Annotated in this window: 94 protein-coding genes, 1 tRNA gene, 1 pseudogene and 1 riboswitch (2 of these 97 only partly in view); of the genes and pseudogenes, 47 read left to right on the top strand and 49 right to left on the bottom strand. The window is 70.9% G+C overall.

The genetic code is table 11. From position 1 onward, the window contains the following. The 3 genes from IU476_RS30710 to IU476_RS30700 form a co-directional block, all read left to right on the top strand. Nucleotides 1-35, top strand: the 3' end of a protein-coding gene (locus IU476_RS30710) for a cytochrome P450 family protein (RefSeq protein WP_324194451.1). Its footprint begins 1,180 nt before the window's first position; only the last 35 of its 1,215 coding nucleotides appear in the window; its start codon lies off the left edge, out of view; its stop codon occupies nucleotides 33-35. A 50-nt stretch (nucleotides 36-85) separates the two neighbouring features. After that, nucleotides 86-1,243: an AI-2E family transporter gene (locus IU476_RS30705; RefSeq protein WP_195105789.1), complete on the top strand. Its 1,158-nt coding sequence runs from the start codon at nucleotides 86-88 to the stop codon at nucleotides 1,241-1,243. Between the two features lie 110 nt (nucleotides 1,244-1,353). Further along, complete coding sequence (locus IU476_RS30700; RefSeq protein ID WP_195105788.1) at nucleotides 1,354-2,418, top strand: cobalamin-independent methionine synthase II family protein; 1,065 nt, start codon at nucleotides 1,354-1,356, stop codon at nucleotides 2,416-2,418. Nucleotides 2,419-2,478: 60 nt separating this feature from the next. Here IU476_RS30700 and IU476_RS30695 read toward each other — a convergent pair whose 3' ends face one another. Both IU476_RS30695 and IU476_RS30690 read right to left on the bottom strand, forming a co-directional pair. Beyond that, complete coding sequence (locus tag IU476_RS30695) at nucleotides 2,479-3,312, bottom strand: hypothetical protein (RefSeq protein WP_195105787.1); 834 nt, start codon at nucleotides 3,310-3,312, stop codon at nucleotides 2,479-2,481. Nucleotides 3,313-3,350: 38 nt separating this feature from the next. Continuing rightward, entirely contained in the window at nucleotides 3,351-5,615 is a 2,265-nt protein-coding gene (locus IU476_RS30690) for an MMPL family transporter (protein ID WP_195105786.1), read from the bottom strand. A 266-nt stretch (nucleotides 5,616-5,881) separates the two neighbouring features. On the opposite strand from IU476_RS30690, the gene IU476_RS30685 reads away from it, so the two are divergent. Together IU476_RS30685 and IU476_RS30680 are read left to right on the top strand one after the other, a co-directional pair. Further along, a complete protein-coding gene (locus IU476_RS30685; RefSeq protein WP_195105785.1) occupies nucleotides 5,882-12,349 on the top strand; it encodes a type I polyketide synthase in 6,468 nt (2,155 codons plus the stop codon). A gap of 131 nt (nucleotides 12,350-12,480) precedes the next feature. Further along, on the top strand, nucleotides 12,481-13,890 hold the full coding sequence (locus IU476_RS30680) for a condensation domain-containing protein (protein ID WP_195105784.1): 1,410 nt from the start codon (nucleotides 12,481-12,483) through the stop codon (nucleotides 13,888-13,890). Here IU476_RS30680 and IU476_RS30675 read toward each other — a convergent pair. After that, a complete protein-coding gene (locus tag IU476_RS30675) occupies nucleotides 13,861-14,538 on the bottom strand; it encodes a hypothetical protein (RefSeq protein ID WP_195105783.1) in 678 nt (225 codons plus the stop codon). The genes IU476_RS30680 and IU476_RS30675 overlap by 30 nt on opposite strands. Nucleotides 14,539-14,832: 294 nt before the next feature. Between IU476_RS30675 and IU476_RS30670 the strand changes: the two genes are divergently transcribed. Beyond that, nucleotides 14,833-15,276: an NUDIX hydrolase gene (locus IU476_RS30670; RefSeq protein ID WP_195105782.1), complete on the top strand. Its 444-nt coding sequence runs from the start codon at nucleotides 14,833-14,835 to the stop codon at nucleotides 15,274-15,276. 82 nt (nucleotides 15,277-15,358) lie between these two features. On the opposite strand, the gene IU476_RS30665 is transcribed toward IU476_RS30670, so the two are convergent. Beyond that, nucleotides 15,359-16,231, bottom strand: a complete 873-nt coding sequence (locus IU476_RS30665) for an LLM class F420-dependent oxidoreductase (RefSeq protein ID WP_195105781.1) — start codon at nucleotides 16,229-16,231, stop codon at nucleotides 15,359-15,361. A 293-nt stretch (nucleotides 16,232-16,524) separates the two neighbouring features. Here IU476_RS30665 and IU476_RS30660 point away from each other — a divergent pair, with 293 nt between their 5' ends. The 3 genes from IU476_RS30660 (at nucleotide 16,525) to IU476_RS30650 (ending at nucleotide 18,901) form a co-directional block, all read left to right on the top strand. Further along, entirely contained in the window at nucleotides 16,525-17,928 is a 1,404-nt protein-coding gene (locus IU476_RS30660) for a lipase family protein (protein ID WP_195105780.1), read from the top strand. 99 nt (nucleotides 17,929-18,027) lie between these two features. Further along, the gene (locus tag IU476_RS30655; protein WP_195105779.1) at nucleotides 18,028-18,477 is read left to right on the top strand and encodes a MarR family winged helix-turn-helix transcriptional regulator; all 450 of its coding nucleotides are present in this window, start codon (nucleotides 18,028-18,030) and stop codon (nucleotides 18,475-18,477) included. Nucleotide 18,478: 1 nt separating this feature from the next. After that, nucleotides 18,479-18,901: an organic hydroperoxide resistance protein gene (locus IU476_RS30650; RefSeq protein ID WP_195105778.1), complete on the top strand. Its 423-nt coding sequence runs from the start codon at nucleotides 18,479-18,481 to the stop codon at nucleotides 18,899-18,901. Nucleotides 18,902-18,910: 9 nt separating this feature from the next. On the opposite strand, the gene IU476_RS30645 is transcribed toward IU476_RS30650, so the two are convergent. Further along, nucleotides 18,911-19,885: a phosphatase PAP2 family protein gene (locus IU476_RS30645; protein ID WP_195105777.1), complete on the bottom strand. Its 975-nt coding sequence runs from the start codon at nucleotides 19,883-19,885 to the stop codon at nucleotides 18,911-18,913. 165 nt (nucleotides 19,886-20,050) lie between these two features. Here IU476_RS30645 and IU476_RS30640 point away from each other — a divergent pair, with 165 nt between their 5' ends. The 4 genes from IU476_RS30640 (at nucleotide 20,051) to IU476_RS37155 (ending at nucleotide 23,487) form a co-directional block, all read left to right on the top strand. Next, nucleotides 20,051-20,782 carry a PP2C family protein-serine/threonine phosphatase gene (locus tag IU476_RS30640; protein WP_324194450.1) on the top strand — a complete coding sequence of 244 codons (732 nt, stop codon included), beginning with the start codon at nucleotides 20,051-20,053 and terminating at the stop codon, nucleotides 20,780-20,782. 79 nt (nucleotides 20,783-20,861) lie between these two features. Beyond that, nucleotides 20,862-21,377 (top strand): OsmC family protein, encoded by a 516-nt coding sequence (locus tag IU476_RS30635; RefSeq protein WP_195105776.1) that lies wholly within the window; start codon nucleotides 20,862-20,864, stop codon nucleotides 21,375-21,377. 55 nt (nucleotides 21,378-21,432) lie between these two features. Beyond that, nucleotides 21,433-21,594, top strand: a riboswitch (FMN riboswitch). A gap of 70 nt (nucleotides 21,595-21,664) precedes the next feature. Beyond that, a complete protein-coding gene (locus IU476_RS30630; protein ID WP_195105775.1) occupies nucleotides 21,665-22,111 on the top strand; it encodes a 6,7-dimethyl-8-ribityllumazine synthase in 447 nt (148 codons plus the stop codon). 155 nt (nucleotides 22,112-22,266) lie between these two features. Further along, nucleotides 22,267-23,487, top strand: a complete 1,221-nt coding sequence (locus IU476_RS37155; RefSeq protein WP_195105774.1) for a PucR family transcriptional regulator — start codon at nucleotides 22,267-22,269, stop codon at nucleotides 23,485-23,487. A 152-nt stretch (nucleotides 23,488-23,639) separates the two neighbouring features. On the opposite strand, the gene IU476_RS30620 is transcribed toward IU476_RS37155, so the two are convergent. Next, complete coding sequence (locus IU476_RS30620; RefSeq protein WP_195105773.1) at nucleotides 23,640-23,975, bottom strand: histone-like nucleoid-structuring protein Lsr2; 336 nt, start codon at nucleotides 23,973-23,975, stop codon at nucleotides 23,640-23,642. Nucleotides 23,976-24,420: 445 nt separating this feature from the next. On the opposite strand from IU476_RS30620, the gene IU476_RS30615 reads away from it, so the two are divergent. Further along, nucleotides 24,421-24,831, top strand: a complete 411-nt coding sequence (locus IU476_RS30615) for a helix-turn-helix domain-containing protein (protein WP_195105772.1) — start codon at nucleotides 24,421-24,423, stop codon at nucleotides 24,829-24,831. A 7-nt stretch (nucleotides 24,832-24,838) separates the two neighbouring features. On the opposite strand, the gene IU476_RS30610 is transcribed toward IU476_RS30615, so the two are convergent. The 7 genes from IU476_RS30610 to IU476_RS30580 all read right to left on the bottom strand — a co-directional run bounded on the left by IU476_RS30610 (nucleotide 24,839) and on the right by IU476_RS30580 (nucleotide 30,901). After that, the gene (locus IU476_RS30610) at nucleotides 24,839-25,438 is read right to left on the bottom strand and encodes a hypothetical protein (protein ID WP_195105771.1); all 600 of its coding nucleotides are present in this window, start codon (nucleotides 25,436-25,438) and stop codon (nucleotides 24,839-24,841) included. 125 nt (nucleotides 25,439-25,563) lie between these two features. Next, the gene (locus IU476_RS30605; RefSeq protein WP_195105813.1) at nucleotides 25,564-26,274 is read right to left on the bottom strand and encodes an ABC transporter permease; all 711 of its coding nucleotides are present in this window, start codon (nucleotides 26,272-26,274) and stop codon (nucleotides 25,564-25,566) included. An 89-nt stretch (nucleotides 26,275-26,363) separates the two neighbouring features. Further along, nucleotides 26,364-27,341 carry an aliphatic sulfonate ABC transporter substrate-binding protein gene (locus IU476_RS30600; RefSeq protein WP_195105770.1) on the bottom strand — a complete coding sequence of 326 codons (978 nt, stop codon included), beginning with the start codon at nucleotides 27,339-27,341 and terminating at the stop codon, nucleotides 26,364-26,366. Next, nucleotides 27,338-28,105: an ABC transporter ATP-binding protein gene (locus tag IU476_RS30595; RefSeq protein WP_195105812.1), complete on the bottom strand. Its 768-nt coding sequence runs from the start codon at nucleotides 28,103-28,105 to the stop codon at nucleotides 27,338-27,340. Before IU476_RS30595 ends, IU476_RS30600 begins: the two co-directional genes overlap by 4 nt. Nucleotides 28,106-28,211: 106 nt before the next feature. Continuing rightward, entirely contained in the window at nucleotides 28,212-29,336 is a 1,125-nt protein-coding gene (locus tag IU476_RS30590) for an epoxide hydrolase family protein (RefSeq protein ID WP_195105811.1), read from the bottom strand. A gap of 138 nt (nucleotides 29,337-29,474) precedes the next feature. Further along, nucleotides 29,475-30,074, bottom strand: coding sequence for a dihydrofolate reductase family protein (locus IU476_RS30585; protein ID WP_195105769.1), 600 nt, complete (start codon nucleotides 30,072-30,074; stop codon nucleotides 29,475-29,477). A gap of 2 nt (nucleotides 30,075-30,076) precedes the next feature. Continuing rightward, nucleotides 30,077-30,901, bottom strand: a complete 825-nt coding sequence (locus IU476_RS30580) for a metalloregulator ArsR/SmtB family transcription factor (RefSeq protein WP_195105768.1) — start codon at nucleotides 30,899-30,901, stop codon at nucleotides 30,077-30,079. 353 nt (nucleotides 30,902-31,254) lie between these two features. Between IU476_RS30580 and IU476_RS30575 the strand changes: the two genes are divergently transcribed. Beyond that, on the top strand, nucleotides 31,255-31,683 hold the full coding sequence (locus IU476_RS30575; protein WP_195105767.1) for a response regulator: 429 nt from the start codon (nucleotides 31,255-31,257) through the stop codon (nucleotides 31,681-31,683). Between the two features lie 105 nt (nucleotides 31,684-31,788). Here the strand turns inward: IU476_RS30575 and IU476_RS30570 are convergent, their stop codons facing one another. Then, nucleotides 31,789-32,658: an SDR family NAD(P)-dependent oxidoreductase gene (locus IU476_RS30570; protein WP_195105766.1), complete on the bottom strand. Its 870-nt coding sequence runs from the start codon at nucleotides 32,656-32,658 to the stop codon at nucleotides 31,789-31,791. A 348-nt stretch (nucleotides 32,659-33,006) separates the two neighbouring features. Here IU476_RS30570 and IU476_RS30565 point away from each other — a divergent pair, with 348 nt between their 5' ends. After that, nucleotides 33,007-33,753 (top strand): YoaK family protein, encoded by a 747-nt coding sequence (locus IU476_RS30565; protein ID WP_195105765.1) that lies wholly within the window; start codon nucleotides 33,007-33,009, stop codon nucleotides 33,751-33,753. A 104-nt stretch (nucleotides 33,754-33,857) separates the two neighbouring features. Here IU476_RS30565 and IU476_RS30560 read toward each other — a convergent pair whose 3' ends face one another. From IU476_RS30560 to IU476_RS30540, 5 genes and pseudogenes are all read right to left on the bottom strand, one after another. Further along, nucleotides 33,858-34,040, bottom strand: a complete 183-nt coding sequence (locus tag IU476_RS30560) for a hypothetical protein (RefSeq protein WP_195105764.1) — start codon at nucleotides 34,038-34,040, stop codon at nucleotides 33,858-33,860. A 47-nt stretch (nucleotides 34,041-34,087) separates the two neighbouring features. Then, nucleotides 34,088-34,261, bottom strand: a complete 174-nt coding sequence (locus tag IU476_RS30555) for a hypothetical protein (protein ID WP_195105763.1) — start codon at nucleotides 34,259-34,261, stop codon at nucleotides 34,088-34,090. A gap of 172 nt (nucleotides 34,262-34,433) precedes the next feature. Further along, nucleotides 34,434-34,631, bottom strand: a pseudogene (locus tag IU476_RS36445) (cold-shock protein); the annotation flags it as partial. Nucleotides 34,632-34,662: 31 nt separating this feature from the next. Beyond that, a complete protein-coding gene (locus IU476_RS30545; RefSeq protein ID WP_195105761.1) occupies nucleotides 34,663-34,875 on the bottom strand; it encodes an Rv3202a family protein in 213 nt (70 codons plus the stop codon). A 304-nt stretch (nucleotides 34,876-35,179) separates the two neighbouring features. Continuing rightward, complete coding sequence (locus IU476_RS30540; RefSeq protein WP_195105760.1) at nucleotides 35,180-35,605, bottom strand: Hsp20/alpha crystallin family protein; 426 nt, start codon at nucleotides 35,603-35,605, stop codon at nucleotides 35,180-35,182. A 367-nt stretch (nucleotides 35,606-35,972) separates the two neighbouring features. Here IU476_RS30540 and IU476_RS30535 point away from each other — a divergent pair, with 367 nt between their 5' ends. Together IU476_RS30535 and IU476_RS30530 are read left to right on the top strand one after the other, a co-directional pair. Then, nucleotides 35,973-36,335 (top strand): MerR family transcriptional regulator, encoded by a 363-nt coding sequence (locus IU476_RS30535; protein WP_195105759.1) that lies wholly within the window; start codon nucleotides 35,973-35,975, stop codon nucleotides 36,333-36,335. 126 nt (nucleotides 36,336-36,461) lie between these two features. Continuing rightward, nucleotides 36,462-36,986 carry a histidine phosphatase family protein gene (locus tag IU476_RS30530; protein ID WP_228824564.1) on the top strand — a complete coding sequence of 175 codons (525 nt, stop codon included), beginning with the start codon at nucleotides 36,462-36,464 and terminating at the stop codon, nucleotides 36,984-36,986. 25 nt (nucleotides 36,987-37,011) lie between these two features. On the opposite strand, the gene IU476_RS30525 is transcribed toward IU476_RS30530, so the two are convergent. Further along, nucleotides 37,012-37,767: an ATP-binding protein gene (locus IU476_RS30525; protein WP_195105758.1), complete on the bottom strand. Its 756-nt coding sequence runs from the start codon at nucleotides 37,765-37,767 to the stop codon at nucleotides 37,012-37,014. A gap of 70 nt (nucleotides 37,768-37,837) precedes the next feature. Further along, entirely contained in the window at nucleotides 37,838-38,308 is a 471-nt protein-coding gene (locus IU476_RS30520) for a GNAT family N-acetyltransferase (RefSeq protein ID WP_324194448.1), read from the bottom strand. A 136-nt stretch (nucleotides 38,309-38,444) separates the two neighbouring features. Between IU476_RS30520 and IU476_RS30515 the strand changes: the two genes are divergently transcribed. After that, nucleotides 38,445-38,882, top strand: a complete 438-nt coding sequence (locus tag IU476_RS30515; protein WP_195105756.1) for a VOC family protein — start codon at nucleotides 38,445-38,447, stop codon at nucleotides 38,880-38,882. 84 nt (nucleotides 38,883-38,966) lie between these two features. Here IU476_RS30515 and IU476_RS30510 read toward each other — a convergent pair whose 3' ends face one another. The 11 genes from IU476_RS30510 to IU476_RS30460 all read right to left on the bottom strand — a co-directional run bounded on the left by IU476_RS30510 (nucleotide 38,967) and on the right by IU476_RS30460 (nucleotide 49,278). Further along, nucleotides 38,967-39,761, bottom strand: a complete 795-nt coding sequence (locus IU476_RS30510; protein ID WP_324194454.1) for an alpha/beta fold hydrolase — start codon at nucleotides 39,759-39,761, stop codon at nucleotides 38,967-38,969. 157 nt (nucleotides 39,762-39,918) lie between these two features. Then, a complete protein-coding gene (locus IU476_RS30505; protein WP_195105754.1) occupies nucleotides 39,919-40,875 on the bottom strand; it encodes a LysR family transcriptional regulator in 957 nt (318 codons plus the stop codon). 37 nt (nucleotides 40,876-40,912) lie between these two features. Further along, nucleotides 40,913-42,319, bottom strand: a complete 1,407-nt coding sequence (locus IU476_RS30500; RefSeq protein ID WP_195105753.1) for an MFS transporter — start codon at nucleotides 42,317-42,319, stop codon at nucleotides 40,913-40,915. Nucleotides 42,320-42,508: 189 nt separating this feature from the next. Beyond that, nucleotides 42,509-43,327, bottom strand: a complete 819-nt coding sequence (locus tag IU476_RS30495; protein WP_195105752.1) for an alpha/beta fold hydrolase — start codon at nucleotides 43,325-43,327, stop codon at nucleotides 42,509-42,511. An 8-nt stretch (nucleotides 43,328-43,335) separates the two neighbouring features. After that, nucleotides 43,336-44,184, bottom strand: coding sequence for a sugar phosphate isomerase/epimerase family protein (locus IU476_RS30490; RefSeq protein WP_195105751.1), 849 nt, complete (start codon nucleotides 44,182-44,184; stop codon nucleotides 43,336-43,338). A gap of 11 nt (nucleotides 44,185-44,195) precedes the next feature. Continuing rightward, nucleotides 44,196-45,284 carry a type I phosphomannose isomerase catalytic subunit gene (locus IU476_RS30485; RefSeq protein WP_195105750.1) on the bottom strand — a complete coding sequence of 363 codons (1,089 nt, stop codon included), beginning with the start codon at nucleotides 45,282-45,284 and terminating at the stop codon, nucleotides 44,196-44,198. Then, nucleotides 45,281-46,120: an SDR family oxidoreductase gene (locus tag IU476_RS30480; RefSeq protein WP_195105810.1), complete on the bottom strand. Its 840-nt coding sequence runs from the start codon at nucleotides 46,118-46,120 to the stop codon at nucleotides 45,281-45,283. Before IU476_RS30480 ends, IU476_RS30485 begins: the two co-directional genes overlap by 4 nt. 390 nt (nucleotides 46,121-46,510) lie before the next feature. Continuing rightward, nucleotides 46,511-47,257 (bottom strand): alpha/beta fold hydrolase, encoded by a 747-nt coding sequence (locus IU476_RS30475; RefSeq protein WP_195105749.1) that lies wholly within the window; start codon nucleotides 47,255-47,257, stop codon nucleotides 46,511-46,513. Nucleotides 47,258-47,758: 501 nt separating this feature from the next. Further along, nucleotides 47,759-48,001 (bottom strand): early set domain-containing protein, encoded by a 243-nt coding sequence (locus IU476_RS30470; RefSeq protein WP_195105748.1) that lies wholly within the window; start codon nucleotides 47,999-48,001, stop codon nucleotides 47,759-47,761. Between the two features lie 142 nt (nucleotides 48,002-48,143). Continuing rightward, nucleotides 48,144-48,605: a hypothetical protein gene (locus IU476_RS30465; RefSeq protein ID WP_195105747.1), complete on the bottom strand. Its 462-nt coding sequence runs from the start codon at nucleotides 48,603-48,605 to the stop codon at nucleotides 48,144-48,146. Between the two features lie 109 nt (nucleotides 48,606-48,714). Then, the gene (locus IU476_RS30460; RefSeq protein WP_195105746.1) at nucleotides 48,715-49,278 is read right to left on the bottom strand and encodes a TetR/AcrR family transcriptional regulator; all 564 of its coding nucleotides are present in this window, start codon (nucleotides 49,276-49,278) and stop codon (nucleotides 48,715-48,717) included. Between the two features lie 88 nt (nucleotides 49,279-49,366). Between IU476_RS30460 and IU476_RS30455 the strand changes: the two genes are divergently transcribed. Beyond that, nucleotides 49,367-50,449 carry a saccharopine dehydrogenase NADP-binding domain-containing protein gene (locus IU476_RS30455; RefSeq protein ID WP_195105745.1) on the top strand — a complete coding sequence of 361 codons (1,083 nt, stop codon included), beginning with the start codon at nucleotides 49,367-49,369 and terminating at the stop codon, nucleotides 50,447-50,449. 274 nt (nucleotides 50,450-50,723) lie between these two features. Here IU476_RS30455 and IU476_RS30450 read toward each other — a convergent pair whose 3' ends face one another. From IU476_RS30450 to IU476_RS30430, 5 genes are all read right to left on the bottom strand, one after another. Further along, on the bottom strand, nucleotides 50,724-50,984 hold the full coding sequence (locus IU476_RS30450; RefSeq protein ID WP_195105744.1) for a WGxxGxxG family protein: 261 nt from the start codon (nucleotides 50,982-50,984) through the stop codon (nucleotides 50,724-50,726). Nucleotides 50,985-51,146: 162 nt separating this feature from the next. After that, nucleotides 51,147-51,602: a hypothetical protein gene (locus tag IU476_RS30445; protein ID WP_195105743.1), complete on the bottom strand. Its 456-nt coding sequence runs from the start codon at nucleotides 51,600-51,602 to the stop codon at nucleotides 51,147-51,149. Next, nucleotides 51,599-52,516: an alpha/beta hydrolase fold domain-containing protein gene (locus IU476_RS30440; RefSeq protein ID WP_324194447.1), complete on the bottom strand. Its 918-nt coding sequence runs from the start codon at nucleotides 52,514-52,516 to the stop codon at nucleotides 51,599-51,601. The genes IU476_RS30445 and IU476_RS30440 overlap by 4 nt, the downstream gene beginning before the upstream one ends. Nucleotides 52,517-53,039: 523 nt before the next feature. Further along, nucleotides 53,040-53,113, bottom strand: a tRNA-Pro gene (locus IU476_RS30435). Between the two features lie 213 nt (nucleotides 53,114-53,326). Continuing rightward, nucleotides 53,327-54,850 carry a hypothetical protein gene (locus tag IU476_RS30430; protein WP_195105741.1) on the bottom strand — a complete coding sequence of 508 codons (1,524 nt, stop codon included), beginning with the start codon at nucleotides 54,848-54,850 and terminating at the stop codon, nucleotides 53,327-53,329. 113 nt (nucleotides 54,851-54,963) lie between these two features. Between IU476_RS30430 and IU476_RS30425 the strand changes: the two genes are divergently transcribed. Further along, the gene (locus tag IU476_RS30425; protein ID WP_195105740.1) at nucleotides 54,964-55,572 is read left to right on the top strand and encodes a TetR/AcrR family transcriptional regulator; all 609 of its coding nucleotides are present in this window, start codon (nucleotides 54,964-54,966) and stop codon (nucleotides 55,570-55,572) included. A gap of 43 nt (nucleotides 55,573-55,615) precedes the next feature. Here the strand turns inward: IU476_RS30425 and IU476_RS30420 are convergent, their stop codons facing one another. Next, nucleotides 55,616-56,479 (bottom strand): hypothetical protein, encoded by an 864-nt coding sequence (locus IU476_RS30420; RefSeq protein WP_195105739.1) that lies wholly within the window; start codon nucleotides 56,477-56,479, stop codon nucleotides 55,616-55,618. 244 nt (nucleotides 56,480-56,723) lie between these two features. Between IU476_RS30420 and IU476_RS30415 the strand changes: the two genes are divergently transcribed. Continuing rightward, nucleotides 56,724-57,329 (top strand): hypothetical protein, encoded by a 606-nt coding sequence (locus IU476_RS30415; RefSeq protein WP_195105738.1) that lies wholly within the window; start codon nucleotides 56,724-56,726, stop codon nucleotides 57,327-57,329. A gap of 10 nt (nucleotides 57,330-57,339) precedes the next feature. On the opposite strand, the gene IU476_RS30410 is transcribed toward IU476_RS30415, so the two are convergent. Continuing rightward, nucleotides 57,340-58,179, bottom strand: a complete 840-nt coding sequence (locus IU476_RS30410) for an alpha/beta fold hydrolase (RefSeq protein WP_195105737.1) — start codon at nucleotides 58,177-58,179, stop codon at nucleotides 57,340-57,342. Between the two features lie 63 nt (nucleotides 58,180-58,242). Here IU476_RS30410 and IU476_RS30405 point away from each other — a divergent pair, with 63 nt between their 5' ends. The 3 genes from IU476_RS30405 to IU476_RS30395 all read left to right on the top strand — a co-directional run bounded on the left by IU476_RS30405 (nucleotide 58,243) and on the right by IU476_RS30395 (nucleotide 60,399). Continuing rightward, nucleotides 58,243-58,791, top strand: a complete 549-nt coding sequence (locus tag IU476_RS30405) for a CGNR zinc finger domain-containing protein (RefSeq protein WP_324194445.1) — start codon at nucleotides 58,243-58,245, stop codon at nucleotides 58,789-58,791. Nucleotides 58,792-58,889: 98 nt separating this feature from the next. Further along, nucleotides 58,890-59,780: a manganese catalase family protein gene (locus IU476_RS30400; RefSeq protein ID WP_195105736.1), complete on the top strand. Its 891-nt coding sequence runs from the start codon at nucleotides 58,890-58,892 to the stop codon at nucleotides 59,778-59,780. A gap of 34 nt (nucleotides 59,781-59,814) precedes the next feature. Next, nucleotides 59,815-60,399, top strand: a complete 585-nt coding sequence (locus tag IU476_RS30395) for a hemerythrin domain-containing protein (protein WP_195105735.1) — start codon at nucleotides 59,815-59,817, stop codon at nucleotides 60,397-60,399. Between the two features lie 63 nt (nucleotides 60,400-60,462). On the opposite strand, the gene IU476_RS30390 is transcribed toward IU476_RS30395, so the two are convergent. Then, the gene (locus IU476_RS30390; RefSeq protein ID WP_195105734.1) at nucleotides 60,463-60,642 is read right to left on the bottom strand and encodes a hypothetical protein; all 180 of its coding nucleotides are present in this window, start codon (nucleotides 60,640-60,642) and stop codon (nucleotides 60,463-60,465) included. A gap of 161 nt (nucleotides 60,643-60,803) precedes the next feature. On the opposite strand from IU476_RS30390, the gene IU476_RS30385 reads away from it, so the two are divergent. Further along, nucleotides 60,804-61,310, top strand: a complete 507-nt coding sequence (locus tag IU476_RS30385; RefSeq protein WP_324194443.1) for a Dps family protein — start codon at nucleotides 60,804-60,806, stop codon at nucleotides 61,308-61,310. A 3-nt stretch (nucleotides 61,311-61,313) separates the two neighbouring features. On the opposite strand, the gene IU476_RS30380 is transcribed toward IU476_RS30385, so the two are convergent. After that, entirely contained in the window at nucleotides 61,314-63,368 is a 2,055-nt protein-coding gene (locus IU476_RS30380; RefSeq protein WP_195105733.1) for a M3 family metallopeptidase, read from the bottom strand. A 222-nt stretch (nucleotides 63,369-63,590) separates the two neighbouring features. Between IU476_RS30380 and IU476_RS30375 the strand changes: the two genes are divergently transcribed. Then, nucleotides 63,591-64,238 (top strand): LysM peptidoglycan-binding domain-containing protein, encoded by a 648-nt coding sequence (locus tag IU476_RS30375; RefSeq protein WP_195105732.1) that lies wholly within the window; start codon nucleotides 63,591-63,593, stop codon nucleotides 64,236-64,238. Here IU476_RS30375 and IU476_RS30370 read toward each other — a convergent pair. Next, the gene (locus IU476_RS30370; protein ID WP_195105731.1) at nucleotides 64,223-65,137 is read right to left on the bottom strand and encodes a LysR family transcriptional regulator; all 915 of its coding nucleotides are present in this window, start codon (nucleotides 65,135-65,137) and stop codon (nucleotides 64,223-64,225) included. The genes IU476_RS30375 and IU476_RS30370 overlap by 16 nt on opposite strands. Before the next feature lie 127 nt (nucleotides 65,138-65,264). Between IU476_RS30370 and IU476_RS30365 the strand changes: the two genes are divergently transcribed. The 3 genes from IU476_RS30365 to IU476_RS30355 all read left to right on the top strand — a co-directional run bounded on the left by IU476_RS30365 (nucleotide 65,265) and on the right by IU476_RS30355 (nucleotide 69,976). Further along, complete coding sequence (locus tag IU476_RS30365; protein ID WP_195105730.1) at nucleotides 65,265-65,810, top strand: dihydrofolate reductase family protein; 546 nt, start codon at nucleotides 65,265-65,267, stop codon at nucleotides 65,808-65,810. A 106-nt stretch (nucleotides 65,811-65,916) separates the two neighbouring features. Then, nucleotides 65,917-67,095, top strand: a complete 1,179-nt coding sequence (locus IU476_RS30360; RefSeq protein WP_324194441.1) for a serine hydrolase domain-containing protein — start codon at nucleotides 65,917-65,919, stop codon at nucleotides 67,093-67,095. 331 nt (nucleotides 67,096-67,426) lie between these two features. Beyond that, complete coding sequence (locus tag IU476_RS30355) at nucleotides 67,427-69,976, top strand: ATP-binding protein (RefSeq protein ID WP_195105728.1); 2,550 nt, start codon at nucleotides 67,427-67,429, stop codon at nucleotides 69,974-69,976. 15 nt (nucleotides 69,977-69,991) lie between these two features. Here IU476_RS30355 and IU476_RS30350 read toward each other — a convergent pair whose 3' ends face one another. Beyond that, a complete protein-coding gene (locus IU476_RS30350; RefSeq protein ID WP_195105727.1) occupies nucleotides 69,992-71,242 on the bottom strand; it encodes a cytochrome P450 in 1,251 nt (416 codons plus the stop codon). Next, nucleotides 71,239-73,434, bottom strand: a complete 2,196-nt coding sequence (locus IU476_RS30345) for a linalool dehydratase/isomerase domain-containing protein (RefSeq protein WP_195105726.1) — start codon at nucleotides 73,432-73,434, stop codon at nucleotides 71,239-71,241. Before IU476_RS30345 ends, IU476_RS30350 begins: the two co-directional genes overlap by 4 nt. A 390-nt stretch (nucleotides 73,435-73,824) precedes the next feature. Between IU476_RS30345 and IU476_RS30340 the strand changes: the two genes are divergently transcribed. The 8 genes from IU476_RS30340 to IU476_RS30305 all read left to right on the top strand — a co-directional run bounded on the left by IU476_RS30340 (nucleotide 73,825) and on the right by IU476_RS30305 (nucleotide 101,974). After that, on the top strand, nucleotides 73,825-74,118 hold the full coding sequence (locus tag IU476_RS30340) for a phosphopantetheine-binding protein (RefSeq protein WP_195105725.1): 294 nt from the start codon (nucleotides 73,825-73,827) through the stop codon (nucleotides 74,116-74,118). 97 nt (nucleotides 74,119-74,215) lie between these two features. Next, nucleotides 74,216-75,328: an acyl-CoA dehydrogenase family protein gene (locus IU476_RS30335; protein WP_324194440.1), complete on the top strand. Its 1,113-nt coding sequence runs from the start codon at nucleotides 74,216-74,218 to the stop codon at nucleotides 75,326-75,328. Beyond that, nucleotides 75,325-76,332, top strand: a complete 1,008-nt coding sequence (locus IU476_RS30330; RefSeq protein ID WP_195105724.1) for a beta-ketoacyl-[acyl-carrier-protein] synthase family protein — start codon at nucleotides 75,325-75,327, stop codon at nucleotides 76,330-76,332. The genes IU476_RS30335 and IU476_RS30330 overlap by 4 nt, the downstream gene beginning before the upstream one ends. After that, complete coding sequence (locus IU476_RS30325) at nucleotides 76,320-77,354, top strand: HAD-IIIC family phosphatase (protein WP_195105723.1); 1,035 nt, start codon at nucleotides 76,320-76,322, stop codon at nucleotides 77,352-77,354. The genes IU476_RS30330 and IU476_RS30325 overlap by 13 nt, the downstream gene beginning before the upstream one ends. Then, nucleotides 77,354-79,180, top strand: a complete 1,827-nt coding sequence (locus IU476_RS30320) for an amino acid adenylation domain-containing protein (protein WP_195105722.1) — start codon at nucleotides 77,354-77,356, stop codon at nucleotides 79,178-79,180. Before IU476_RS30325 ends, IU476_RS30320 begins: the two co-directional genes overlap by 1 nt. A 15-nt stretch (nucleotides 79,181-79,195) precedes the next feature. Continuing rightward, nucleotides 79,196-83,569 (top strand): condensation domain-containing protein, encoded by a 4,374-nt coding sequence (locus IU476_RS30315; protein ID WP_195105721.1) that lies wholly within the window; start codon nucleotides 79,196-79,198, stop codon nucleotides 83,567-83,569. Continuing rightward, nucleotides 83,566-84,438, top strand: coding sequence for a 3-hydroxyacyl-CoA dehydrogenase family protein (locus IU476_RS30310; protein WP_195105720.1), 873 nt, complete (start codon nucleotides 83,566-83,568; stop codon nucleotides 84,436-84,438). The genes IU476_RS30315 and IU476_RS30310 overlap by 4 nt, the downstream gene beginning before the upstream one ends. Further along, complete coding sequence (locus IU476_RS30305; protein WP_195105719.1) at nucleotides 84,425-101,974, top strand: non-ribosomal peptide synthetase; 17,550 nt, start codon at nucleotides 84,425-84,427, stop codon at nucleotides 101,972-101,974. The genes IU476_RS30310 and IU476_RS30305 overlap by 14 nt, the downstream gene beginning before the upstream one ends. Nucleotides 101,975-102,052: 78 nt before the next feature. On the opposite strand, the gene IU476_RS30300 is transcribed toward IU476_RS30305, so the two are convergent. Continuing rightward, nucleotides 102,053-102,694, bottom strand: a complete 642-nt coding sequence (locus tag IU476_RS30300) for a TetR/AcrR family transcriptional regulator (protein ID WP_195105718.1) — start codon at nucleotides 102,692-102,694, stop codon at nucleotides 102,053-102,055. Between the two features lie 154 nt (nucleotides 102,695-102,848). Between IU476_RS30300 and abc-f the strand changes: the two genes are divergently transcribed. Next, the gene (abc-f, locus tag IU476_RS30295) at nucleotides 102,849-104,456 is read left to right on the top strand and encodes a ribosomal protection-like ABC-F family protein (RefSeq protein WP_195105717.1); all 1,608 of its coding nucleotides are present in this window, start codon (nucleotides 102,849-102,851) and stop codon (nucleotides 104,454-104,456) included. 80 nt (nucleotides 104,457-104,536) lie between these two features. Further along, a complete protein-coding gene (locus IU476_RS30290; RefSeq protein ID WP_195105806.1) occupies nucleotides 104,537-105,154 on the top strand; it encodes a CatB-related O-acetyltransferase in 618 nt (205 codons plus the stop codon). On the opposite strand, the gene IU476_RS30285 is transcribed toward IU476_RS30290, so the two are convergent. Beyond that, nucleotides 105,147-106,601, bottom strand: coding sequence for a glycosyltransferase family 39 protein (locus tag IU476_RS30285; protein ID WP_195105716.1), 1,455 nt, complete (start codon nucleotides 106,599-106,601; stop codon nucleotides 105,147-105,149). The genes IU476_RS30290 and IU476_RS30285 overlap by 8 nt on opposite strands. Before the next feature lie 181 nt (nucleotides 106,602-106,782). Here IU476_RS30285 and IU476_RS30280 point away from each other — a divergent pair, with 181 nt between their 5' ends. From IU476_RS30280 to IU476_RS30260, 5 genes are all read left to right on the top strand, one after another. Continuing rightward, a complete protein-coding gene (locus IU476_RS30280) occupies nucleotides 106,783-107,802 on the top strand; it encodes a DNA topoisomerase IB (protein WP_195105715.1) in 1,020 nt (339 codons plus the stop codon). Nucleotides 107,803-107,919: 117 nt separating this feature from the next. After that, nucleotides 107,920-108,834: an alpha/beta hydrolase fold domain-containing protein gene (locus IU476_RS30275; protein WP_324194438.1), complete on the top strand. Its 915-nt coding sequence runs from the start codon at nucleotides 107,920-107,922 to the stop codon at nucleotides 108,832-108,834. Between the two features lie 144 nt (nucleotides 108,835-108,978). After that, nucleotides 108,979-110,202 (top strand): cytochrome P450 family protein, encoded by a 1,224-nt coding sequence (locus IU476_RS37150; protein WP_195105714.1) that lies wholly within the window; start codon nucleotides 108,979-108,981, stop codon nucleotides 110,200-110,202. Between the two features lie 42 nt (nucleotides 110,203-110,244). Beyond that, the gene (locus tag IU476_RS30265) at nucleotides 110,245-111,198 is read left to right on the top strand and encodes an AraC family transcriptional regulator (protein ID WP_195105713.1); all 954 of its coding nucleotides are present in this window, start codon (nucleotides 110,245-110,247) and stop codon (nucleotides 111,196-111,198) included. A 105-nt stretch (nucleotides 111,199-111,303) separates the two neighbouring features. Further along, nucleotides 111,304-111,573, top strand: coding sequence for a hypothetical protein (locus tag IU476_RS30260; protein WP_195105712.1), 270 nt, complete (start codon nucleotides 111,304-111,306; stop codon nucleotides 111,571-111,573). Between the two features lie 12 nt (nucleotides 111,574-111,585). Here the strand turns inward: IU476_RS30260 and IU476_RS30255 are convergent, their stop codons facing one another. Continuing rightward, a complete protein-coding gene (locus tag IU476_RS30255; protein ID WP_195105711.1) occupies nucleotides 111,586-111,873 on the bottom strand; it encodes a putative quinol monooxygenase in 288 nt (95 codons plus the stop codon). 175 nt (nucleotides 111,874-112,048) lie between these two features. Here IU476_RS30255 and IU476_RS30250 point away from each other — a divergent pair, with 175 nt between their 5' ends. Then, nucleotides 112,049-113,395, top strand: coding sequence for a family 1 glycosylhydrolase (locus IU476_RS30250; protein WP_195105710.1), 1,347 nt, complete (start codon nucleotides 112,049-112,051; stop codon nucleotides 113,393-113,395). Between the two features lie 105 nt (nucleotides 113,396-113,500). Then, nucleotides 113,501-113,983 (top strand): hypothetical protein, encoded by a 483-nt coding sequence (locus tag IU476_RS30245; protein WP_195105709.1) that lies wholly within the window; start codon nucleotides 113,501-113,503, stop codon nucleotides 113,981-113,983. Nucleotides 113,984-113,989: 6 nt separating this feature from the next. Here IU476_RS30245 and IU476_RS30240 read toward each other — a convergent pair whose 3' ends face one another. Together IU476_RS30240 and IU476_RS30235 are read right to left on the bottom strand one after the other, a co-directional pair. Next, on the bottom strand, nucleotides 113,990-114,760 hold the full coding sequence (locus IU476_RS30240) for a MerR family transcriptional regulator (RefSeq protein WP_195105708.1): 771 nt from the start codon (nucleotides 114,758-114,760) through the stop codon (nucleotides 113,990-113,992). Nucleotides 114,761-114,773: 13 nt separating this feature from the next. Continuing rightward, nucleotides 114,774-115,343, bottom strand: partial view of an alpha/beta fold hydrolase gene (locus IU476_RS30235; RefSeq protein ID WP_228824562.1) — the 3' portion only. It continues 255 nt past the right edge of the window; the window shows 570 of its 825 coding nt (coding positions 256-825); its start codon lies beyond the right edge, outside the window; its stop codon occupies nucleotides 114,774-114,776.

Genomic DNA, 115,343 nt, shown 5'->3' with positions numbered 1-115,343 from the left:
ACGATCTCGCGGCATTTCCGGTGCGGTTGCGCTGACCGGAGATTCGCGACCCGGTCCCGACCGGACGCCGTGACAGACTGGTCGGGTGAGCGACACGACGAATCTCCCCGCGGACGACGCCGTTCCGAGCGTGCCGCCGCCGGACCGCGGGACGGTGATCGGCACCGGGCTGCTGTGGCTGGCGAAGTGGTCGGTGTGCATCGTGGCGGTGGCGGCGGGCGCCTGGGTGCTGGCGTATCTGATCGCCAAGCTGTGGGTGGTGGTGCTGCCGGTGCTGCTGGCGCTCGTCGTCGCGACCGTGCTGTGGCCGCCCACCCGCTGGCTCACCAACCACCGCTTCCCGCCGGCCGCGGCGGCCGCGACCTCGGTGATCGGCTTCCTCGCCTTGTTCTCCGGCATCATCGCGCTGATCGTGCCGTCGGTGGTGGACCAGGCCCCCGAACTGGCCGACCGCTCCACCGCCGGTGTCCACCAGGTGCAGGACTGGTTGCAGGGCCCGCCGCTGAATATTCGGCAGGAGCAACTGGACTCGGCGGTGGACGCGATCGTGAGCCGGTTGCAGTCCAGCTCCGAGCGGATCGCGTCCGGTGTCTTCAGCGGCGTCACCACCGCGACCTCGACGGTCGTCACCCTGTTCCTGGTGCTGATCCTGACGTTCTTCTTCATCAAGGACGGGCCGCGGTTCCTGCCGTGGCTGCACGCGCTGCTGGGCAGCCGGGGCGGACGGCACTTCGAGGCGGTGCTGAACCGGGTCTGGTCGACGCTCGGCGGGTTCATCCGGACCCAGGCGCTGGTCAGCCTCATCGACGCCGTGTTCATCGGGGCCGGCCTGGTGATCCTGCACGTGCCGCTGGCGCTGGTGCTGGCGGTGATCACGTTCATCGGCGGGTTCGTCCCGATGGTCGGCGCGTTCGTCGCCGGTGCGCTCGCGGTGCTGGTCGCGTTGGTGGCCAACGGTTTCACCACGGCGCTGATCGTGCTGGGCATCATCATCGCGGTCCAGCAGATCGAGGGCAACGTGCTGCAACCGGTGTTGCAGAGCCGCAGCATGAAGCTGCACGCCGTGATCGTGCTGCTCGCCGTCACCGCGGGCGGCTCGCTGTTCGGGATCGTCGGCGCGTTCCTCGCGGTGCCCGTCGCGGCGGTGGTGGCGGTGGTGATCCGCTACATCGGCGAGCAGATCGACGTGGTCACCACGCCGCCGGGCGCGGAAACCGACGACACTGTGGCGCAGCCGGACTGACTCGGCGGCGCGGCGGAAAAGTTCGCCGAGGCAACGATCTTGCTGTGAATGTGCCACCGGGGCAATCGATTCCGGTCCGGTGCGGCGGTCGCGGACCCTACACTCGCGGAGTGAGTATTCCGACCGAACCCATCGGCAGCATTCCCCGTCCCGCCGATCTGCTCGAGGCATTGGCGGCATACGAATCCGGCGCGCTCGACGCGGCGGCCCTGGCCGCCCGGCAGGAGCGGGCGGTGGCCGACACCCTCGCCGCCCTGTCCGCCCTCGGTTCGCCCGTGGTGACCGACGGCGAGCAGGCCAAGCCGAGCTTCGCCACCTATCCGATCACCGGGCTGCCCGGGCTGGCGCCCGACGGCGCGGTCATCCCGTTCGCCGACGGCCACCAGCGGCAGCTGCCCCGCCTCACCGCGGGGCCGTTTCGTTATCAGGCCTTCGCGGTGAGTTATCTGCTTGCCGCGCAGAAACATTCGAAGGTGCCGGTGAAGCAGGCGGTGATCGCGCCGTCGGCGCTGAGCCTGCTGTATCCGGCCGAGGGGATCGAGGGCTACCCGCGCGAGCGGTTCCTGGCGGATCTGGCCGACGAGGCCGAGCGGGACATCCGCGGCTGCCTCGACGCGGGCGCGCACACGGTCCAGCTGGACTTCACCGAGGGTCGGCTGTCGCTGAAACTGGATCCCAGCGGCGGCGTGCTGGACAGCTTCATCGAGTTGAACAACCTTGTGCTGCAACGCTTCTCCGAGGAGGAGCGCGCGCGGATCGGGGTGCACACCTGCCCGGGCGGCGACCAGGACTCCACCCACAGCCTCGACGTGGACTACGCGGCGCTGCTGCCGAAACTGTTGCAGCTGAAGGCCGGCGCCTTCTATGTGCAACTGGCCAGCGAGCCCGATCCGGACAAGGTGCTGAGCGTCATCGCCGAGCACCTGCCCGCCGGCGCTCGAATCTTCGTGGGCGTCACCGACCCCATCGACCCGCGGGTGGAAACCGCGGAGGAGGTTCGCGACCGAGTCCTCACCGCCGCCCGTTACCTGCCGGTGGACCGCCTGGGCACCTGCGACGACTGTGGTTTCGCCCCCTTCGCCGACGACACCTCCACCTCCCGCGAGATCGCCTTCGCGAAGATTCGGGCGAGGTTGGAGGGGACCGCGCTGGCGGCGGCCGAATTGGGGGTGTGAGTGCGCGGGCGCGTAGAAAGCGGGCGGGAGTAGCCGAGTTGCCCGGATCCGGCGTGCGCGTCAGCGGGTGCGCGCACCGGTGAGGGCGGCGGCCCAGCGGCTGAGAGGGTCGGGGCGGAGCATGTCGCGGCCGACATCGGTTCGGGCGTAACGTAATACGTCGTTCGCGGCCAAGGCGGGAAGACGTGGTTCGTCGAGCCGGTCGGCGGCGAAGCGGTACAGGTCGGACAGTTTCGGTAGGACGAGGCCGTAGTCGATGGTGCGGGCGACCCGGCCTTCGCGTGCGAGTACTTCGTCGATCGTCATGCCGTGCAAGGGATATCGCTCGGGGAACACGTTGCGCAGGTCCAGGAACATGCGGACCGATCCGCCGCGCGGGTCGGCCAGGTACCGCGCGGCGCGGCCCAGCCGGCCGAGCGCCAGGTCCGGCCGTTCGGCGAGGGCGTGGGCGAACAGGACCCGCACGAGGGTCACGTTCATCATGAACCGCTCGGGCGGCAGTTCCGCCTCGGCCAGCCGGGCGTTGTCGAGGTATCCGGTCACGATGCTGCGATTGTGCGCGCGGTACCAGGTGGCGGGGGAGGGCGCGGCCAGGAACTCCAGCCAGCGCCGCACGCCCGGCACCGCCGTGTCCGCGCCCGCGTCCCACAGTGCGCGGGCGGCGAGCTTGTCGCGCAACAGCCGATCGTTGACCGCCCGCCACCACGGGCTGCCGGACACCGGATCCAAGACGCCGCGTTCCAGCTCCCAGCGGAGGAAGGTCAGCTCGGCCCGCTGATACCCCGGCACGTGGGCCGGATAGAACGCCGCGGCCAGCCGCAGCCGTTCGCGCGGCCGCAGGCGGGCGTCCGCCACCCGCGCGGCCGCGTGACCACCGGCCTGGTCCAGATCCATTGCGGCTCACTGTACCGCCGTGCACCCGCGCGAGCGGATCAAGTCGAGGGCGCGTGGTCTTTCGCCCGGAGCGTGACCTCGGGGACGGGAGGGGCGGGTGCTGCCGGGTGGATGCGGCGGTGGGCTCGGCGCATCCAGGCGGGCGCCCACCACGAGAGCTCGCCGAGGAGTTTCATGGTCGCGGGAACCAGGAGCAGGCGCAGCACCGTGGCGTCGATGAACAGCGCCGCCACCATGCCGACGGCGATGTACTGCATCATCACCAGGTCGGACAGGGCGAACGCGCCGGTGACGACGAGCAGGATCAGGGCGGCCGCGGTGATGATCCGGCCGGTGCCCGCGATGCCCGTGCGGATCGCCTCGGTGGTCGACGCGCCCGCCGCGCGCGCCTCGACGATGCGGGCGAGCAGGAACACCTCGTAGTCGGTGGAGAGCCCGTAGATCACCGAGATGATCAGCACCAGCACCAGCGACATGATCGGCTGCGGCGTGAAACCCAGCACCCCGGAGCCGTGGCCCTCGACGAAGATCCAGGTCAGAATGCCGAGCGTGGAACCGAGGCCGAGCAGGTTGAGCACCGCCGCCTTGAGCGGCAGCACCAGCGAGCCGAAGGTGAGGAACAGCAGCACCGTGGTGGCGAGGAACACCAGCGCGATCATCAGCGGCATCCGCTTCAGCAAGGCGTCGACGCTGTCCTTCTCCACCGCCGGCTGACCGCCGACCAGCAGCATGGTGCCGTTCGGCAGCGGCATCGAGCGCAGGTAGTCGATGGTGGCGTCGGCGTCGGCGGAACGCGCGAGCACGGTGTTGGTGGTGAAGACGTTGGACTGCGCGGGCCGCTGCAGCAGCGCGGGGAACGGCGCCTCCAGGCCCGGCGCGCGGTTCGCCTGTGCCAGTACGGTATCGATGTCGCGCACGTCGTAGGTGATGAGCACCAGGTCGACCGGGTCGATGCGGCGCAGCGGGAAGATCTCGTCGAAGTGCTGCTGCGCCAACCGGGCCGGATGGTCCGGCGGCAGGAACCGCTCGCTGATGGTGCCGAAGGAGACGTGCACCACCGGCGCGATGAGCAGAAGCAGCACGGCGCACACCGGAACGCCCACCGCCAGCGGCCTTTTCATCACCCACCCGGCGAACCGGCCCCAGGCGTTGTCGGATCCGGCGGGGTCGGGCAGCGCTCGGGCGTCGGCCGGGCCGGTGGGGTCCGCCCCCGCACGAGCCGAACGCAGCGTGCGCCGAAACCTGTTCCAGCTCAACCAATCCACGCGCCGCCCGAGAATGGCGAGCATGGCCGGGAGGACGGTGACGGCCGTGAGCGCGGCGAGCGCCACGGTGACCATCGAGCCGTAGGCGAACGAACGCAGAAAACCCTGCGGGAACAACAGGATTCCGGCCGCGGCGGTGATCACGATGGTGGCCGAGAAGATCACGGTGCGGCCGGCGGTGGACACGCTGCGCCGCACGGCCTCCGGGACGTCGCGCCCGTCGGCGAGTTCCTCGCGGAACCGGCTGACGATGAACAGCCCGTAGTCGATCGCCAGCCCCAGCCCGATCATCGAAACCACCGGGGAGACGAAGGAATTCACCTCGGTCACCGTGGTGAACAGCCGGATGATGCCCCACGCGCCGAGCACCGTGAGACCACCGATGAGCAACGGCAGCGCGGCGGCGACCACCCCGCCGAACACGAAGAACAGCAGCACCGCGACCGCCGGGATCGCGAACAGCTCCATCCGCCGCTGGTCGTGGGCCATGGTGTCGTTGAGCGCGCCCGCGACCGCCTGCCCGCCCGCGACCTCCATGCGAATGCCCGGAATGTCGAAGGCGGACTGCACCTTTCGATAGTTTCGCATCATCTCGGTGTCGCTGCTCCCGGCGATGGCGACCGAGGCGAAGGCGTGCCGGTGATCGGGCGAGCCGAACAGTTCGGGCAGCGTCATCCCGGTCTCGGTCGGCCAGTACGCGCCGTTGATCTTGCTGATCTCGCCCGGATACCGCTGTGGCAGGCTGTCGAGGCTGTCCACGACGGTCTTCGCGAACTCCGGATCGTCGATGGTGCCGCCCTCGGGCGCGTGGTACAGCAGGATCACGTCCGCGCTGTGGTCGTGGCCGAAGACCTGGTCCTTCAGCCGCGCGGCCTGCGCCGATTCCGAGGTCGGGTCGTCCCAGCCGCTGGAACTCAGGTGCTCGCCCAGCCCGAGGCCGTAGGCGCCCAGCGCGAGCAGCGCGAGCACCGTCACGCCCAGCACCGTGAACCGCCGCCGCACCACCGTTTCTGCCCAGCGCGTGAACTCGGCGAACAAACCCGCTCCCTCTCTGTGCTCGTGCGACCCCGAGCAAACCATAGGACCGGGCGCGCGCCGCGTGGGCGATCGCGAAATTCCGTTAGGGGACATCACAGTCCGGGACAACCGGATTCAGCGATGTTTACAAAGATCTCGAAGGAGTCACGCCGACTGCCTGGTTTCTCGGCCATGCTGACCCCGATCAGGGTCAACGGCGTGACCTCCATCCAACGAATCGCCGCACCGAACGGCGATCACAAACACCCGAGTCCGGGAGGATGTGCGTGTCGGATATTGCAATCGTGGGTATCGGTTGTCGGTTTGCGGGGGGAATCGACTCTCCCGATACCTTCTGGGATTTCGTTGTCGACAAGCGCGACGGTGTCGTCGACATTCCCGCGGACCGGTGGGACTACCGTCGCTACTACGACCCGGAGCCGCGGACTCCGGGCCGCGCCTACACCAAGCGCGGCGCGTTCATGACGATCGACCCGTGGGAATTCGATCCCGACTTCTTCGGCATCTCCCCGCGCGAGGCGACCGTACTGGACCCGCAGCAGCGCCTGATGCTCGAGGTGACCTGGGAGGCCCTCGACGACGCCGGGATGGCGGGGCGCGCGGCCGGCGGCTCGGTCGGCGTCTACGTCGGCGGGTTCGTGGTGGACCAGTCGGTCATCGGCGTGGTCGGCCCGGCACTGTTCCACACCGACATGCACACCCCGGCCAGCGCGTCCTACACGATGCTGTCGAACCGAATCGCCTACGCGCTCAACCTCGTCGGGCCCGCGATTACCGTCGACACGGCGTGCTCGTCGTCGCTGGTGTCGTTCCACCTGGCGTGCCAGGGCCTCGAGAACGGCGACTGCGACGTGGCGCTGGCGGGCGGCGTGAACGTGATGCTGCAGCCGGAGACGTTCGTGCTCATGTGCAAGGGCAGCTTCCTGGCCGCCGACGGCCGCTGCAAGTCCTTCGACGCCGCCGCCGACGGCTACGGGCGCGGCGAGGGCGCGGGCATGGTGGTGCTGAAGAAGCTCGACGACGCGGTGCGCGACGGCGACCGCATCTACGCGGTGGTCAAGGGCACCGGCTCCAACCAGGACGGCCGCACCACCGCGATCACCGTCCCGAACGTCGACTCGCAGGCCGCGCTGGCCCAATCGGTCTGTGCCCGTGCGGGTCTGGCGCCCGATTCGATCACCTACCTGGAGGCGCACGGCACCGGCACCCTGGTCGGCGACCCGGTCGAACTGCGCGCGCTGGGCCGCGTGTTCGGCGCGCCGTCGGGGCGCAGCGGCACCATCGGCGTCGGCTCGGTGAAGGCGACGATCGGCCACACCGAGGCCGCCGCGGGTGTCGCCAGCGTGATCAAGGCCGCGCTGGCCGTGCACCACCGGACGCTGCCTCCGCAGGGCTGGCTGGACAAGCCGAACCCGGACATCCCGTTCGACGAACTGGGTCTGCACATCCAGACCGAGGCTGAGCCGCTGGCGCCCGGCGCGCCCGAAATGACCATCGCCGTCAACGGTTTCGGCTACGGCGGCACCAACGCGCACGCGATCCTGCAGGAGTACCGCGCCGAACCGGCGCCCGCGCCCGAGTCGCGGCGGCACTTCGGCATCCTGCCGATCTCGGGCCGCAGCACCGGCGCCGCGCGCGCGTTGGCCGGCCGCTTCGCCGACCTGATCAGCGCGGGCGCCGACCCCGACCATCTCGCCGAGGCGGCGTGGACCCGGATGGCGCACCACAACTTCCGCACCGGCGTGCTCGTCGACGACACCGAGGACCTGGTTCGGGAGCTGCGGCAGTACGCGAGCGGCGAGGGCCGCGACGCGGCGCGCACCATCGTCTCGCGCGCCGCCGAGCCGGTGTTCGTCTTCTCCGGCATGGGTCCGCAGCGCTGGAACATGGGCCGCGAACTGCTCACCGCCGGAGGCGTTTTCGCCGAGACGGCGAAGGAGATCGATCGGGAGTTCCAGGCGCTGGCGGGCTGGTCGATCATCGAGGAACTACTGCGGCCGGAGGAGGAGTCGCGGGTGACCACCACCGCGGTCGCCCAGCCGGCCAACTTCCTGGTGCAGGTCGGCCTGGTTCGCGAGTTCGAGCAGTACGGGATCAGGCCCGCGGCGATCGTCGGGCACAGCGTCGGCGAGGTGTCGGCGGCGTATGTGAGCGGGATGCTGTCGCTGTCGGACGCGGTGCTGGTGGCGTATCACCGGGCCCGGTTGCAGGCGACCACGGCCGGAACGGGCGGCATGCTCGCGGTCGGCCTGACCCCCGACCAGGCGCAGGATCTGGTCGCCGGTGATCCGAGCGTGGACGTCGCGGCGATCAACAGCGCGAGCGGCGTCACGCTCTCCGGCGACGAGGGCCGCCTCGACGAGATCGCCGAAAAGCTCACTCAGGACGGTGTTTTCGCGCGCCGCCTGAAGGTGGAGGTGCCCTACCACAGCCGTTTGATGGACCCGATCCTCGACGAGCTGCGCACCGCGCTGGCGGGGCTCACGCCGCGGATGCCGACCGTGCCGCTGTACTCCACGGTGACCGGCGGCCGGGTCAGCGAGGGCGACTGGGACGGCGACTACTGGTGCGCCAATGTCCGGCAGCCGGTGCGGTTCGCCTCCGCGATCACCGAATTGATCGGCGCGGGCAGCCGGGTGTTCCTGGAGGTAGGCCCGCATCCGGTGCTGTCGGGCAACGTGCGCGAGGCGCTGCTGGGCGCGGACGTCACCGGCACCACGGTGCCCACGCTGGACCGCGACCAGACCGATCCGGAGAGCATCCGCCGCACCCTGATCGGCCTGCACGCCGCCGGCGTGCTCGACCGCGACTTCCTGTTCCCGGCCGAGCGCGCGGCCACCCCGCACGTGCCGGTCCCGCGCTACCCCTGGCAGCGCACCCGGCTGCACGCGCCGCTGCCGCTGTTCGAGCAGGCCCGGCTCGGTTCGCCCGGCACCTACGCCATGCTCGGCGACCCGGACGTGGAGGGACGGCCGAACTGGCTGCTCCAGGTCGGCAGCGAGGTGCTGCCGTGGCTGGCCGACCACGTGGTCAACGGGATCCGCATCATGCCGGGCGCCGGGTACCTCGATGCCGCGCTCAGCGCCGCCGCCACCCAGCTCGGCGTCAAACGCGTTGCGGTGGAACAGGTCCGGTTCGTGGCGCCGCTCATCATGGGCGCGCCCGACGTGCCGCTGATGGCGATCACGATCGAGGAGACCAGCAACCGGTTCAGCATCCGCTCGCGCAGCGCCACCGGCACGGCCTGGACCCTGCACGCCTCCGGGCGGGCGCTGACCGGAAGCCACGAGCAGACCAAGGCCACCGTGCCCACCATCGACGTCGGCCTCGACGTCGATCCCGAGATGTTCTACTCCGGCCTGGCCGCCGCGGGCCTGCAGTACGGGCCGTCGTTCCGGCGCGTCACGTCGGTGCGGGTCGGCAAGGACACCGTGGTCGCGACGGTCGACGGCTCGATCGCCGCGGACTCCGGCCACCTGGCGCACCCGGCGGTGGTCGACGCCGCCATGCAGAGCGCCGCGCTGCTGTTCGCCGACGAGCGCATCGACGAGGGCGTGATGGTGCCGGTCGGGGTGGCCGCGGTGCGGCTGCTCGCCGAATTGCCCGAGCGGATCACCGTGGTCGCGCGGCGCAGCGCGCACGCCCGGCTGCGCGCGGACGTCGACCTGCTCGACGACGACCACAACCTGGTGATGCGCCTGACCGGGCTGCAGATCGGCGCGCTCAAGCCCGGCGACGACCCGCTGCACCGGATGGCCGACTTCTACTACGGCGACACCATGGAACAGCGCGACCCCGTCGACCCGGCTGCGCTGCGCGACGCGGGCACGGCCAGCATCGTGGTCGTCGCGCTCGGAAACAGCGGCCGCGCAGGCGAACTCGCCGCCGCGCTGCCGGGCTCGCGGCTCTACCTCGCCGACCCGAGTGACCCGGAATTGGAGGCCGGCCTGGTGGCGAACCTGGCCGCCGCCAAGGCCGACGACACCCAGCGCGTGCACGTGTGCCTGGTGGCCGGCGACACCGCCGACGACCTCGGCGCGCTGTGGACCCTCAAGCGCCTCGCCGTCGCCGTGGACGAATTCGCCAACCCACCCGTGGAGGGGGAGTCGCCGCAGAGCGTGTTCGGCGACGGGTCGGTGCACGCCACCCTGGTCACCGAGCGGGCGTTCAGCCTGCCGGAGAGCCCGATCCCGCCCGACACCGGGCAGGCCGCGCTGGCGGGCGCGCGCCGGGTGCTGCTCAACGAGCAGACGCCGCTGCGGTGGCGGCTGATCGACGTGGAGCCCGAGACCCCGATCGCCGATCTGGTGGCGGAACTGGCTGTGCCGGGCGCGTTCTCGCTCGACAACTCCGACGAGGTGCTGCTGCGCGACGGCGTCCGCTGGGTCCCGGTGGTGACCAAGCCGCTGCCGGACCGGCTCGAGGCGCTGGACACCGCCGCCCCGCTGACCGATCCCGAGGCCAACTTCACGCTGGAGCTGCCGCGCACCCGGCTGCTGTCGGCACTGGCGTGGCGCGAATGTCCGCGCCGCGCACCGGAACCCGGCGAGATCGAGGTCCGGATGCAGGTGATCGGGTTGAACTACAAGGACCCGCTCAAGGTCATCGGCCTGCTCGGCGAGCGCGAGCTGGCGCCGACGTACTTCGGCACCGTGCCCGGCATGGAGGGCGTCGGCACCGTGGTGCGGGTCGGGGCGGACGTCACCGACGTCGCGGTGGGCGACCTGGTCGCGGTCGCGGCCAAGGGCATGATGCGCCGCTACGCCATCGTGGACCGTCAGCTGGCGGTCGTCCTGCCCCCCGACGCCGACCCCGGCTACTGCACCAGCACCATCGCCTTCGGCACCGCCGAGTACGGCTTGCTCGACCTGGCCCGGCTCGAACCCGGCGAGACGGTGCTCATCCACGGCGCCGCGGGCGGCGTCGGTACGGCCGCCATCCAGGTCGCCAAGGCGCACGGCGCGCGCATCATCGGCACCGCGAGCACCGAGGAGCGGCGCGCGCACGTGCTGTCGCTGGGCGCGGACCACGCGCTGAACTCGCGCTCGCTGAACTTCGTCGACGACGTGCTCGAGCTGACCGGCGGGCAGGGCGTCGAGGTGGTGCTCAGCAGCGCGCCCGGGGAGATCCTGCGGCAGAACTTCAACGCGGTCGCGGAATTCGGGCGGATCGTGGAGGTCGGCAAGGCCGACATCTACACCGGCGGCGTGCTGGAGCTGGCGAACTTCGACAAGAACGTCGCCTACTACTCGATGGACCTGGACCGCCTGGTGGCGGTGCGCCCGCAGCGGCTGGCGAACCTGCTGCAGCGGGTGTACGAGAAGGTGTCCGACGGCACCTATCAGCCGCTGCCGTACCGGATGTTCGAGACCCACGAGGTCGGCAAGGCCTTCGAGGAGACCATCCGCTCGACCGGGCTGACCCGGATCGCGCTGCGCATCGACTCGCCGGAGCCGCCGGTGCGGCCCTACCTGCCCGACGTCGAGATCCGCGGCGACGCAACCTATCTCGTCACCGGCGGGTTCGGCGGGTTCGGCCTGGCCACCGGCCGCTGGCTGACGCTGCGCGGCGCCCGCCGGCTGGTGCTGCTGGGCCGCGGCGGCGCGACCACCGAGGAGGCGCGCCGGCAGCTCGAGGCCTGGCGCACGGTCGGCGTCGAGGTGATCGAGGAGCGCGTCGACGTGACCGACCGCGAGGCCGTCGCGGCGATGGTGGCCCGGGTGCACAGCCCGGAGCATCCGCTGCGCGGGGTGTTCCACGCGGCCGGCGCGGTGGCCGACAACCGCATCAGCAAGCTGGAGCACGAACAGCTGGCCAAGGTGTACCTGCCGAAGGTGCACGGCGCCCGCGCGGTGCACGACGCCGTCGAGGCCGCGGGCATCGAACTGGACATGTTCGTGCTGTACTCCTCCGGCGGTTCCATGTACGGCATCTACGGCCAATTCAGTTACTGCGCGGCCAATGTCGCGGTCGAGCAGCTGGCCGAGCAGTGGGCGCGCGCCGGCGAGCGGGCGCTGACCATCGGGTGGGGCCACCTGTCCGGCGCGACGGGCGGCATGGCGGCCGACGAGACCGCGGTCAAGTACCTCGACCTGGTCGGCTTCGGGCCCATCGACATGTCCGACGCCACCGCCTACATGGAGCAGACGCTGCGGCTCGGGGCGACCCGGGCGGCGATCATCCCGACCGACTGGGCCAAGCTCACCGGCACCTTCCCGCAGCTGACGCGCACCGGGCGCACCGTCGCGCTGGCGCAGGCCTCGGCCAAGGACACCTCCGAACTGGCCCAGCTGCACGCCGAGCTGGCGGCGATGGAGGAGCACAAGCGCGGCCCGTTCGTCGCGCGCAAGATGGCCGAGGAACTGGCGGTCGTGATGGGTGTGCCGGTGGAGTCCATCGACATGACCGTCCCCGTGCCCGAACTGGGCCTGGACTCGCTGATGGCCGTGGAGCTGGGCGCCCGCGTCACCAAGACCCTCGGCATCGACCTGATGTCGTTGCAGATGGGCCGGTCGTTCAGCCTGGAACAGGCCGGACCGAAGGTGGCCGAGCTGATCCTCGCGCACGAGCCGGGACAGGCGCAGGCCGTGCCTGCGGTGACGGGCCTCGCCGAGCCCGCGGCCGAGGGGGCGGCGAGCAACGGCTCGGGCGGCAACGGGTCCGCGACGAACGGTGGCGGGAGCAACGGTGCTCAGGGCGCGGTGGCAGGTGCCGTCGCCACGACGGTCGGATAGCGACCGGCCAACGCACACACGCCCGTCCCGGATCACGGTGTCGCTCGGCAGGTTTCGAGCCGACACTGCGGTCCGGGGCGGGACGCCGAACGACAACACCGTCCGCTTCTCGACGAATAGAGGTTTTCGCCGTGGTCAATTTCGGGCTGATCGACGAATGGGAGCCCGCCCCCGGTCGGCTGGTCACCTGGGTGGCCGCGCCGGAATCGGTGGAGCGGGCGGCGCGGGCGCCGGTGCACCCGTCTCCGCCGTCGCACCAGCAGGAACAGTACCTACTCCTGGCCGACCGGCACGCTGCGGCGGACTTCCGCTTCTCCGGCCTGTGCCTGGTGACCGCCGAGATACCCACGGCCGACCTGGATCCGGCCGCGATGACCCGGGTGATCAACGCGTTCCTGTTGCGCCACGACACCTTTCGCACCTGGTTCGACATCGACGCGCGGGGAACGGTGCGGCGGCACCTGGTTCCGGCGGACGCGGTGAATTTCGTACCGGTCGACTACGGCCACATCGACGACCCGGGCGCGATCCGCGAGCACGTGCAGAAGACGACACCCGGACCGTTCCAATGGGACTGCTTCACCTTCGGCGCCATCGCGCACGGCGAGTCGACCACCGTCTATCTGGCCGCCGACCATCTGCACACCGACGGGCTGGGCCAATACATCTCGTGCTTCGACCTGGCCCAGCTGTACGCGGCCGAGGTGTGGGAAGGCTCCGACGAGATGGCCCCGGCGGCAAGCTATCTCGACTACTGCACGGCCGAGCGCGCGTACACCGGGCAGATGACGCTGTCCTCGCCCGGCGTCCGCAAATGGCTGGAACTGTTGCGCGGCAACGACGGCAAGCTGCCGTCGTTCCCGTTGGATCTCGGCAAGCGCACCGACATCTACAACCGCAGCGCGCACCGCAGCGTGCGACTGCTGGACAAGGTCGAGGCCGACCGTTTCGAGGAGCTCTGCCGCGCCCACGACGCGGACTTCGTCGGCGGCGCCTTCGCCGCCGCGGCGCTGGCCGAGCGCGACCTCGTCGGCAGTGACTACTACTTCGGCATGACGCCGGTCAGCACCCGCACCTCCGCCGCGGAACGGGCGTCGGTGGGCTGGTACGTGACCCTGGTGCCGGTCGCGTTCCCGATGAGCCCGACCATGCCGGCCACCCGCGCCCTGACCGTCGCGCAGCGCGCCTACGAGAACGGTATCCGGCTGGCTCCCACGTCCTTTCATCGCGTCGTGGAGCTGTTGCCGCCCGATTCGGAGATCAAGGCCGGGCCGGGCTGGGCGACGCCGATGATCTCGTTCGTGGACGCGCGCGAATTCGTCGGGCACGAATTCTTCGGGGAGGTGACCGGCGGCATCTACGCCAACCGGGCGGCCTCGGAGGAGGTGCTCATCTGGATCAATCGCTTCCCCGAGGAGACCACGCTGAGCGTCATCTACCCCGACACCCCGGTGGCGCACGAATCGGTGGAAAGGTATGTGGCCGCGATGAAGTCGGTGTTCGTCGCGATGCTACGCGACGAGCTCCACCAGCCCGCGTAACGAAGACGGCAGCGGTTCGGTCGGAAAGCTCAACTGCACCAGCCGGTGCGGCGGCGCGACGTCGAAATAGGCCACCGACGGCGGCACCAGACCGCCGATCACCTTGTCCAGCAACGTGTTCACGTGCGCGAAACCCGGGCGCAACCGCACCGGCCGGCACGTGGTGCGGCCCGCGGGCACCTCCAGCGTGGTCTGCTTGCCGACCCGCGTGGTCAGCGGCCAGTGCATGGAGAACGCCAGCCACAGGTCCAGGGATTCGGCGGCGCCCTCGGTGAAGTCCAGGCCGCGCAGTAGCGTCAGGCCGCCGAGCAGCGGCATCACGTTCGCCGGGAACGGGACGACGCCGTCGAACTGCAGGTGGGCGGTGTCGACGAACCGCGCCTCCTCGCGGGACACCACCGTGTCGCCGGAGCGGGTCTCGGCGCGGTAGCTCTCCGCGCGCAGCCAGCCGCCGTGGCTGCCGAACCGCTGCTCGACGGTCATCGTGAGATCGGCGCCGACCCGGGCCTCGGCGGTCGAACGGTAGCCGTCGGGCTCCCGCGTCACCACGCTCGCCAGTTCGAAACGCTCCGGCCGATCCGTGAAACCCACGCGGTAGACCGATTTCTCGCCGTCGGGGATCCCCGGGTCACGGAATGCGGTGCGCACGAGCCCTCCTGTCGCGCCTGGGCGGGATGCCGTGGATTCAAGCGGCCGCCCGCGGTGCGGCGGGCGCGAATCGGAGATCGCTGCGACTGTTCACAAAATCCGGTGGCCGGGAGATTGCCGGGTGCACAACGGGAAGACCGGGCGAAGTGTGATCCGCGACACCGTTTTCGCGGTCGGCGATCAGGTTCGTCGTGGCACTGCGCGTCATGCGGCGGTCACCTCACGGTAATATCTAAGGGTCGCCGCGGACTGTCCCGCGGCGTTCGGCCTGATCGAAGGTTGGTGAATTCGCCGATGTCGGTTTCGATGTTCGACGAGGTGCTTCCGCGCGGCGAACGGGACGGTGTGGGTCTGCGGGTCGGCGCGATCATCGCGCGCGGGGGTGAGGTACTGCTACTGGAACCGCACAGCACCGGGCCCATCGTGCCCACCCGCAAGTTGCCCGGCGCCACCGTGGAACCGGGGGAGTCGGTGGCCGGGGCGCTGATCCGGGGTGTGCGCGAGGAGACGGGGCTGACGGTCACGAACATCGGCGCGCACGTCGGCGACTTCGACTATCTGTCCCCGGCGGGCAAGCCGGTGCGGCGGCTGCATTTCGTGGTGGACGTGGCGGCCACCGGGCCGATCGTGCTGAGCGCGCACGCCGGGTACGTGTGGGCCCCGCTGACCGACGAGCTGCACGTCACCTCGTCCATCCGCAAGATCCTCGACACCTACGGAGACCTGGTCGGCCGCTGATCCGCCTGCGCCGCAAGGTTTCACGGCCGTCGGCCCGTGCAGGCCGACGGCCGCGACCGGGTGCCGGATCGTCGCGGACCGGTCAGAGGTCGGCGAGCTGCGGCACGGCCGGCGCCATGCCCTCGATCCACGCCGCGGGCGACCCGGTGGTCGGGGTGACGATCACGGCGTCGATGCCGAGCTTCGCGTAATCGGCCATGGCACGGACGAATTCGTCGCGCGTCTCGGGGGTCGGGCGCGGGTTGTTGGCGAGCACGGTCTTGCGGATCTCGCCGTAGTCGCGCTGCACGTCGTCGCAGTGACGGCGCAGCACGTCGAGCTTGTGCCGCACGTCCTCCGGCGCGGAGGCGAACAGGTTGCAGGCGTCGCCGTACTGCGCGACCAGCCGCAGCGTCTTGCGTTCGCCGGCCCCGCCGATCAGCACCTTCGGCCGGTTGATCGGCTGTGGCGAGCACAGGGTCTCGGCCAGCCGGTAGTGCTTGCCGTCGAACGGCCCGTTGTCGGCCGGGTCCCACATCTGCGCGCAGATGCGCAGCGTCTCCTCGAGCCGCTCGAACCGCTCCGCGATCGGCGGGAACGGCACGCCCAGCCCGTGGTGCTCGCGGTCGAACCAGGCCGCGCCGATGCCCAGCGTGGCGCGGCCGCCGGACAGCACGTCGAGGGTGGTGACGATCTTGGCCAGCAGGCCCGGGTGCCGGTAGGTCACGCCGGTGACCAGCAGCCCGAGGTCGATGGTCGAGGTGTGCGCGGCCAGGAAGCCGAGCGTGGTGTACCCCTCCAGCATGTTCGCCTCCGGTGGCAGGCCGGTCGGCGCGATCTGGAAGTAGTGGTCCATGAACGACAGCCAGGTCGCGCCGGAGGCTTCCGCCGCCGCGCCGACCCGGGCCAGTTCTCCGGCGATGGCCGGGGTGCCGCCGTCGATGTCGAAAATCGGTACGTGGAATCCGAGCTCCATCGGGTTCTCCCGCTGTTCGTTCCGAAACTGTCGACGAGCACGCTACGACCTGGAGAGAACTCCAGGTCAAGCGCGCACCGTGCCGTTGTGTGCGCGAAACAATTGTGGCCGCACCCCAAGCCGATCGGGACGGGCGGTGAGATCTCCGGGATTCGTCGGTGAACGCGCTGTTCACGCGGTGTTTGCCTACGGTGGGCGCGAGGGGGCCAGCGAAATTCCATCGGCTCGGCGAGCCGGTCCGTCCCCTGCGCGACCACAGGTGAGGATGGCGCAATGTGCGAGGACAACGGTCGATGAGAATCGCGACGAGGACACGAACCGTGCTGGCGGGCGTGCTGGCCGCCGCGCTGCTGACCGGGTACCCGGCCGCCGCCGACGAGGGGCCCGCCGCGGGCCCGAACCCGTTGCAGGACTGGATCGATCACACCATCCCGCCGCCCGCGCTCCCGGCCGCGCCGTCCCCGCCCTCGGCGTCGCTGTCGCCGGAGCTGTCGGCGCTGTGGCGGGCCGTGCTCTCGCCGCCCGCCGGGGACCCGATCTTCGATTCCTGGCCCGCGAACCTGGCCGACCTGCTCCCCAGCGAACTGGTCGAGCAGCGCGACGTGACGGCCACGGCCGCGCTGCTGGCGGCGGTGCCGATCCGGCGCGCGGTGCTGCTGAAGTTCCGGACGACCGCCGCGTCGGGTGTGCCGTCGTTCGGTACCGCGACGCTGCTGATCCCGGCCGCGCCCTGGACGGCCCCGGGCGACCGGCCGGTGCTGGTGAACGCGATCCCGATCAACTCGCTGGGCCTGCGCTGCACGCCGGGCTACGCGCTGGCGCACGGCCCGCACAGCAAGTTCTCCGCCGGGGATCTGTTCCCGCCCACCACGTGGTGGGGACTGAGCCGCGGGTACGCGGTGCTGATCCCCGACCACGAGGGCCCGTGGATGTCGTATGCCGAGCCGACCGTCGCGGGCCACGTCGTGCTCGACGCGATGCGGGCCGTGCGCAACGGCGCGCCCGCCGAATTCGGTGCGAGCCGTTTCGCGGTCGGCGGCTACTCGGGCGGCGCGATCGCCTCCTACGCGGCCACCATGCTGCTCGACGAGTACGCGCCGGACCTCGCGGGCGTGCTGGTCGGCGCGTCGATGGGCGGGCTGGTCACCGACTACCGGGCCGTGGCAAGGCATTTCAACGGCAATATCGCCTCCGGGATCCTGCTGGTCGTCGCCGTGGCGATGGCCCGTGAGCATCCCGAGGCGCTGGGCTTGCTGAACAACCTGGCGCGATGGGTCGCGACCTCCCCGGTCAAGGACACCTGCGGCGACAGCAACGGCCCGCTCGGTGTCACCGGCATCCCGATCGAGGTGGGCGCCAACGTCGCCGATCCCCTCGGCAGCGACATCGCGGGCGATATCTTCCGGCAGTCCGACCTGACCGGCCGCACAGCCGCCGCACCCCTGTTCATCTACCACGGGGCACACGACTTCTGGATCCCCGCCGAGGGCCCGAGCGAGGTCTACCGCCAACAGTGCGCGCGGGGCGTCCCCGCGGTCTGGCGCAATGTGCCCGGCGAACACGTCATCGGCCTCCTCTCCGGCTTCCCGGGGGCGATCGACTGGCTCGACGCCCGCCTGCGAGGACTCCCGGCCCCCAACGAATGCCCGACCCCCGCGTCCCCCTCTACAGAACCGGAGACCCGAGCACCGCGCTGACACGCAGGCCCTGCTCGCGTAACACGCGGGATCGAAGCGTGTGGCAGGCCGCAGACATATTGGTTGTGCACAACTTAGTTGTGGGCTAGATTCTTGGGCATGACCGATCCGTTGGCGCTCGACCGGCAGCTGTGTTTCTCGCTCTATGCCGCCTCGCGGGCGATGACGGCGGCGTACCGGCCGAAGCTGGAGGCGCTGGGGCTGACCTATCCGCAGTACCTGGTGTTGCTGGCGCTGTGGGAGCGCGACGAGCGCGGCGTCGGCGAACTGGGCGAGGAACTCGCGCTCGATTCCGGCACCCTCTCGCCGCTGCTGAAGCGGTTGCAGGCGGCCGGTCTCGTGGAGCGCACCCGCTCGGCGGCCGACGAGCGGCGGGTGGAGATCCGGCTCACCGCCCGCGGCCGCGCCCTGCGCGACGAGGTCTGCGGCTTCCCCGCCGACATGGCGGCCGCCGCCGGCATGCCCGTCGCCGAGCTGGAGGAGCTGCGAGACACGTTGCACCGCTTGACCCGCGCACTGACCACGCACAACCGATCGAAGGAGAACTGAGATGAAGACGCTCTACACCGCCGAGGCCCTGGCCACCGGCGACGGCCGCGACGGCCACGCCCGCACCACCGACGGCAAGGTCGACGTCGACCTGTCGATCCCGAAGGAGATGGGCGGCGACGGCGCGGGCACCAATCCGGAGCAGCTGTTCGCCGCGGGCTACGCCGCGTGTTTCCACTCGGCCCTGCGCCTGGTCGCCAAGCAGGCCGGCGCGAATGTCGCCGACTCGGCCGTCGGCGCGCGGGTCGGCATCGGCCCGAACGACAGCGGCGGCTTCCAGCTCGAGGTCACCCTCGAGGTGACGCTCCCGCACCTGGACCGCGCGCAGGCGCAGGAACTCGCCGACAAGGCCCACCAGGTGTGCCCGTATTCGAACGCCACCCGCGGCAACATCGACGTCACCGTCCAGGTCGCCGAGGACTGACGCCGCCCGTCAGCTCCGCGAGACGAGACCGACCGCCGCCGGCTCCTCCTCCGCCGCCGTGGCGGGGGCGGACCGGCGGCGTTCCCACAGCCGCGCCAGGACCACGGTGACCGCGACATAGGCGAACCCGAGCAGGATGTCGAACACGTAGTGCTCGCCGCCGTACACCAGGGTGAAGGCCATCGCCGCCGGGAACGCCACCAGCGGAACGCGCAGCCACCACCGGCGCGCCAGCGGCCACAGCGTCACCGACACCAGCAGGGCGAAACCGGCGTGCAGCGACGGCAGCGCCGCGACGTAATTGCCGTGCGACTCCAGCCATTCCGCGCTCGTGTCGGGTGACACCACGCCGAGCCCGAACCCGGAGACGCGCCGCACCTCCGCGTCGATCGCTCCCTCGCGCGAGGCGTACCAGGGCGGCGCTGCGGGCACGAGGATGTAGGTGACCAGCGCGAGGTAGGACAGCAGCAGCACGCGCCGCATGTACCGCGTCCACAGCGGGCGCGAATACACGTAGAAGATTGCCGCCACCAGCCACGGCACGATGAAGTGCGTGGTGTAGACGAGTCCGACGAGCGGCGTCCACCACGGCTGCCCGTCGGCGGCCAGGTGCTCCTGCAACCACACGGTCGGGACGGTGCCGTGGAACATCCAGCGGTCGGCGGCCACGAGTTCGTCCATGCGCAGCGGCATGCCGAGTTTGTCGGCGAAGTCGCGGGTGTAGTCGTACACCAGCAGCGCGCCGATCAGCGGCAACCAGTCGGCGAGCATCCGCAGATGGTCGCGCCACGGCCGGTCGATGGTGAACGCCGCGATGCCCGCCAGAATCCAGGCCGCCTCGTAGAGCCGGCTCGCCGGCAACCCGCCCGCGGCGATGGTCGCGACCAGGGCGACCAGGTATCCGTACCGAACCACGTTGCGCAGCACCGGATGGGCCCGATGACTCGCGATCTCGGCGGGAGAGTGCGTCGACGACTCGGCCATTCAGCCAGTGTTCCACTTTCGTTCATCTCATCCGGAAGCATCCCCCGCAAAGATGGGATGTCTCGACCGCCGGAAGACGTCCGTTCCGGACGACCGGACGGAATCGGACAGGGAAACGGTGGCGTCGCTGCGGCACACCGGCGATTGTTCTGACATTGTGGTCGGGTGGTGAGTTTCGTGGTGCGGGCTGCGGCGCGCAGCGACCGTGGTCTGGTCCGGTCCGGTAACGAGGACGCGGTGTACGCCGGTACCCGGCTGCTGGCGCTGGCCGACGGCATGGGTGGGCATGCGGGTGGGGAGGTGGCGTCGGCGTTGATGATCGCGGCCCTGACGCCGTTGGACGCGCAGGCGCACGCAGATCCGGTGGCGTCGCTGAACGCGGCGGTGCACGCCGGCAACGCCGCCATCGGCGAGCGCGCCGCCGCGACCGCGGACCTGGAGGGCATGGGCACGACGGTGACGGCCATCCTGTTCGGCGACAACGGATTCGGGCTGGCGCACCTGGGCGATTCGCGCGGCTACCGACTACGCGGCGGGGAACTGTCCCGGCTGACCCGCGACGACACCTTCGTGCAGTCGCTGGTCGACGCCGGACATCTGACCAGCGCCGAGGCGGCGTCGCATCCCCGGCGCTCGGTGATCCTGCAGGCCGCGACCGGCGCGGAGATCGAGCCCACCCTCACCTTCCACGAGGCGCTCGTGGGGGACCGGTACCTGCTGTGCTCCGACGGGCTGACCGACCTCGTCGACGACGCCACCCTGGCCGAGACCCTGCGCGAGTACGAGCAGGTCGCCGACTGCGCCGACCGGCTGGTCGCCCTGGCGCTGGCCGCGGGCGGCTCGGACAACGTCACCGTCGTCGTCGCCGACGTCGAGAACGCGCCCGCGGCACCGTGATTCGCGGCACCCGCCATCGTTGAGTTCAGGGCGAGTACAACCGTCGTGCGGCCGCGCGAACGCTCCTAGCATCGCCGACATGACAGCCGAAACGGGCACGCCGCTCAACGACATCGTCGACGCGACCGCCGCCGCGGTGGCCGACGACCCGGCGACCGCGCTGGTCGTCTTCCGCGCCGCCGGAGTTCCCGAGGGCACGGTCGGCAGCGCGATCACGCTCGGCAGGCACACCGTGCGCGTCGACGAGCCCCCGGCGCTGGGCGGCGGCGACACCGCGCCCAATCCGGTCGAGGTGTACCTGTCGGCGCTGATCGCCTGCCAGGTGGTGACGTATCGGTTCTGGGCGCAGCGACTCGGGATCGCCGTCGACGATCTGGCCGTCGACGCCGAGGGCGATCTCGACGTGCGCGGCTTCTTCGGCCTGGACGACGATGTGCGCCCGGGTTTCCAGGCGATCCGGGTGACGGTACGGGTGAGCGGTCCCGAGCCCGCCGAGCGCTACGCCGAGTTGCAGCGCGCCGTCGACGCGCACTGCCCCGTCCTCGATCTCACCGCCGCGAAGACCGCGGTCGAGACCACGCTGATCACCGCCTAGGCGGTGGCATCGCGTGTTGCGCGGCCGGCAACGGCCTTGTTACTGTCCGCTTCGTACACGTTCTCAGGGCGGGGTGGAATTCCCCACCGGCGGTGATGCCATCCGGATGGTCCGGGTGGACGAGCCCGCGAGCGCCACGGCCGCAATGCCGTGGGTCGAGCAGATTCCGGTGCGATCCCGGAGCCGACGGTCACAGTCCGGATGAAAGAGAACGCGGCACCGGAACGCCTGCGGGCGTGTCCTGTTCGCGTTGCCATGCCCTGGGTGACATCCGAACAGGAGGAATCATGTCACCCACTTCCCACCGCATCGCCTTGGTCGCCGCGCGCTGGCACGCCGACATCGTCGACCGGGCCGTCGCGGCCTGCCGCACGGGTCTGGCCGAGCGCGGTTTCCCCGAGGTCGACGTGATCGAGGTGCCCGGCGCCTTCGAAATCCCGTTGCGCGTCAAGCGTTTGGCCACCGGCGGCCGTTACGCCGCGATCGCCGGCTGCGCGCTGGTGGTCGACGGCGGCATCTACCGGCACGACTTCGTGGCGGCGACCGTGGTGGACGCGCTCATGCGGGTCCAGATCGACACCGACGTCCCGGTGTTCTCGGCCGTGCTCACTCCGCACCACTTCCACGAGCACGCGGAGCACCTGGACTACTTCGCTCGGCATTTCGAGGTCAAGGGCGCCGAACTGGCCGCCGCCATCGCGGCCACGCTGAGCCTGGACGCGGTCCCCGCCTGAGCCCGCCGCTCCGCGAGGGCGCCCCCACCGTGGCTGTGGTGTTTACCGAGGTGCTCCTTGATCATTTCCACTGATTCAGTGCACACTTGTACACCAACATCGGTAAGATACTGCTACCGATAGTCACAGGCAATGGGAAGTGTGGAGGCGGCTCGGTGACAGTGATCGACTCGGTTCAGCAACCGTCGGCGGCCACCCGAACCCCGCGCGCCGCGGCGACTCCGGCGCAACGGCACCTCGCGGACCGCCCGGCCGCGGCGGGCGAGTTCGACGGACTGAGCGCGGGCGCGCACCCGGCCGAGGTGGTGCGCGTGAGCCGGGAACTGGCGATCGACGCCTTCCGCGGCGCGGACGTGGCGACCGCGACCGCGCGGCTGGAGGAGATCGCCGGCCGCTGGGCGAACCACGGCATCCCGCTGGATCGGTTGCAGCAGGCCGTGCACGAGGGCTTCCGGGTCGGCACGGACCGGGCGGCCGGGCCGGCCGCCCCCGCCGATGTCGCGGCGGCGATGACGATCCTGCGGCGGCAGCTCGACGTCCTGCAGTCGTTGCATGTCGCGCTGACCCGCGCCTACACCCGGCAGCTGCCGATGCCGGCCGACCCGCGGCACGCGGCGGGCCGCCGGCTCGCGGTCGCGCTGCTGCGCGGCGAACCGACCGGGCCGCTGTCCCGGCACACCGGCCTCGAGGTCGCCGAGGGCTACCACGTCGTCGCGGTAGGTCTGCCCGCCCGCGCGGACGGCGGCCCCGGAAGCGTTGCGCCACTGGCAGTTCAGTGTGTCGACAGCGAACTCGACCGCCGGTTCGGGTCGGCCGCGGTGTCGTTCCTCGGCGTCGACGGCGGCACGCTGCTGCTGCCCGAAGACCTGGTCGAAGACGGCGCGCTCGACGAGTTGGTCGCCGTCCTGTCGCGCTGTACGGGAGCTCGGCTGCTCGCGGTGGTGCTGCGCGCGGACGCCGCGGACATCCCCGTCGTCGCCCGGCAGGCGCACGAACTGCTGGAGACGGCCGTGTCGCTGCGCGCCACGCCCCGGCTCTACCGCATCGACGACCTGGGCCTGCCCTTCCAGCTCACCCGACCCGGGCCGGGCCGCGACGCGCTGGACGCGCTGCTGGCGCCGCTGGACGACAAGCCCGAACTGCTGCGCACGCTGACCTGCCACCTCGCCAACGACCTGAACCGTCGGCTCACCGCCCGCCAGCTGCGCGTGCACGCGAACACCATCGACTATCGGCTCAAGCGCATCGGCCTGCTCACCGGATGCGATCCGACCGAACCCACCGGGCTGTGGCAATTGCGCTCGGCCCTGATCGTCCGCCGCTTCACCGACGGGAGCACCAAGCGCGCCGCGGCGACGCAGGCGTCCGGGTCCTGATCTCGGCGTTCCGAAGACCGCGTACTGCGCTGCGGCTGTCGCTCCACCTGCGAGGCGCTTTCGGTGTACGTCCGTGCACTGTCTGGTACAGGCCGCGCCCGGCGGGCCTCCCGCGATATTAGCGAGCAGAGTGCCCGCCGGGCGCGCGGCTGTCAGCTGGCCTTGTTGTAGGCCTCGATGATGTCGGCCTGGACACGGCCGCGGCTGGAAACGGTGTAGCCGTTCTTGCGGGCCCAGTCCCGGATCGCGGCGGTGCGGCCGCTGTCGGTGCGCGGGCGGGTGGCGGATTTGTTCCGCCCCTTGGGAATTCGGCCGACCTTGCGCGCCGTTCCGGTCCATTGTTCGAACACCTTGCGGAGCTTGTCCGCATTGCGGCTGGACAGATCGATTTCGTACTCGACGCCGTCGATGCCGAACCGCACCGTCTCCTCGGCCTTGGATTTGCCGTCGTAGTCGTCCACGAGCTCGACGATGACCTTCTTCGCCATGCGGTAACCCCTCCAATGCTCGCAAGAATGTATGTGCGGTAACGCTAGTACGGTGCGGGGACAAATACGAATCCGCTCCGAATCGCGCGACGCCAGTGGTTTTCGATACCGCGCCGCTCGATTCCCTTGGCGCGCCGCCGAGTCGCGGACCTGGGAGAAGGGGGCGAACGGCAGTCGAGTGCGCGCTGGCGTCGGCGGTCTTCCCGGTCTCCGGATTCGGCTGTGGCGCCCATGCTTCGCGGGTACCCTGCGAGCGAACGGTACGTATCGGTCACGGTAGCGGGGACCGAAATTCTTGTGTGCTACCACAGTTCGGTAGCGGGATCTTCGCCGACGGCGTAGTTTCCTCTGCTACAGACTGGAGTGCCGAGGGCCGCGGAACACGTCAGCGTGCGCGGGCGGCCCGCCGTTTCGAAGAAATAGAACTCAGGAGTTTGCGGGGATCATGGCGAGTTTCGCGGACCGGCTGAACAAGTTGTTCGCCACGGTTCACCCTCCCGGCCGCCCGCCGCTGACCAACGCCGAGGTCGCGGCCGGCCTCGCCGCGGCGGGCCAGCCGGTGTCCAAGCCCTACCTGTCGCAACTGCGGTCCGGGCAGCGCACCAATCCGTCGCCCGAGACGGCCGCGGCGCTGGCCAAGTTCTTCAAAGTGGAACCGCAGTATTTCACCGACGACCTCTACGCCGCCCGGGTCGACCACGACCTGGAACTGCTCTCGCAGCTACGTGGCTACACCCTGCGCCGGCTGTCCAGCCGCGCCTTCGACCTCTCCGAGGAGTCGCAGAACCTGCTGGCCGCCATGGCCGACAAACTCCGTGTCAGCGAAGGCCTTTCGGAGTACCACACCGACCGCTGACGAGCGATCAGACGATGAACGAAGCCGTGCCGCCGCCGTAGCCCTCCGGCTCGAGCAGCTGGCGCAGGCGCGGCCGGTTCGACTGGTCCAGCGCCAGCGCGGCCATCCACAGCCACGCGGTGATGTTCTCGGGGATGCGCCAGTCCTCGCGCGGCGCGGCCGGCACGTGGATGCGGACCGGCTCCAGGTCGGGCAGGTGGCGCGGGACCACCGCCCACCACTGGCGGCCGGTCGCGTCGATGGTGACGGCCGCGATCAGATCGTCGGCGCCGGGCAATTGCTCTGCGGCCGTGCGGACCTGAGCCGGAATGTGCCGGTTCTCGTCGCGGCCGTCGAGCTGATCGGCGAACACGATGAACACCAGGCCGAAACCGAACATGTCGGAGCCGAGATTGCGCCGCAGCTGCGCGGCGCTGGCGTGAATCGGATGCGGGTCGAGGTCGGCCTGGTCCTCGGTCAGCTGCGCGGGCACGAAGTCGGCGGCGATACTCTCACCGTCGTAACGGAATCCGCACAGCATCGGCAGCATGCCGCCGGGCATCGACAGCATGAACCGTGCGGTAATCTCCTCGACGGACTCGGCGCCGGGGTACCGGATTGTCGTCATGCGATGGTGTCCTTCACTGCTGCCCGAGCTGAGTCATGCTGCGACAGTAACGGCTCGGACCGCTGAGTTTGTTCCGTGTGTGGGCGATCGCACGGGGAAATGCGCCGGAAGGACTCGACGCGGTGTCAGTAGCGGCGTTCGACGACCCTGCGTTCCACGATACCGAAGAGCACGTCGCTGAGCTTGCCGAGCAGCGCCAGCAGCACGATGGCCAGCAGCATGATGTCGGTGCGGCCGGTGTTCTGGCTGTCGATCAGCAGGAAGCCCAGCCCTTTCGAGGACGCGATGAGTTCGGCCGCGACCAGGAACAGCCAGCCGTTGACCAGTCCGAGCCGCAGCCCGTTGAGAACGGCCGGCGCGGACGCGGGAAACATGATGCGCACCAGCAGCACCCGGCCGCGCAGGCCGTAGGCCCGGCCGACCTCGAGCAGGTGCGGATCGACCTGGGACAGCGCCGCGGCCGTCGTCGTGTAGACGGGGAAGAACGCGCCGATCGCCACCAGCACGATCTTCGGCTGCTCGCCGATTCCGAGCCACAGCAGCAACAGCGGCACCCAGGCCAGCGACGGCACCGTCCGCAGCGCCTCGACGGTCGGGGCGAGCAGGCCGCGCACGGTGCCGGAGACGCCGATCAGCGCGCCGAGCGCGAGCGCGGCGACGGCTCCCGCGGTGTAGCCGAGGATTTCGCGTTGCACGCTGATCGCCAGGTGCTGCCACAGCTCGCCGCGCCCGGCCAGTTCGCCCACCGCCGCCGCCACGTCCGCGGGCGGCGGCAGCTGGCTCGGCGAGTAGATCCCGGCCGCCGTCACGGCCTGCCAGAGCCCGAGCAGCAGCAGCGGCAGCAGCACACCGAGCGCCGCCCCGCGCCACCCGGTCCCGCGCGCCCGCGACGTCCGGCCGGTCTCCCGGGGGTTCGCGGTCGCGGTCACCGATTGCCTTGCCGCGCGGCGAATTCCGGTTCGATCAGGGAGTCGAGCGCGGTGCGGGCGTCGTCGTCGGAGCGCACGCTGCCGTCGGCGACGATGATCGGCACGACCCGGTCGAGCACGGCCCGCTGCGCCGGACCCGGCACCGGGTCGACGGTCAGCTGCGTCCGTTCGAGTTCCTCGGCGGCGACGGCCGGCGCGATCTTCGCCTCGCGGGCCAGCAGCGCGGTGAGTTCGTCCGGGTGTTGCGCCGCCCAGGCTTTCGCCTGCGCGTAGGCGTCGATCACCGCCTGTACGAGGTCGGGATGCGCGGTGGCGAAGTCCTCGCGGGCGTTGAGCACACCGTAGGTCGAGAAGTCCGGATTACGGTAGGCCAGCCGCGCGCCGCTCTCCTGCCGGGCCTGTGCCAGATAGGGATCCAGCCCGGCCCACGCGTCGACCGTGCCCCGCTCCAGCGCCGTCTTGCCGTCGGCGTGCTGGAGGTTGACCACCTCGACGTCCTTGCCGGACAGCCCCGCGGTGGCGAGCGTCTGCAGCAGGAAGAAGTACGGGTCGGTGCCCTTGGTCGCGGCGATCTTCTTGCCGCGCAATTGATTCGGCTCGGTGATGGGGGAATTCGCCGGAACCGCGAGCGCGGACCACTCGGGCTTGCTGTACACGTACACACTCTTGATCGGGGTGCCGTTGGCCCGCGCCAGCAGCGCCGCCGAACCCGCCGTCGACCCGAGATCGATGGCCCGCGCGCGCAGGTTCTCGTTGGCCTTGTTGCTGCCGGCGGACTGCACCCACGTGGTCGCGATGCCCTGGTTCTCCAGCAGTCGCTGCTCCCGGACGACCAGGCTCAGCGGGTTGTAATAGGCGTAGTCCAAACGGATTTCGCGCGCGCCCGAGCCGCCGCTCCCTTCGCCCGCCACGCAGCCGGACACGGTGGCGGCGAGAACGGCGACCACGGCGGTCAGCGCGGTGGGGAACCTCATCGGATGTGCTCCTTCACGGTGCTGCGGCCGGGCACTCCGAGCCGGTCGAGCAGGATGGTTCGAAGGTCGGCGAACGCCGGATCGAAACGGTCGCGGGGCCGTTCGGCGGGGACGTCGAGCACCGTGCCGATGGTGAAACCCGCTGCCGCGCCGGGGTTCCCGGGCTCGAGCAGCACGACGCGGTCGGCCAGCGTCAGCGCCTCGTCGATGTCGTGGGTGACGAGCAGCATCGTCGTGCCGACCTCGCGGTGCACGTCGGCGAGCAGGTTCTGCATGCGCAGCCGGGTGAGCGCGTCGAGCGCGGCGAACGGCTCGTCGAGCAGCAGCACCCCGGGCCGCCGGACGAGGGCGCGGGCCAGGGCGGCGCGCTGCGCCATGCCCCCGGAGATCTGCCGCGGCCGGTAGTTCCCGAAGCCCTCCAGACCCACGACCTCGAGCCACCGGCGCACGGCCGCACGGCCTTCCGCGCGCGGCGTACCCGCGGGCAGGCCCAGCGCGACATTGCCGGACACGTCCCGCCACGGCAGCAGTCGCGGCTCCTGGAACACCACCGCGCTGCGGGCGTCGATGCCGGTGACCGGCACGCCGTCCACGCGAATCGCGCCGCCGGGCCGCTCGAGCCCGGCGACGAGCCGCAGCAGCGTGGACTTCCCGCTGCCCGACGCGCCGACCACCGCGATGATCTCGCCCGGCGCGATATCGAGGTCGATATCGCGCAGCACCGGCACGGTGCCGAACGAGAAGCGCAGTGCGCGAATCGAGATCGCCGCGGGACCGAGGGCGGTCGAGGTCACCGTTGCACGCTAGGCAGCGGCGGTGGCGGCCGCCAGCATTAAACATCCGGTGATCGAAATGTCCGATTACGGCGGGTCAGCGCACGGTGGCGAAGAATGCCCGGACGTCGTCCACGAAGAGTTCGGGCTGCTCGAAGGCCGCGAAGTGACCGCCGCGCGGCATCGTGGTCCAGCGCGTGATGTTGTAGTTGTCCTCGCACCACGAGCGGGGCGCGCGGCCGATCTCCTTCGGGAACGAGGCGACCCCGGTGGGCAGTTCGACGCGGTCGCCGCGCCCGAACGCCGCCTTGCTCTCCCAGTACAGCCGCGCCGAGGAGGCGCCCGTGCCGGTGACCCAGTACAGCGTCACGTTGTCGAGGATCTCGTCGCGGGTCAGCGCGTTCTCGGGGTGGCCGTCGCAATCGGTCCAGGACCAGAACTTCTCCACGATCCAAGCCAGTTGCGCGACAGGGGAATCGACGAGTCCGTAGCCGAGGGTCTGCGGCCGGGTGGACTGCTGCTTGGCGTAACCGGAGTCCCAGCGCCGGTAGTACCGCAGCGCGGCGAGGGCCTCGCGTTCGGCCTCGGTCGGATCGCGCAGCGCCTCCGCCGTCGGGGTGGCGATCGGCATGTTGGTGTGGATGCCGACGCAGTGGCCGACCGCGCGGCCGATCTCGGTGGTGACGGCCGCGCCCCAGTCGCCGCCCTGCGCGCCGTACCGCCGATAGCCCAGCCGCGTCATGAGCGTCTCCCAGGCCGCCGCGATCCGGGCGACGTTCCAGCCGGTGGCGGCGGGCTTGCCGGAGAAGCCGTAGCCGGGCAGCGAGGGGCAGACGACGTGGAAGGCGTCCTCGGCGCGCCCGCCGTGGGCGGTGGGATCGGTGAGCGGCCCGATCACCTTCCCGAATTCGATGACCGAGCCGGGCCAGCCGTGCGTGAGGATCAGCGGGAAGGCATCGGGGTGCGGTGAGCGTCGGTGGAGGAAATGGATGGGCAGGCCGTCGATGTCGGTGACGAACTGGCCCAGCTCGTTGAGCGCGGCTTCCCGTGTGCGCCAGTCGTATTCGGTGGCCCAGTACCCGGCCAGCTCACGCAGATAGGCCAGCGGCACGCCTTGACTCCAGTCGTCGACGCATTCCGCCTCGGGCCACCGGGTTTCGCTCAGGCGGCGGCGGAGGTCGGCGAGCACGCCGTCGGGGACGTCGATCCGAAACGGGTGGATATCGCTCATGACCACCATTGTCGCCGCCCGCGCCGCCGCTTCAGCCGCCGGCGAATTCGCCGATGAGCCGGGCCGAGTATGCGTGCGGCGCCCCGCCCGTGCACGGAGCGGCTCCGGGCACGGGGCCGGGCGCGGCACTCAGCGGATCCGGTCGTAGATCAGTGCGAGCTCGCCGAGTGCGCCCGTGTCCTGATGCACCAGTTGCCATTTCGAGTTCGGGAGGCCGTCGTCGAACAGCCGCGGGCCGCCGCCGGCGATCTCCGGGGTGATCAGGAGGTACAGCCGGTCCAGCAGATCTGCCGCGAGCAGCGGCTTGATCACGCTCGCGCTGCTGTTGACCAGGATGTCGCCCGTGCCGGTGGCCTTCAGGTCGGCGACGACGTCGGCGGCCGGGGCGTTCACCACGCGCGTGCGCTCCCACGGCGCCCGCGTCAGCGTCGTGGACAGCACCACCTTCTCCGTGTCCACCAGCCACTTCGCGTAGCCGCGGTCGCGCGGGTCGGCGTTCTCGTCGGCGGCCACCGTGGGCCAGAAGCCCAGGAACCCTTCGGCGTTCAGGCGGCCCAGCACCGCGGTCGTGGCGTTCTCCCAGAGGCGGGTGAGGTGGTCGCGGGCGACCTCGGTGACGGCGTAGGGAACGATCGCCCCCATGTCGCCCGGGCCGCCGGGGCCGTGGTAGCGGCCGTCCAGGGTGAGGCTGATGTTGGCGGTCACCTTGCGGGTGGTCGAGTTGCTCATGATCATGCTTCCTTTTCCGTGACAGTGCGGTGGCCAGTGGTGCCGACGGCGTCGGCGAGTCCGTCGAGGACCTGGCCCCAACCGGTTTCGATACCGGCGATGTAGGGGACGGCCGCGACGGTGGTTTCGGTGATGCGCAGGTCCAGCCGCAGCCGGGTGCCCGCGGGGTCGGCGGTGAGGCGCAGGTCGTAGTGGCCGGTGAAGGAGACCGCGCCCGCGGCGTCCAGGACCGACAGGTCGAAGGCGAGGTGCCCGGGTGCGGTCGCCGCGTGCACCCGCCCCGCCGAGCGGTACCGGCCCTCGGCATCGCGGTATTCGAGGACGACGCGGCCGCCCGGTGCGGGCTCGAGCGCGCAGTCGACGACGGTCATCGACGGCGGCGCCCACCAGGCCGCGAGCAGTTCCGGCTCGGTCCAATACCGCCAGACACGTTCCGGGGGAGCGGCGAGCAGACGCTCGAAGGTGAAGTGGCGGCCGTCCGCCCAGCGCGCGCGGTCGGCGCGCGCGGTGTCGGCCTCGATCGCGGCCTGGTAGCGGGCGATCACGTCGCGCTCGTGCCCGTGCGCGTCGGCGGTCGCGATCAACTCACGCAGCCGGTCGGCGAGGGCCGTCAGCGGCGCCGTCTCGATCGCGCAGATGCGGCGCTGCCCGAGCGGCGACACCGTCACCAGACCGGCGCGCGCGAGGGTCTGGACGTGCTTGGTCGTCTGCGGTTGCCGCAGGCCCGTCAGCTCGGCCAGTTCGCCGACCGACCGGGGGCGTTCGGTGAGCAGCTCCACGATGCGCCACCGTGCGCCGTCTCCGAGTGCTGAGGCGATCTCTTCCATGCCGAGAAGTATTCACTATGGAGAATATTCCTGTCAAGGAATATTTCGGCGGGCTTCGGGCCAGCGCGGATTCGGTCGCTGTGCCGTCACCGATCGGGTACGGAGTGGCTTTCCGGTGTTCGATTGCTCTCGATCCGGTCACGGTCGAGCCGTTCGGGCCGGTGCGAAGATCACGAAACGGCGTCGATCGGGCCATCCGGAGCAGGAATCCCCCCGTTCTATTGCTGAACCGTTGCTGGCGGGCCTACGTTCGAGGTCCGGCGTCCGAAACACACTGTTCGGCCAGCCAGGCCGAGAGCCGACGGCGACGGGAAGCGACGGGTCGGGGGATCCGATCGGCGAAGAGGTCACGCATGAACACACATCCGCTGTCGCCCGAGCGGGCACCTCAGCCACTCATCTCGATGCACGACGCCTCCGGCCCGGCACGCGGCCGCGTCCTGGTCGTCGAAACCCATCCCGCCACAGCCGAAATGGCGCTGCTCGTGCTGTCGGGCGCCGGCTTCGACGCGATGGGCACCGCGACCGGCCACCAGGCCGTCGCCGCCGCCCACTGGTGGCACCCCGACCTGGTCCTGCTCGACCTGATCCTCCCCGACCTCCCCGGCATCCAGGTCTGCCGCCGGCTCCAGGACAGCGCCGTCCCGATCATGATCGTCTCCACCGAAACCGACCCGGACGTCATCGCCTCCGCCATCGCCGCCGGCGCCTGCGACTACCTCCCCAAACCTTTCCGCACAGTCGACCTCCTCACCCGAATCCGGTCCCGCCTGTCCCGGTGACTACGTCACCGTCGGCGGCGAACCGCTGCGCGGGCCCGCATCGGACGCCACCACACTGCCGACGGCCCAGCTGAGGCCAATGGTTCGACAGAGATTCGGACTCGGTCAGGTGAATTTGGCGGCGAGGGTGATGAGTTTGTCGTAGTGGGGGCCGCCGATGCGGGCGGCGAGGTCGGCGAGGCGGGCGTCGGCGCCGACCAGTACGCGTGGGGCGCCGCGTGTGACGCCGGCGAGTATCGCGACTGCGGCAGCGTGTACGTCGGTGCGGGCGACGCGGTGCTCGAATCGAGCGATCGCCGCGGATTTGTCGATGTCGGGAGCGACAAGGGCGGAGCGGGCGATGGTGGTGCGGATACCGCCGGGATACACGCCCACCACTTCGATTTCGGTATCCGCGAGGTCGGCGCGCAGTGCCTCGGTGAAGCCGCGGATCGCGAATTTCGAGACCGTGTAGGGACCGTGTCCGGGCATGGCCGCGAGAGCGACGGCGGAGGACATGGTGACGACTCGGGCCGGTCTGTCGGAACGTCGCAGGGCGGGGAGGAACGCCGTCGTGACGTGCAGCGTGCCGAAGAAGTTGGTGCGCATCACGGTGTCGAAGTCGGAGACCGGGGAGGTAGGCGCGGAGCCGACGTGCAGGATCCCGGCACAGTTGATCACGATGTCGACGCGGCCGAATCGGGCGATCGTGTCGCGGGCGTACCGTTCGACTGCCGGGCGGTCGCCGACGTCGAGACCGGTCGATGAAACGGCGCCCGGCCCCGTGCACCGGCCGACGGTTCGGGCCATCCCGTCGGTATCGATGTCGGCCAGCGCCAAATAGGCGCCCCGCCGGCTCAGTTCGAGTGCGAGGGCACGGCCGATGCCCGACCCGGCCCCGGTGATTGCCACCACCGCACCCTCGAAGAAGTCTGGACGGCCGCCGCGGTTGATACCGAGTGCGCGCCCCAAACCAGCGAACGGCGAGAAGGCCATGCCCGCAGCCTACGCACAGGACAGCCGACAACGACCGACGCAACCTGGCGGATACCGTCTCGCCTGCCCGGGAGGTATGTGGCCGCGACACTGGTTCTGCGGCAGCCACTTACGGCATTCTCCGCGCTGCCACAGTGTGTCGTGCGGTTTCCCGCTCGGCGAAGTGGCTGGGGCGCAGGGTGATTCGCTGCGGGGAACCGGGTGGGCGGTGAGCGCCGATTGGGTTGGGGCGCTGTGGTTTCGGGCTCGGGCGGGGATTTTCACAGGATTTTCTGAGGGTCTTTTGGTACCTATATGTCCTGTTTGCCCTATGTCAGACACAACAACTCGGGGAGCTGTATGCCTGTCATGAGCCTCATCACGCCGCACCGCGCTCTGGTGCTCGGTTACGGATCACTGCTCGCGACCGTCGCGGGCTTCGTCAATGCGGTGGCCATCCTGACCTTGGCCATACCGGTCGCCAACGTGACCGCGACGACGACGCAACTAGGGATGGACGCCGCCAGTCCGTGGATGTTCGAGACGAGTCTGCTCGTCGCCATCATTCTGGGATTTCTGCTGGGTGCGGCGTCGGCGGGTGCGATACTCGCGCCCGCGAGCACCCATGCCGGGGCTCGGCACAGCGCCATCATGACCGGCGAGGCGTTACTCCTCGTTCTGGCCTTCGTCTCGGCGGGGGACCTGCTGTCGGTCTTCCTCGCCGCGCTCGCGTGCGGGCTGCAGAACGGGACGACCTCCAGCTTGCGCACGATGCAGATCCGCACCACCCACTTCACCGGCACCGTCACCGATCTCGGCCTGCTCATCGGGCGGTCCCGCCGGCACAGCTTCGATCGCTGGCGGGCGACCGTGTTGTCGGCCACGGTTGTCACGTTCATCGCCGGCAGTGTCGCGGGGACCGTGGTGGGGAGCCCGCATCGGCGAGGCGGCGCTGCTGTTGCCCGCCGCGGTCTGCGTCATGATCGCGCTCGCCGGACAGGTCTACGACCGGCAGCGTCATGTCCTCGCAGTGTCGAATGCGGAATCGTCGAGGGAGAAGTCGTCGAGCGAGGCGTCTTCGAGGGAGTGCGAGAGGCTCACCATCGCCGACTGTGACGAGCCGGAGTTGCGACGAGTCTCGTAGTGCGAGTGAACTTACCGGTCGGTGACCACCTCGAAGCCCGAGGTGGTCACCGACCGGTGGCGCTTGAAACCTGCGACTATCCCGTAGCCGCAGGCGTTTTCGTGTTCTGGTGGGTGCGGTGCCGGTCGAGGTGGGATGTGTGCTCGCCGGTGGTGTGGGCGTCGCGGCTCTCCCACCAATAGGTAGCGGCAACGATCGCGTAGGCGACGACGATCGCCAGCGCGATGGCGGCCCCGCTCGCAACGGTCATCGTGGACATGCGCATCACCTCCGATCATCGTGAATATTGTTCTGCCGAAAGAAGATTCAGGCCACCAGGCCGGGCTGCCGGGCCGGGCGCATGATGTCCTCCCACCACGCCTGCAGCGGGCTCGGGTCGGGCCAGCGCACCACGGCCGCGGGGTCGCTCTCGGTCGCGGTGGGCCGGGGTGACGGGCTCTCGACTCGGTCGCGGTTGTGAGGTGCGCACGGCGCGGTCATAAAGTGTTCCTTCCACTTGTCTGGGTCCGCACCTCGTGGGAGCGGACCCATGGTCGGTGCGTAGGGGTTATGCGGCCGCTCGGCTACGGGTGTCGGAGACGGAGCGGCGGCGGGTGGGCAGGTGAACCGTGCCGGGGGCGTGCACGGGCGGTATCGGAATGGGGTAGACGATGACCTGCGTGGCCTCGGGCCCGCGAGGTGTGTCGGTGGCGGTGAAGACCACGTGCTGCCCGGCGGAGAGCGTTTTGTAGCCGGGGGTCGCGATCGCGCTGTATTCGACGAATACGGGGCTGCCGTCGTCGGGACTGATGAATCCGAAACCCTTCTCGGCGTTGAACCAGTCGACCCGGCCGTGCTGCCAGCGCGGCAACTCGGCCACCTCCGGGCTGTGGGGGTCGATATCAGTAGGCGAGGTGGTAGTAGTCATCGTCATCGTCGTGGGGAGTGATCCAGTTCTGGTCGATGCGGTCGGTGACGGACGCGGAGTCGAACGCGGCGCGGATGCGTTCGGCCAGCGGATGCAATGCCTCTGCGTCCAAACCGACGTCGTGGTCGGTGACGGGCGTGTGTTGCTCGGCGCGGTCGAGGCCGCTGCCCGATTCGACGGCGGTCATGGCGATCTTCTCCTTCCTCGAACGTGAACCGGAGGTGTTGCCGTAGCAATCGGGCGCGGGTCCGCGGTCCGGAATGCCACGATCGGTGGCGGTGCACTCGCTTCGATCGCCGCGCCGCGCGCGGGACCGGGCGGTCGGTGCCTTCTACGGACTCGACGAACTCCGCGCCCTACGAACATGGCCGGTGGCCTCGTCGCTGTTCGCTGACAGGCATCACCTCACTTCCCTGAACTCACATCGACCGTCGAGAGCCGGCCGGGCGGGCCGCGCGCGGCGGGCGGCCGAAACGCCCGGGTCTGCGTGGTCAGGAGGTGAGCACCTTGGCCTGCTCCTGATCGGCGCGCTCGATCGCGATCTTGCGAGGCTTGGCCTTCTCCGCCACAGGGATTCGCAACCGCAGTACGCCGTCTCGGTAGTCGGCGTGGATCGCGTCGGTGTCGAGGTTCTCGCCCAGGAACAGCTGTCGGCTGAATACGCCGCGCGGGCGCTCGGCCACCACCATCGAACGGTCCAAGTCCAGTTCCGGTCGCGACGCGCGCACGGTCAACACGTTGCGTTCGACGTCGAGCTCCAGCGACTGCGGGTCCACGCCCGGCAGATCGAACTCGACCAGGAACTCGTCGCCCTCGCGCCACGCGTCCATCGGCATGGCCGCCGGGCGCGCCGCGGTACCGAAGACCTGCTGAGCCAGACGATCCAGATCACGGAAAGGATCAGTGCGCATCAACATGGCCATCACCTCCAGTTACCTCGTTCATCTCCAAAGCAACTCAGGAAACCTGTGTCAGTTGACACAGATATTGTTTAGCACTCCCTCGGGTCGAGTGCAAGATGTTCCCGTCGAAATGTGTGCTGACCAGAGGATGTCGGTGTCTCGGCTGCGGGGTTCTATCGTTCGCTGGCTCAGCTGAGTGTGCGTCCGGCGTGGTCAACCTGCCAGTGTGTGGCCGTCCGTAGGACCCCGGCCTACTGGTCGCTTCCGGCTCGTCTCCTGCAGGTAATCTGTTACTTCTGATAGAGATTTGTTCGATACCACCCAGAGACTCTGTGGTGAGAGTGAAGGGGATATTCTGGTGGCCTCGGCAGGAAGGAGTGAGATGGAACAGCAGCCGTCGCGGGGACACCTCCCCGATGGGCAACAAGCGGTCTACACCATCTCCGTGGCCGCCGAACTCGCCGGAATCGGCGTCCAGACCCTCCGCCTGTACGAGCAACACGGCCTGATCCGGCCCGCCCGCAGCGCCGGCGGAACCCGCCGCTACAGCGGCGACGACCTGGCCCGCCTACACCGCATCACCAAACTCGCCGGCCAAGGCATCCAACTCTCCGCCATCGCCCGAATCCTCGACCTCGAAGACGACAACACGGCCCTACGCGAACACAACACCCTGCTCCAACAACGCAACACCGTCCTCACCGCCGAACGCGACCGCCTCCGCGACGACCCCCAGCGCGTATGACCCCGCCCGGCCTCGGCCGCAATCTCTACGTCGTGAGCCACCCACACGCCGAACACACCCTTCACGACCTCGTCGGCGGTTGGTACGACTCGCACCTGACCCCACCCGGCCGCCGCGACGCGCACTTTGGTCGCCCAGGAATTGCAGCGCCGCCGAGACCCGTTGCGGCCCATCCGCATCACGACATCAGACCTCGCCCGATGCGTCGAAACCGCAACGATCCTAGCCACCACCCTGGACGCCGCCGTCTCCACGGATCCGCGGCTGCGCGAGATCAGTTTCGGCGAAGCCGAAGGCCGCCCGAACGATTGGCTCGCGCGCAGGCAGATTCCCGCCCCCGATGACGATCGGCTCGACCACCGCGGCCCCATTCCGGGCGCGGAGACTCGGCGCGAGGTCGCCACCCGCGTCGACGCCTGCACACGAGAATTGATGGCCGACACCGATTACGACCATGTCGTGGTCACACACGGATACGCGCTCACGTTCGTCATCACCGCCTGGATGCGCATCCCCGTCCAAGCCACCGGATTCGCGTCCTTCGCGACAACCCCGGGCGCGATCACCCACCTACGCCACGACGACTACTGGCGCAACCGGACGCTGGTCAGCCTCGCCGACACCGCTCACCTGGACGACCGGGGGCGATGACCGCCAAGATTCGGTATCCATCCAATCAGTTGGGGGAGCGGTCTACTCGTAGTGTCGCCCAGACGATTTTGCCGTGGGGCCAGCGAGGCGAGCTGCCCCAGGCCTGGGAGAATCCGGATACCAGGCGGAGGCCGCCGATTCGGTAGGAGTCGGGGGAGCGATCGCGCAGTACTGGTTCGCGGAAGTCGGTGTCGGATACCGCCACGGTGAGGACGCCGCGGCGGAGTTCGAGCCGGAGCCCGATGTCGTCGGTGCTGTCGGCGTGTATCAGGGAGTTCTCGACCAGTTCGGTGGCGATAAGCCCGGCGGGGCTGCCGGCGGCGGGCACGGCCCACCGTTCACAGGTTTCGGTGACGAATCGCCGTGCCTGTCTGCCGCAGGCCGGAGTCCTGGCCAGATCGGTGGATCGGCGTCGGCGGGTGGGCTGCTGGGCGAGACCGGCAATCGCCGCGGGCACGGTAGCGAAGACGGGGACGAACCGGTCGACCATGGCCGCCCGCAATCGGTCCCGTTGCCCGCGCGCCGGGGCCACCAGCAGCAGCGGCACCGCCGGCCAGGTGTCGACGCGCAGCCACGCGCTGGTGAACGCGGTCAGCAGCGGACCGGTGGGCACGATGAGGTCGGCCAGCGACACGATCACGGCGCGCGGCTGGTCGACGGCGAACTTGACGAGATCGTCGCTCACCTGGCGGTAGGTGAGCATGGTGAGTTCACCGCGGGGCTGGACTATCGAGCAGTTGTCGATTACGGATCGACTCCAGGTGACGAGCACGTGGTCCATTGAGCGCCAAGACTAACCGGCGCATCACGAGCCCGGCTCCGCGGCGGACGGCAGAGTCACATAGGCGGCCTCACCGTGCGTCGGACATCTGGACCATCCGCGCGGGCCGCAGCATGCGTCGTTCGTCGGCATCGTCGGGGGAGCGGCCCGCGTCGGTGAATCCGTGGCGTTCATACAGTCGGATCGCGGCCTGGTTGCCGGTCTTCACCGACAAGCCGACTGCTCGGCCGTCTGCCCAGCGCAGGACCGCGTGCACTGCCGCGTCGGCGACACCCAGGCCGCGCGCGAACGGTGCGACCCACATCGAAATCAATTCGGCCGCAGCGTTTTCGGCGCGGTAGGCGCTGACCATGCCTGCCGGAATTCCGTGCCGCCGGACGATCACATTGAACGGAACGTCGGTCAATCGCGCCCGCCACCGAGCTTCGGTGTCACCGGGACCACTCCATTCGGCCAGCGTCGAGCCGAACGCTGCCGGCGCTTCCGCCAATGCCTCCCGGCGGAGCCGACGCCATATCCGCCAGTCATCGGTTCGCAGCACCTGTACCTCTATCACGAGCGCCCTTCGTATTCGCCGACTCCGCACATCGGACTCGACGATATCCAGCACACGAGCACTGCCACCAACGAATTCGCGTGGGCGGGCACGACCGGTTCGGCTCGGTAGCATGCGACGCATGGCCATCAAACTCGAGAATGTCGGCATCACCGTTCGTGACCTGGAAGCGGCGATCGCTTTCTTCACCGACCTCGGTCTCACGGTCGTCGGCCGCGACACGGTCAGTGGGGAGTGGACCGACACTGCCGTCGGTCTCGACGGCAATCACGCGAATATCGCCATGCTCCGGACGCCGGACGGGCAGGGGCATCTGGAACTCTTCGAATACATTCATCCCGAAGCGATCGAGTCGGAACCCACCCCTCCCAACAAGATCGGCATGCACCGCGTCGCGTTCTCGGTCGACGACATCGACAAAGCCCTCGAGATAGCCGCGCGGCACGGCTGCCATCCGCTTCGCGGCGTGGCGACTTATGAAGACACCTACAAGCTCACCTATGTCCGCGGCCCCAGCGACATCCTCTTGATGCTCGCCCAGGAGCTGAAGAAGAGCTGACGTACCGCCACGCGCAGTGGTGCTGTGGTTGCGGGGCGCGGCGGGGGCCTGCAACCAATCCCTCGGCGAATTCCTCGTCTTCGCTCATCTGTCCGGCGACCCGAGTCTCGCGGTGGGAGCGGGGGAGACCGCAGCAGTGGCCGTCTCGGTAACGGCGGGTGGACGCGACTGGTCATCGGCGTAGAGGAATTCCTGTACCGCTGATACCAGTTCGACCGGCTTCTCGAAGAAGATGACGTGGCCGCTGTCGATTTCGGTGTACCGACTGGCGGGGATGGCCGCGTGGAGGTCGCGGGCATGTCGGACAGGAATCAAATTGTCCTGGGCGCAGCCGATTACGAGAGTGGGTGCGGTGATGCGAGGCAACTCGGCGCGCAGGTCGATCTCGAGATCGACGGCGATCTGACCGGGCGTTCCAGGCTCCGGGGGTGCGCTCCGCAATTCCGCTAAACCGTTGGGGCCCAAGGAACTCAGAAAGGCGGGGCTGAAGGCCAGCAGCGGTGCGACCGCGGAGGCGAGATCGGGACCCGCGGCCAAGGAGTCGGCCCACGCCCGCAATCCGAGACGCAGCCGTGGATCGTTACTCGACGGCCACCCGGCGACCAGTACCAAGCGACGGATCAGTTCGGGGCGGCGCGCTGCCACGGCCGCCGCGACGACCGCACCGAGCGAGAATCCCAGCATATCCACGGGACCGGTGGTGGCGACCTCCGCTACCGTAATAACCTGGCCTACAAGGATATCCAGGGTCAATGGCACATTCGGCTCGGCCGTCTCGCCGCTACCCGAATAGTCGGGGGTCACCACCGTACGCCGGTCGGCGAATTCGGCGACCAGATGACCGAAGTTCTGTGCGGCGCTCATGCTGCTGCCGTGCACCAACACCAGACCGGGTCCCGTACCTTCGATCTCGTAGTGCACATCGACTCCGGCGGCGTTGACGATCGGCATGGCGAGAGCCTTTCCCTCTGCGGCTGAACGGATTCAACGGTAGGGAAACAACGGTCCGGTCCGGAAACAGCAGAATTCGCGCCACCTACAGCGCACCGTTGTGAATCGTCGGCCGCACCGCACCGGAGCGCATCGGCGAATGATTGTGCTGTGCACCCGCGAGGGATCGGACGGTGGCGAGAAAGGCCCCGAGCTCGTCCGATCCATGGGCGGCAGGTGCGGTCATCACCGACCAGGTGAGGACGGGAGTGGGCTCGACCAGCGGTCGGAACACCAGATCGGCCGGTGGCTCCGCCCACGCGACCGTGGGGGTCACGCAACCGACGTCGCGAAGAACATCGGCAGCGGCCACGCCGCCGTGCGTGGCGCCCGGCCACCGACGAACCTCGACACCGGCTTCGGCGCAGAAGGTTCGGACGAACTCCACCCACTCGATGGCCGCGAAGTCCGACGGCAGCAGCAGTTCGGTGTCGGCGAGTGCCGAGACCGGAACGGTAGTCATCTGGGCGAGCGGGTGCTCGGCGACCATGCCCAACAACACCGGTTCGCGACGAACCGACTCCGCGGGAATGTCGGGCGGGCAGTGCGTGGCCAAACCGATCAAGGCGTCCAACCGACCGTCGGCGAGTGCGGTGAGTCCGCGTGGCACACCGTCTTCCACCAATTGCAGCGGAAGGTCCGGATAGGTACGACGCAGTTTTCGAAGAATCAGAGCGGGAGTACGCAGACTGCCGGACGACAGATCGACACGCAGCGGCCGTGGCGAACTCCCGACGCGCTGAGCGGACTGTACGGCGTCATCGACCGCGGCAAGGGCGGATTGCGCCGAGACCAGCAGTGCCCGACCCGCCTCCGTCAGAGTGACCGATCGGGTGGTTCTGTGGAACAGCCGCACACCGAGTTCGTGCTCGAGTTGCTGGATGATCCGGCTGAGCGCTTGTTGAGAAACATAGAGTCGTCGAGCCGCCGCCGAGAAGTTGAGTTCCCCGGCGACGGCCACGAAGTACCGCAGTTGTTTCAGCTCGACGCCCATGATGCTCATGGGCAGCGAAATGCGTCGGCAGATAATTCCCCGGCGACTACTCCCGGCGATCGATGCGTGCGAGACCGAAGACCACGACGAGAGCGCCGAGCAGCGGCAGAATGATCGCCGCGGCCGCACCATATCGCACCGAAAGCTGAGCCGCGTCGGGTCCGAGGTGCGTCAGCGATTGGCCGCCCGCGCCGATGTTCACTGCCGTGGCAACAATCGCCAGCCCGAGCGCACCGCCGATCTGTAGCGCGGTGTTGTTGAGACCGGCCGCTGCCCCTTGATCATTCGGCGCGACCCCGCGCACCCCACCCATCGTCGCCGACGGATAGGCGAGGCCCATGCCGAGGCCGAAGCTGATGATTGTCGCGACGATCACCACCCAAATCCAGGTCGCCTCGGTGAGCGCCAACAGGATCGCGTCCCCGGCGGCGACGGTGGTCAGCCCTATCGCGTAACTCACGCGAAGGCCGAGTCGGTCGAGTAGGAAGGGTGCCAGGTAGCGGGCGACCACTGCCGACAGCATCGCGCCCGGGAGCAGCACCAGCGCGGTATCCCAGGGCGAGCGCCGCAACACATCTTGCACGTACACGGTGACGACGAACGACACGCCGAACGGCGCAGCGAGCACCGTCAGCGTCCCGAGGTTGGTCGGCGTAAGCCCTGCTTGCGTCAGTAACCGCAACGGCAGCAACGGCATTCGGCTTCGCCGTTCGACGAGAACGAACAACCCGATCAACACGACCGCTCCGGCGAGCGGCAAGGCAATATCCACCGCGGCCGTCCCCGGGTTGCCGGCTCGAGTCACGCCGTAGGTCAGTAGTACCGCGCCGCCGGTGCCCGCGATCGCGCCGGCCAGATCGTAAGCACCGCGAGACCGCTCGCGGTCCACACGGCCTGGAACGGCGCGCAGCGCGGCGAGCAGGACCAGCGCGACCGCGGGCACCTTGGCCAGGAAGATCCATCGCCACGACAGCCCGCTGGTCAGCAACCCACCGAGGACCAGGCCGATCCCGAACCCGCTCGACGCCGCGGCGGCGAAGACCCCGAATGCTCGATTCCGCGCCCGTTCCTCGGTGAACGCGGTGGCCAGCACGGTGACCGCGGCAGGCACGGTGAGCGCCGCGCCGACTCCCTGCACCGCGCGCGCGGCGATGAGCACGGTCGCGCCGCCGGCGAGCCCGCAAGCGAGTGAGGCGGCGCCGAAGATCGCCAGTCCGGCGAGGAAAACCCTTCGGGCACCGAGCAAGTCACCGGCTCGGCCGCCCAACAGCAGGAACCCGCCATAGGTGACGACATAGCCGGCGGCAACCCACGGCAAGGTGCTCGCCGACAGCCGCAGGCTTTCCTGAATACTCGGCAGCGCGATCTGCGTGATGGACAGATCGAGCGCGTCGAAGAAGATCGCCGCCGAAACCACCGCGAGCAGAATGCCCGCGCGCGTCGGCCGCACCACTGCATCGGTTTCGCGGATGTCCGCGCCGATCGGTATATCCGAGTACTCCGGCCGAGTCCCAGTTGTTCGCTCTCGCATGCACTCGAACGTAAGGAGATCGAGGGGGCGACCGGAAACACCGAATCTTTCGCAATTGACAACGAGACCGTGTAAACGCCGGTGGGGCAATCCCTTTCGATTCGCGCAGGGCTAACCACGATGGCGGGCCACGAATCCGCCGACGACTTGTTCGAACTTTTCGGCCTCGTCCAGGAAGAGTGCGTGGTTGCTGTCGTCGAAGAACACTGTGTGCGCGTGGGGCACATGCTCGCCGACCCAGGCGGGCCCGCGCCAGTCGAACACCTTGTCCTGCCGGGCGACCAGGACCAGGGTCGGCAGGTCGAGGGTCGGCAGCAGGTCGCGCCAGTCGGCGCGGGTGTGGTCGGCCATGACGGCGTTGCGGGCGAACGGCGGGCACTTGGCCATCTCGGCCAGGAATATCGCGTGCTCGCCGGGGGTCGGTTCGGTGCGCATGATGGTGTCCAGCTGTTGGCGGTCCTGGCCGGCGGGGTCCGCGCTGACCTGTGCTTGCAGCGCGGCCAGTGCGGCGTCGTCGAAACAGGCGTAATGGGCGTACTTCCAGTCCACGGCGTAGTACTGACGCGGGGTCTGTTCGACGAACACCGCACCGGCGAGCCGGTAGGCGCCGAACATTTCCAGATAGCTCCAGATCACCGGGCAGCCCAGCGACCAGCCGAGCACCGTCGGCCGCTCCAGCCGCAACGCGGTCAGCAGGTCGTGCAGGTCCTTGGCCAAGCGGGCGATGCGGTAACCGTGCGCGGGTTTGTCCGAGTCGCCGTGGCCGCGCAGGTCCAGCGTGATCACCCGTGCGTGTTCGGCCAAGGCGGGGACGTTGCGGTCGAAGAACCGGCTACTGAATGTCCACCCGTGGATCATCACCAGCGGTGGGCCCGACCCGAATTCCTCGTAATGCAACCGAATTCCGTCACTGGCTCGCACATATCCCATCGCGGCTCTCAATCGTCGTGCCAGCTCTTGTTCAGAGCGGCGCGGTTGGTGCGGAGGACTTCGTCGAGGTCGGTGTCGTAGACGGAGTCCGATACGTGCACGGACAGGATTTCGAGCACACACGGTCCCCGGTAGCCGGTGTCGTAGACCGCGTGCAGCAATTCCCCGGTCGGGATCGCGCCGGTGCCGATATTGCGACGGTCGGCGCTGGAGCGAGGGGTGCGCCAATCACTGACCTGCAACAGAATGATCCGGTCACCCGCGGCACGCAGGCTGTCGCGAACGTGCCCGTCCTGCCAGAGATTCCAGGTGTCGAAACAGAGGCCGACGTCGGCGCGGTCGATCTCCTCGACGATGTCGAGAGCCTGCCGCAAGGTCCAGATCGCGGTCTCCTGGTTCAGCGACACCGGGTTGAGCGGTTCCAGCGCGATGCGGACACCGTGATCGGCGGCGATGGCGGCCAATTCGCGGTGGCTCGACACCGTCCGGGCGGTGGCTTCGACCATGTCGCCTTCCGGGGCCGGGCCGGTGTTGGTGACGAACGCGGCCCCGGGCGCGAACGGCGCCACCAGTTCCACACACCGCCGGAACGCCGCGATTCGCTCCGGCAGTTCCTTCGGTTCCGGTTGTCCCGCACTGGGAATCATGGTGCGCACCGACGGCTGCACGGACTGGATCGACAAACCCGCCGCCACGGCCGCCGCCAATTGCTCGCCGCCGCGGTCGGGGTCGAGCTTCTCCTGGCAGACCTCGATCACCTCCACGCCCGCCTCGGTGTAATGCGCCACGTCTTCTTCGAAAGACCATGGCGTCGTGGTGAATTGATTCACCGAATACGCGAAGGGCATCGGGCTCATGGCTGCTCCACTCATTGCGTTTCGGGGCGGCCCGCGCCCAGGGCGGCGATGCGGGCCTGCGAATAGCCCGCCGCGCGCAACGGGGTGTCCACGTCGCGTTCGAGGTCGGGGAGATAACCGAACAGGGCGTCGGCGGGACCGAGGATCTCGACCCACCCGCAGCCGGCGGGCAGCAGCAGCGATTGCGCGCTGCCCAATTCCTCGTGGAAGCCACCGGTCCGTATGCGTACCGGCGCACCGACATTGGTGAGGATCTGCGCGGTGGCGAACGTGTGCCGCGCCGGTCGCGCACTGCCGACCTGCCAGCGTTCGAGCGCGAAATACGGTCCCGCGCAGAGGAACACGCGTTGCACCCCGTCGTCGACGGTGATCTTCAGTCCGGGTTCGAATTCGGGTCGGTGGTCGAGGCGGACCTCCTGCATGAGCCGGTCGATATTGGTGTCGAATTGCTCGTCGCTCACCGGTGAGCCGTCCTCCATGTTCCAGTGCATGGCGTGCTGCTGGATATCGGAGGTCTGCTCGATCTCGTAGATCAAGGTGTCGGGTCCGAAACTGTGCAGGGTGCCGCCGGGGACATAGATCGTCTCGCCCGCGCTCACCGGCAACCGCCGCAGGATCGAGTCGAAATCCTGATCACGCAGCGCCGCACGTAATCGCTCGGCATCGACGCCTTTTTGGACCCCGCACAAGGCGGTGGCGCCCGGGGCGGCGGACAGAATGTGCCAGGCCTCGGTCTTGCCGTTGCGCTGACCCTCGAGACGTCGGGCCGTGTCGTCGTCGGCGTGCAGGTGGATCGGCAATGTCCCGGCCGCATCGATGAATTTGGTGAGCACCGGGAAGTAGTCGCCGGTCCAGCCCTCGCCCATCAACTCTTCGGGATACTCGGCGACCAGCTGCCGCAGCGTCCGACCGGCCAGCGGACCATTTCGCACCCGCGCGCCGACGCCGTCGACATCGCTGCACTCCCACGTCTCGGCGATACTCCAGTCCGGTATCCCGGTCTTACCGAGGCGGCGGCTGATCGCGTGTCCGCCGAACACCAATGATTTGGCGGTGACACCGAGCCGCAGCGGATACAGCGCGACCTCCGCACCGGTCACAGGATCGGTTGGCCGCCGGTGACCGCGACCCGGGCACCGGAGATGTAGCTGGCCTCGTCGGAGGCAAGCAACACATATACCGGCGCCAATTCGGCGGGTTGGCCCGGCCGCCCGAGCGGCACCTGGGAACCGAAACTCTCCACCTGCTCGGTGGGCATCGTCGCCGGAATCAGCGGCGTCCAGATCGGGCCGGGCGCCACGCTGTTGGCCCGAATGCCTTGTTTGCCGAGCAGCTGCGCCAGCGAGGCGACCATATTGGCGATGCCGGCCTTGGTGGCGTTGTAGGGCAACAGCGTCGGCGGCGGCACGTCGGAATTCACCGACGAGGACCCGATGATCGATGAACCCGGCCGCATGTGCGGCACCGCCGCCTTGGTCAGATGGAAGAAGGCGCTGAGATTGACCGCCAGGGTGTGGTCCCATTCCGCGTCGGGAATGTCGGTGATCGAATCGTGCGTCATCTGGAAGGCGGCATTGCTCACCAGCACGTCGATCCGGCCGAATTCCCGCACGGCCTTGTCGACGACCGCCCGGCAACGCCCCGGATCCGCCAGATCACCGGATACCAGCACGCACTTGCGGCCGGCGTCGACCACCCACCGCTCGGTCTCGGCCGCGTCGTCGTGTTCGTCGAGATAGGCGATCAGAACATCGGCGCCTTCACGGGCATAGGCGATGGCCACCGCGCGTCCGATACCGCTGTCGCCGCCGGTGACGACCGCGATCTTTCCGTTCAATCGGCCGGAACCGCGGTAACTGTGTTCGCCGTGATCGGGCTTGGGATCCATCTCGCCGGTCACACCGGGAGGGGTTTGCTGCTGGGCCGGTAGGGACATCATTCGCCTCCAAGTCGCTCGCGCTCGGAATCGCTCGTGTCACTGCGACGCGCTTACCCTCACGCGCGCGTTTCAACCCGCGCTCTTACGGCACCTGCGTGGGGCGAGAGCCCGCGCGCTCGCGGCACCTGTGTGAGCGGGAGCGTCACCGCTATCGGCGTCCGGTCACCGACTTCGGCGACGTCGGTCGCTACCACGAGCTGCTGGACACGAGGATCGCCGCGGCGGGCGACCGATTCGTCCGTATTGATGCCATTTCGAATTCCTCGACGTAGCCGAAACCTGTTGCGCAGTAACCGAACCGACCGAGCCTCGGCCACACTTCGGCCGAATGTCCTTGCACACCAGCCAGATGACGATAGATCCGCGACGGGCATCGAGCCGAGCTGATCACACCGAAGCGAGGAACCGCTCCAAGTGCTCGGCGAAACCCGGTGCGGCCGCGACGAAATGCCCCGCACCCGGTGCGACCACGCGCTGGGCGTCCACGATGCTCGCGAGCCCATCGCAGATACTTTCCAGAGCCGGGGCGTGACCGCCCGAGGCGACCAGGACCGGAACACCGTGCGCGCGAATCGCTTCCAGCCGCGGTCGCGCCTCACCGGGCAGCCGTCCACCGTGTGCGCGGCGCACCGCCGCCACCGCCCCGGCGGGTAGGGACCGGTCATCGGCCACCGGTGAGCCTGCGAGAGTGAGGAATTCGCGCAGCCGCGCGGTGTCGGTGTCGAGACCCTCGGTGAGCACCGTGTCGCCGAGCTGCCGCAACCTGGCCACGAGCGGATCGTCGCCGGCCACGAAGTACAACGGCGGTTCGATGATGGTCAGCGACCGCACCGAGTTCGGGCGTCGGCCAGCGGCGATCAAAGTCCCCAGCGTGCCATAAGAATGAGCGACAACATGCGGACGCCTGTCACCGATCACCGCGGCGATATCGTCGGCGTCGACCTCGAAATCCTGGCACCCGTTCACCGGCGGCGGGCTGGGCGGAAACCCTCGCCGATACACCGACGCCAGCGTCCACCGCGCCCGCATCGATTCCAGCCCCGCCCACGTGGTCCTCGGACCGGCCCCACCGTGCACCAGCACCACCTCGGGCCCACTGCCCTCCCGCACCACCTCGACCGCCTGCTCCGCCATCCTCGCCCTCCCCACGGTCGAATCCCGCCGCGGCGAGAATTACCCACCGCGAATCCTACGTGCGACGTCGCGGAACACCCGGCAGCGGCGGAGAGGCTCCGCCGCGGTGCTGGGCCGAGTCCCTCACAGGATGCATAGCTTCGATGTAGCCGGGTAAGCCTTCAGTGGCGCATAGTGAGTTGGAAGAGGTGATTAAGATGTTGCTGGACATGGCATCCGCCGTCGTGGACTTCCTTCGCGCCTTGATCGGCATCTGATCCACGACGCAACACCGGGTCGGCCCCGAACGCCGTTTGCGCGCCGGGACCGGCCGGTTGTCGCTGCGCCAACTCCAGATTTCCTCGTCACCGACACGCCGCGCCCAGTTGCTGTGCCCGCAGGTCGAATTAGAAGTGGGCATGGTGGCAGCGGCTGTGCCGAGCAGGTTGGTGACTTGGTCGCTGGGACCGGCCGGTCGCACAAAGGAGGGTTTGCCCAAGCAGTCGGCCGCCGCGCCTGCCGTCAGGGCGTCAGGAAGTACAGGCGCCACAGTTGCGGCTCCCACGGGTCGGAGACGTTGTCGCAGCTATATTGCACGGCCTGGTGATGCTCGATCTTGTATTCCCCCGCCGCATCGCATTGAGCGTAGGTGCTGAAGTCCGCGGTGTACCAGGTACCGGCGTGGGCCGGGGCGGCCGTGAGCAGGCCACTCATACCGAGCGCGACAGTCGTTGCGGCCGCGTCGGCGATTGTCTTGATGCTCATGGCTGATGCTCCTGAGTTCGGGCGCACCTCGGATGGGTGCGGACTGGAAGCAGGATCGCCTGTCCTTCTTGGCTTCTCCTATACGCGTCCTTAAGCACGACCGGTTCGCGGTGCGTTCGCGGGGTATCGCACGAGGGGCACGTCAGAGCGAAGCGGTGAGGTTGCCGCTCCAATCGGACCAGCTGTGGCCCTTCGACGAGCAGGTGAAGCTGCCGTGGAACCCGGACTCACAGTGCGCGCCCGCGTAATCGATATAGGAACCCCAGGTCCCTTGGCCGGTCGCGACCTGGCTCAGGGGCGGATTGCCGCCGGGCAGGGTGTGGGTGCCGCCGAAGCCGGGATGCGCGGGCAGCCAGCCGATATCGATCACCACCTGGGTGACGGGAATGGCCGGGGTGTAGACGTTGTCGCTGATTCGGTAGGACAGGCGTTGCGGGACAGCGAAATCGCAGCCGACCGTGCCGTTGCTGTCGATCGAGCAGTTGGTGCTCCCTGCGGCGAAATAGATTGTGCCCTGGTCGGCCTGCGCGGTGGTGGCCATCAGAACGGGTGCGAGCGCGGCCGCGGCCACAGCCCCGGCGATCCGTACTGCGAACGACTGCATGCGATCTCCTCGTAGCCGGAACTTCCTATCGGAAACATGACGATAGCCCGGCAGTCTCCGCGGCACAGCGGATTCGGACCGCCACGCTGGCACCCGCGAGCGGCGCGGCTCAGGTGTCCCCTGCCAGCACGGCGTGGAGCGCGGCCTCGGCGGCGTCGAAACAGTCGGGGAAGGAGCCCTCGCCGTCGGCCCAGCGACCGAACGCCTCCTCGGAAACGATCGAGGCCACCCGCGCGGCGAGGTGTGCCTCGGTGGGCCCGGCCCCGCGCTGTCGCAGGGCGTCCCGGAGCGCGGCGGTGATCGCTGCCGCCTTGCTCCGCTCGCGTTCCCGCAGCTCCGTACTGGATTCGATGATCGCTTTGCGTCGCCCGAAATCGGTGACCATTCCGCTGACCGCCGCACCGACCTCGCGAAGGGCCGACAGCGCCGCCGGCAGTGGCGCAAGCCCGGGATCCGCGGCGAGAACCGCCTCGGACACGACGGCCGGAAGCTGCTCGGAGCCGGCGAAGAGAATCTCCCGCTTGTCGGGGAAGTATCGGTGGAAGGTGCGCCGGGTCAGCCCGGCCCGCTCGGCGATGTGCGCCACTGTCACGGCGTCGTAGCCGTGCTCGCTGAACAGGTCCAACGCCGCCTGTCGCAGGCGTTCCGGCGCTCCGGGGTCCCACCGTGCCATGCCCGCATCCTACCCATCGTGATGACTCACTGTGACATCGGTGCTAGCGTGGTGATGACACATTGAGACATCATAGGCTGGAGGAGACATGGCGCAGGATGAGATCTGGATTCTCGGAGCCACCGGAAGAGTCGGGCGGGCCGTCGCGGCGCAGCTCGCGGCGGCAGGCGTGGTCCCCGTGCTGATCGGGCGCGATGCCGGTCGGCTGCGCGCCGCGGCTGCCGACCTCGGGCTCGACGCCGACTCGAAGATCGTCGTCGCGTCGGGAGCGGAGGCCATGGCGGCTGAGATCACCCGGCAGCGGCCCGCCGTGGTCGTCAACACCATCGGCGACTACGCCGAGACCGCCGTCCTGCTCGCCCGCGCCTGCATGCCGGGCGGCCACTACCTCGACCAGGCCAACGACCCAGCCGCCTTCCATCGCGTGTTCGCCTTGCACGATGAGGCCGTCGCCGCGGGAAGCACATTGGTGGTCGGTGCGGGATTCGGCGTCGTCGGGACCGAGGCGATCGTGGCACGCCTGTGTGAGAACCGTCCCGTGCCGAGTCGGGTCCGGGTGGACACCTTCGCCTCGGTCGCCGTCGAGGGGGGAGTGCTGGGCCCTGCCCTTGCCGCCAGCATCGTGGACAGCCTCGCGATGGGCGGCCGCCGCTACGACGGTGGCCGGCTGGTCGAGACCCGCCTCGGCGCGGAAGTCCAGCACCTGACCCTGCCCGACGGGGAGCGCATGTCCTCGGTCGGTGTGCCCTCCGGTGAACTCATCGCCGCGCACCGGGTCAGTGGAGCTCCCTCGGTGTCGGCGACCTCCGGCCTCCTTCCCGCCTCGCTCGCCGTTCGGGCGGCCCTGCCGCTGCTCTCGGCGATCCTGCGAATCCGGAGGGTGCGGAGCTTCGCGATCCGTCGGATGGCCGGAATCAAGACCGAGGCCGCCCCGCGCCCCCGCGCCCACACCTGGGGCCACGCCGTCATCACCTGGCCCGACGGCACCGCCCGCGAAGGCTGGCTGCGGGCCGGCGACGCAATGGAATTCACCTCTGCCGTCGCCGCTCAGACCGCGCTCCGGCTCGCCGCGGGTAAGGGACGGCCCGGCGCTCACACCCCGGCCGCCGCCCTCGGCCCGGACCTCGCTACCGCTGCCGGAGCCGAGTTCGTGGACGAGGTCCTGGCCTGACCGTCACGGCGACTCCGCGCTCGGTCGGGGCGCGGTTGAGTCGGTCGGGGCGGGGTGGGTGGTGCGCGGCGGGCGGAAGGCGGTGCTTCCCGGTCGGGCTACGCCGGTATCCGCGGCGGCGAAAGGTAGTGGCCGGTCGTCGGTGGCGGGCTGGCCGTATAGGCGTAAATCGACGCGCCCGCATCTAGCCGCTACCCGGAGAGCACTTCCCGTGTCCTCACCCGCATAGCGGCCCCGGACCGCACGGTCCGGGGCCACCATCCGATCGGGATGATCAGGGCTGTCGCGGGCGGGTAGCACCGGCGTTATTTACGGGATAGCTGGTCTGCTTGGGCCGCCTCAATCCCAGCAGACCACCGAGGCCCAGCAGGCCCAGAAGACCCCAGAGACCGGTCTTGTCACTGTCGTGGTCGTCATGATCGTCCACGGTGTTCTGAGCGACCGGTGGCGCGGCCGGCGGCGTCGCTTCGGCCACCACGGCCGGGCCGAGGGCGAGAACGAGGGCCGATAGTGGAACCGCGATTGTTTTCCGCATGGTGCAACACTCCTTCCTCGTCGGTCCTCCCGGCCTACCCGCCCCGCCCCGGTGAAAACAGCTCGACCCTTCGTGACGTCACGGGCGACCGGCGGGCCGCACGGTCAGGGTCGAGGGCGCACCCGCGACGCCGGTTCGGTGCCGTCAGGATGCGCGCACCGATCAGGACGGACGATCGAGGAACGGAATCGAGCCACTCCGTTCCGCGCTCATGTTCGCTGGGTTGACCCGGTGGCCAAACGCTGGCCGTCCATTATGAAAGGCAAACGCTGACACGAGATTTCGATTATCTGAGGACATCCGGTCTTTGGTGCTCGAGCGGATCCGAGCCGCGAACCGCCGACCAGATGCGCGTCTGTTCGCGCCGCGTGGTGGTCGCATGCAACCGGCCTTCTGCGGTAGGTAACGCACCGGCATGAGGTCGTCGCGAAGCTGGGTTACGAGCATCTGCGTCGGCATGACTTCGGGCAAACCGGTCTCGCCTGGTTCGCGGACGCTGGTGTTCCGCCGCATCGGCTTCAGCAGATCGCCGGGCACACTGATCCGCGGATCACTCGGCGGTACCTGCCCCCGGATATCGAGGCGCTCCAGAATGACGGCAACCTGCTTTCGATTCACCTGCGAGCGCTACGGCGGTCTTCCACTGCGGGTGGGCGGAGGGCGGCCACGATGCGTTCGCGAGCGGCTTTCGCGCTGCGCGTCGGAAGGAGCGGGAAGACATGCACGGCGTCGGGTTGCTCGAGGAAGGTTACGTCCACGCCCGCCGCGCGAGCTTTGTCGACGAGGAGGTGCGCGTCGGGGTTGAGGACATCATGAGTGCCCGAGAAAACCAGCATCGGGCCGAGTCCGTGCAGGTCGCCGAGGAGCGGGCTGACTCTCGGATCGTCGATTGGGAGGCTTCCTGCCCAGTTCGCAGCCAGCACGCGTGTCCCGCCGACCCCGAGCCAAGGGTCGGTGGGCAGTACCGCGGGAATCCTCGGGTTCGACAGGGACAGCTCCAATGCCGGGGAGATGAGCACGGTGTGAATGTTCTCGACGCCTTGGTCGCGAAGGGACAGCGCCGCGGAAAGGGTGATCTGGCCGCCCGCGGAGTCGCCGGCGAGTCGCACATCGCTCTGTCGATTCTTCAGATCGTGGAAGAGCCGGAGAATGAGCTCGTTCGCCTGGGTGGCGTCGCCGTAGGGCAACAGCTTGTAGATCGGGACGGTGACCTCCACGCTCGCCTCTGCGGCGATCTGCGCGACCAACGCCCAATGCTCGGAACTGATCTCGTGCACCCAGCCTCCACCGTGTGTGTAGAGAACGCTGCCGGTGGGCGCCGTCAGCTTGGGCGTCACGGTGTAGATCGGGTACTCCTGCTCTCTTCTGACGCTGATGGTGACGTCCGGCCGGAGTTTTGCCGGTGGATTGTATGACGTGGGACGCAGTGCCTGGTTCTGTATTGCCTCCGCGGCGCCCTCGGCGGTGATGAAGGGCGCATTCTTACGGGTGGCCCGGAGATAGATCGGGACAAGTCGCTCGGGGATATTCACGGGCTTCCTCCACATCGGCTGTTCGTGCTACTGACGGTGGCCGTGACGCGTGAGCTCGAGTCTTCGGTAGCAGCCTCGCACAGAATCTCCGCCCGCCGAGCGGTCCGCCCCCTCCTGGACTACCTGCAATGCTGAAACCCGCTACTCGGTTGGAGGCCGGGACACATACGGTCGGTGTAGGGATGGCGTCGAGGTGGTGGACGAGGCGGGCGAGTCCGTTGTGGTATTCGGTGGTGGCGAGTTCGCCTGTGAGAGTAGTGCTTTCGACATTGAAGGAGAGCGGGCGCAGGACCATTCCGCGGACGTCGAAGAAGCTCGGGCAGCCTCGCATTGTTCGTCCTCGTCCTTGGAAAGGGTCACGATGCGCGGGTCGAGCAGGATGATCGGCTCAGTGTTTGGCACCGGGCAGTTGAACGACGGCGGCACGGCGGCTGACGCCCAGACACCACAGCGGTCCCCAACTGCGGGTGGTGTGAGAAATGCGAAACCCTCTCCGATGCTGGTCGGAGAGGGTTTTTCGCTGTCGGGCTGACAGGATTTGAACCTGCGACCACCTGACCCCCAGTCAGGTGCGCTACCAAGCTGCGCCACAGCCCGTTGCGCTCGCTTTCGTGAGTGCTCGATGAGATTACCTCAGGACCCCCTGGTGGTACCAAATCGGCATGTGGCGGGGTGTGGGTGGGGTGGATACGGGTGGGGTTCGATGCGGGGGTTGGGGTGGTGAAGGGAGTGAATCTGGCTGGGGGAGAGGGGACGTCACGATGGGGGTGGGATGTGGTGGAGGTGTGGGTGGATCGACGTGGGTGGGGGTTATTGATCGCTGTCGATGAAGATGGGGGTGGGGGAGACGGGGAAGTGCACTTGGTTTCGGCTCAGGTTGATGGGTGTGGGTGTGCCGTGGATGTCCACGGCGCTGCTTGTGGGATGCGGCCAGGGGTAGGAGATCGGCGCTGACTGGATGGAGGCCAGGGGTGGTGCAGCCGCTGATGGCGTCCCGGCCCTGATCCCGGATTCAGCCTCGCTCCAGCCGTCGGCCCCTGCACCGACTTGCTCCCGCTCCCACGCGACCAACAGGGGTCCGCGGCCGCCCCGCCGAACCTCGAACAAATACGTCCCAGGCCGCCCGGGCAGGACTACCCGCTCGACCCCCTCCATCCCGTCCAACCGCCGAGCCATCAATTCGAAAGTGTCGGCGGCGGGGTAACGGTGGGTGATGATGTCGCCGTCTCGGGCCATCAGTTCGAGTTTGCCGAACAGGAGGGCCGGGGCGATGCGGCTGTCGCGGTGTAGTTGTGATTCCGACGCGATGGGGTAGTGGAGGTTTCGACGGACGCCTGCGGACAGGGCGAGGATGGTGCGGATCACCAAGTCTCGGGAGGCTAGGCGGTGTCGTTCGGCTTCCAGTTCGGGGGCGCATCCGGCCATGAACATTTGGAGAGTGGGTGGCAATTGGTCCATTCGCTCGTAGAGGGCGACGGCCGCGGGGTCCTCGGCGGCCGCCATGCCTTCTGCGGTGTCGGGCATGGGGATCTCGCCCAGGAATTGTTGTTGGTGGGTGGTGAGCGCGTCGGCGAGATAGGGCCGGTTGGCGGGGAATTGGGTCGGTAGCGGGCCGCTGTGTTCGCTGGCTACGACCGGCTTGTCGTAGCCGTGGGCGGTCATTTGTGTGTGGCATGCCTGGACGAGTCCGGGAATGGCGTAGGGGTCGCCGTACGGGTGGACGTCGAAGATGTCGAAATACGCGCCCGCTTCGCGGAGCACCTGCCCGAAGAAATTGCCCCATGTGCGTGCGCCGGCCGCGTCGTCGCCGAGCATCGCGCCCGGCACCGCGCCGCCGAGTACCACCGATGCCGCGGGGTCGGCGCTTTTCACGGTGTCGTGGAAGTCGCGCAATTGCGCGAGGTATTCCGTGGCGGTGCCGGCCCAGAACAGCGGCAGGCAGGGCTCGATCTCGCACTGCCAGAAGCGAATTGCGCCCGGCCGCCGTCCGGCGAGGGCGCCGACGAATCGCCGGTAGGCCGCCGGGTCGAGTGCCGCGGAGGCGGGCAGCCACCCGGTCGCGCGCCGCGTCGCCCAGCGCGAACTCGACACCACGGTCACCCACGCCTCGTCCGCGTCGCCGAGCTGGTCCAGCAGGGCGTCCACCGCGTCCCACACGAGCTTCCCCGGCTCCGGTTCGACCTGGGCCCAGTAGACGTTGATCCGCACGATGCGCGACCCGAGCGCCCGCGCCTGCGGCACGAACTCCCCGGGCGGTCCGAACAGCCCATACGTGGTCCCGTGCACCACTCCGAGACGGATGTCGGACAGTGGCTCTGCTGCCGGTACGGCCATGTGACTCTCCCTGCTCATCCAAATAGGGGACGATTAGTACCCTATGACTGAGGCTATAGTAGCGGAGAATGGCGCAAATAGAAGCCGGTCAGTACCTAACAGAGGAGGCGCATATGCCCGCGCACTCGGCCGGACCCGCACGGCGGCGCGGCGCGGTCCTGGAGGAGGCGATCCTGCAGGCGGCGCTGGACGAACTGCGCGAGACCGGTTACGCCGGTCTGACCATGGACCGCGTGGCCGCCCGGGCCGGCACCAATAAATCAGCGATCTACCGCCGCTGGCCGCACCGCGCCGAGCTGGCCGTCGCCGCCTATCGGCGCGTCGCGGTCACCGAGGAACTGCCCGACACCGGCGACCTGCGCGCGGACGTCCTCGCGTTGCTGCGCGGCGCCGCCGCGCACATCGCCGCGCACCACGGCGACGTCCTGCACATCCTCGCCTCGGAGATCCGCGCCGAACCGGGCCTGCTCCGCGAGGTGCGCGAGCAACTGCTCGACGCGAGCGTCACCCGATGGCTCACGGTACTGAGCCGCGCGGTCGCCCGCGGCCAGGCCCGGGCTGAGGCCCTGTCGCCACGCGTCGCGACACTCGCGATCGATCTGCTCCGCCACGAGTACCTGGTGCGCGGCGTCACCACCGTGCCTGAGAGCACGCTGACCGAGATCGTCGACACCATCTACCTGCCTCTGGTGGCGGCGCCCACTGAACCGACAGGAACCTGAAACAGGCTAGGGCTGAGAAGATTTCACGCGTGCGAGATCGTAATCAGGTGAACTGTGCGAACATTCGGCGCAGCAATCCGGGCTCGTGATCGTCGAGTGCGATCTGCAGCAGCAGAAACGGCACCACCACATCGCCATTCGGGATCAGCTGGTCCAGGAACGGCCGCCCGATGAACATGTTGTCGCCGTCGGGCTCCCCGCGGTGGTAGCACCAGTGTGCGCGCATCGCCGGTCGCAGCACCTCGCCGAGATACCACGAGGCGCCGTCGGCGAACCGCGGGTAGGCCGACAACTCGTCCGGCCCCGGCACCAGGCGACGGGTCGCGGTCTCCAGTTCGTCCAGGGATTCCACCGAGAAGTCCCAGCGTTCGGGCCGGTCCGCGTACTCGGCGAGCCAGGCCGGCAGGTCGGCCGCGCGTTCGGGTAGCCACTTGTCCAGGTAGTCCGCACCGGCGACGGTCAGTGATCGGTCCAGGCCCGGAGTCGGCTGTTTGGTCGGCATCCAGCCCGGCACCGCGGCCTGCTGCCGAGCGACCGCCTGCGCGAAATCCCGGTAGCTGCGGCCGAATTCGTCGCCGTCGCGGTGTCGGCAAGCCCGCTCGACCAGCTCCGCCGGGCAGACGCCGCCCGGCAGGTCCAGCGCCGGATCCGGCAGCACGACCGGCAGGCCACGCCGATCGTCCCAGCCCCACTCGCCGCCCGCTACCGACAGCAGCGCCTCCCCGAGATAACCGGCGGCCCGCTCCGCGAAGTCCGCTCCGGGTGCACCGCGCGCCACCAGCTCCGCCTCCAAACGAGCCAGCGACGCCGCCGAATAGTCCGGCAGCGCGTCGGGCGGCAGCTCGAAATCCACCAGGCCGGCCAGCCGCGGCTGCATGCCCTCGAGCCAGTCCTCCAACTGATCCACCACATCTCCCTCCGGCCGCCGCGGGATACCGGGCATCGGACACGATTGCCCCGACACGTAACTTCGCCGTCGCGATGTTAGGGAAAGGCGACTCCTCCCGGATCCTCCGAGACTTCCCACAGTCGACGGGCGACCCCGGCATCCCGTGCTCGTTCCGAGCTGCGAGAGTCGACCGGTCGCCGTCTTCTGCCGGAACCTTCGCGCAACCGCTGTGCGAGTCCGCCTGTTGCCCCACACTGTGCGGGTGACAACAACGCCCCCGTCAGCACCGACGCTGTGGACTCGAATCCGCCTGGCGCTCATCGGATTTCTGCGCGCTCACACCCGGTGGATCATCGCCACGGCCCTCGCTGTCCTCCTGGCATTCGCCGGCATGGTCGGATTGATCAATTTCGGCATGGACCTCAAAGACGATCGGAATCCGTCCCCGCCTGCGAGCAGCGCGTCACCCCCGCCCACGAACGCACCGACCGTTGTGTCGCAGCACACCGGAAAAACGATCAAGGACGTCGAGGGCATCGATCTGGACACAGGTGAGGTCAAGAATCAGGATCTGCCCGGTGTCGACGCCAGCCCGTCGCGCACCGCGGATCGGCTCAATGCGATGACCGACGCCGCGTCGCGTTTCGCCATTCCCGGCCAGGGCACGGGCGGCACCTATGACCGCTGTCTGGCGGTACCCGATGTCGTGTGGAGCCACCCCCTGTACAACCTCTACGCCCTGAAGACGCGCGACACGATCTGTGTGCGCACCGATCGGAGAAACATCGCCGCGATGACCGTCACCCACGTCCCCTCGGCGGGTGAGCCGTACCTGGCGTTCGACTACACCACTTGGGCCGGGCGCTGACGGCCGGTTGTCAACGAGGAACTACTCGATGGAGAAAAGCCGAGAGTTCGGTGACCGTGGCGGTGGGATCGTCTTCGGGTAGGAAATGGCCGGCCTCGGGCACCGTGACGTGGGCGGCGTGCGGGAGGGCGGCGGCGAGCCGGGACGCGGTCGCGGCGGGTAGCCAGCGGTCGTGCTGCCCCCACAGCACGAGGGCCGGGGCCGAGATCTCGGGCAGGTCGGCAACCAGGTCGCGGGTGTCGGCGTCGTCGAAACCCTCGACCTGGTCCAGATATCGCTGCTGCCCCGCGGGTCCCGCGTAAGGCGCCAGGTAGGCGCGCTCGATCACCGGGTCCAGCGGGCGGTGGGTGGCCGTGGCGAGGTGGGCGCGCACGAGTTCGTGGAAGATGTGCTCGGGCATGCTGCGGTAGGCGTCGAGATGAGCCTGGATGTGCTGGGCGACCGGCGTCGTCCACGGGGGCAGGACGGCCGCGTCGAGCAGGGCCAGAGCCCGGACGGGGACGTCGTGCCGCAGGTGGGCGCGCAGCACCGTGGCCGCGCCGATGTCGTGCCCGACCAGAACCGGGTCGTCCAGCTCCCATCGTTCGGCGAGTTCGGCCAGCGTCGCCGCGTGCCGGGCCACGGACGGACGCAGTTCGGGCGACAGCGTGGAGTCGCCGTAGCCGAGCAGATCCCACACGTAGACGGTGTGGCGAACGGCGAGCACCGGTGCGATGTGCCGCCACAGTAGCGACCGCGACGGCGTGCCGTGCGTCAGGACGACGGGCGGACCACTGCCGATCCGGTAGTAGGACACCTCGCCTCCGCTGACCCGAATGCGTTCGGGCGCGGCGGGAACGGTCGGGGCCATCGCCACCTCCGTAAGGGATAGAGTTCATTTACAACGGTTACTGTGACATCCGGAAGGTAAGCCGTGCAACTGGCTTTGAACGATTACGCGCGGGGCGCGGAGCTGGCGACGGCGCTGATCGGTACCGCGCCTCGCGTGTGGCGCGGTACCGAGAAACTGGCCGCGGTCGCGGATCTGGAGGCGCTGCTCTCGGCGCACGGATTCGCCGCCACCTGCACCGCGCGGGACCTGACCGCCGTGCGGTCGCAGCGCGCGCGGCTGTGGACGATCGTCGACGCCGCCCTCGGCGGCGAGCCGGCCGGTGAGCTGGCGCGCCGCGCGTCGCGGCTCGTGACCGGTGGGCTCACCCTGTCCCCGGACGAGCGCGACTGGGTCTTCGTCGCCGAGGGCGGCCTGGCCGCGCAGGTGGCCGCCGTCGCGGCGGTGGGCATGCTGGGGACGATCCGGGCGCTGGGCACCGAGCGATTCCGCCCCTGCGCCGCGTCGTTCTGCGCGGGCGCGTTCATCGACGCGAGCCGTGCCGGTCGGCGTCGCTATTGCCTCCCCGGCATCTGCGGAAATCGCGTCAATGTCGCCAATCACCGCGCCCGGCAACGGAACACCGGTTCGTAGGAAGGACGGCCGCCGCTCCCGCTCCGGTCTGTTTCTCGTGCGCGCAGCCGGGTAGCCGCGCCGCGTCAGTGTTTGCCGACACAATGCATGGGAGCACTATGTTCACTCATAACAAGGACCTTCAGTTCGAGGTGCGAGTGGAAAGACCGGACCCGCGATTCGCGACCTTGCTGCAGGAGCAGTTCGGCGGCGCGAACGGCGAATTGAAGGCGGCGATGCAGTACTTCAGCCAGGCGTTCGTGCTGCGGCGCAAGCATCCCAAGTCCTATGACCTGTTCATGGATATCGCCACCGAGGAATTCAGTCACCTGGAGATCGTCGGTTCGATGATCACGATGCTGCTCGACGGCCTCAACGACGATCTGAAGCAGGCCAACGAGCGCTGCGACTGGATGCCGGTGGTCGCCGGCAGCGACGGCCGGGAAGCGGCGATTCACCAGGTCGCCGCCGATCCGCTGTATTTCGCGCTGCGCGGCGGCGGCCCGGATGTCGGCAATTCCGCCGGTGTGCCGTGGTCGGGCGCGTACGTGAATTCCAACGGCGAGCCGTCGGTGGATCTGCGCAGCAATCTGGCCGCCGAATCCCGCGCCAAGATCGTCTACGAATACCTCAAGCAGTTCACCGACGATCCCGGCGTGCAGGACACGCTGACCTTCCTGATGACGCGCGAGGTCGCGCATTTCCAGCAGTTCACCGCCGCGCTCAACGACCTGCCGGTCAATTTCCCTCCCGGTGCGCTGCCCGGCGACGACCGCTTCCAGAACGTGGCGTTCAACATGTCCGACGGGCAGGGATCCAGCCGCGGCCCGTGGAACGAGGGACAAGGTCCGTGGCCCGAGGGCATGGAGTGGGACTACGTCGAGGACCCGGCCGAGCAGTGGCTGCGCAGCGACAAGTCCCGCAACCGCGGCGCCGAGAACAACCCCGAGGGCGAACCGGCCGTCCAGGGCAACAAGCCCTTCACCCACGAACAGCACATCCCCGGGTAATCGCCTCGGCACGAGAACCGGAGGGAGAAACCCGATGGACGCATTGAACTTGTTGCGCGCCGACCACGAGAGCGTGCTCGGCATGCTGGAGACACTGGAACGCGGTCGCGGCTTCGGCGACGCCGAGACCGCGGCCCGCGAAAAACTGGTGACCAGCCTGGTCATCGCCGAATCGCAGCACGAGGCGGTGGAGGAGCAGTTCTTCTGGCCCTGGGTGCGCGATGTCGTCCCGGACGGCGACGCCCTGGCCGACCACGCCATCGCCCAGGAGGACGCCGCGAAGCAACTGCTGCAGCGGCTGGACGAGTGCGCGGCGGGGAGCGTCGATTTCGAGGACGCGCTGACCCGGTTCATTCCGGCCGCCCGCGAGCACATCGACTTCGAACAGTCCCGGGTCTGGCCGCGCGTGCGCGAGTTCGGCACGCCCGACCAACTGGAGGGACTGGGCGAGAAGATGGCCGCGGCCAAGCAGACCGCGCCTACTCGCCCACACCCGAACACGCCGTCGACCCCCGGTGCCTTGAAGACCGGCGGACTGGTGGCCGCGGTGCTGGACAAGGCACGGGACCTGGTCAGCCACCGGCGAGATCAGCAGCCGCCGAACCCGCCCCCGGCCTGACCGGAACGAACGTCGGCGCGACCGAATGCGGCCGCGCCGACGACGTCTTCGCCTCGCGCTGACTCAGGTGTCGGCGCCTTCGGCCGGGTCCTGCTGGGTGCGGGCGTTGGACTTCAGGTTGTCGGGGTCGGCGTCGGGGTCCTCGTTCGGGTCGTAGGCGGGCTTTTCGTTGTCCGTTGGTGTGGAGGCGGTTTCGCGGTCGGCGGCCGGGTCGGTGTCGCGGTTCATGTGCGGATCTCCCATCGCTGGTTCCTGTGCGGATCTCCCCATCGCTGCGTTTACCTGCGCGTACCCGGCGAATCCGGGGCTACACCCGCGGCCGGTTTGGCGGTGGTCGTGGCGGGTAGCACGCGCGGGCGAGGGTCGGCGGTGGTCTCCGCCGCCGGGCGAGGAAGGAGAGGATCGTGGCGGGTTCCGGTACGACCGTGGCGGGTTCCGGTACGACTCCCGAGCTCGCCTGCGCCACGATGCCGCATCCGCAGCGGCTGGCCGGCGAGATCCTGCGGCAGACCGTGGTGGACCTGACCGATCTGGCGCTGCTGGGCAAGCAGGCGTACTGGAACGTGATCGGCCCGCGGTCACCGCTCGTCCGCCTCGGCCTGGACGAAATGATCCGCGCGGCAAGAGTTTTCATCGAATCCGCGGCGGAACGCGCCACCTCGATCGGCGTGAGCCCCGACGTGCGCGCCCGGACACTGGTGGAGCGCTCCTGCCTGACGCCGCTACCCGCCGGACGGCACCGCGACGGGGACGTGGTCCAGGCGATGGTGTGCACACTCGCGGGAGTGGTCCGCCGCCTGCGTCAGCGCATCGATGCCGCCGCGGCCGACCCGATCACGCGCAAGCTGATGATCGACATCACGGCCGCGATGGAACAGTCCCATCGGGTCTGGCAGGCCCAATCCGCCTGACCGTCAGGCGTCCGCGAGCCCCCGGCGTTCCAGCAGCGGCTCGATCCGCGGATCGCGGCCGCGGAACGCCCGATACGCGTCCATCGGGTCGACGCTGCCGCCCCGGCCGAGCAGCGTGCGGCGGAAGTGGTCGCCGTTGGCGCGGGTGAGCCCGCCGTTCTCGCGGAACCACTCGACGGTGTCGGCGTCGAGCACCTCGCTCCAGATGTAGGAGTAGTACCCAGCGCTGTAGCCGCCGCTGAACACGTGCGCGAAGTAGGTGGTGCGATATCGGGGCGGAACCGCGTCCAGCGCGACCCCGGCCTTCACGAGCGCGTCGGCCTCGAAACGCTGCACGTCCTCGACCGTGTCGTCGACGCCGAGGCGATGCCACGCCTGGTCCAGCAGCGCCGCGGCGAGATATTCGGTGGTGGCGAAGCCCTCGCCGTACTGCTGGGCCGCGAGCAGCTTGTCCACCTGCTCGGCGGGCAGCGGCTCGCCGGTCCGGTAGTGCTTGGCGTAGTTTGCCAGCACCTCCGGCCACAGCAGCCACATCTCGTTGACCTGCGACGGATATTCGACGAAGTCGCGCGGCACGCTGGTGCCGGAGAAGGTCGGGTAGCGCACCGACGACAGCAGCGCGTGCAGGGCGTGGCCGAATTCGTGGAAGGCCGTGCCCACCTCGTCGAAGGTCAGCAGGGTCGGCTCGCCCTGCGGGGGCCGGTCGACGTTGAGCACGTTCACCACCACGGATTTGCGGCCGAGCAGGTCGGACTGGTCGACGAAGGTGCTCATCCAGGCGCCGCCGCGCTTGGCGTCGCGGGTGTAGAGGTCGAGCAGGTACAGGCCCAGCGGGGTGCCGTCGGCGTCGAAGACCTCGAACACGCGGACCTCCGGGTGGTACACCGGCAGGTCGTGCCGCTCGGTGACGGTGACGCCGTAGAGCCGGTTCGCGGCGAAGAAGATGCCGTCGGTGTAGACGCGGTCGGCTTCGAAATACGGCCGCAGCGCCTCGGTGTCGACGTCGAAGCGGTCCCGGCGGACCTGGGCGGCGTAGTAGGGCCAGTCCCAGGGCTCGAGCCGCGCGCCCGGCACGTCGGCTTCGAGTAGTCGTCGCAGTTCCGCGGCCTCGGTGCGGGCGTTGGCGACGGCCGCGGGCGCCAGCCGCTCGAGCAGGCCGGCCGCGGCCTCGGCGGTCTTCGCCGTCTGGTCGGCGATGACGTAGGCGGCGTGGTTCGGGTAGCCGAGCAGCGCGGCGCGTTCGGCGCGCAGCCGCACGATCTCGGCGACGACGGCGTTGTTGTCGAACTCGTTGCCGCGGTTGCCCCGAGCCGTGGACGCCGTGTGGACGCGCTCGCGCACGGCCCGGTCGCGCAGCGTCGCGAGCGGGGCCGCCTGGCTGGTCGGCAGGGTCAGGTTGAGCACGTAGCCGCCGGTCTCGCCGCGAGCGGCCGCCGCCTCGGCGGCCGTGGCCAGCGCGCCTGCGCCGAACCCGGCCAGTTCCGCGCGGTCCGCGAGCACGACGGCGAGATCGTTGGTGTCCGCCAACAGATTTCGCTGGAACGTGGTCTGCAGCGTCGACAGCTGTGCGTTGAGTTCCCGCAGCCGCGCCTGGCCCGCCTCGGGCAGTCCGGCGCCGGCCCGGCTGAAGTCGGTGTGCAGCCGCTCGAGCAGGCGCAGCGACTCGTCGTCGAGTCCGAGGTCGGCCCGCCGCGCGTGCAGGGCATCGATGCGGGCGAACAGCCGCGGGTCGAGGTGGACGGCGTCGCGGTGGGCGGCGAGTTTCGGCGCGAACTCGGCTTGCATCGCCTGGATCTCCGGGGTGCTGTCGGAGCCCGCGAGGTTGTAGAACACGCTCGTGACCCGGCCGAGCAGCTGCCCCGACCGTTCGAGGGCCGCGACGGTGTTCTCGAACGTCGGCTCGGCCGGCTGCGCCGCGATCTCCTCGACCTCCGCCGCGTGCTCGGCGAGCCCCGCCTCGAGCGCGGGCCGGAAGTGCTCGTCGGCGATGCGGTCGAACGGCGGCAGGGCGTACGGCAGTTCGCTCGGTGCGGCGAAGGGATTGTCCGGCGAAAGCATCGGGCGCGGCTCCTGATCGAGGACGGACTCAACCCCGCCACCCTACGTGCCGCCCGCGGGTGCCGCCGCCGCGCGAAACGAGTAGTGGTCTACGCGCGCTCGCGGGCCCAGCCGGGACGAGCATCGATCCCGACGCGACGCGCACGTGCCGTATGCGTGTCGGCCGTGGCCGGACGCGGTTGTGCCGCAGCGGTTCCCGGCGATCTCCAGAAGGCGGAAGACATGAAGAAGTACGAAGTTCGCCCCGGCGACACCCTCTCCGCGATCGCGCTGCGCGAATACGGCGACAGCGGACTGTATCCCGCGATCGCGCGGCAGAATCACCTCGCGGATCCGGACCGGATCAATGTCGGGCAGCAACTGCTGCTGCCCTACATCACGCGCAGGCACCTGGTCGCCGAAGCCGACTCCACTGCCCTGCGCAAGGAGCTCACGCAGCGCTATTACGGCACCCAGGACACCGACGTGCAGCTGATCTGGGAGGTCGTCAACGGTGTGGCGCAACGACCGATACAGCAGGGCGCGTGGCTGCTGCTGCCGGAGCTGGGCGACGTCGGGCACCACACGGTGGTCGCGGGCGAGACACTCGGCGTGCTCGCCGCCCGCTGGTACGGCGACGAGCACCTCGCGCTGATCCTCGAGCTGGCGAACCACCTGCCGACCGGGACCGAACCGGCGCCCGGCAAGGTGCTCGTCCAGCCCGGCTTGAACCGCCGCCGTGCCGTCGCGGGCGACACCCTGCGCACGCTGTGCCGCGACGAATACGGCCCGGCCGACACCGACACCCGGGTCGCGGTGGCCGCCGCGGCGAACTACCTCGCGAACCCCGACACGCTGTTCTCCCGCCAGGTGATTCACTTCCCCTCGTGAGGAGCCGCGCCGCAACCGCGGGCGACCACCTCCGCCGCCACGGCCGCGAAGGCCCGGATCGCCGCGTTCTCCATCGCGGCGACCCACACCAGCGCGCCCTCCACCGGCGGGTTGCCTTGCAGCGGAACGTGTGTCACCTCGGGATGGTGGTAGTAGTGCACGAACGACGCCGAGGTGGGATGGACCACCTCGCCGCTCGCGATGCGATGCAGGATGTCGGTGGTGGTCGCGATCGGCGACCCTCGCCGGATCGGCCGGCCCGAAGGTGTGACGACCGGAAAGAACCTGTCGTACAAGGCTTCCGGGATATTGCCGCGCGGAATGACCGCGTTGTCGCCGAGATCCTCGAGCGTCGCGTGACCCCGCCGCGCCAGCGGCTGACCGGCCTGCACCAGCAGGATGCTCGGCTCCCGGCTCAGGATCGGGCCGACGGTCAGATCGGGGTCGGTGATCGGCAGCCGGTGGCACATGAGGTGGTAGACGCCGGTGCGGAGCCGGGAGAACTCGCCGGGGAACTCCTCGGTCACGGTGAGCCGGCAGTCCGGGTACCTGCGCTGGAACTCGCGCACGATCGCGGTGAACGACGGTCCCGCCATCGCATAGCTGGCGACGCAGACCCGCAGGTCGCCGCTGACGCCGCGGGCCAATTCGGTGACCGTGGCGATCGCGCGGCGGAACTGGTCGTGCGCGGGACGCAGCTCGTCGCGTAGGCGTTCGCCGAGCGCGGTGAGCCGCACGCTGCGGCTGCTGCGTTCGAACAGCTTGCCGCCGATGCGCTCCTCGAGCGCGCGGATGGTCTGGCTGACCCGCGGCTGGGTCAGGTACAGCCGCTGCGCGGTGCGCCCGAAGTGCAGCTCCTCGGCCAGCACCAGGAAGATCTCCGCCTCGCGCAACTCCATGGAGGCATGGTAGGCACTGCGGTATTGATAAGTCGCGCTAATGGCTGGTGTGCGTAGTTCGCCGTTGATCAGGCACGACGCCCGGTCGAAGCTGAGTCCAGTTTCGCAGAACCTCTCAGGAGCGCACATGAGGATCAAGACCCACATCGGTGTCAGCGTCGACGGATTCATCACCTCGCCCGACGGACTCCCGGCCGTGTTGTCGATGCCGACCTTCGACCGCGGGCAGTCGCACGGCCTGCCCGAATTCATCGCCGGCTGCGGCGCTGTGGTCATGGGCCGCAACACCTTCGAGCCCGCCGTGGGCGCGCCGCACTGGCCGTGGCCCGGCCTGCGGGTGTTCGTGCTGACCACCCGGCCGCTGCCGCCCGGGACACCCGAGGACGTGGTGTCCGCGCCGAGTCCGGAGAAGCTGCTGGAGGCGATGCGCGACGCGGACTTCGAGGGTGACGTGCACCTGGTCGGCGGGCAGCAGACCATCGAGGCGTTCCGGCGCATCCACGCCCTCGACAGTCTCGGCGTCGTGCTGCTGCCGGTCCTGCTCGGTGACGGCATGCGCCTGACCCCCGCCGGCAGCCCGTCGCAGTATCTGCGCCTGGAATCGACGCGGACGTTGGAAGATGGGTCGGTGGAACACACCTACACCCTCGCCGCCGACGTCGCGAGCCGATGAGAGTCGCGCGGTGCGGGAGATATCAAGGGCGACAACCAGGTTGTCCCGGCGGCGGGCGCTGCGGAGCATCGGACTCGGCGGGCTCGCGGCACTGGCGGGGTGTGCGGTGAGCGCGCCCAGCGGTACGCCGCGGCTGCATCCCGACGGACTGCGCGCCTGCCACGACATCGCGCTGCGGCACACGGGACCCACGCTGGTGCCGGGCCTGGTCGCGCTGATCGCCTGCGGTGACGAGGTGCACGTCGAGACGGCGGGCGTCCTGACGCTGAACGGGCCTGCGGTGCAGCGTGATTCGCTGTTCCGGATCACCTCGACGACCAAGCCGATCACCGCCGTGGCGACCCTCGCCGCCGCCGAGGACGGACTGTTCGACCTGGCCGAACCGGTCGACCGCCTGCTGCCGGAACTGCGCGACCGGCGGGTGCTGCGCAGGATGGACGGGCCGCTCGACGACACCGTGCCCGCGCACCGGCCGCCGACCATCCGCGACCTGCTCACCTTCACCTGCGGTTTCGGCGCGGCCGGGGAGATGATGACCGCCGCGTCGCCGTGGCCGATCGTCACCGCCGCCGACCGGGCGCACCTGGCGACCCTCGGCCCGCCCGACCCTGCGGTGCAGCCCGACCCCGACACCTGGATCGCGGCGCTCGGCCGCCTGCCGCTGCTGGCGCAGCCGGGGGAGCGATGGCTCTACAGCACCGGCTCCTCGATCCTGGGCGTGCTGCTGGCCCGGGCGGCCGGGAAGCCCCTGGCCGAGGTGCTGCGGGAGCGGGTGTTCGAGCCGCTCGGCATGCGCGACACGGGTTTCCACGCCCCGGACAGCAGCCGTCTGGCCACGGCCTACCGGGCCACGCCGCAGGGACTCGAGGTGGCGGACCCGCCGGACGGGGCGTGGTCGCGGCCCCCGGCCTTCGCCGACGGCGCGGCGGGACTGGTGTCGACGGCCGACGACCTGCTCGCCTTCTCCCGCATGCTGTTGCGCGGCGGCGCGCCCGTGCTGTCGGCCGCGTCGGTCCGCGCCATGACCACGGGGCAATTGACGCCGGAACAGCGGTCGCACGGCGGGCTGGCCCCGGGCTTCTTCGTCGACAACTCCTGGGGATACGGCGTGTCGGTCGCCGCCGACGGCTCCTACGGCTGGGACGGCGGCTTCGGCACCTCGTGGCTCGCGGACCCCGGTCGCGACCTCACCGTCCTCGTGCTGACCCAGCGCCTTTTCGACACACCGCAGATTCCGCAGGTACACACTGATTTCCGGGCCGCCGCCCACCGGGCGCTCGGCTGATCCGAGGCGTGCCGGGGACGGGTGGGGCGCGTCACACCGGCGAGCGGAATGGTCCGCCCGGTGCCGCCGTTGAAGAAGCTGTCGGCGTCCGGACAGCCCCGGGCCGCACCCCATCAGTCGCTACGAGCGACCACTCGCCGAGAGGCGCTTGTTGGACGTCGGCTTCCCAGCGCGATCGCCGCCGGACTTCTGGTCCGGCGGCGATTCGCTGTTTCCGGCCGGTTCGGATCGGCGTCGCGGGCGGGCGCTGTGCCGGGTTCGGTGCCGTGACCTCGGCGACTCGCTGCCGGTTCGCGCACCACCGACGCGGCGGGCCGATATTGTGCTTCGCATGTCCACGGGGTCTCGGGACGAGCACAGCGCGGCGGCGATTTCGGACGATTTCGTCGGCCGCGAGCATGAGTTGGACGCGATCGTCACGCTGCTGCTGCGCCATGCGCGACTGGTGACGGTGATCGGTCCCGGCGGGATCGGCAAGACGCGGCTGGCGTCGAAGGTCGCCCAGCAGTTACAGGGTGCGCGGCAGACGCCCGTGCACTGGGTCCGGCTCGCGCGGCTGGCCGCCGACAGCAGTGTCGAGGTCGTCACCGAGGAGACCACCCGGTCCGTGGTGGCGACCGACTATTCCGGACGGTCGGGGTGGGAGGCGCTGGTCAGCGCGCTGCACCGCACCGACGCCCGGGGCAAGCCGGTGCAGACCGTGCTGATCGCCGACAACTGCGAGCACGTGCTGCCCGCGGTCGGCGCCATGCTGGCCCGGCTGCTCGACGCCGTGCCCGGATTGTGCGTGGTGGCGACCAGTCGCGAGGCCATCGGCTGGGTCGACGAGTATCGGTTCTCGGTGCCGCCGCTGTCGCCGCGCCAGGCGCTGGAGCTGTTCCGCTACCGCGCCGAACTGGCCGGTCATCCGATCTCCGGCGCGGACGAGACCGCGATGGCCGCCCGGATCTGCCGGCACATGGACTATCACCCGCTGTTCATCCGCTTGGCGGCCGGGCGGCTGGTCCGCCAGCCGCTGGCGATGATCGCGCGGCAACTCGGCGGCGACCTGTCCAGCGACCGCCGGCTGGGCTGGTCGCCGGGGCCGACGCTGGGCGGGGACGACCGCCATCGCAGCATCACCGACGTCATCGGGTGGTCCTACGACCTGTGCGGGGACAAGGAAAAGCTGCTCTTCGACCGGATGTCGGTATTCGCCGGCGGCTACGACACCGGCGGCGACGCGGGCTCGCTGCCCGTCGGCGCCGATCTGGCGGCGATCCGCGCGATCTGCGCCGACTCCGGCGACAGTCCTTCCGGCGCAACGACTCTGGCCGAAACGGAGATCGAGCACCTGCTGGAGCGACTGGCGGACCAGTCGCTGGTGTCGCGGCACCTGACCAAGACCGCGGTGCGCTACTCGCTGACCGAGACCCTGCGCGTCTACGCCCAGCAGCGACTGGCCGAGCGTTCCGCGCCGGGCGTCGACGAGGAGGCCGAACTGGCCGAGCGCCACTGCCGCTACTACCGCGACCGGATCCAGTACGCGGCGGCGAACTACTTCGGCCCGGCGGAGGAAGACCTCATCGACTGGGCCATGGGCGCGTGGAACAACATCGTCACCGCGATCGAGCGCAGCCTGGTCCCGGGCGGCGACCGCGCGATTCGCGGCCTGGAAATCTGTGTGGGACTGCTGGTTCTGCGCCTGCCGTTCGTCAAGGGCTCGTTCCGCGAGATGCGGCTGTGGACCGAGCGCGCCCTCGACGCCACCCGCGTGCTGTCCCCTCTGCCCGCGGAACTGCGGGTGACGGCGATGGCGCTGCTGGTCTGGATCATGTTGTGCCAGGGCGCGATCGACGATGCCGAGCGGCTGCTCGCGGAATGCGTCGAGGCGGCGCTGCCCGGCGTCGACCCCGACTGGCGGGCCGCGCCCGAACGCGACCTCGGCCTGCCCGCCGTGGTCGACTTCGCTTTCGGCGTCGAACTCATGGTGGCCCGCAAGGATCCGGCGGCCGTCGCGGTGCTGCAACGCGCGCAGGAGAAGTTCGATCGCGACGGCAACGTCTCGGGCTCGGTGCCGAGCGAGCAGTTCGCGGCGCTGGCCGCCGGACTGCTCGGGCCCGCCGAGCAGGCGCGCGACCTGGCCCGTGCCTACCTGGATCGCACCACGGCCGCGGGCGTGTCGTGGACCCGGGCCTGGGCGGAACTGACCTGGTCGATCGCGCTGACCCGGCTCGGCCGGCCCGCGGAGGCCCTGGAGATCCAGCGTTCGGTGCTGGCCTACCTGGTGCCCACCCGCGAGCAGTGGGGTGCGCTGTGGGCGGTCGAATTCCGCACCTGGTCGCTGGCGCGGATCATCACCGACGCGGCGGGCGGCCGGGGCGACCGCTCGGCGGTGACCGCCGCCGCGACCGAGATCGCGCTGCTGGCCGGCGGCACCCGGCGCTTGCGGGCCGGGCTCGGCGTCGACATCCGGCAGCTGGGTCCGTTCGCGGATCTCGCGGCGGAGGCGACCCGCACGGCCGAGAAGGTGCTCGGCGCGCAGCGGTACGCGGCGGTGGAGGCGCAGGGCGCGGCATTGCGCCCGTCGCGCAACGAAGTTCAGCAACTCGCCATGGGGACGCTGCCGACCACGAAGCGGATCGAACCGCCCGCCGTCCGCGACGACGGCCGGCCCGGGTGGGACGAATTGACCACGGCCGAACGGCATGTCGCCACGCTGGCCGCCGCGGGCTGGACCAACGCGCAGATCGCCGCGCGGCGCGGCAAGTCGCGGCGGACCGTGGACGCGCAGGTGGCCGCGATCCTGCAGAAGCTGCACATCTCCTCGCGTGCCGACATCGCCCGGTTCGTCCCGAGGGAGCAGGCCGAGGCGGTCTCGCCGCGGCCCGACACGCACTGATTCCCCCGCCGCGGGTCAGTTCGCGGCGACCGGCGCCACGGCCCGATTCGCTTGTGGCGGAAGGTCGAACGGCCGCGACGGCGGGAACACGACCGGCAGGGCCGCCAGCGCGCGGTGGAACGGCCCCGGCCGCCATTGCAGCGCCCCGGCGGGGCCCGCGAGCCGGATGTCGGGCAGGGCGTCGAGCAGCTGGTCCACCCCGTCCTGGGCGATCAGGTAGGCGGCCTGGCGGGCAGGGCAGGCGTGCGGCCCGGCGCCCCACGCCAGGTGCGCGCGATTGCCGGGGTGGTAGGCGGTGCCGATGGTCGGGTCGTTGTTGCACGCGGCGATGCTGATGACCACCGGCTGGTGGGCGGGCAGCCAGACGTCGTCGATGAGGATCGGCTGGCGCGGGTAGGTCATGCAGAAGTTGGCGATCGGCGGGTCGCTGTAGAGCGATTCGTCGAGCGCGTCGCGCGTGGACAGGCTGCCGCCGTGGATGTCTCCGGCGAAGCCCTCGTCGACCAGCGTCGACAACAGGGTGTTGGTGATGAGGTTGAGCGTCGGCTCGACCCCGGCCCCGTACAGCGGAACCAGCTGCTCGACGACCTCGCGGTCGCTCAGTCCGGCGGCGTGCCCGATGAGCCGGGTGGTGATGTCGTCGCCGGGCTGCTCGTGCTTGTGGGTCACCAACTCGGTCAGCGCCGCGATCAGCATCGCGTTGCCGTCGGCGGCGTCGTTGCCCTCGAACATCGCCATGATGCCCGCCGCGACCCGCTGCCCGATCTCCGGCGGGCATCCCAGCATGGTGTTGATGACCTGGAAGGCAAGCGGCGTAGCGTATTCCGCGAGCAGGTCGGCGGAGCCGCGTTCGCAGAAGCCGTTGATCAGCGGGACGGCGATGTCCTCGACGATGCTGTGCAGCTGGTGCAGATCGACCGCCGCGATGGCCGCCACGTTGGCCTCGCGGTAGCGCTGATGTTCGGCGCCGGTGGTGCGGATGGCGTTGGGCCGCCACTCCAGCATCGGCTTGACCGGGCAGTCCGCGGGGACGTGCTTTTCCCAGGCGCGCGGGTCGGCGGGAAAGTGGTTGGGGTCGTGCAGGATTCGCACCGCCGTCCGGTAGCCGATCACCAGTGTGGCGGGCACGCCCGGGGCCAGGTCCACCGGCACCAGCGAGCCGTATTCGGCGCGCATCGCGCGGTAGTGGCCGTGCGGGTCCGCGGCGAACGCGGGGGAGTAGAGCGCGACGCGGGGGACGTCGGAGTCGAAGGGGGAACTGGTCATTCGGGCCTCACTTGTATCGCGGTCCGGTCTCGGAGGTCCACGACGATGTGGGCGACTCCACGGTCGTCGGCGCGCAGCCGCGGTTCGCAGGCGCCGTGTGCGGCGTAGGTGGCTCCCGGCCGCAGCTGTTCGAGCACGAGGGCGAAGCGGCCCGGGCGCACTCCCGGCCGCAGCACGAGGTCCAGGGCGGCGCCGTCGGTGACGGCCTTGGCCACCAGCACATCCGGGTGCGGCACCTCCGCGAGGCGCGGCCCGCTGTCCCAGGCCGGGGGGCGCGGTCGCGACATCATGTCGGTCAGCGCGAAGGGCCGCCCGAGGCCGCCGAGGCCGAGCATGCCGTTCGCGTGGACCGACGCGGACTCGAATCGCCTTGCGCCCGAGCCGTTTCCGTTCTCGGCGAAGCCGAGCTGGTCGCGTGCCGTTCGCCACAGCGTGGCGTGCCACTCGTGTTCGCCGCGCTCCTGGGCCAGCAGCATGGCGGCGGCCAGCGGCTCGGCGTTGGTGGCGGCGCGCGAACCCCAGTCCTCGGCGGTCGGGGACTCGGTGCCCGCGGATCCGGGGTGCAGGTAGACGCCGGTCTCGAGCCAGTCGCGGCGCAGGATTTCCCAAGCGCGCCAGCCCAATTCGGGGAGCAGCGGGGCGAGGAACGCCGAGATGCCCGCGGTCGTGGTGGGTCCTCGGAAGCCGCGGGCGGTCAGGCCCAAGCCGGAGACGAGGAAGGTCACGAGATCGCCGTCCGCGGCGGTGAATTCGGTGTCGAGGGCGTGCCGCAGGCGGGGCGCGAGTTCGGCCGCGTGGCCGGTGCCGCGCAGGGCGTCCATGACGGCGAGTCCGGCCGCGCTGACCGCGTTGCAGTACGGGAACACCAGGCCCCGGGTGCGGCCGCGGCCGATCGGCAGCGGCTCGCACGGCCACAGGCACAGCTCGCCGTCGAAGTTGCGCACGACGATCGCGTTGATCTCCTCGTGCCCGTACCGGTAGGCGCGATCCGGGGACCACCGGAACTCCAGCGCGCCCGGCGCCCGGTAGCGGCGGTCGCCGGTGGCCTGCTCGAACAGGCCCAGCTGGAGATTCAGGTAGCCGGTGAACATGATGTTCTGGCGCACGTCGATCGGGTCGCTGCGGCGGTGCCGGAAGTCCCAGTTGCCCAACAGGTTCTCCCAGTGCCAGTAGCCCCAGACGCGCGGATCCTGCATCCGATCGAACAGGGCGCGCTGGGCGGCGTGCAGCGGTCCGCGCAGCGCGGGGGTGTGGGAGTAGGAGTACATCGACAGCGCCCAGCCGAGCGCGTTGAGCTGATATCGGTACTGCTGCAAGGGACCTGGGCCCTCGGCGTCGAAGGCGTCCCACTCGTCGGCGGGTTGCAGGGCGATACCGATCAGGTGACGGGCCAGAGCGAGCTGGTCGGTATCGGCCTCGGTCACCGGCGGGGTATCGGCGCTGGGGCGCAACGGAACCCGGTTGGTGCGCGCCGCGCCGCGCTGCCGGTCGAGATACTCCGCGCGCTCGGCGCCGACCCGGCGCGCGGCGCGGTGGCGGACCCGCTCCCGGACGAGCCCCGCGGCCGTCGCCCCGACCGCGACACCCAGTGCGGCCCAGGAGAACCAGGCCAGCGGACCGGGCATGCCGCCGTGCGAGGAGGCCAGCGCCGCACCGGCCGCCGCGGCCGCGAGCACGATCACGGGCAGCGTCACGTAATCCGAGCGCGCGATGCACCGGAACATGTACGCCCAGCCCGCGGCGCCGAGCACACCGGCGAACGCGACCACATGACCGGCGACGACCACGGCGGCCGGTGCGTAGACGATTCCCGCGGCCAGCAGCGCGGCCACCGCGACGATCGCGAGGCCTACCGCGACGCGGTAGCGGCGCAGCGCCCACGCGAGCAGGCCGGCCTCCACGACGACGAGTACCGTGTGCCCGACGATCATGGCGGGACCGAACCCGTGATGCAGCGGCGGTATCGCGACGATCAACCCCGCGCCGGGGACGATCAGCCCGGCGCCGAACGCACGCCACGGATTCGCCAGGCCCAGCAGCGCCGGGGCGACCGCGGCGACAACCCACAGCGACACGGCGACAATCGTTGTGCGCGTGAACCATCGAGCGGTCGCCGGGCCGCGTAACGGAACCGGCGCGGGACGGTCGGCCGCCGCGGTCACCGGCACGCCCGCGTCGGCCGCCGCGGTCATCGCAGCCCCCGCGCCGCCGGGACCGCCGCGGTCGACAAGACGAGGTGACGTGCGGTGGCGACCTCCGCGGCCGCCCGCACCGGCCGCCGGGGACCAGCGGGACCGCGCGCGGCCCGCCACAGTCGCTGAGCTCTCGGGCCGAGCAACATCAACCCGCCCAGTACCAGACAACAGACCACTGCCGCACCGCCCTCTTCCCGACGCCACCAACAGAGCCAGAGTGATTACCTAGGTATTGCTGTGCGCATCGGTAGCGCGGGCCCCGAGCGAGCGCCAAGCCCCTAATTGATGCGGCTCGTGCGGGAGTGGTGCCGTCCGGTTACGTGTCTGCCAACGGGTGTGACGGAGACCGTGTGTCGGGCGCGGATGTCGCGATAGAAGGAGTTCGTGATGAGCGGCGCTGCGCCGAATGCGGGGGATATCCATGACATCTCGGTGGAGCGGTGCCGCCGCTTCTACAGCGAGATGGCCGCGCACGACGTGGCCGCCGACGACGACATCTTCCAGCTCGGACTGGTGAATTCGCTGCGCGCGCTCGAGATCGTCACCCACGTCGAGCAGATCTACGCCGTCGAAATCACCGTCGAGGACCTGGATCTCGACAACTTCCGCTCGGCCGCCCGCCTCGCGCGATTCCTGCGCGCGAAGACCGGCGGCGCGACCGGGGACGAGGCGGCGCGGTGAGTGTGGTGATGTCCGCTGGGAGCGTGGCAGGTGCGGAGGCGGCCCGGTGAGTACGGCGATGTCCGGTGGGAGCGTGACGGGTGCGGGAGGCGGCCCGGTGAGCGTGACGGCAATCGACGTCGGGGAGATCGTGACGCGCGCCGAGGCGGAGGCCGCCGCGTGGGACCGGGACGGGTTGCCGCGCGAGATGGTCGAACTGGCCGCGAAATGCGGAGTGCTGGGGGCGGACCGGGCCGCGGGGCCGGGGATCGGCGCGCACGAATTGGGTGAGCTGGCAGCGACTCTCGGCGCGGTGTGCAGCTCGACGCGGTCTTTGCTGACCGTGGCGGGGATGGTGGCGGCGGCAGTGGACCGGTGGGGGACCGCGCGCCAGCGGGAGTACTGGCTGCCCCGGTTCGTCAGCGGCGCAACGCTTCCCGGGCTGGCGGTCACCGAGGACGGCGCGGGCACCGAGCTGGCGGCCGTGCGCACATCGCTGCGGCCCGACGGCGACGGGGTGGTGGTGACCGGCCGCAAGCTCTGGGTGAGTTTCGGCGAGCTGGCGGATGTGCTGCTGGTGCTGGCCCGCGCCGAGAAAGGCCCGGTCGCGGTGCTGGTTCCGACGGATCGGCCCGGTGTGCGGGTGGAACCCGTCGCGGATCCGCTGGGGTTGCGCGGTGCGCGACTGGCGCACATCGACCTCGACGCCGTCGCGGTCCCGGCCGAGAACGTGCTCGCCCCACCGGGTTTCGGTTTGTCGCATGTGGTGGGGACCGCCCTGGACCACGGCCGCTTCACGGTGGCCTGGGGCTGCGTCGGGATGGCGCGGGCCTGCCTCGCGGAGGCCGCGCAGCGAGCGGCGCGGCGGCGGCCCGACGGGTCGGCGCTCGCCGATCACCAGCTGGTGCGGGCCGCGCTCGGCCGGTGCTGGGTCGCGGTCGAAGGCGCGGAAGCCCTGTGCCGCCGCGCCGCCGACCTGCGCGCCGGTGGCGACGCGGGCGCGGTGCGCGCGACCGTCGCGGCGAAGTACGCCGCCGCGGCGGCGGCCGCCCGGGTCGCGCGGGAGGCGGTGCAATTGCTCGGCGCGGCCGGGTGCGGGCCCGACAGCCGGGCGGGCCGGTTCTATCGCGACGCCAAGGTCATGGAGATCATCGAGGGCCCGGCCGCGGTGGCCGAGCTGCACCTCGGTGACCACGTGCTCACGACGGCGAAAGCCGGTGCCGCGCAATGACCTCCGTACGACTCGGCCCGGTCGCGCGGTGCGTTCCCGCCGCCACGCGCGCGGTGGCGCGGCTGCCGGAACTGGCGACGCTCACCGAAGGGCAGCGGACGCACGCACTGAGCCTCGGCATCGACAGTGTCCCCGTCGCGGGCGACACCGCGGCCGCCGACCTCGCGCACACAGCCGCCGAAACCGCCTTGCGCGCAGCCGGTCTCGCCGCCGCCGACCTCGACGCGCTGCTGCTGGTGCAGGGCCGCGCGCCGGACTACCTGCTGGCGTCGGAGGCGACGGCGCTGCAGCACCGGCTGGGCGCGGCGCGCGCGTTCACCACGGGCATCGGCGATCTCGGCTGCGTCTCCGTCTCCGCGGCTTTGGAGCTGGGCGCGGCACTGCTGCGGGGCGGCGGCCGCTACCGCACCGTGCTGGTGGTGACGGCCGCGACGGCCCCGACCCCGGCCCGCTACCGCCCGCCGATGACCATCCTCGGCGACGGCGCGGCGGCCGTGCTGCTGACCACCGACGGCGCGGGCCGCTACGAACTGGTCGACCACATCGTCCGCAGCAACGGGCAGTACGCGGACCTGTTCCGGATCGACTACCGCGACGTGCCCACCGCCGAGTGGGTCGAGGAGTGTGCCGACGAGACGGCCTACTCGTTCCGGCTCGCGGTCGAGAGCCGGACCCGGTTCACCGACCTCCGGAACGAGATTCTGGACCGGAACAACTTGGGGCACAGCGATATCGCGGCCTATCTGATGCAGAACCTGGGCGCCGGGGCCGTCGAATTCTGGCAGCAGGCCCTCGGCGTGCCGATCGATCCGGCGTGCCGCCGCAACCTCGCGCGCTACGGCCATCTCGGACCGGTCGACGTGCTGGTGAACGCCGAGGACGCCGCGGCCGCCCGGACGCCGGGCGACTACACGATGGTGCTGAACTCCGGCCCGGTCGCGGCGTGGAGCATCGCGCTGCTGCGCCGGCTGCCCGAACCGCAGGAGGTCCGATGGAGCTGGTGAAGTGCCTGGTGTGGGACCTGGACGACACACTGTGGCCCGGCGCGATCGGCGAGCGCAGCGGCGCCGCGCCGAGTCCGGCGGCGCTGCGCACCCTGGAGCTCCTGGACGGGCGCGGCATCCTGCACGCCGTGGCCAGTCGCGGCGACACCGACCGGGCGGTGGCGCACCTGCGCGCCCACGGGGTGGACGAGCTGTTCAGCGCCGTCGAAGTGGGCTGGGGGCCGAAGTCCGCCGCCGTGCGGCGCATCGCCGACGAACTCGGGCTCGCCTTGGACGCGGTGGCGTTCGTGGACGACGACCCGGTGGAGCGGGCGGAGGTGGCCGCCGCCCTGCCGCAGGTGCGGTGCTACCCGGCCGATCGGGTCGGCGTCCTGCCCGACCTGCCGGAGTTGACCCCGGCCGTGGTGACCGAGGAGGCGCGGCACCGCCGTCGGCGCTACCGCGAGGACCGGCTGCGCCGCGCCGACGAACGCGAATTCGCCGGCACCAGTGCGGAATTCCTGGCCTCGCTGGGTCTGGTCATGACGGTGCGGCGCGCCGGGGTCGACGACCTCGCGCGCGCCCACGAGCTGACCGTGCGCACCCACCAGCTCAACACCACCGGCGTGACCTTCGACATCGCGGAATTGCGGGCACTGACCTCCTCGGACCGGCACGAAGTGCTGGTCGCGGACCTGCGCGACCGGTTCGGCGGCTACGGCACCATCGGGCTGGCCGTCACCGAACTGCGCGGCGGCGACGCGGTGCTGCGGCTGCTGCTCATGTCGTGCCGGGTGCTCTCGCGCGGCGTCGGCACGGTGCTGATCGGTCACGTGGTGGACCGGGCGCGCGCCGCGGGGCGGCGGCCGATGGTCGAATTCGTTCCCACCGAGGTGAATCGGGTGATGCTGGTGACGTTGCGGTTCGCCGGATTCGAGGTCGCACGGACACTGCCGGACCGCCTGCTGCTGGCCCACCGGGGCGCGGGCGCGGTGCCGGGCAACCCGCACGTCGACCTGCGTGTCGCGGACGGGGTGTGCTGATGAACGGCCCGGCCCGCGACGGTGTGCTGCCCGACCTGCTGGCGCGCTGCGCCGAGGTGCCCGACCGGACGGCGGTCGTGGTGGGCGACCGGGCGCTCACGTACGGCGAATTGGATTCGGCGACAGCGGAACTCGCGGGTCGGTTGGTAGCGGCGGGGCTGCGTCCGGGCCGCGTGGCGGTGATCCGGATGCGGCAGCGCCTCGAGACGGTCGTCGCGATGCTGGCGGCATTGCGTGCGGGCGGCGCCTGGTGCGTCGTCGAACCGGGGTACCCGGCGGAGTGGTTGCGGGTGCTTTTGCGTGACATCGACTGTGCCGCTGTCGTATTCGATGGCGGCGAGCTGCCCGGCATCGCGGCAGAGACGACGGCCGCGGCTCCCCGCGGCGTCGGCGTGGTGGACGTCGGGTCGGGCGGCGCGGTCGCTCCGGTGCCGGGGCCCGTGCCGGAGAACGCACCGGCCTATGTGATCACCACGTCCGGCTCGACGGGCGCGCCGAAGGCGGTCGTGGTGAGCCGGTCCAATCTCGCGAATCTCGCGGCGTCCCGGGACTATCCGGTGCCCGACGGGGGTCCGGTGGCCCTGGCCCCGCTGCGTCTCACCTGGGACGGGGCCCTGATCCAATCGGTGTGGACGCTGTGCCTGGGCGGGACCGTGGTGCTGCCCGACCATCGCGGCCTGCCGGACCCGCAGGCGGTGGCGGAACTCGCGCGCGAGCGCCGCTGCACGCACCTGTGCGCGACGCCCTCGTTCTATCGGCTGCTGCTGCCGTACCTCGCCGGTGCGGACGAACATCTGGGTACGGTCGTGCTCGCCGGGGAGGTGCTGTCGCCGGATCTCGCGCGGCGGCACCGCGCCGTCCTGCCGGGCACCACGCTGATCAACGAGTACGGGCCCACCGAGGCCACGGGAACCGTGCTGGCGCACCAGGTTTCGGCGGAGGAGCGAGTGGTGCCGATCGGGCGGCCGCTCGGCGACTCGACGGCCTATCTGCTCACCGAGCGGCTGGCGGGGGCCGCGCCCGAGGTGTCGGCGGCACTGGCGCTGGGCGGCCCGCAGGTCGCCGACGGTTACGCCGCCCGGCCAGGCGACACCGCGGCCCGTTTCGTCGCCGACCCGTTCGCCGCCACGCCGGGGTCGCGCATGTACCTCACCGGCGACTCGGCGATGCGAGACCCGCACGGCGACTTGATCTTCCAGGGCCGCACCGACGGCCAGGTGAAGGTACGCGGCGTGCGGGTCGAGTGCGAGGCCGTCGCCGAGGTGCTGCGCCGCCATCCCGGCGTGCGGGACGCCGCGGTGTTCGCGGTGCCCGACCGCCACGGCGACCAGCGGCTGGCCGCCTGCTGGACGGCGGGCGAGTCGACGGTGCTGCTGCCCACCACCGCGGAGCTGGTCGCGCACTGCGGCGCGCACCTGCCCGCCTACGCGGTGCCCGAGCGGATGGTGCAGGTCGGGTCGCTGCCGCTGGCCGCCAGCGGCAAGACCGACCTGGCCGCGCTGCGCGCGTTGCTGGCGGACGCGGCGCAGCGGGAGAACGCCGCGCGCCGGCAGCACTGGAGTGCGCCGCAGCAGGCCGTCGCGGCACTGTGGGCCGAGGTACTCGACCACGACGACTTCGATCTCGACGACCCCTTCCTGGTGGTCGGCGGCAATTCGCAGCGCGTGGTCGAACTGCACATCCGGCTGGAGCGGCGTTGGCCCGGCGCGGTGCGGGTCGGACAGCTGTTCGACGCCGCGACGGTGCGCGCCCAGGCCGAATTGGTCGAGGGCGCACCGCGATCGGAACCGGTCGCCGCCAGCCGGCCGATCGCATTCGAACTGTAGTCAGGAGACATCTCTATGGGGTACGCGCGACCCGACATCGCGATCGTGGGCATCGGCCTGCGCTTTCCCGACGCCACCGACACCGCGCGGTTCCGGGCGAACCTGTGGTCCGGCCGCGCCTCGATCGCGCCCATGGACCCCGCGCGGGCGGCCGTCACCGGCGTCGACGAGCGGGCGGCCGCGGTACCGGCGGGCTATCTGGACGACGTGTCGACCTTCGATCACGAGTTCTTCGGCTTGTCGAAACGCGAAGCGGCGCTGACCGATCCGCAGCAGCGGCTGGCGCTGGTGCTGGCGCAGCGGGCCGCCGAGGACGGCGGATACGCCTTGTCGACGCTGCGATCGACCGACACCGCGGTCGTGTTCGGGGCCACCCCGGCACCGCTGTACGGGCTGGCGGCGGGCGCGCACACGCTGGGCGCGCTCGGCAGTGCGGGCTTCGGGGCGGCCGCGCGGATCGCGCACGTGCTCGGCCTGACGGGCCCGTGCTACGCGATCGACAGCGGCTGCAACGCCGCGCTGCTGGCCGTGCACCAGGCGTGCCGCGAACTGCGGGACGGCACCGCCGACTACGCGCTGGCGGGTGGAGTGAGCGTGCGCGCCTTCGGAATCGGCGCGGACGAGGCGGCCGGGTTCGACGAACTGGTGTCGGCCCGCGGGGAATGCCGGGCCTTCGACGCCGACGCCGACGGCACACTGGTCGGGGAGGGCGGAGCCGTGCTGCTGCTCACCACCTTGGACCGGGCCCGCGCCGACGGCGCCGCCGTGCACGCCGTCGTACGGGGCAGCGCGACCCGGCACAACGGCCGTGCCGCGGCGACCATCAGCACACCGTGCGCGCGGGCGCAGGCGACCGTGATCGCGGCGGCCTGGCGTGATGCCCAGGCGCCCCTCGAATCCGCCGGATATCTCGAAGGGCACGGATCGGGCACAAGGCTCGGCGACGCGGTGGAACTGGAAGCGCTCGCGGACGTGCTGCCCGCAGGCCGGACCGCGCCGCTGGCGCTCGGCTCGGTGAAGACCAATATCGGTCACCTGGACCAGGCCGCGGGCATCGCCGGGCTGGTGAAGGCGGTGCTCGCGGTCGAGCACGGCGAACTGTATCCCTCGCTGAACTTCGACAAGCCCACCGGCGGACTGGATCTCGCTTCCGCGGGCCTCGAGGTGGTGACCCGCGCCGCCCCCTGGCCCGACCGCGGGGACGTGCGCCGGGCGGGCGTCAGTTCGTTCAGCCTCGGCGGCATGAACGCCCACTGCGTCGTGGAACAGCCCCCGTCCCAACCACTTTCGCCCCCTTCCTCAGGCCCTCGTCTGATCGGCATCTCCGCCCGCACCGACGCGGCCCTGCACCAACTGTGCGCCGACCTGGCCGCGTCCCTGTCCGCCGATCCCGCGCCACTAGCCGACGTCGCCTTCACCCTCAACCGAGGCCGCGACCACTACGCCCGCCGCCTCGCCATAACCGCCACCGACACCGCCGACCTGGCCGAACGCCTGGCCGCCACAGCCGCCTCGCTCCCGTCCGAAAGCGGACCGCTCACGGTTGCCCGGCCCGCTCGGGTGCCGCGGGTTGTGTTGCTGTTGTCGCCGGATGCGTTGCCGCGTGGTGGGTTCCGGCTGCCGGATGAGTTGCCTGCTCGTGGGGTGGTGGGGGAGTTGCTGGCGGGGCAGATCGCGTTTCATGACGAGCTGCGGCGGTACGGGGTGGAGGTGGCCGCGGTGCTAGGGGCGGGGGTTTCTCGGTATGCCGCACGGTATTTGGCGGGGACGGGGAGTGCGGTGGGGGCCGAGGAGTTGGCGGCGGCGGCGGAGGATCGCAGTGTCGACAGCGAGCGGCTGCTTTCCGTCGCGCGGAGTCTGCTGGCGGACGGGCCGGTGGTGTTCGTCGAGACCGCTCCCGGCGGCTGCCTCGGCGCGCTGCTGACGCGGGCCCTGGGTGAGGTGGCGGACGCCGAGATCGTGGTGCCGGAAGACGTGTCCGAGGGACCGGCGCGGGCGCTGGCGGCGCTCTACGAGCACGGGGCCGACTTGGATTGGGCCGCAGGACAACCGGAACCCGCACGGCGGCTGCGGCTGCCGGGGCACCCCCTGGCCGGAGTGCACTGCTGGGTCGAGGTCACCTGGCGACCGGAGCCGCAGGCGCCCGCCGCGCCGACGCCCGCCGCCGACACCGCCGATCCGGTCGCCTGGTTGCGCGCCACGGTCCGCACCCTGCTCGACGCCGATCGCGACATCGACGCGCACGAGAACTATTTCGAACTCGGCGGCAACTCCATCCTCGCGCTGGCCCTGCTCGACCGCGTGACCGAGGCCTACGGCGTGCGCCCGAAACTCCTGGACGTCTACGAGCATCCGACCATCGCGGAATTCGCCGCACTGCTCACCCGGGACGCCGCGCCGGCCGCGAGCCTGCCGCCGGTCGTCCCGCAGGACGAGTACGTGCTGTCGTTCGGGCAGGTCCGGATGTGGTTCCACCATCAGCTCGACCCGGACACCACCCTGTACAACCTGCCGATCGTCATCCGGCTGTCCGGGCCCGTGGACCCCGAGGCGGTGCACGGCACCTTCGCCGATCTCGCCGACCGGCACGAGACCCTGCGCTCGAACTTCGTCGACGAGGACGGCACGCCCACCCTGCGGATCCGGCCCGAGCTGGGCGAGTTCTTCCGGTTCGCCGACGTCTCCGCGGCGCCCGATCCCACGGCCGCCGCCCGGGACCTGGTCGCCGACGCGGCCCGGGTGCGCTTCGACCTCGCCACCGACCCGCTGATGCGGGTGCTGCTCGTCCGGGTCGGGCCCGGCGACCACGTCCTGCAGGTCACCATGCATCACGCCGTGAACGACGGCGGCTCACCGCAGATCGTGCACCGGGAACTCCCCGAGCTGTATCGCGCCCGGATCGCGGGCCGGGCTCCCGAGCTGCCGCCGCTGCCGGTGCAGTACCGCGACTACGCGCGCTGGCAGCGAGATCTGCTGGCGGGCAACGCACTCGACGGCGAACTGCGCTACTGGGTCGAAACCCTCACCGGCGCACCGCGACTGGAACTGCCGCTGGACAAGCCGCGCCCGGCCCGCAAGAGCTTCGCCGGCGCGCTGGAGATCTTCGAGATCGACGCGGCGGAGATGGCGGCGGTGCGGGAGCTGGCCCGGCGCGAATCGGTGTCGGTGTTCGTGGTGCTGTTATCGGCGTTCCACCTGCTGCTGGCGCGCTACAGCGGACAGTCCGACATCGTCATCGGTACGCCGACCACCGGCCGCGGCCGGCCCGAACTGGCCGGGCTGATCGGCTTCTTCAACAGCACCGTGGCGCTGCGCACCGATCTGTCCGGCGGGCCGTCGGTGCGCGACTGGCTGCACCGGGTGCGCTCGGTGGTGCTCGCGGCGCTGGACCACCAGGAGATCCCGTTCGACCGGGTGGTGCAGGAACTCGGCGGCGACCGCGACCTGAGCCGCACACCGGTGTTCGACGTCTTCCACGTGCATCAGGAACTGCCGGGCGGCGAGTCCGGCGGCGAGGCGATCACCGACTTCTTCGACCAGCACCGCACGGTGGCGAACCTGTTCCCCGGCATGCCGGTCGGCACCGCCAAATTCGACCTGACGCTGCTGACCCTCGACCATCCCGGCCGCCCGGTCCTCGACGCCTGCCTCGAGTACAGCACCGACCTGTTCACGGCGGAGACAGCGGCGGAGATGTCGGCGGCGTACCTGGACATCCTGCGCGAGCTGGTGCGTTCCGAGCCGGACCGGATCGTCGACGAGATCGTCCGGCCCGCAACACCTTCGGCGGCGGTGGACTACCGGGCGATCGAGATACCCGCCGACCGTCCGCGCCCGGCCGCCCCCGCCTATACGCGGGCACGCACGCGACGCCCGCTCGACCGGACCGTCCCCGACCTCGACACGACGCTGACGGCGGCGTGGGCGGTGCTGCTGTCCTGGTACAGCGGCGAGGACCGCATCGACCTGGACGTCGCGCCGGGCCCCCGGCCGCTCCGGGTGGACCTGACCGACGACCCGACACCGACCGCACTGCTCGACCGAGTGGCGCGCGGTGCGGCTTCCGTCGCTCCGGACGCCTCGACCCCCGCTGCGGCACAGGCGCTTCCGGTGCGTTACGACGGCGCGCACACCTCCACGCCGAATCCGCGAGTGGAACTGACGCTGGCCGTCGACCCCCGCGGCCCGTCGGCCGAGCTGACCCTCGACTACGCGACCGAACTGTTCGACCAGGCCACCGCCGACGCGCTGCTGGCGGACCTGGTGCGCCTCGTCGACGGCCTGTTGCGGGCACCGGACCGGCCGTGTTCGGAGATCGCCCCCGAGGCCGTCGATCTCGACCCGGACGGCGGTGCCGTCCCCGTGGACCGGGACAGGAGCATGGCATGACCGCCGACACCCGAGACGGCATCGCGCGCATCGGCGTCGTAGGCGCCGGGACAATGGGCACCGGCATCGCACAATGCCTGGCGCAGCACGATTTTCGCGTGGTCGTCGTCGAGACCGACCCGGCCGCGCTCGCCCGCGCCCGCGACGAACTGCACCGGCAGCTCCGCCTGGCGAAACTGCTCGGCCGCGGCGCCGCCGTCACCGATCCGGCCGCGACGGCCGCGCGCGTGACCTGGGTGAGCGAGATCGCCGCGCTGGCCGACATCGACTGCGTCATCGAATCGGTGCCGGAGCGGCCCGACCTCAAAGCGGCCGTATTCGCCGACCTGGACCGGCACTGCCCGCCCGGCGCCGTGCTCGCCACCGGCACCTCCGCCATCCCCGTCGCCCGCTTGGCCGCGCGGGTCTCGCGGCCGGACCGCGTGGTCGGCCTGCACTTCATGAATCCCGCGCCGCTGACCGCCGCGGTCGAGGTGGTGCGCGGCCCGGCCACCTCGGAGCGCACGCTGGTCACGGCGGTGGGCCTGGTGGAGGCCCTCGGCAAGCAGCCGGTCGTGGTCGGCGACGGTCCCGGCTTCGTGCTCAACCGGCTGCTCATGCAGTCGATCGCCGCCGCGGCCGAGCGGGCCGGCGCCGACGATTGCGACGCGGCCACGGTCGACGCGGTCTTCGAACGCTGCCTGGGCCACCCGATGGGCCCGCTGCGGACCGCGGACCTGATCGGATTGGACAACGTCGCCGACACCCTCGAGGTGCTGCGGGCCGAGACCGGCGACGAACGCTACACGGTGCCCGCGGCACTGGCCGACCTCGTCGCGGCGGGTCGGCTCGGCCGCAAGACGGGGCGAGGATTCCATGACTATCACTGACGAGACCGGCTACCGGCAGTCCGGCCGCTGGGCCACCGACCGCGAGTACTGGACGGACCGGCTCGCCGACGCGCCGCGACCGGACACCGCGGTGCCGTTCGGCGCCAACGGCTTTCACGACGGCGGCGGTCGCGCGCCCGCCCGGCGCGACCTCGTGCTGGACGCGGCCGCTCTCACGCCGATCGTCCGGCGCAGCGGCGGCGGCACGGCGGCCGTCCTGCTGGCGGCGCTGGTGGCCTTCGCCCACCGGGTCACCGGGGACCGGGACATCGTCGTCGCGCTCCGGCAGGGCGGCGCGACCACGCCGGTGCGGGCCGTGGCCGGCCCGGAGTGGACGTTCGGCCGTCTCGTGACACGGGTGGGCCGCGACCTGCGGTCGGCACGCCGGCACCGGTATCTCACCGAGTTCGACGCGCCCTGGCCCGACCGATGGAGCCTTGTCGCCGAACAGGATTCGGCCGACGACGGATTCGAGGAGAGCGGGCCGGTGCTGCGGGTCCGGCTGGACGACCGGGACCCCGGCCGCTGGACCGTGACCGCGGTCGGCCCCGCCGACGACATCGCACGCCGCTACCTGATTCTGCTCGAACAGCTGGCGCGCGAACCGGAACGGCCGATCGGCTCCTTCGACGTCACCGACGCCACCGAAAGGCGCTGGGCGACAGTCACTGTCAACGAGACGTCCCACCCGCTGCCAGTATCGGACACCGTCGCAGCGGCTTTCGCGCGGCAGGCCGATCGCACGCCGCACGCGGTAGCGCTCGTGACCGGCGACGCGACCGTCGAGTACGGGGAACTGGCCGCCCGCGTGCACCGGCTGGCGCGCTGGCTGGTCGCGGCCGGCGTCGGCCCGGAAACGACTGTGGCGGTGGCGCTGCCGCGTTCGGTCGACCTGGTGGTGGCGCTGTACGCGGTGGCCGCGGCGGGCGCGGTCTACGTTCCGATCGACCCGGACCATCCCGCCGTCCGCACGGCGCACATGCTCGACACCGTCCGCCCGCTCTGCGTGCTGACCCGCTCGGCCGACGAGATCGCGGTACCCGCCGGGGTGCGCGTGGTAGCTGTCGACACCCTCGACACTTCCTCGTATTCCCCCGCGCCGCTGGAGGATTCGGACCGGCGCGCGCCCGTGCGGCCCGAGCACGCCGCGTACGTGATCTTCACCTCCGGGTCGACGGGCGTGCCGAAGGGCGTCGCGGTGTCCCAGGTCGCGATCGTCAACCACCTCGAGTGGATGATCGCGCACTACGCGCTGGGACCGGACGAGGTGTACCTGCAGAAGACCGCCACGACCTTCGACGTGTCGCTGTGGGGCTTCCTGCTGCCGTTGCGGGTGGGCGCGACCGTGGTGCTGGCCCGTCCCGGCGGGCGGCGCGACCCCGAGTATCTCGCCGAGCTGATCGACCGGCACGGCGTCACGGTGACCGATTTCGTGCCGTCGCTGCTGTCGGCCTTCGTGCGCGAGGTGGATGCGGCGCGGCTGCGCTCGCTGCGGCAACTGTTCGTCATCGGCGAGCAGTTGCCGCCGGCCGTGGCGGCCGCCGTGGGATCCGCCGTGGCCGTGCACAACGTGTACGGGCCGACCGAGGCCGCGATCGCGGTCACCGCACACCGCGCCGAGCCGGGTGACACGCCGGTGGTGCCGATCGGCGGGCCGGGCTGGAACATGCGGGCGTACGTGCTCGACAGCGGGCTGCGTCCGGCCCCGGCGGGATTCCTCGGCGAACTGTATCTGGCCGGAATCCCCCTGGCGCGCGGCTATTACGGCCGCGCCGCCGCGACGGCCGAACGATTCGTCGCCGACCCGTACGGCCCGGCCGGCACCCGCATGTACCGCACCGGCGACCTGGTGCGGCGGCGGCCCGACGGCACCCTGGAGTTCGGCGGTCGCGCCGACTCGCAGGTGAAGCTGCGCGGTCAGCGCATCGAGCTGGGCGAGGTGGAGCAGACGCTGGCCACGCACCCGGACATCGAACGGGCCGTGGTGCTGGTGCGCGGTGGCCGGCTGGTGGCGTACACCATTGCCGCGCAGGACTTGTCGACGACGGCGGCGCGGACCTGGCTGGCCGACCGGCTGCCCACGTACATGCTGCCCGACGCCCTGGTGCGACTCGACCGCATCCCGATGGCGACGTCGGGCAAGCTGGACGTGCGTGCCCTGCCCGCGCCCGCGGACGACCGTCCCGACTACCGCGCCCCGGCCGGGCCCGCGGAGACGGTCGTCGCGGCGTCGTTCGCCGATGTCCTCGGCCTCGAGGAGGTCGGCGCGCACGACTCGTTCTTCGCCCTCGGCGGCGACAGCATCATGGCGATCCTGCTCGTGGCCCGCGCTCGCGGGCGCGGCGTCCGCTTCACCGCGCAGGACGTGTTCGAACAGCGCACGGTGGCCGCGCTCGCCGCCCTCGCCGACATCACGCCGACCGACGCCGACACCGCGACGCTCGCCGAACTGCCCGGCGGGGGAGTCGGGGACCTGCCGCTGCCGCCCGTGCTGCGGTATCTGCTGGACCGCGGTGTGGACGACGGCCCGACCCAATCCGCGGTGCTGCGGCTGCCGGCGGACGTCGACCACGCGACGCTGGTGGCGACCCTGGCCGCGGTGGTCGACCGGCACGACATGTTCCGGGCGCGGCTGTTCCGCGAGGCCGGGGAGTGGCGGCTGACGGTCGCGCCGCCCGGCGCGGTGGACGTCGCGGCGCTGGTGCGGCGGGTCGCGATGGAGCCCGGCGCGGACACCGAGACCGTCCGCGCGACCCTGGCGGCGGAGCAGGCGGCGGCCCTGCGGCGGCTCGCGCCCGCGGAAGGCATTGTGCTGCAAGCGGTGTGGCTCGATCGGCCCGGCGCGGCCGGGTGGCTGCTGCTGGTCGTGCACCACGTGGCGGTGGACGCGGTGTCGTGGCGCGTCGTCGTGCCCGATCTGATGTCGGCCTGGACGCAGCTGCGGTCCGGACGACCCGCCGCCCTCCCCGCGCCCGCCACCTCGATGCGCCGCTGGGCCCACGCGCTCGCCGAGGAGGCGCGGCGCGCGGAGCGGGTAGCGGAACTGCCGCTCTGGCAAGAGATCGTCGACGCGCCCGAAACACCACTGGGCACACGGGCTTTCGATGCCGCTGTCGACCGGGCGCGGGACGTGCGCCAGGTGCGGGTGGAGGTGGATCAGGCGCAGACCGCGGACCTGGAGTTCGTCGGCGGCCGATTCCGGGCCGACACCCAGGAGGTGCTGCTCACCGCGCTGGCACTGGCGCTGGCGGCGTGGCGGCCGGAAGCGGCCGCGCGGCACCGGGTCTGGCTCGAAGGGCACGGACGCGAGGCGGTGCCCGGGGCCGAACTGTCCCGCACGGTCGGCTGGTTCACCACCGTGTACCCGGCACTGCTCGACGTGAGCGACCTCGACACCGCCGACGCGCTCGCGGGCGGTCCGGCGGCGGGCGCGGCCCTCAAAAGAGTCAAAGAGCAATTGCGCGAGCTGCCGGACCGGGGCGTCGGCTACGGGTTGCTCCGATACCTCAACCCGGAGACCGCGGACGCGCTCGCCGTTCCGGCGGCGGAGGTCGGCTTCCGCTATCTCGGCCGCACGAGCGCGCTGACCGGCGACGCGCCGTGGCTGCCCGATCCCGACCTGTCCGATCTCCCGGAACCCGTCGTCGACGCGCCCGCGACGGCGGGGCTCGACGTGGCGACCGTGATCGCCGGTGACCGTCTGCACGCCGTCTTCGCGTACCCGCGAACCTTGTTGTCGGACAACGACGTCAAGGAGCTGAGCGAGTACTGGCAGCGGGCGCTGGCGGGGTTGCGGCGGCACGGCATCGCGCCGGGCGCGGGCGGGCGCACGCCCTCGGACTTCCCGCTGGTGCGCGTGAGTCAGGGCGACATCGAGAGCTGGGAGCGGCGCTATCCCGGCCTGGTGGACGTGTGGCCGCTGGCTCCGCTGCAGGAAGGCCTCTACTTCCACGCCGTGCTGGCCCAGTCGTCCGTCGACGCCTACCACGTGCAGACGGTCTTTAGGCTGGCCGGGGTCGTGGACACCGACCGCCTGCTCGACGCGGTGCGCGGCCTCCTGGAGCGGCACACCGCGCTGCGGGTCGCGGTGACCCCGGCCGCCGACGGCACGGCCGTGCAGATCGTGGCCGGGGCGGTGCGGGTGCCGTGGAGCGAGCTGGATCTGCGCGACACCGCTGATCCCGCTGCGGAATTCGCGGCCTTCGCGGCGGAGGATCGCCGTCGCCCGTTCCGCCTCGACGCACCGCCGCTGCTGCGCTGCGCGCTGCTCACCCTCGGCGACAACGACTTCCGGCTCGTGGTGACCACCCACCACCTGCTGATGGACGGCTGGTCCATGCCCTTGGTCGCCGCCGAACTGCTGACCCGCTATGCGGCGGGCGAACTTCCGGACCTGCCGCCGCCGCGCGGGTATCAGCATTTCCTGGCCTGGTTGCGGCGCCAGGACCGCGACCGTGCGCGCCTCGCCTGGCGGGCCGCGTTCGAACACGCGACGGAACCCACCCTGCTGGCGCCGGAGCAGCGGGTCCGGCACCTCGCGGCGGTGGCGGACACGGTCGAATTCGGCCTCGACGAGGAGCACACCGCGCGACTGCGGAAAGTGGCCGCGGCGCAGCAGGTTACGGCCAACACGGTGTTGCAGTGCGCGTGGGGGCTGACCCTGGCGCGCACCATGGGCCGCCGGGACGTGGTGTTCGGCACCGCCGTGTCGGGGCGACCGGCGGACCTGGCGGGTGTGGCGGACATGGTGGGGCTGTTCGTGAACACCGTTCCCGTGCGGGTGCGGGTCGCCGCCGCGGAGACCGTCGCCGAACTGCTCGTCCGGCACCAGCGCGAGCAGGCGGAGCTGGTGGCGCACCAATATCTCGGTCTCGCCGACATTCTCGCCGCGGCCGGGCGGCCCGCGCTGTTCGACACGCTGCTCGAGGTGCAGTCGTACCCGCTCGACGCCGCCGCCCTCACCGCGGTGGACGGCTCGGGACTGGCGGTCACCGATGTCGAGGTCAACGACGGCACCCACTATCCGCTGACCCTGGTGGCGTGGCTGGACACCCGGCTGCGGGTGAAGGCCGGATATCTGCGGGAGTGCTTCGACGAGTCGGCGATTCGCGAACTCACCGGCCGATGGATGTCGGTGCTGTCGGCGATGCTCGACGATCCGGACGCTCCGATCGATCGGCTCGTGCCGGTCGAGGTCGCCGAGAAGCCCGCGGCGCCGGGTGATTCCGCGGTGCCGCGGCCGCGGCCCTACAGTCCGCCGCGCGGCCCGCTCGAAGAGGCGGTGGCGGCGGCGTACGCCGAAGCCCTCGACCTGCCGCGCGCCGGACGCGACGACGACTTCTTCGCGCTCGGCGGCGACTCGCTCAGCGCCATGCGGGTGGTGACCCTGCTGCGTGCCCGCGCCGGTGCGGACGTCCCGATCGGGGAGATCTTCGCCGCGCCGACCGTCGCGGCGCTGGCCGCCCGGGTGCGGCCGGGGCCACGGGAGCGCGGTGTGGCGCCGATGCCGCGACCGGAGCGCATACCGCTCTCGCACGGGCAGCGGCGGCTGTGGCTGGTGCACGAATTGTCCGACGGCGCACCGATGTACAATATTCCGCTCGCGCTGCGCTTGACCGGACCCGTCGACATCGAGGCCATGCGGGCCGCGCTGCGCGATGTGGTGATCCGGCACGAGTCCCTGCGGACGGTGTGCGCCGTGGCGGGCGGCGAAGCGTACCAGCGCATCTCGGACCCGGCGGAGGTCGATCTCGAGCTGCCGGTCATCGAATCCGGGGCGGCGGGCCTGTCCGCCCGTCTCGGCGCCGCCGCGCGCCGCCGGTTCGATCTCGCGGCGGACCTCCCGATCCGCGCCGCGGTGATGCGGTGCGGGCCCGAGGAGCACGTGCTCATCGTGGTGCTGCACCACATCGCCGCCGACGGCTGGTCGCTGGTGCCACTGGCCCGCGACGTGGCCACCGCGTACACCGCCCGGTGCGGGGGCAGCGCGCCCGCGTGGGATCCGCTGCCCGTGCAGTACGCCGATTACACACTGTGGCAACGGGAACGGCTCGGCGCGGACGACGAACCCACCCCGCTGCTGCGCGGCCAGCTGGAGTACTGGCGCACGGAACTGGCGAATCTGCCGCAGCCGCTGGCCCTTCCGACCGACCGGCCCCGGCCGGCGATCGCCCGGGGCGGCGGCGACCACGTAGCTCTCACGGTCGAGGCGGACCTGCTCGCCGCCGTCGAGGCCTACGCGGCCGACCGGCGCGCGACCACCTCGATGGTGTTGCAGGCCGCGCTGATCGTGCTGCTGCACCGGTGGGGAGGCGGCACGGACATCACCGTCGGCGGGCCGATCGCCGGACGCAACGATCCGGCGCTCACCGATCTGGTCGGCTTCTTCGTCAACACCTGGGTGCTGCGGGTGCAGGTGTCGGGCGACCTCGCGTTCGCGACCGTCGTGGACCGCGTCCGCGCGAAGGCGCTGGCTGCTTACGACCATCAGGACGCGCCGTTCGAACGGCTGGTGGACCTGCTCGCGCCACAGCGCTCGACCGCGTATCACCCGCTGTACCAGGTGATGTTCGCCTGGCAGAACACCGCCGTGCCGGAACTCACGCTGCCCGGCCTGCGCGTCGAGCCGGTCCCGGTCGGCACCGGCACCGCCAAGGCGGACCTGTTTTTCGGCCTGACCGCACCGGCCGCCGGGCAACCGGCCGTCGGATCCATCGAATACGCCACCGACCTGTTCGACCGCGACACGGTGCGGGAGCTGGCGGCACAGTACAGCCGACTGCTGGCCGCGCTGATCCGACACCCGGACCTGCCGCTGAGCACTCTCGACACGGTTCCGGCAGAGGTCCCGGCAGGTCCGGCACATCCGTCGGCCGCGTCCGAACTCACCGAAACGCGCGAAAGCGCTGCGGCGCTGTCCGGCCCGGAGTCGTGGCTACCGGGTGGCGCCGCCGTCCCGTCGGCTGGTTCGGCGCGCGAGGTTCCGGCGCGGAGCGAAACCGTCGCGCCGCCAGCGGATCTCGGGCCGGAGGTGCCGGACGCGCGTGGGCGCGTGCGGCCGCTGACCGCCGCGCAGCGCGAGATCTGGTTCGGGCAGCAACTCGATCGGAGCGGGCGGCGGTTCGTCGTCGGCGGATACCTGCATATCCGGGGAGACCTCGATCACGAGCTGTTCGAGCAGGCGTTGCGGCATACCGTGGCCGGGGCGGAGACGCTGCGGGTACGGATCGCGATCGGGCCCGACGGGCCGGTGCAGGTCGTGGAGGAACTGGCGGAGTGGCCCTTGTGTCGCAAGGACTTCCGCGACAGCGCCGAACCGTTCGACGCCGCGCGCGCGTTCGTCGCCGCCGAATTGGATCGGCCCTACGACCTGACCACCGCCCCGCTGTTCGATCACGCGCTGCTGCGCGTCGGCGACGCGGATCACCTGTGGTTCATCAGGTTTCACCACCTCGTCGGCGACGGCGGCGGCATGGCCGCCTTCACCCGGCGGGTGTCGGACACCTACAGCGCGCTGCGTGCCGGTGACACCCTGGCCGACGCGGTGTTCGACCGCCTGGACGCCTTCGTGGACCAGGACGTCCGCTACCGCGCCTCGCACCGGTACCACTCCGACCGCGAGTTCTGGGCCGGACGGCTGGCGGGGCTGGGCGAGGCGCCCGTGCTCGCCGAGGACGCCACCCAGGGCGGCGCGGACGAATTCCTCCGGCACACCGGCACTCTCGACGCCGGCACGTGGCAGGCGCTGCGTCGCCGCGCCGACGAGTACGGGGTCAGGTGGCCCGTGCTGGTGCTGACGGCCACCGCGCTCGCCCTGCACGCCGATACCGGCAGCCGCGTGGTCGTGCCGGGGCTGACCGTGCCCGCGAAGCGCTCCTGGCACGCGCTCGGCATGACCGCGAACGTGGTGCCGCTGCGCGTGGCAGTGGATCCGCGCGCGCCGCTGTCCGACCTCGTCGCGGCGGTAAGCGCGGAGAGTTCGGCGGTGCTGCGGCACCAGCACTACCGGCACGCGGACATGCGCCGCGCCGGACTCGTCGACGGCCGGCCCCCGTACGGGCCGGTCGCGACGATCATGCCGATGGACCTGATGCGGGAGTTCGGCGGGAATCCGGCCGTGCCGCACCAAGGTTCGCCCGGCCGCACCGACGGCGTCACCCTCGGCGTCTACGACAACGGCGAGCCCGAACTCCGCCTCGACCTGGACTCGGTCACCGCGCGGCACACCCCCGCCAACCTCGCGGCCCACCACTCCCGCCTGCTGACCATCCTGTCCGCCCTCGCCACCGCCGACGCCGACACTCCGGTCGGCAGACTGCGATTCGGCGGTGAATCCACACGGCTCGGCAGTTCCCGCCTCGATGGTGCGCACGCGCCCGTCGCCGCCGGTTTGCAGGGTGGCGAAAACCGTTCGGAGCCAAACACTCTGGTGGAATGGCTGCGTCGCGGCACCAGTGGTTCCGGCGCGGCGACGGCCGTAGTGCACGGTGCCGAGGAAATCACCTATCGGGAACTCGACGAGCGCTCCGAGCGGTGGGCGGCACGGTTGGCCGCGCTCGGCGCGGGCCCCGGGATGCTGGTCGCGGTCTCGCTGCCGCGCGGTACCGATCTCGTCGTGGCGCTGGCGGCGATACTCAGGTCCGGTGCGGCCTACGTGCCGCTGGATCCGGCGAACCCGGCCGCGCGCCTGCGGATGATCCTGGACGACTGCCGTCCCGAACTGGTGATCACCACTCGCGACCACGCCGCCGCGCTCGAGGGTGAACGCACCCTGCTGATCGAGGCTCTGGACGAGCCGGACCCGCAGCAGGAGAACACGATTCGGCCCCGGCCGCCGCGTCCGGACGACCCGGCGTACGTCATCCACACCTCGGGATCCACCGGACGGCCGAAGGGCGTGGTGGTCACGCATCGGTGCGCGGCACGGCTGCTCGCGTCGACGCGCGCGCTCCTGGACCTCGGCCCGGCGGACGTGTGGACGCTGTTCCACTCCGTGGCCTTCGACTTCTCGGTCTGGGAACTCTGGGGCGCGCTGGGACACGGCGCGACGCTGGTGATCGTGGACGAGCGGACCGCCCGCTCGCCCGACGACTTCCTGGAACTGCTCGTCGCCCGCCGCGTCACCGTCCTGAACCAGACGCCCGCCGCGTTCGAACTGCTCACCGCCGCCGCGGCGGCCCGCCCCGGGCGCGCGGCCGAGTCGGCGCTGCGCCTGGTGATACTCGGTGGCGACAAGACCGACCCGCGCCGGCTGGCCTCGTGGACGGCCGCGGTCGGAAGCCGCGGCCCGCGGCTGGTGAACATGTACGGCATCACGGAGACCACCGTGCACGCCACCGCCTACGAACTTCCGGCCGAAGGTGCGACCGGTCCGGAAAGTGTTGTAGGACACCCGCTTCCGGGACGCAACGCGGTCCTGCTCGACGCGGCGCTGCGCGAGGTGCCCCCGGGACTGCCGGGTGAGATCTATCTCGGCGGCGACGGCGTCGCGAACGGTTATCTGCGGCGTCCCGGTCTGACGGCCGCGCGGTTCGTCGCCGACCCGGCGGGCCCGCCCGGTGCCCGCAGGTACCGCAGCGGCGACCTGGGCCGCCTCGGCCCGCGCGGGTTGGAGTACCTGGGCCGCGCGGACCGGCAGGTCAAGATCCGCGGCTTCCGCATCGAGCCGGGCGAGGTCGAGGCGGCGCTGTGCGCCCTGCCCGAGGTGACGGCCGCGGTGGTCCGCGCCGAGGAACGCGCGCCGGGGGACCGGCGGCTGGTCGCCTACGCGGTCGCGCCGGGCGGCGATCCCGGCGCGCTGCGCGACCGCCTCACCGCCCTGCTGCCCGCCCACGCGGTGCCCTCGCTGGTCGTGCCGATCGACGCTCTCCCGTTGACCGCCAACGGCAAGATCGACCACGCCGCGTTGTCCGCGCTGCGCGCCAAGGCCGGTGCGCGCGGCGGCCGCCCGGCCGGTGAACTCGCGAACGCCGTTTACGACCTGTTCGCCGACACACTGGGCCGCACCGACTTCGACAGTGCGGACGACTTCTTCGCGCTCGGCGGCGACTCGTTGCTCGCCGGTCGGCTGGTGCTGCGTATCCGCGCCGAACTGGGTGCCGACATCGATATCCGGGATCTGTTCGACCACCCGACCGTGGCCGCCCTCGCCGATCTGATCGAGCACGCGAAAACCACTGCGCCGCAACGTCTGCCGCTCGGCGGACCGCGTCCCGACCGCATTCCGCTGTCGGCGGCGCAGCAGCGGCTGTGGACATTGCATCGGCTCGATCCGTCCTCGGTCGCCTATCACATCCCGGTCGCCGTGGAACTCACCGGCGCGCTCGACGTCGACGCGCTGCGGGCCGCGCTCACCGACCTGCGGGACCGGCACGAGAGCCTGCGCACCGTGTTCACCGAATCCGGTGACGCGCAACGGATCCATCCCGATCCGCCGCATCCGATGTCGATCGACACCGGCGAGCCGACACCGGAACGGCTGGCCGCGGCGGCCGCCCGCCCGTTCGACCCGTGCGCCCGGCCGCCGTGGCGGGTGACGGTGTTCACCGGCGGGACCAGCACGGTGCTCCTGCTGGTGCTGCACCACCTCATCGCCGACGAGCACTCCCTGGGCGTGCTCGCCGCCGACCTCGGCACCGCCTACAGCGCCCGCCGCGGCGGCCGCGCCCCGGCCTGGCCGCCGCTCCCGGTGCAGTACGCGGACTATGTGGTCTGGCAGCAGGGCACGCTCGGCACGCCGGACGACCCGCATCCCGCGCTCGCGGCCGAGCTCACGCGCTGGCGGCACGCGCTGCGGGACCTGCCCGACCGGCTGCCGCTGCCGATCGACCGCGCGGCGACCTCGGTGACCCAGCGCGGCGACACCGTCGCGCTCGAGTTCGACCCCGGCATCCGCGACCGGATCGCGGCGCTGGCGGCGGCCCGGTGCGCGACGCCGTTCATGGTGCTGCACGCCGCGGTCGCCTGCCTGCTCGGCCGGGCGGGCGGCGGCACCGACATCGTCGTCGGCACGGTGACCTCCGGGCGCGACACACTCGGCCTCGACGACCTGATCGGCTTCTTCGCCGAAACGGTGGTGCTGCGCACCGACCTGTCCGGCCGGCCGGGCTTCGCCGCCGTCGTCGACCGGGCCCGGGACACCGATCTCGCGGCGTTCGCGCAACCGGTGCCGTTCGACCGCGTCGTCGCGGCCGTGCGCCCCGAACGCGTGCCGGGGCGGCATCCGCTGTTCGAGGTCATGGTGACGCTGCGGCCGGACCGGATCGCCGTCGACCTCGCCGGTGTGCGTTGCCGTCCGCTCGACTTGCCTCGCACGCACGCCAAGTTCCCGCTGCTGTTCGAATTCGCCTGGGGGACGGGCACGGTCGGCGGCGTCCTGGAGTACAGCGCGGACTTGTTCGAGCGGACCACGGCCGAATCGCTGGCCGGCGGCCTGCGCCGGCTGCTGGCCGCCGCGCTGGCCGAACCGGACCGCCCGGTGGACGAGCTGCCGTTCCTGTCCGGCGGCGAGCGACTGCCGGCGGCTCCGTCGGCACCGTTGGTGCCGACGGCCGCGGCGGCCGCGGACCCGGCGATCGAACACCTGCTGCTCGAGCTGGCGCGATCGGTGCTCGGCGTGCCCGACCTCGGCGTGCACGACAGCTTCTTCCGCTTCGGCGGTGACAGCATCCTGGCCATCCGGCTGGTGAACCGCGCCCGCGGCAGCGGGGTGTCGCTCACGCCCACGGACGTGTTCGAGCGGCAGACCGTGCGCGAGCTGGCCCGGGTCGCGACCGCGGTGGCGGCCCCCGCCGACCCGCTGGCCGGTGTCGGGCCGGTGCACCCGACGCCGATCATGCGCGAGCTGCTCGACAACCCCACGCCCACCGACGGATTCGGGCAGTACGTGGTCGTGCCCGCGCCGGACGACGCCACCGCGGAGTCGCTCGGTGCGGCGTTGCAACGGATCCTGGATCGCCACGACGCCTTGCGCCTCGTCGTGCACGACGGACGAGAGCTCGAGGTGCGCCCGCCCGGCGCGGTCACGGCGGCGAACCTGTTGCGGCACAGCGTCGTAGACGACGCCGAGGCCGCCCTTGCCACCGCGCTCGACGAAGCCCGCGCCCGGCTGCGCCCGTCCGACGGCGTTCTGCTGCAAGCGGTGTGGCTGGACGCGCGGCCCGGACTCCTGCTGCTCGTCGTCCACCACCTGGCGATCGACGGCGTCTCCTGGCGCATCCTGGTCCCGGAGCTGGCGGCCGCGCACCGTGCGGTGACCACGGGCGTCGAGCCGGCCTTCGCGCCGATCGTCACGCCCCTGCGGACCTGGGCGGCCGCGCTGGCGGAGCGGCCCGTGCCCGCGGCGGAGGCGCGATGGTGGTCGCGGACGGTGGCGCAGGACGCGACCGGACGCGCCCCGGACCCGTCCCGCGACACGGTCGGCGCGGCCGAAACGCACACGGTGACAATCGGTTCGGGCCACACCGCCGAACTGCTCACCCGCGTGCCGCATCGGTTCCGCGGCACGGTCGCCGACATCCTGCTCGCGGCGCTCTCGGTCGCCGCTCGCCGCGCCACACCCGGCGACACCTGGCCCGGCGTCCTCGTCGACGTCGAGGGCCACGGCCGCGACCTCACCGACCCGAGCCTGGCCGCGCTCGACGTGTCGACCACGCTCGGCTGGTTCACCGTCGTGTACCCGGTGCGCCTGACGGCCGCGGTGCCGGACTGGGACGCCATGGTGGACAACGGTTCCGGGCTCGGCGACGCGGCCAACACCGTCAAGGAAGCGGTGCGGTCCACGCCCCGGCGGGGCGTCGGCTACGGCCTGCTGCGCCACGGAGCCGACGTGCCGCCCGAGATCGCGGCGGCCCGGGTGCCGATCGGGTTCAACTATCTCGGCCGGCTCGGCGGCGACGCCGGGACGCTCGGTGTGCGCTTCGGCAGCACGGCCGATCCTGGCATGGCGCTGCCGCACGCCCTCGAAATCAACGCGGTCGTAGCGGAGACACCGGCGGGTCCGGTGCTGCGAGCCGAATGGACCTGGGCGCCAAGCGTTGTCGATGCTGCCACGGTCCAGCAGATGGCCGGCGACTGGGCCGCGGTGCTCGCCTCGTTCGCCACCCACCACACCGACCCGGCGGGCGTGGAACGCACGCCGTCCGACTTCCCCCTCGCCGAGGTCACCGCAGCCGAATTGTCCCGGCTCCGGGCGAATTTCGGCGAACCGTCGGATCTGCTGCCCGCCACACCGCTGCAAGCCGGGCTGCTGTTCCACACGCTCTACCAGCGGGCCGCCGAGGCCCCGGAGGACGCGTACGTGGTGCAGCTGGTTCTGGGCCTCGAGGGTGAACTCGACGAACAGCGGTTGCGCGCGGCCACCGTCGCGCTGCTGCGCCGCCACCCACACCTCGGTTGCGTCTTCGCTGTCGAGGGCGCGGACCGGATCGTCGCCGTCGTGCGCGAGGGCGTCGAACCGGACTGGCGCACAGTGGATTCCACGTCCCTGCCGGAGCCGGAGCGGGAGCGCTTCCTGACCGACACGCTGCGTGCCGAACGCCGCCGCATCGACCCCGCCGCCGCGCCGCCGCTCGCGTTCTGTCTCGTCCGCACGGGCCCGCAGGAGTGGCGGCTGGCGTTCACCCACCACCACGTCCTGCTCGACGGCTGGTCGGTGGCGAACGTGCTGCGCGAGACGATCCTGCTCTACCTGGGCGCGGACCTGCCGCCCGCGCCACCGTTCCGCGACTACCTGCGGTGGCGGGCCGGCCGCGACCGCGACGCGGCTCGGGCCGCGTGGCAGGCCGAGCTGCGCGACTGCCGTCCGACGCGGGTCAGCCGCGCCGGGCGCGCGGGCTGGTCGGAACAGCCGGAGGTGCACGAATTCGTGCTGCCGGACGCGCTGGCCGAGCGCCTGCCGCAGCGGGCGGCCGCGGCCGGCCTGACCCTCAACACGCTGGTGTCGGCGGCGTGGGCGTTGGTGCTGGCGCACCTCACCGGCAGCGACGACGTCGTCTTCGGCACCACCGTGGCGGTGCGCCCGGCGGACCTGGACGCCGAGCGGATGGTGGGTCTGATGATCAACACCGTCCCGGTCCGGGTGCGGCTGCGGCCGGGCGACACCCTCGCCGCGCTCGCCGCCGGATTGCAGGCGACCCGCGCCGCCCTCTACGAGCACGACCATCTCGGGCTGCACGAGATCGAGGAGGTCGCGGGCAGCGCCGAATTGTTCGACACCTCGGTCGTTTTCGAGAACTACCCGGTGCAGGTCGACGATCTCGGTGACGCCGGTCTGCGCGCGCGCATGGTCGACGTCTTCGACCGCCCGCACTATCCGGTGGCCCTCGTCGTGGTGCCCGGCGCCGAACGCACGGTTTTCCGCCTGGCGGTGCGGCCGCGGCAGCTGGACTGGTTCGGCACTCCGGAGCAGTGGTGGGAGCGCTTCCGCGCGGCCTGCGCCGCACTCACGGACGCGCCCGAACGGACGGTCGCGGCCACCGATCTGCTGCCGCCCGCCGAGCGGCGTCGAATGCTGGAGTGGGGCGTCGGTTCTCGCGGTGATGTGGGAAACCACTGTCTGGCAGCTGTTTTCGAGGAGACGGCCACACGGCACGCCGACCGTGTGGCGATTCGTTCCGAGGGCGCGGAGCTGACCTTCGCGGAGGTGCGTGCGCGAGTCCGCCGGGTGTCGGGGTATCTGGCCCGTCTGGGGGTCGGCCCGGGCAGCGCCGTGGGTGTCACGCTGGACCGCTCCGCCGAGGTGGCGGTGGCGTTCCTGGCCGTGGTGCGGCTCGGTGCGCTGATCGTGCCGCTGGACCAGCGCTTCCCGGCCGAACGGCGGCGGAACATGCTGCGGCACAGCGGAGCCGAGGTGATTCTCGATGCCGCGGCGATGACGGCCGCGGACGAGGCGCCGGAGGGCGACGTGCTGCCGCTCGTGCCCGTCGACACGCCCGCCTGCCTGATGTTCACCTCCGGCTCGACGGGCGTGCCGAAGGGCGTCGTCGTCACCCAGCGCAATATCCTCGCGCGCGTTCGCGAGCTGGCCCGTAGCGGCGGCGTGGCGGATCGGATCCTGTTCCACTCGCCGCACTCCTGGGATTTCGCCGTCCACGAGCTGTGGCTGCCATTGCTCACGGGCCGCTGTCTCGTCGTGGCCCCCGCCGGGGACGCCGACCCGGCCGAGTACGGCCGGATCCTGCGCGAGGGCGGGGTGACGACCGCGTCGGTGGCCAGTGGATTGTTCGAGGTGCTCAGCGAGCACCACGCGGCCGAGCTGGCCCGGCTGCGGCTGATCGTGGCGGGCTCCGCGCTCGCGCCCGCGGCGGTGGCCCGGGTACGCGCGGTGCGGCCCGACGCCATCGTGGTGAACGGCTTCGGCCCGGTGGAGGCGACGTTCATCGCACTGGCACACGATGTTTCGCGGGTGGACGCCGACGGCCCGGTGCCGATCGGCCGCCCGATCGAGAACAGCTCGGTGTTCGTCCTGGACTCGATGCTGCGGCCGGTCCCGCCGATGGTCGTCGGTGAGATCTATCTGGCCGGACAGGGTTTGGCGGATGGCTACCACCGCGTGCCCGGGGCGACGGCCGACCGATTCGTCGCCTGCCCGTTCGGCCCGCCGGGCGCCCGCATGTACCGGACCGGCGACCTCGGGCGCTGGGATCGCCAGGGCGTCATGCACTTTCACGGGCGCTCGGACCGGCAGGTGAAAGTCGGCGGCTTCCGGGTGGAGCCCGGCGAAGTCGAGGCGGCGTTGCGGCGGCGTCCCGCTGTCGCGGCGGCCGTGGTGACCGCACGCACCGGGACCGGCGGCACCGCGCTCGTCGCCTACGTCGTGGCCCGCACCCCGGTGGACCCGGTGCGGCTGCGTGCGGAACTGCTCGACGAACTGCCCCGCTATCTGGTCCCGGCGGTCGTTGTGGAGATACCCGCACTACCGCTGACCCCCACGGGGAAGGTCGATTTCGACGCGCTGCCGCCACCCCCGCGCGCCGACGGTCGTGCGGCGCGCTCGCCCCGGCAGCGGATTCTGGCGGAGCTGTTCGCGGCCGCCCTCGGCGTGGCCGAGGTGGGTATCGACGACGACTTGTTCGCGCTCGGCGGCAATTCGCTGTCGGCGATGCGGCTGGTGGGCCGGATCCGGTCCGCGCTCGGCGGCCCGGTCTCGCTGCGGGACCTGTTCGAGGCGCCCACGGTGGCCGGTATGGAGCGCCACCTCGGCACCCGCGCCGCCGGGCCGTCCCGGACCGTCGCGTCGCCCATGACGCGGCCCGCTGTGCTGCCGTTGTCGCCCGCGCAGCAACGGTTCTGGACCGTCAACTATCTCGGCGGCCAGCGGGCGGACTACCTGCTCGCGGCGGCGGTCGAGGTCCGCGGTGATCTGGATACGGCGGCGCTGCGGGCGGCCGTCGGCGATCTCGTCGCCCGGCACGAGAGCTTGCGTACGGTCCTGCCGTACACCGAGAACGGGCCCGTACAACAGATCGTCGCCGCCGAGTCCGTGCGGATCGGGTTGCCCGCGCTCGACATCGAGGCGGGCGAGCTGGACGGCGCGCTGGCCCGTGAGGTGGAGCGAGGTTTCGATCTGCGGTCCCAGCTTCCGCTGCGCGGCAAGCTGTTCCGGCTCGCTCCGGACCGGCACGTACTGTTCGCGATGATGCACCACGCGGCGGTCGACGGGGAATCGCTGGCCGTGCTGCGGCGCGACCTGGCCGTCGCCTACGCCGCCCGGCAACAGGGCAGCGCGCCCGAATGGCCCACTCCGGCCGGGCAATACGCGGATCATGTGCTCGCTCTGCGGGCACGATTGGGCGACGAGTCGGAGCCCGGGTCGGTCCTGCACGCCCAGTCCCGGTACTGGCGCGCGAAATTGGCGGATCTGCCCGAGGAACTGTCGCTGCCCTATGCCCGGCCGCGGACGGAGCTGACCGGGCGCACCGCGGCGACGGTGCCCGTGGTGCTCGACGCGGCGGCGGTCGCGCGGGTGGCACGCGCCTGTGCCGCAACGCCGTACGCGGTGGTGCACACCGCGCTGGCCGCCGCGCTCAGCGCGACCGGGGCGGGTAGGGACGTGCCGATCGGCGTGGCGGTGAGCGGGCGCGACAGCGAGGAACTCGACACCGTCGTCGGCTGCCTGATCGACCTGGTGATCGTGCGCGTCGACACCGTCGCGGGCGGCCACGCACTGGTGCGCGCGGTCCGCGACGACCTGCTCACCGCGGTCGACAATCGCGACTACCCGTTCGACCGCATGGTCGAGCAGGTGAACCCGCGCCGCGTCGCACATCGCCATCCGCTGATTCAGGTGGCGACCAGCTACCGCGTCGAAACCGTTGCGCCGGAACTGTTCCCGGACGCGAGCACGTATCCGCTACCGACGCCGACGACCGAATTCGACCTGCTGCTCGAGCTGACCGAGCGCGCCACCCCCGGCGAGCCCGTCACCATCTCGGGCACCCTGACCTACCCGGAGCAACTGTTCGAACGCCACACGATCGAAGCCCTCGCCGCAACCCTCCGCGGCCACCTGGCCGACCTCGAATCCGACTGCGACTGAGCGGTACTCCAGGGACTCGCGGCCCTGGACGGGGCATGACATCGCGAGCCTCGGCAAATCGTGCTGCCGCGATCACCTCTATGCTGAGTCGCTATGCGGCCCAGCGGGTTTGGTGAAAGCACCGGCGCGCGCGGCAAGGGCCGCGGCTTTCGCGGCGTGGTCGGGTAGGTCGGGGTCCGGCGGCGTCCGCAGCAGGACCAGGTGGTGGTAGAGCGGTGCGGTAGCGGCGACCAGGAGGGCCCGCGCGTCGACGCCGGGTGGGATCTCGCCCCGCGCCACCGCGCGCTCGACGACGATCTCGCACTGGGTGTACCGGTCCTCCCACAGCCGCCGCAGCGCCGCGGCGGCCGCCTCGGACCGGAACGAGACCGCGATCAGCGCCGCCGCGATCGACGGCTCCTCGCGCAGCGAATCCTGGATCTCCTGATTGAGCGCGGCCAGGTCGCCGCGCAGGGAACCGGTGTCGCGGGGCTGCCAGTCCAGGTCGGCGGCCGCGGCGAAGATGTCGGCGATCAGGCCCCCGGCGTCGTGCCAGCGGCGATACACCGTGGTCCGGTGCACGCCCGCGCGGGCGGCGACCGCGTCCACGGTCAGCGCGTCGTAGCCGTGCTCGGTCAGCACCGCACGGACCGCGTCGAGCACCTGCTCGCGGACGCGGGCGGTGCGGCCGCCGGGGCGGGGGACCGGGCGCGGGGGTTCGCCGGCTGTCGAAGGACTCATCGTCGCAATCCGTTTGCTCTCGAGGTCGGGATATGACACCATCCTAATGCAACAGTTGTCGCACTAGTGAGGTCGCCGATGTTCTTCCGAAGCGTTCACCCCGTCCTGCGGTCCGTGCGGGCCGCGTCGTCCTCGAATGCTTCGGAGTGTGCCCATGCCAACGCAGATCACCGCGCTCGCGGTCGCCAAGTCCTTCCACGGCCGGTGTGTTCTCGATGAGGTGACCTGTGCGCTCGCCGCGGGCGAGCGCACAGGGATCGTCGGCGAGAACGGTTCCGGCAAATCGACGCTGCTGCGCCTGTTCGCCGGGCGGGAACGGCCCGACCGCGGCGAGATCGTCGTCCAGGCCGACGGCGGTGTCGGGTACCTCGCCCAGGACGAACAGCTGCCGCCGGGAATGACGGTGCAGCAGGTCATCGACCGCGCCCTGCGCGAGCTGCGGGCGGTCGAGAGCCGGATGCGCCGGCTGGAGGCCGCGATGGCCGCGGGCGACGAGTCCGGGCTCGCCGAATACGGCGATCTCACCACGGTTTTCGAGCTGCGCGGCGGGTACGACGCCGACGCCCGCGTCGAGCGGGCGCTCTACGGACTCGGCCTGGGACTGGTGGACCGCGACCGCACCGTCGGCGGGCTGTCCGGCGGCGAGCAGGTCCGGCTGCGCCTGGCGGCGGTGCTCGCGGCCGGATCCGAGGTGCTGCTGCTCGACGAGCCGACCAACCATCTCGACGACGACGCCCTGACCTGGCTGGAGGACCACCTGCGGACCCGTCGCGGCACCACGGTGACGGTCTCGCACGACCGGGTCTTCCTCGAGCGGGTCGCGAGCGAACTGCTGGAGGTCGACGCCGATCGGCGGCGCGTCGTCCGATACGGCAACGGCTACAAGGGATTTCTCGCCGAGAAGGCCGCGGCGCGGCAGCGGTGGGTGCGGGCCCGCGCGGAGTGGGAGGCCGAGACCGACCGGCTGCGCGAGACCGCCGCCACCACCGCGCGCCGGGTCGCGCCGGGCCGCGCGATGAAGGACAACAACAAGATGGCCTACGACCGGGCGGGCGGGCGCGTGCAGCAGTCGCTGGCCGCGCGGGTCCGCAATGCCGAGGAGCGGTTGCGCCGCCTGCTCGCCGACCCGGTGCCGCGGCCGCCGGAACCGTTGCGCTTCACGCCCGCCCTGCGCTCGGGCCGCGCGCAGGGCGTGGTGCTCGAGGCCGAGGGCGTAGCCGTGGCGGGCCGGCTCGACCGGACCGATGTCACGGTCGCGGCCGGTGACCGCCTGCTGATCACCGGTCCCAACGGCGCGGGCAAGACGACGCTGCTGCGGGTGCTGGCGGGTGCGCTCGCGCCCGATCGCGGCACGGTCGTGCGCCGTGGCCGGGTCGGCTACCTCGCACAGGAGCCGAGTCCCGCGCGGCCGGGGGAGACGCTGCTGGCGGCGTTCGCTCGCGGACGTGCGGGTGATCCGGCCGAGCACGCCGAACGGCTGTTGTCGCTGGGCCTGTTCGACCGGACCAAGCTCGCGACGCCGGTCGAGGACCTGTCCACCGGCCAGCGCCAGCGCCTCGCCCTGGCGCGGCTGGTCACCGAACCCGTCGAGGTGCTGCTGCTCGACGAGCCGACCAACCACCTCTCGCCCGGTCTGGTGGAGGAACTGGAGACGGCGCTGGCCGAGTATCGCGGCGCGGTGGTGGTCGTCAGCCACGACCGCCGGCTGCGGGCGCGCTGGGACGGCGCGCACCTCGCCCTGCGGTCCGCGGCCGCCGTGTGACCGACACCCGAACACCTACTCCCGGAAGGACTTTCACCGTGCCCGAGACGAAACCCACCGAACCGACCGTGCTGCACCCGATGCCCGGCCAGCCCCGGGTGGTGCTGCTGCGGCCGCTGATCACCTCGCCCCTGATCGAAGCCGGGGACTTCTCCTACTACGACGATCCCGACGACGCGACCGCGTTCGAGACCCGCAACGTGCTGTACCACTACGGGCCGGAGAAGCTGATCATCGGCAAGTTCTGCGCGCTGGCGACCGGCGTGCGGTTCATCATGAACGGCGCCAACCACCGTATGGACGGTCCCTCCACCTTCCCGTTCCCCACCATGGGCGGCGCCTGGTCCGAGCACATCGACCTGCTCACCGACCTGCCCAATCGCGGAGACACCGTGCTGGGCAACGACGTCTGGCTGGGCAACGGCGTGACGGTGCTGCCGGGCGTGCGCATCGGCCACGGAGCCATCGTCGCCGCCGGGTCCGTGGTCACCCGCGACGTCCCCGACTACGCCGTCGTCGGCGGCAACCCGGCCCGCCTCATCCGCACCCGCTACAGCGAGTCCGACATCGCCCGGCTGCTCGCCGTCGCGTGGTGGGACTGGCCGCTGGACCACCTCACCGCGCACGTCCGCGCCGTCATGTCCGGCAGCGTCGACGACCTGGAAGCCGCTGCGGCCGTGCGGGATCCGCTCAGGTGAGGTCGAGGTGGCGCAGTCGCGGCCAGAGTTCCCGCCACGACTCGCGGCGGTCCGCGCAGAACCACTCCGCCTGCTCCTCGCCGTCGTCGACCAGCCGGCGGCAGGACCCGAAGTGGTCGCGCAGTTCGTCGGGGGACGTTCCGACGTAGAGGACGTGGCGGGCGGAATCGGGTGGCGGCGGGAAGTATCCGTAGCTGCGGTTGGTGCTGTACGCGGCCGGGAGGCCGGGCGCGTACACGTCGATGAACGCCGCGGTGATGTAGGACTGTCCCATGACGACGGTCGCCGCCCGCTCGTCCGCGGGCAGGGCGCGATAGGCGTCGGTGGTGCGGCGCGCGATCGACTCCGCCGCATCGGATTTCGCGGAGACCACCGACAGCGCCAGCATCCCCGCGGCCGCCGCGGCGCTGAGTGCCAGGGCGGGCCACAGCACCCACCCGAGCCGGCCGCCGGAAGACCGGCGCCGCTGGAAACCGAGCGCGCCCGCGGCGGCCAGCGGCCCGTACAGTCCGCCGAGATAGTAGGGCCGGCCGACGGTGACGACGAAGAACACGTACAGCACCACCGCGGTCACGCCGAGAAAACGGTAGGGCCGCAACTGTTCGGCCCGCAGCAGCCGCCACAACCCGTACAGCGACAACACCGTTCCCGCGACACCGGCCATCACGACCAGGGCCACGGCCACGCCCGGGCGGCCGCCGTAGAGCGCCTGCGCCTCCGCCGCCACCACCGAGCCCATCCGCCATTGCGGCCAGCCGTGCCGGGCCTGCCACAGCAGCGTCGGCAGCGCGAGCAGCGCGCCGACCCCGACGCCCACCCACAGCAGCGGCCGCCGCAGCAGCGGCCGCGGCCCGAAAACCGCTGCCGCACAAAGGAGTACACCGCACAGCAGCAGGACCTGGAACTTGGTCTCGGCGGCGATACCCGCCAGCACGCCGACCCCGAGCAACAGTCGGTCGTCGCGCACCCGGACCCACCGCACCACCAGCCAAAGCACCAGCAGCCACTGCACCGGTTCCAGCGTGTACGGGGTGAGCCAGTGGCCGCCCATCGTCGCCCACAACGCCGTCGCCTGCGCCGCCGCGGTGAGCAGCTGCGCCCGGCGATCACCGCCGAACTCCCGCGCGATCAGGGCCGCCACGACCACCGCGCCCGCGGTCGCGAGGATCGCGGGCAGCCGGAGCACCACGATCGAGCCGGGCGCCAGCGCGTCCAGCCCGGCCGCCAGCGCCGGCGCCAGCGGCGGCTGGTCGGCGGAACCCCAGTCGAGGTGGTGTCGCCCGATCGCGAGCATGTACGCCTCGTCGAACCAGTAGCCGCCCCCCGCGCACACGAGGTGCGACAGCGCGACCACCGCCGCGACCACCGACACTGCCCGCGCCGCGAACGCCGGCACCCCCGGGCGCGACAGCGCCGCCGCGCTCACCTCCACCACCTGACCGGTCATGCGCACGATCCTGCCCGCCGCCACCCCCGCGCCACATCGACCGCACGGGGGGATCCGATGCGACCGTGAGACCACTCGCCCGCCGAATCCGTCATCCCATCGGATGACAGCGGGCACCGGCACGGGGTGTGCGGGCGGGGTGGCGGGGTATCACGGGGGCTGCGGCGAGAGGAGTGTGGTGATGCGGTTGCGGCGGAGTAGACCGTACGGTCAAGGGCTGCGGCGGGTTCGGCGGGGGCGGGGGTTCTCGTATGTGGACGCGTCGGGGGACGCGGTGAACGATGCCGAGACCGCGGAGCGGATTCGCGCGCTGGCGATTCCGCCCGCGTGGCGAAAGGTGTGGATCTGCCCGCACGCCAACGGCCACATCCAGGCGGTGGGCGTGGACGCCGCGGGGCGGCGGCAGTACCTGTACCACGAGCAGTGGCGGCGGGAGCGGGACGAGGAGAAGTTCGATCGCCTGCTCGACGTGGCCGCGCGGCTGCCGCGTCTGCGCGAGCAGGTGGCGAGCGACCTGCGCCGGCCGGGACTGGACCGGCGGCGGGTCGAGGCCGTCGCGCTCGGCCTGCTCGACCGCGGCGTATTCCGCATCGGCGGTGAGGAATACGCGGAGGAGCACGGCACCCGCGGCGTCGCGACGCTGCTGCGCGAGCAGGTGCGGGTCTCGGGCGAGGAGATGCTGTTCGACTACGTGGCCAAGGGCGGCGCCCGCCGCCGCGTGCGCATCACCGAGCCGGATCTGGCGCGGGCGGTGCGCGCGCTGCGGCGCAACGACTCGCCCAGCGGCCGCCTGCTGGTCTACCGCGACGGCGGCAACCTGTGCGAACTGCATTCGGGCGACATCAACGCCCGCTTCAAGGAACTGGTCGGAAACGACCACAGCGCCAAGGACTTTCGCACCTGGCAGGCCACGGTGCTGGCCGCCGCCGGTCTCGCCGCGACCGAGCGCCCGAACTCCGAGCGCCGTCGCGCCAGCGCCGTGCGCCAGGTCATGGCCGAGGTCGCCGAGGCCCTCGGCAACACCCCGGCCGTGGCCCGCAACTCCTACGTCGACCCGCGCGTCGTCGAGGCCTGGGAGCGCGGCGACACCATCGCGGCCGCCGTGCGCCGCGCCGACCGTGTCGACGACCCAGACGAGCGGCAGAAGATCGTGGAACGCGCCGTCCTGCGCCTGCTCCGCTCCGCCGAACGCGTCCGCTGACGCCTGCGCACTCCGGCACTCCCGCTGACCGCGCCGCGCCGGCCTCGATCCGGAATGCGGCACGGCGGGTAGCCTCGCAGAGAATCGTCAGCGCCGTGGTGGGGTAGGAGGGCAGTCGTGACGTCGTGGCAAGCGCACCTGGAGATCACGCGCATGCGGCTGCTGCGGAACAAGCGGTTCTACGCCGATCCCGCCGTCATGCGGGCGAAGCTGCCGGAACATCAGGCGCCGCAACGGTCCCGGCCGCCGCGGCGGCTGCGCGAGCGCTACGCCGTCGACAGCGAGACGGTCGACGACCACGTCGTGTACACCCTCGCGCCGCGGTCCGGGCCGACCTGCCCGTGGCACATCTTCCACATGCACGGCGGTGGATTCGTGGAGGCGCCCGAGCCGCACCACTGGCGCTTCGCGGCGAAGATGGTCGATCTGCTCGGCTGCACCTACGTCATGCCGATGTACCCGCTGGCGCCCGAGCACGACCACTCGGTCATCGTCCCCATGGTCGACACCGCCTACGAACGCGCCGTGGACGGTGTCGAGCCGCGCCACCGCATCGTGTTCGGCGACTCGGCCGGCGGCACCCTCGCCCTCACCCTGGCCCGTCGCCTGCGCGAGCGCGGCGAGCCGCAACCGGCCGCGCTCGGCCTGTTCTCCCCGTGGATCGATCTCGCCACCGACGACCCGCTGTCGCTGACCCTCGACGACCGCGACCCAGAACTCGGCGTCACCGGTTTGCGGCAGGCGGGCCGGTGGTATGCCGCCGAACGTGCGCTCGACGATCCGGGCATCAGCCCCGCCTTCGCCGATCTCACCGGCCTCGCCCCGGTCGTCGTGTTCATCGGGCATCGCGACATCCTGCTGCCCGACGCCCGGCGCATCGAGGAACTGGGCCGCCGCGCGGGCGTCCGCGTCGACCTGCACGAGTACCCGGGCATGTTCCACAACTGGATCATGAAGAACATCCCCGAAGCCCGGCGAGCCGTCGGCGAACTGCTGGACTTCCTGCGGAGCGTGGCGGAGAAAAACGACTAGCCGGACGGCGTTTCTTTCGTTTTGCAGCACGGGTTTTCCGGTGCGGGGCAGGGTCGCGCCGGGTGACCGGTGGCGGGTGCGCCCGCGCGCCATACTCGTCGCCGAGTGCCGCGGCATCGGCCGGGCGAATCGAGAGGAATGCTCGTGACGAGTTCCCTGCCAACCTTTCCCGCCCCGAACGAGAGCCCGCTCGAGACCTGTCTACGACTGCGGGACCTCGCGCCGGTCGTCGAGGTCGAGTTTCCCGGTGGCGTCGCGGGATACCTGGCGCTGACCCACGACGCGGTGCGCGAGATCCTCGCCGGTGACAACGTCACCTTCGCCCGCGACCCCCGGCACTGGCCCGCCTTGCACGACGGCACCATCCCGCCGGACTGGCCGCTGCGGGCGGTGGTGCAGGGCGAGCACCTGTCCACCAAGGACGGCCGCGACCACCGGCGGCTGCGCGCGCTGATCTCCAAGGCGTTCACCCCGGGCCGCGTGCGAGCGCTGGAACCGCGGGTCCAGCAGATCGTCGACGAACTCCTCGACGACGTGGTGGCCGCCGGGGACGGCGTGGACCTGGTGCCGGCGTTCACCGAGGCGCTGCCGATGGCGGTGATCTGCGAACTGTTCGGCGTGCCCGAGCCGGACCGCGCCCGGCTGCGGCACTGGACGGCGGTCCTGTTGGCGCACAACACTTCTCCGCAGGACGCCTTCGCCGCGCAGAACGGACTGATGGGGTATCTGCGGGCGCTGGTCGAGCAGAAGGAGCGCGTGCCGGGCCTGGACCTGACCTCGGGTCTGGTGCGGGCGCGCGAGAGCGACGACCGGCTCACCACCGACGAATTGATCTCGGTGCTGTGGATCATGCTGGTCGCCGGTCACGAAACCACCGTTCATATGCTCGGATACGCGATACTGGCGCTGTCGCAACACCCCGACCAACTCGAACTCGCGAAGGCGGGCGATCGATGGGCGGATGTCGTCGAGGAGACCGTGCGGTATCGCCATTCGGTGATGATGACCAGCTGGCGGTTCGCCCTGACCGACGTGGACATCGCCGGCGTGGCCGTCCCGCGGGGCAGTGCGGTCGGCGTGGTCTACCAGGCATGCGGTATCGATCCGGCGGAGTACGGAGAGACGGCCAATGAATTCGACATCACCCGCGCGCAGCGGGCCGGGCACCTCGGCTTCGGCCACGGACCCCGGTACTGCATCGGCGCCGGCCTCGCCCGGTTGGAAGGCCGCCTCGCGCTGCGGTCGCTCTACCGCCGAGCCCCGAACCCTAAGGTGCTCATCGACCCGAAGGAGGTCGCCTACTCGCCGTCCTTCTTCACCATCGGGCCGCTGTCGATACCCGTCGCGCTCGGCCGCCCGGGCTCCTGAGGGCCGGCCCGGCGTGACGGTCCGGCGGAGTGGGCGGCCGGCATGAAGTACTACAGCGTGACCGCCCGCAACGCGTCGTCGTGGTCGACGATCGCGGACGGCTTCGTGCCGATGGACCACGACTACCACAACCCGGAGCACTGGACGGCCACGCTGACCGTCCAGGAGACCGCCGACCACCGATTACTGCGCTGGGATCAGCGCGGGGTCCGGACCTCGTCGCGGACCCGGCCGCTGATCCGCCGGGTGGCGGCCGACGAGTTCTACTGGGTGGTGTTCCCCGACCGCGGCTCCTACAGCGTGCGCTATCGCGACGAGGACACCCGCGTGGTGCCCGGGCAGGGCGCGGTCACCCTGGTCGACCAGGTGTGCAGCATTCACATCCCGCAGTCCACCGCCTACGCCTTACAGCTGCCGCGCAACGAAATAGATTGCCGCGCCGGGGCATTCGGGACGCTCGCGGCGAGCCTGGACCTGGGGTCCGGGCTCGGCCGCATCACCCGCTCGCTCATCCGCAGCACGCACGCCGAGCAGGCGGTGCTGTCGGTGCGCGAGTTCGACGCGGTCTGCGCCCGCATCGCGGAACTGCTGTGCCTGCTGTGGCTCGGCGACACGAGCCCGCAGCAGGGCCACCACACCGAGGTGACCGAGCAGGTGCGGCGGTACGTGCGCTACTACGCCGGCCACCGCGACATGCGGCTGCCGGCGGTCGCCGCCGCGCTGGGCTGGTCGCCCCGGCAGGTGCGGGCGATGTTGCAGCGCTCCGGCACCACCTACCGCGACGTGCGGCGCGAGGAGACGCTGCGGGCCGCGCAGGTGCTGCTGGGCGACCCCGCCCTCGCGGGTGTGCCGATCGGCGAACTGGCCGCCCGCAGCGGCTTCACCTCCACCTGGTTCTCCACCGCGTTCAAGGACCACTTCGGGGAGACGCCGCGGGAATTCCGGCAGCGCCGGGCCGGGGAGCTGGCGCGCGGCGAAGGGCGCGCCGATGAGTGACACTCGTGCCACCACACCAACAGATCGCCCGCCGCGCTGTGATCGGGCACCATGCGTCGGCAAACCGCTGGTGAACAAACCGGTCGGTGCGTAATGTGCTCGCGCATGGACGCCACCTCGATCCGGCGTGAGCGCCATCAACCCCGCGCCGAGGGCCCGGCGCCCGACGGGCGGACCCTCGCGGTCGTGGCCGTCGGGATCGGCACCGCGGCCGGTGTCGGCGAACCGTGGCTGCGCTGCGCCGACGGCAGCATCTACCGGGTGCCCGAGCGCCTGCGCGCCTGGGCGCTGGCGGTCATCGCCGCCGAGACCGGGCATCAGCAGCGCACCGGGAATTCGATGTTCCCGCTGCTGGTGCAGCTAGCGCAGGGTTAGGGCACGGCCGGGCTACAGCGCGTCGAAGTACTCGATCTTCGGGGCGCCGGCCAGCAGTGTGGCCAGTTGCTTGCCCGCGGCGCGGAAGTGGTCGGACTTGCCGTGCGCCTCGAGCGCCGCCGCGTCGTCGTAGAGCTCGAAGATGCGGTAGGCGTTGGCGTCCTCCTGGGAGCGAACGAGCTGATAGGCCCGATTGCCCGGCTCGTTCTGCCGGATCTGCTCGACCAGGTCGGCCACGACGGACTCCAGCTCGGCCCCCTTGCCGTCCTGCACGGTCAGCTCGGCGATGACAGCGATCATGTCTGCTCCTTCTGTGCGGTGGCCGACCGCTCGGCCCGTCCGTCGGTCGCCCCACAGCTTATGTCAGCGGGGCTGAACACCCGGGAGCCCGCGGCCGCTCGCCGCCGCGCCGGAGCGAGCGCCCGTAGTCGCCGATCGGCAGCGGGGACCGACGGGCTACCGTTACCCTGGGCCGATGCGATCCCGGTTGCGTCGATATGCCTTGGCCGTGTTCGTCGTTGGGGCTTCCACCCTGTTGGGTGGTACTCAGGTCACCGCCGCCCCGCCGGTGCGGGAGGCCGCGTTCGCGCCGCTGGATCCCGGATTCCTGTGGGGCGTCGCGAGTTCCGGATTCCAGTCCGAAGGGCATGCGCCCGACAGCAATTGGACGCGGTACATCGCCGGGAGCCCGGACTACGAGCCGCTGGGGGATTCGGTCGATTTCACCGACCGCTACGCCTCGGACATCCGGCTGGCCGCCGACATGGGGGTGCGGGTGTTCCGGGTCGGGGTCGAATGGTCCCGGTTGCAGCCCGCGCCGGGCGTGTGGGACGAGGACGCGTTCCGCTTCTACGACGCGGTGATCGGCAGCATCGTGGACGCCGGCATGCGGCCGATGATCACCCTGGACCACTGGGTGTACCCCGGGTGGGCCGCGGACCGCGGCGGCTGGCGCGGCGCGAGCATGGTCGACGACTGGCTGGCCAACATGCGCGCGGTCGTCGACCGGTATGCCGGGCGAAACCCGTTGTGGGTCACGGTGAACGAGCCCGCCGCCTACCTGCAGCACGAGATCCGCAAGGGCGCGGCCGACGCCGGCGGCATGCAGGATCGGATCATCCAGGCCCACGACGCCATCTACGACTACATCCACCAGGTGCAGCCCGGCGCCCAGGTGACCGCCAACCTCGGCTACGTCGCCGGGTCGGAGGAGCAGGTCAACGGGGCGTTCGCCGACCGGATCGGGAACCGGCTCGACTACGTGGGCGTGGACTACTACTTCGGCTTCGACCCGGCGCAGTCGCTGTTCGGCGCCATCGTGAAGGCCAGCGGCTCGGCGATCCCGAACCTGCCCGGGCCGCGCATCTGGGAGATGCCGTTGCGCACCGAGGGCATCTACTATGCGCTGCAACACTATTCGCGGCGCTTCCCGGGGAAGCCGCTCTACGTCGTCGAGAACGGCATGCCCACCGAGAACGGCGCGCCCCGCGCCGACGGCTACACCCGCAGCGACCATCTCCGCGACACCGTCTACTGGATCCAGCGGGCGAAGGCCGACGGGATGAACGTGATGGGCTACAACTACTGGAGCCTCACCGACAACTACGAATGGGGCAGCTACACACCGCGATTCGGCCTCTACACCGTCGACGTGCGGACCGATCCCGGTCTGACGCGGCGGCCCACCGACGGTGTCGGCGCCTATACGCAGATCATCGGCGCGGGCGGCGTGCCCGCCGGGTACCGGCCGAGTCACGGCCCCGTGCTCTGCGTGCTCGTGGATCCGCCGGACAGCTGCCTCAACCCGGTCGCGGCACCGTAGCGCAACGGTCCGCCGGGCGGGCAGCGGGCCGCGGGGTGCCGAATCCGGTTGGCGCAGCGCGGAAAACGATGATCTCGCGGCCCCGCCCGGCTTACACTGGGGTAGGTGAGTCGGGAACAGTGGGAGACACCGGAAGAGCAGGCCATCCGCCGCAAGAACCGGCGTCGCATGGCCGTTGTCGGCCCGCTGGCGGTCCTGGCCGTCGCGATCGCCGTCGTGGCCTACGTGCGCAATCCGGAGGACGGCGGCACCGCGCCGCCGCCCATCGCCCCGGCCTTCGTGGGTAGCTGGCAGGGCGTGGCCGACGACGGCCGCGACAGTTTCGACGTGGTGCTGACGATCAACGGCGAGGGCGCTCCGGAGGTCGCCACCTCGTCGACCGTCAACAAGACCACGGGCGCCCGCTGCGACCGCGCCGAGCGCGTGGTCGCCGGAAACGACACGGAACTGACCCTGGCGGCCCGCTCCAGCGGCAACGCCGGCTGCGACGACGATGCCCGGGCCACGGTCCAGCTGCACAGCGACGGCACGCTCGCCTACCGCACCGGCGCGCCGGGCAGCACGATCACCGGCACGCTGCACAAGTAGGGGCGATCACTCCCGCGCGCGTTCGAGTCTGGTCCAGCCTGTCCAGCCGCGAGCGCGCAACAGGGCCACCAGTTTTCGGGCCGGGGGCGCGGTGTCGAAGGCGAGGGCGTCCAGGAGCGTGGCGAAGGCGGGCTCGACGCCGGGCGAGTCGAGGTAGTCCGTGCCGCGGGCGTCGGCCAGGCGGGTGAGGTAGGCGGCCATCGTGTCGGCGAGTTCGAGGAGCGCGGGGTCGTCGTCGGTGCGGTCGAGGGCTCCGCTCAGGGTGCGGTAGAAGGCGACCAGCTGTGGGTCGGCGAGATGGGTGCGCTTGCGCGCGATCCATTCCGGGATCCGGTCGGGGGCGTGCGCGGCGAGCGCGACCCAGCCGTCGCGTTCGGCGCGGACGATCCGCTCGTCGACCTCCAACGCGCGCAACCGGTCCAGGAAGTCGACGATCTCCGGCGGCAGCGCCAGGCTGTCTCCGGACGCGAGCCGGGCGATCCGCTCGCGGTGCCGCTGCCGGGCCCGGATCTCCGCGCGCAGCCGCTCATCGATCTCCGCGACGGCCGCGGCGAACTCGTCCGCGTCGGCCCGCAGTAGTTCCCGCACCCGCGCCAGCGGCACACCGGCCTCGGCGAGCGTCCGGATCCGGACCAGTTCGACGACCGCGCCGCCGTCGTAGCGCCGATAGCCCGACTCGTCCCGTTCGGGTTCCGGCAGCAGCCCTTTCGCGTGGTAGTGGCGCACCGCGCGCACCGTCACCCCGGCGTACGCCGCCAGCTCGCCGATGGTCAGCACCGAAACGACCTCCTCACCGATCCACCAGTGTGCCCCGGACGATCCGGGCGATGTCCGGGGCATGGGTGAACACCAGCCGGTGGTCGGCGTCGAGCCAGGACACCGCGATGTCGGGCCGCACGTGGAGCAGCCGGTCGATGCCCGCGCGCCACAGCCGGTTGTGCCGCGGTGCCCGGCCCGCGGCGCTGTTTCCGGCCATCCACGTCGACATGATCATGGTGATGGGCCCCTGGATCTCGCGGTACCGGTCGAGGATGCCGGGCCCGGTCGTTCCGCGCTCGCGGTCGATCCCGGAGCGCAGTACATCCAGCTCGAGATTGAGGTCGAGGATTTCCCGCGCGGTGAGCAGCACCTGACGCGGCGTGCCGACCGCTGTCCGGTTGCGCAGGGCCAAGTCCTCCCACATCGCCCGGAACTGCGGCAGATCGGTGTCGGTGACGAACGGTTCGGGCACCGGGTTCGCCCCGTCGATCAGCACCAGCCCGGCGACCGCGCCGGGATGTCCGGCGGCGTAGTGCACGGCCAGATCAGCGCCCAGCGAGTACCCCATCAGCACGGGCGGCTCGGACAGGTCGAGGCTGTC

This window comes from Nocardia blacklockiae (assembly GCF_015477355.1).
Lineage (GTDB): Bacteria > Actinomycetota > Actinomycetes > Mycobacteriales > Mycobacteriaceae > Nocardia > Nocardia blacklockiae.
The sequence above is the reverse complement of the archived record's forward strand: the minus strand, read 5'-3'. Positions and strand labels throughout refer to the sequence as shown.

Coding starts and splice junctions, on each gene's coding strand:
- IU476_RS30600 (WP_195105770.1), bottom strand. CDS start 27,341: ATGAGGTTCCCCACCGCGCTGACCGCCGTGGTCGCCGTTCTCGCCGCC.
- IU476_RS30310 (WP_195105720.1), top strand. CDS start 83,566: ATGACCGCCGACACCCGAGACGGCATCGCGCGCATCGGCGTCGTAGGC.
- IU476_RS30375 (WP_195105732.1), top strand. CDS start 63,591: ATGAAGAAGTACGAAGTTCGCCCCGGCGACACCCTCTCCGCGATCGCG.
- IU476_RS30315 (WP_195105721.1), top strand. CDS start 79,196: ATGGGGTACGCGCGACCCGACATCGCGATCGTGGGCATCGGCCTGCGC.
- IU476_RS30260 (WP_195105712.1), top strand. CDS start 111,304: ATGGACGCCACCTCGATCCGGCGTGAGCGCCATCAACCCCGCGCCGAG.
- IU476_RS30280 (WP_195105715.1), top strand. CDS start 106,783: ATGCGGTTGCGGCGGAGTAGACCGTACGGTCAAGGGCTGCGGCGGGTT.
- IU476_RS30470 (WP_195105748.1), bottom strand. CDS start 48,001: ATGAGCATCAAGACAATCGCCGACGCGGCCGCAACGACTGTCGCGCTC.
- IU476_RS30495 (WP_195105752.1), bottom strand. CDS start 43,327: ATGGGATATGTGCGAGCCAGTGACGGAATTCGGTTGCATTACGAGGAA.
- IU476_RS30340 (WP_195105725.1), top strand. CDS start 73,825: ATGAGCGGCGCTGCGCCGAATGCGGGGGATATCCATGACATCTCGGTG.
- IU476_RS30430 (WP_195105741.1), bottom strand. CDS start 54,850: ATGGCCGTACCGGCAGCAGAGCCACTGTCCGACATCCGTCTCGGAGTG.
- IU476_RS30540 (WP_195105760.1), bottom strand. CDS start 35,605: ATGTTGATGCGCACTGATCCTTTCCGTGATCTGGATCGTCTGGCTCAG.
- IU476_RS30455 (WP_195105745.1), top strand. CDS start 49,367: ATGGCGCAGGATGAGATCTGGATTCTCGGAGCCACCGGAAGAGTCGGG.
- IU476_RS30535 (WP_195105759.1), top strand. CDS start 35,973: ATGGAACAGCAGCCGTCGCGGGGACACCTCCCCGATGGGCAACAAGCG.
- IU476_RS30290 (WP_195105806.1), top strand. CDS start 104,537: ATGCCCGGCCAGCCCCGGGTGGTGCTGCTGCGGCCGCTGATCACCTCG.
- IU476_RS30655 (WP_195105779.1), top strand. CDS start 18,028: ATGACCGATCCGTTGGCGCTCGACCGGCAGCTGTGTTTCTCGCTCTAT.
- IU476_RS30350 (WP_195105727.1), bottom strand. CDS start 71,242: ATGACCAGTTCCCCCTTCGACTCCGACGTCCCCCGCGTCGCGCTCTAC.
- IU476_RS30635 (WP_195105776.1), top strand. CDS start 20,862: ATGACAGCCGAAACGGGCACGCCGCTCAACGACATCGTCGACGCGACC.
- IU476_RS30570 (WP_195105766.1), bottom strand. CDS start 32,658: ATGGCCTTCTCGCCGTTCGCTGGTTTGGGGCGCGCACTCGGTATCAAC.
- IU476_RS30325 (WP_195105723.1), top strand. CDS start 76,320: ATGGAGCTGGTGAAGTGCCTGGTGTGGGACCTGGACGACACACTGTGG.
- IU476_RS30555 (WP_195105763.1), bottom strand. CDS start 34,261: ATGACCGCGCCGTGCGCACCTCACAACCGCGACCGAGTCGAGAGCCCG.
- IU476_RS30330 (WP_195105724.1), top strand. CDS start 75,325: ATGACCTCCGTACGACTCGGCCCGGTCGCGCGGTGCGTTCCCGCCGCC.
- IU476_RS30250 (WP_195105710.1), top strand. CDS start 112,049: ATGCGATCCCGGTTGCGTCGATATGCCTTGGCCGTGTTCGTCGTTGGG.
- IU476_RS30585 (WP_195105769.1), bottom strand. CDS start 30,074: ATGAGCAACTCGACCACCCGCAAGGTGACCGCCAACATCAGCCTCACC.
- IU476_RS30525 (WP_195105758.1), bottom strand. CDS start 37,767: ATGGACCACGTGCTCGTCACCTGGAGTCGATCCGTAATCGACAACTGC.
- IU476_RS30380 (WP_195105733.1), bottom strand. CDS start 63,368: ATGCTTTCGCCGGACAATCCCTTCGCCGCACCGAGCGAACTGCCGTAC.
- abc-f (WP_195105717.1), top strand. CDS start 102,849: ATGCCAACGCAGATCACCGCGCTCGCGGTCGCCAAGTCCTTCCACGGC.
- IU476_RS30665 (WP_195105781.1), bottom strand. CDS start 16,231: ATGGAGCTCGGATTCCACGTACCGATTTTCGACATCGACGGCGGCACC.
- IU476_RS30490 (WP_195105751.1), bottom strand. CDS start 44,184: ATGAGCCCGATGCCCTTCGCGTATTCGGTGAATCAATTCACCACGACG.
- IU476_RS30255 (WP_195105711.1), bottom strand. CDS start 111,873: ATGATCGCTGTCATCGCCGAGCTGACCGTGCAGGACGGCAAGGGGGCC.
- IU476_RS30545 (WP_195105761.1), bottom strand. CDS start 34,875: ATGACCGCCGTCGAATCGGGCAGCGGCCTCGACCGCGCCGAGCAACAC.
- IU476_RS30300 (WP_195105718.1), bottom strand. CDS start 102,694: ATGAGTCCTTCGACAGCCGGCGAACCCCCGCGCCCGGTCCCCCGCCCC.
- IU476_RS30630 (WP_195105775.1), top strand. CDS start 21,665: ATGTCACCCACTTCCCACCGCATCGCCTTGGTCGCCGCGCGCTGGCAC.
- IU476_RS30580 (WP_195105768.1), bottom strand. CDS start 30,901: ATGGAAGAGATCGCCTCAGCACTCGGAGACGGCGCACGGTGGCGCATC.
- IU476_RS30695 (WP_195105787.1), bottom strand. CDS start 3,312: ATGGATCTGGACCAGGCCGGTGGTCACGCGGCCGCGCGGGTGGCGGAC.
- IU476_RS30425 (WP_195105740.1), top strand. CDS start 54,964: ATGCCCGCGCACTCGGCCGGACCCGCACGGCGGCGCGGCGCGGTCCTG.
- IU476_RS30560 (WP_195105764.1), bottom strand. CDS start 34,040: ATGTCCACGATGACCGTTGCGAGCGGGGCCGCCATCGCGCTGGCGATC.
- IU476_RS30400 (WP_195105736.1), top strand. CDS start 58,890: ATGTTCACTCATAACAAGGACCTTCAGTTCGAGGTGCGAGTGGAAAGA.
- IU476_RS30395 (WP_195105735.1), top strand. CDS start 59,815: ATGGACGCATTGAACTTGTTGCGCGCCGACCACGAGAGCGTGCTCGGC.
- IU476_RS30660 (WP_195105780.1), top strand. CDS start 16,525: ATGAGAATCGCGACGAGGACACGAACCGTGCTGGCGGGCGTGCTGGCC.
- IU476_RS30615 (WP_195105772.1), top strand. CDS start 24,421: ATGGCGAGTTTCGCGGACCGGCTGAACAAGTTGTTCGCCACGGTTCAC.
- IU476_RS30305 (WP_195105719.1), top strand. CDS start 84,425: ATGACTATCACTGACGAGACCGGCTACCGGCAGTCCGGCCGCTGGGCC.
- IU476_RS30480 (WP_195105810.1), bottom strand. CDS start 46,120: ATGTCCCTACCGGCCCAGCAGCAAACCCCTCCCGGTGTGACCGGCGAG.
- IU476_RS30355 (WP_195105728.1), top strand. CDS start 67,427: ATGTCCACGGGGTCTCGGGACGAGCACAGCGCGGCGGCGATTTCGGAC.
- IU476_RS30515 (WP_195105756.1), top strand. CDS start 38,445: ATGGCCATCAAACTCGAGAATGTCGGCATCACCGTTCGTGACCTGGAA.
- IU476_RS30475 (WP_195105749.1), bottom strand. CDS start 47,257: ATGGCGGAGCAGGCGGTCGAGGTGGTGCGGGAGGGCAGTGGGCCCGAG.
- IU476_RS30390 (WP_195105734.1), bottom strand. CDS start 60,642: ATGGGAGATCCGCACATGAACCGCGACACCGACCCGGCCGCCGACCGC.
- IU476_RS30645 (WP_195105777.1), bottom strand. CDS start 19,885: ATGGCCGAGTCGTCGACGCACTCTCCCGCCGAGATCGCGAGTCATCGG.
- IU476_RS30565 (WP_195105765.1), top strand. CDS start 33,007: ATGAGCCTCATCACGCCGCACCGCGCTCTGGTGCTCGGTTACGGATCA.
- IU476_RS30365 (WP_195105730.1), top strand. CDS start 65,265: ATGAGGATCAAGACCCACATCGGTGTCAGCGTCGACGGATTCATCACC.
- IU476_RS30265 (WP_195105713.1), top strand. CDS start 110,245: ATGAAGTACTACAGCGTGACCGCCCGCAACGCGTCGTCGTGGTCGACG.
- IU476_RS30460 (WP_195105746.1), bottom strand. CDS start 49,278: ATGGCACGGTGGGACCCCGGAGCGCCGGAACGCCTGCGACAGGCGGCG.
- IU476_RS30650 (WP_195105778.1), top strand. CDS start 18,479: ATGAAGACGCTCTACACCGCCGAGGCCCTGGCCACCGGCGACGGCCGC.
- IU476_RS30410 (WP_195105737.1), bottom strand. CDS start 58,179: ATGGCCCCGACCGTTCCCGCCGCGCCCGAACGCATTCGGGTCAGCGGA.
- IU476_RS30670 (WP_195105782.1), top strand. CDS start 14,833: ATGTCGGTTTCGATGTTCGACGAGGTGCTTCCGCGCGGCGAACGGGAC.
- IU476_RS30320 (WP_195105722.1), top strand. CDS start 77,354: ATGAACGGCCCGGCCCGCGACGGTGTGCTGCCCGACCTGCTGGCGCGC.
- IU476_RS30575 (WP_195105767.1), top strand. CDS start 31,255: ATGAACACACATCCGCTGTCGCCCGAGCGGGCACCTCAGCCACTCATC.
- IU476_RS30505 (WP_195105754.1), bottom strand. CDS start 40,875: ATGAGCATCATGGGCGTCGAGCTGAAACAACTGCGGTACTTCGTGGCC.
- IU476_RS30450 (WP_195105744.1), bottom strand. CDS start 50,984: ATGCGGAAAACAATCGCGGTTCCACTATCGGCCCTCGTTCTCGCCCTC.
- IU476_RS30285 (WP_195105716.1), bottom strand. CDS start 106,601: ATGACCGGTCAGGTGGTGGAGGTGAGCGCGGCGGCGCTGTCGCGCCCG.
- IU476_RS30345 (WP_195105726.1), bottom strand. CDS start 73,434: ATGACCGCGGCGGCCGACGCGGGCGTGCCGGTGACCGCGGCGGCCGAC.
- IU476_RS30370 (WP_195105731.1), bottom strand. CDS start 65,137: ATGGAGTTGCGCGAGGCGGAGATCTTCCTGGTGCTGGCCGAGGAGCTG.
- IU476_RS30610 (WP_195105771.1), bottom strand. CDS start 25,438: ATGACGACAATCCGGTACCCCGGCGCCGAGTCCGTCGAGGAGATTACC.
- IU476_RS30465 (WP_195105747.1), bottom strand. CDS start 48,605: ATGCAGTCGTTCGCAGTACGGATCGCCGGGGCTGTGGCCGCGGCCGCG.
- IU476_RS30620 (WP_195105773.1), bottom strand. CDS start 23,975: ATGGCGAAGAAGGTCATCGTCGAGCTCGTGGACGACTACGACGGCAAA.